The 114,482-nt window shown below is 63.7% G+C and carries 103 protein-coding genes, 1 tRNA gene, 1 pseudogene and 2 riboswitches (1 of these 107 running past the window's edge); of the genes and pseudogenes, 66 read left to right on the top strand and 39 right to left on the bottom strand.

Features of this window, described 5'->3' with window-relative positions; translation table 11 throughout:
* The 5 genes and pseudogenes from cobG to FJ951_RS18065 all read right to left on the bottom strand — a co-directional run.
* Positions 1-454, bottom strand: a pseudogene (gene cobG, locus FJ951_RS18085) (precorrin-3B synthase) (it extends 1,107 nt beyond the left edge of the window).
* Entirely contained in the window at positions 451-4,194 is a 3,744-nt protein-coding gene (locus tag FJ951_RS18080; RefSeq protein ID WP_140516417.1) for a cobaltochelatase subunit CobN, read from the bottom strand. Before FJ951_RS18080 ends, cobG begins: the two are co-directional and overlap by 4 nt.
* Positions 4,195-4,210: 16 nt before the next feature.
* Entirely contained in the window at positions 4,211-5,263 is a 1,053-nt protein-coding gene (gene cobW, locus FJ951_RS18075; RefSeq protein ID WP_140495572.1) for a cobalamin biosynthesis protein CobW, read from the bottom strand.
* A gap of 2 nt (positions 5,264-5,265) precedes the next feature.
* On the bottom strand, positions 5,266-5,712 hold the full coding sequence (locus FJ951_RS18070; protein ID WP_140495573.1) for a DUF1636 family protein: 447 nt from the start codon (positions 5,710-5,712) through the stop codon (positions 5,266-5,268).
* Positions 5,713-5,749: 37 nt separating this feature from the next.
* Positions 5,750-5,954: riboswitch (cobalamin riboswitch) on the bottom strand.
* A gap of 29 nt (positions 5,955-5,983) precedes the next feature.
* Positions 5,984-7,183 carry a winged helix-turn-helix domain-containing protein gene (locus FJ951_RS18065; protein WP_140495574.1) on the bottom strand — a complete coding sequence of 400 codons (1,200 nt, stop codon included), beginning with the start codon at positions 7,181-7,183 and terminating at the stop codon, positions 5,984-5,986.
* Between the two features lie 333 nt (positions 7,184-7,516).
* On the opposite strand from FJ951_RS18065, the gene FJ951_RS18060 reads away from it, so the two are divergent.
* The 24 genes from FJ951_RS18060 (at position 7,517) to FJ951_RS17945 (ending at position 32,943) form a co-directional block, all read left to right on the top strand.
* Positions 7,517-7,882 carry an NADH-quinone oxidoreductase subunit A gene (locus FJ951_RS18060; protein WP_140495575.1) on the top strand — a complete coding sequence of 122 codons (366 nt, stop codon included), beginning with the start codon at positions 7,517-7,519 and terminating at the stop codon, positions 7,880-7,882.
* Positions 7,873-8,454: an NADH-quinone oxidoreductase subunit B gene (locus FJ951_RS18055; protein WP_140495576.1), complete on the top strand. Its 582-nt coding sequence runs from the start codon at positions 7,873-7,875 to the stop codon at positions 8,452-8,454. Before FJ951_RS18060 ends, FJ951_RS18055 begins: the two co-directional genes overlap by 10 nt.
* Positions 8,455-8,458: 4 nt before the next feature.
* On the top strand, positions 8,459-9,061 hold the full coding sequence (locus FJ951_RS18050) for an NADH-quinone oxidoreductase subunit C (protein WP_140516415.1): 603 nt from the start codon (positions 8,459-8,461) through the stop codon (positions 9,059-9,061).
* Entirely contained in the window at positions 9,061-10,251 is a 1,191-nt protein-coding gene (locus FJ951_RS18045) for an NADH-quinone oxidoreductase subunit D (protein ID WP_140495578.1), read from the top strand. The genes FJ951_RS18050 and FJ951_RS18045 overlap by 1 nt, the downstream gene beginning before the upstream one ends.
* Entirely contained in the window at positions 10,252-11,529 is a 1,278-nt protein-coding gene (locus tag FJ951_RS18040) for an NADH-quinone oxidoreductase subunit E (protein WP_140495579.1), read from the top strand.
* 10 nt (positions 11,530-11,539) lie between these two features.
* Positions 11,540-12,844 (top strand): NADH-quinone oxidoreductase subunit NuoF, encoded by a 1,305-nt coding sequence (gene nuoF / locus FJ951_RS18035; RefSeq protein ID WP_140516413.1) that lies wholly within the window; start codon positions 11,540-11,542, stop codon positions 12,842-12,844.
* 76 nt (positions 12,845-12,920) lie between these two features.
* On the top strand, positions 12,921-13,628 hold the full coding sequence (locus FJ951_RS18030) for an NADH-ubiquinone dehydrogenase (RefSeq protein ID WP_140516412.1): 708 nt from the start codon (positions 12,921-12,923) through the stop codon (positions 13,626-13,628).
* A 9-nt stretch (positions 13,629-13,637) separates the two neighbouring features.
* Positions 13,638-13,949, top strand: a complete 312-nt coding sequence (locus FJ951_RS18025) for a pentapeptide repeat-containing protein (RefSeq protein WP_140516410.1) — start codon at positions 13,638-13,640, stop codon at positions 13,947-13,949.
* On the top strand, positions 13,949-16,030 hold the full coding sequence (gene nuoG, locus FJ951_RS18020) for an NADH-quinone oxidoreductase subunit NuoG (RefSeq protein WP_140516409.1): 2,082 nt from the start codon (positions 13,949-13,951) through the stop codon (positions 16,028-16,030). Before FJ951_RS18025 ends, nuoG begins: the two co-directional genes overlap by 1 nt.
* 2 nt (positions 16,031-16,032) lie before the next feature.
* Positions 16,033-17,076 (top strand): NADH-quinone oxidoreductase subunit NuoH, encoded by a 1,044-nt coding sequence (gene nuoH / locus FJ951_RS18015; protein WP_140495583.1) that lies wholly within the window; start codon positions 16,033-16,035, stop codon positions 17,074-17,076.
* Positions 17,076-17,567: an NADH-quinone oxidoreductase subunit NuoI gene (gene nuoI / locus FJ951_RS18010; protein ID WP_140495584.1), complete on the top strand. Its 492-nt coding sequence runs from the start codon at positions 17,076-17,078 to the stop codon at positions 17,565-17,567. The genes nuoH and nuoI overlap by 1 nt, the downstream gene beginning before the upstream one ends.
* 225 nt (positions 17,568-17,792) lie before the next feature.
* The gene (locus tag FJ951_RS18005) at positions 17,793-18,413 is read left to right on the top strand and encodes an NADH-quinone oxidoreductase subunit J (protein ID WP_140495585.1); all 621 of its coding nucleotides are present in this window, start codon (positions 17,793-17,795) and stop codon (positions 18,411-18,413) included.
* Between the two features lies 1 nt (position 18,414).
* Complete coding sequence (gene nuoK / locus FJ951_RS18000; RefSeq protein ID WP_019858930.1) at positions 18,415-18,723, top strand: NADH-quinone oxidoreductase subunit NuoK; 309 nt, start codon at positions 18,415-18,417, stop codon at positions 18,721-18,723.
* Positions 18,724-18,733: 10 nt separating this feature from the next.
* Positions 18,734-20,707: an NADH-quinone oxidoreductase subunit L gene (gene nuoL / locus FJ951_RS17995; protein ID WP_140516407.1), complete on the top strand. Its 1,974-nt coding sequence runs from the start codon at positions 18,734-18,736 to the stop codon at positions 20,705-20,707.
* Positions 20,707-22,212 (top strand): NADH-quinone oxidoreductase subunit M, encoded by a 1,506-nt coding sequence (locus FJ951_RS17990; protein WP_140495587.1) that lies wholly within the window; start codon positions 20,707-20,709, stop codon positions 22,210-22,212. The genes nuoL and FJ951_RS17990 overlap by 1 nt, the downstream gene beginning before the upstream one ends.
* A gap of 19 nt (positions 22,213-22,231) precedes the next feature.
* Positions 22,232-23,668, top strand: a complete 1,437-nt coding sequence (nuoN, locus tag FJ951_RS17985) for an NADH-quinone oxidoreductase subunit NuoN (protein ID WP_140495588.1) — start codon at positions 22,232-22,234, stop codon at positions 23,666-23,668.
* A gap of 4 nt (positions 23,669-23,672) precedes the next feature.
* Entirely contained in the window at positions 23,673-24,494 is an 822-nt protein-coding gene (locus FJ951_RS17980; protein ID WP_140516406.1) for a biotin--[acetyl-CoA-carboxylase] ligase, read from the top strand.
* A gap of 94 nt (positions 24,495-24,588) precedes the next feature.
* Positions 24,589-26,259: a ribonuclease J gene (locus FJ951_RS17975; RefSeq protein WP_140495590.1), complete on the top strand. Its 1,671-nt coding sequence runs from the start codon at positions 24,589-24,591 to the stop codon at positions 26,257-26,259.
* Between the two features lie 109 nt (positions 26,260-26,368).
* On the top strand, positions 26,369-26,773 hold the full coding sequence (mce, locus tag FJ951_RS17970) for a methylmalonyl-CoA epimerase (RefSeq protein ID WP_140495591.1): 405 nt from the start codon (positions 26,369-26,371) through the stop codon (positions 26,771-26,773).
* Positions 26,770-27,054, top strand: a complete 285-nt coding sequence (locus FJ951_RS17965; protein WP_140495592.1) for a DUF1467 family protein — start codon at positions 26,770-26,772, stop codon at positions 27,052-27,054. The genes mce and FJ951_RS17965 overlap by 4 nt, the downstream gene beginning before the upstream one ends.
* Before the next feature lie 631 nt (positions 27,055-27,685).
* On the top strand, positions 27,686-29,014 hold the full coding sequence (gene proS, locus FJ951_RS17960; protein ID WP_140495593.1) for a proline--tRNA ligase: 1,329 nt from the start codon (positions 27,686-27,688) through the stop codon (positions 29,012-29,014).
* Positions 29,011-30,297: a lipoprotein-releasing ABC transporter permease subunit gene (locus tag FJ951_RS17955; protein WP_140516404.1), complete on the top strand. Its 1,287-nt coding sequence runs from the start codon at positions 29,011-29,013 to the stop codon at positions 30,295-30,297. The genes proS and FJ951_RS17955 overlap by 4 nt, the downstream gene beginning before the upstream one ends.
* Positions 30,294-30,977 carry an ABC transporter ATP-binding protein gene (locus FJ951_RS17950; protein WP_181165304.1) on the top strand — a complete coding sequence of 228 codons (684 nt, stop codon included), beginning with the start codon at positions 30,294-30,296 and terminating at the stop codon, positions 30,975-30,977. The genes FJ951_RS17955 and FJ951_RS17950 overlap by 4 nt, the downstream gene beginning before the upstream one ends.
* Before the next feature lie 718 nt (positions 30,978-31,695).
* Entirely contained in the window at positions 31,696-32,943 is a 1,248-nt protein-coding gene (locus FJ951_RS17945) for a site-2 protease family protein (RefSeq protein WP_140516403.1), read from the top strand.
* A gap of 16 nt (positions 32,944-32,959) precedes the next feature.
* Here FJ951_RS17945 and lipB read toward each other — a convergent pair whose 3' ends face one another.
* Entirely contained in the window at positions 32,960-33,703 is a 744-nt protein-coding gene (gene lipB, locus FJ951_RS17940) for a lipoyl(octanoyl) transferase LipB (protein WP_140516401.1), read from the bottom strand.
* A 180-nt stretch (positions 33,704-33,883) separates the two neighbouring features.
* On the opposite strand from lipB, the gene FJ951_RS17935 reads away from it, so the two are divergent.
* The 3 genes from FJ951_RS17935 (at position 33,884) to FJ951_RS17925 (ending at position 36,094) form a co-directional block, all read left to right on the top strand.
* Positions 33,884-33,968 (top strand) — tRNA-Leu (locus FJ951_RS17935).
* 195 nt (positions 33,969-34,163) lie between these two features.
* Positions 34,164-35,582 carry a magnesium transporter gene (gene mgtE, locus FJ951_RS17930; RefSeq protein ID WP_140516400.1) on the top strand — a complete coding sequence of 473 codons (1,419 nt, stop codon included), beginning with the start codon at positions 34,164-34,166 and terminating at the stop codon, positions 35,580-35,582.
* Between the two features lie 125 nt (positions 35,583-35,707).
* Complete coding sequence (locus tag FJ951_RS17925; RefSeq protein ID WP_006203215.1) at positions 35,708-36,094, top strand: MerR family DNA-binding transcriptional regulator; 387 nt, start codon at positions 35,708-35,710, stop codon at positions 36,092-36,094.
* 299 nt (positions 36,095-36,393) lie between these two features.
* Here the strand turns inward: FJ951_RS17925 and FJ951_RS17915 are convergent, their stop codons facing one another.
* Both FJ951_RS17915 and FJ951_RS17910 read right to left on the bottom strand, forming a co-directional pair.
* Complete coding sequence (locus tag FJ951_RS17915) at positions 36,394-36,870, bottom strand: isoprenylcysteine carboxylmethyltransferase family protein (protein WP_140516398.1); 477 nt, start codon at positions 36,868-36,870, stop codon at positions 36,394-36,396.
* Entirely contained in the window at positions 36,867-37,871 is a 1,005-nt protein-coding gene (locus tag FJ951_RS17910; RefSeq protein WP_140516397.1) for a DUF1624 domain-containing protein, read from the bottom strand. Before FJ951_RS17910 ends, FJ951_RS17915 begins: the two co-directional genes overlap by 4 nt.
* A 231-nt stretch (positions 37,872-38,102) precedes the next feature.
* Here FJ951_RS17910 and FJ951_RS17905 point away from each other — a divergent pair, with 231 nt between their 5' ends.
* A complete protein-coding gene (locus FJ951_RS17905; protein ID WP_140495600.1) occupies positions 38,103-39,302 on the top strand; it encodes an MFS transporter in 1,200 nt (399 codons plus the stop codon).
* A gap of 3 nt (positions 39,303-39,305) precedes the next feature.
* Here FJ951_RS17905 and FJ951_RS17900 read toward each other — a convergent pair whose 3' ends face one another.
* Entirely contained in the window at positions 39,306-40,475 is a 1,170-nt protein-coding gene (locus FJ951_RS17900) for an aromatic ring-hydroxylating dioxygenase subunit alpha (RefSeq protein ID WP_140516395.1), read from the bottom strand.
* Between the two features lie 134 nt (positions 40,476-40,609).
* A riboswitch (cobalamin riboswitch) is annotated at positions 40,610-40,806 on the top strand.
* 35 nt (positions 40,807-40,841) lie between these two features.
* On the opposite strand from FJ951_RS17900, the gene FJ951_RS17895 reads away from it, so the two are divergent.
* Genes FJ951_RS17895 through cobO form a run of 4 tightly spaced genes read left to right on the top strand, consistent with a single transcriptional unit; the run spans position 40,842 to position 42,958 of the window.
* Positions 40,842-41,021 (top strand): CbtB domain-containing protein, encoded by a 180-nt coding sequence (locus FJ951_RS17895; protein WP_140495602.1) that lies wholly within the window; start codon positions 40,842-40,844, stop codon positions 41,019-41,021.
* A gap of 15 nt (positions 41,022-41,036) precedes the next feature.
* Positions 41,037-41,834, top strand: coding sequence for a CbtA family protein (locus FJ951_RS17890; RefSeq protein WP_140516394.1), 798 nt, complete (start codon positions 41,037-41,039; stop codon positions 41,832-41,834).
* Positions 41,827-42,342, top strand: coding sequence for a bifunctional adenosylcobinamide kinase/adenosylcobinamide-phosphate guanylyltransferase (gene cobU, locus FJ951_RS17885; protein ID WP_140516392.1), 516 nt, complete (start codon positions 41,827-41,829; stop codon positions 42,340-42,342). Before FJ951_RS17890 ends, cobU begins: the two co-directional genes overlap by 8 nt.
* Position 42,343: 1 nt before the next feature.
* Complete coding sequence (gene cobO, locus FJ951_RS17880) at positions 42,344-42,958, top strand: cob(I)yrinic acid a,c-diamide adenosyltransferase (protein ID WP_140495605.1); 615 nt, start codon at positions 42,344-42,346, stop codon at positions 42,956-42,958.
* A gap of 331 nt (positions 42,959-43,289) precedes the next feature.
* Here the strand turns inward: cobO and cbiB are convergent, their stop codons facing one another.
* A complete protein-coding gene (cbiB, locus tag FJ951_RS17875; protein WP_140516390.1) occupies positions 43,290-44,258 on the bottom strand; it encodes an adenosylcobinamide-phosphate synthase CbiB in 969 nt (322 codons plus the stop codon).
* On the opposite strand from cbiB, the gene cobD reads away from it, so the two are divergent.
* Both cobD and FJ951_RS17865 read left to right on the top strand, forming a co-directional pair.
* Positions 44,257-45,303, top strand: coding sequence for a threonine-phosphate decarboxylase CobD (gene cobD / locus FJ951_RS17870; protein WP_140516388.1), 1,047 nt, complete (start codon positions 44,257-44,259; stop codon positions 45,301-45,303). The two genes, cbiB and cobD, sit on opposite strands and share 2 nt — an antisense overlap.
* On the top strand, positions 45,300-45,809 hold the full coding sequence (locus tag FJ951_RS17865; protein ID WP_140495608.1) for a tyrosine phosphatase family protein: 510 nt from the start codon (positions 45,300-45,302) through the stop codon (positions 45,807-45,809). Before cobD ends, FJ951_RS17865 begins: the two co-directional genes overlap by 4 nt.
* Before the next feature lie 3 nt (positions 45,810-45,812).
* Here the strand turns inward: FJ951_RS17865 and FJ951_RS17860 are convergent, their stop codons facing one another.
* Positions 45,813-46,616, bottom strand: coding sequence for a creatininase family protein (locus FJ951_RS17860; RefSeq protein ID WP_140516386.1), 804 nt, complete (start codon positions 46,614-46,616; stop codon positions 45,813-45,815).
* A 54-nt stretch (positions 46,617-46,670) separates the two neighbouring features.
* Positions 46,671-47,054: a RidA family protein gene (locus FJ951_RS17855; protein WP_140495610.1), complete on the bottom strand. Its 384-nt coding sequence runs from the start codon at positions 47,052-47,054 to the stop codon at positions 46,671-46,673.
* Positions 47,055-47,323: 269 nt separating this feature from the next.
* Here FJ951_RS17855 and FJ951_RS17850 point away from each other — a divergent pair, with 269 nt between their 5' ends.
* From FJ951_RS17850 to FJ951_RS17820, 7 genes are all read left to right on the top strand, one after another.
* Positions 47,324-48,328 (top strand): ABC transporter substrate-binding protein, encoded by a 1,005-nt coding sequence (locus FJ951_RS17850; protein ID WP_140495611.1) that lies wholly within the window; start codon positions 47,324-47,326, stop codon positions 48,326-48,328.
* 11 nt (positions 48,329-48,339) lie between these two features.
* Positions 48,340-49,161, top strand: coding sequence for an ABC transporter ATP-binding protein (locus tag FJ951_RS17845; protein ID WP_140516385.1), 822 nt, complete (start codon positions 48,340-48,342; stop codon positions 49,159-49,161).
* Positions 49,148-49,996 carry an ABC transporter permease gene (locus tag FJ951_RS17840; RefSeq protein WP_140516383.1) on the top strand — a complete coding sequence of 283 codons (849 nt, stop codon included), beginning with the start codon at positions 49,148-49,150 and terminating at the stop codon, positions 49,994-49,996. Before FJ951_RS17845 ends, FJ951_RS17840 begins: the two co-directional genes overlap by 14 nt.
* Before the next feature lie 4 nt (positions 49,997-50,000).
* Complete coding sequence (locus FJ951_RS17835; protein WP_140516381.1) at positions 50,001-51,302, top strand: cytosine deaminase; 1,302 nt, start codon at positions 50,001-50,003, stop codon at positions 51,300-51,302.
* Positions 51,302-52,705: an FAD-binding oxidoreductase gene (locus tag FJ951_RS17830; RefSeq protein ID WP_140516380.1), complete on the top strand. Its 1,404-nt coding sequence runs from the start codon at positions 51,302-51,304 to the stop codon at positions 52,703-52,705. Before FJ951_RS17835 ends, FJ951_RS17830 begins: the two co-directional genes overlap by 1 nt.
* A 286-nt stretch (positions 52,706-52,991) precedes the next feature.
* Positions 52,992-53,573 carry an NAD(P)H-dependent oxidoreductase gene (locus tag FJ951_RS17825; RefSeq protein ID WP_140516378.1) on the top strand — a complete coding sequence of 194 codons (582 nt, stop codon included), beginning with the start codon at positions 52,992-52,994 and terminating at the stop codon, positions 53,571-53,573.
* A complete protein-coding gene (locus FJ951_RS17820; RefSeq protein ID WP_140516377.1) occupies positions 53,573-54,160 on the top strand; it encodes an NAD(P)H-dependent oxidoreductase in 588 nt (195 codons plus the stop codon). The genes FJ951_RS17825 and FJ951_RS17820 overlap by 1 nt, the downstream gene beginning before the upstream one ends.
* 46 nt (positions 54,161-54,206) lie before the next feature.
* Here FJ951_RS17820 and FJ951_RS17815 read toward each other — a convergent pair whose 3' ends face one another.
* Genes FJ951_RS17815 through FJ951_RS17800 form a run of 4 tightly spaced genes read right to left on the bottom strand, consistent with a single transcriptional unit; the run spans position 54,207 to position 60,870 of the window.
* Entirely contained in the window at positions 54,207-56,666 is a 2,460-nt protein-coding gene (locus FJ951_RS17815) for an FAD-dependent oxidoreductase (RefSeq protein ID WP_140516375.1), read from the bottom strand.
* On the bottom strand, positions 56,663-57,844 hold the full coding sequence (locus tag FJ951_RS17810; protein WP_140516373.1) for a pyridoxal phosphate-dependent aminotransferase: 1,182 nt from the start codon (positions 57,842-57,844) through the stop codon (positions 56,663-56,665). Before FJ951_RS17810 ends, FJ951_RS17815 begins: the two co-directional genes overlap by 4 nt.
* Positions 57,844-60,297, bottom strand: coding sequence for an FAD-dependent oxidoreductase (locus tag FJ951_RS17805; RefSeq protein WP_140516372.1), 2,454 nt, complete (start codon positions 60,295-60,297; stop codon positions 57,844-57,846). The genes FJ951_RS17810 and FJ951_RS17805 overlap by 1 nt, the downstream gene beginning before the upstream one ends.
* A 30-nt stretch (positions 60,298-60,327) precedes the next feature.
* Positions 60,328-60,870 (bottom strand): XRE family transcriptional regulator, encoded by a 543-nt coding sequence (locus FJ951_RS17800; RefSeq protein ID WP_181167629.1) that lies wholly within the window; start codon positions 60,868-60,870, stop codon positions 60,328-60,330.
* A 223-nt stretch (positions 60,871-61,093) separates the two neighbouring features.
* Between FJ951_RS17800 and FJ951_RS17795 the strand changes: the two genes are divergently transcribed.
* Entirely contained in the window at positions 61,094-61,798 is a 705-nt protein-coding gene (locus FJ951_RS17795) for a nitroreductase (protein ID WP_140516370.1), read from the top strand.
* 24 nt (positions 61,799-61,822) lie between these two features.
* On the opposite strand, the gene FJ951_RS17790 is transcribed toward FJ951_RS17795, so the two are convergent.
* The 5 genes from FJ951_RS17790 to FJ951_RS17770 form a co-directional block, all read right to left on the bottom strand.
* Complete coding sequence (locus FJ951_RS17790) at positions 61,823-63,265, bottom strand: MFS transporter (RefSeq protein WP_140516369.1); 1,443 nt, start codon at positions 63,263-63,265, stop codon at positions 61,823-61,825.
* 160 nt (positions 63,266-63,425) lie between these two features.
* Positions 63,426-64,013, bottom strand: a complete 588-nt coding sequence (locus FJ951_RS17785; RefSeq protein ID WP_140516367.1) for a sarcosine oxidase subunit gamma — start codon at positions 64,011-64,013, stop codon at positions 63,426-63,428.
* The gene (locus tag FJ951_RS17780) at positions 64,006-66,999 is read right to left on the bottom strand and encodes a sarcosine oxidase subunit alpha (protein WP_140516365.1); all 2,994 of its coding nucleotides are present in this window, start codon (positions 66,997-66,999) and stop codon (positions 64,006-64,008) included. Before FJ951_RS17780 ends, FJ951_RS17785 begins: the two co-directional genes overlap by 8 nt.
* Positions 66,996-67,292, bottom strand: coding sequence for a sarcosine oxidase subunit delta (locus tag FJ951_RS17775; protein ID WP_140516363.1), 297 nt, complete (start codon positions 67,290-67,292; stop codon positions 66,996-66,998). The genes FJ951_RS17780 and FJ951_RS17775 overlap by 4 nt, the downstream gene beginning before the upstream one ends.
* Positions 67,293-67,346: 54 nt before the next feature.
* Positions 67,347-68,606 carry a sarcosine oxidase subunit beta gene (locus FJ951_RS17770; protein WP_140495627.1) on the bottom strand — a complete coding sequence of 420 codons (1,260 nt, stop codon included), beginning with the start codon at positions 68,604-68,606 and terminating at the stop codon, positions 67,347-67,349.
* Positions 68,607-69,061: 455 nt separating this feature from the next.
* On the opposite strand from FJ951_RS17770, the gene FJ951_RS17765 reads away from it, so the two are divergent.
* The 15 genes from FJ951_RS17765 to FJ951_RS17695 all read left to right on the top strand — a co-directional run bounded on the left by FJ951_RS17765 (position 69,062) and on the right by FJ951_RS17695 (position 86,992).
* A complete protein-coding gene (locus tag FJ951_RS17765) occupies positions 69,062-71,551 on the top strand; it encodes a mechanosensitive ion channel family protein (RefSeq protein WP_140516361.1) in 2,490 nt (829 codons plus the stop codon).
* A 154-nt stretch (positions 71,552-71,705) separates the two neighbouring features.
* Positions 71,706-71,969 carry a hypothetical protein gene (locus FJ951_RS17760; RefSeq protein ID WP_140495629.1) on the top strand — a complete coding sequence of 88 codons (264 nt, stop codon included), beginning with the start codon at positions 71,706-71,708 and terminating at the stop codon, positions 71,967-71,969.
* A 206-nt stretch (positions 71,970-72,175) separates the two neighbouring features.
* Positions 72,176-73,609: a UbiA family prenyltransferase gene (locus FJ951_RS17755; RefSeq protein ID WP_140495630.1), complete on the top strand. Its 1,434-nt coding sequence runs from the start codon at positions 72,176-72,178 to the stop codon at positions 73,607-73,609.
* Between the two features lie 2 nt (positions 73,610-73,611).
* Positions 73,612-74,964, top strand: coding sequence for an FAD-binding oxidoreductase (locus FJ951_RS17750; protein WP_140516359.1), 1,353 nt, complete (start codon positions 73,612-73,614; stop codon positions 74,962-74,964).
* Between the two features lie 123 nt (positions 74,965-75,087).
* Complete coding sequence (locus FJ951_RS17745) at positions 75,088-75,537, top strand: EamA family transporter (protein WP_140516357.1); 450 nt, start codon at positions 75,088-75,090, stop codon at positions 75,535-75,537.
* A complete protein-coding gene (locus tag FJ951_RS17740; RefSeq protein WP_140516355.1) occupies positions 75,534-76,541 on the top strand; it encodes an NAD(P)-dependent oxidoreductase in 1,008 nt (335 codons plus the stop codon). The genes FJ951_RS17745 and FJ951_RS17740 overlap by 4 nt, the downstream gene beginning before the upstream one ends.
* Before the next feature lie 104 nt (positions 76,542-76,645).
* Entirely contained in the window at positions 76,646-78,076 is a 1,431-nt protein-coding gene (locus FJ951_RS17735) for an aspartate aminotransferase family protein (RefSeq protein ID WP_181172256.1), read from the top strand.
* An 11-nt stretch (positions 78,077-78,087) separates the two neighbouring features.
* On the top strand, positions 78,088-79,320 hold the full coding sequence (locus FJ951_RS17730; RefSeq protein WP_140516698.1) for a DUF2029 domain-containing protein: 1,233 nt from the start codon (positions 78,088-78,090) through the stop codon (positions 79,318-79,320).
* Entirely contained in the window at positions 79,317-80,075 is a 759-nt protein-coding gene (locus tag FJ951_RS17725; protein ID WP_140495635.1) for an FkbM family methyltransferase, read from the top strand. Before FJ951_RS17730 ends, FJ951_RS17725 begins: the two co-directional genes overlap by 4 nt.
* Positions 80,076-80,223: 148 nt before the next feature.
* Complete coding sequence (locus FJ951_RS17720) at positions 80,224-82,785, top strand: FAD-dependent oxidoreductase (protein ID WP_140516351.1); 2,562 nt, start codon at positions 80,224-80,226, stop codon at positions 82,783-82,785.
* A 100-nt stretch (positions 82,786-82,885) separates the two neighbouring features.
* Entirely contained in the window at positions 82,886-83,731 is an 846-nt protein-coding gene (locus tag FJ951_RS17715) for a DUF1194 domain-containing protein (protein ID WP_140516349.1), read from the top strand.
* Between the two features lie 210 nt (positions 83,732-83,941).
* Positions 83,942-84,286: a peptidase inhibitor family I36 protein gene (locus FJ951_RS17710; protein WP_140495638.1), complete on the top strand. Its 345-nt coding sequence runs from the start codon at positions 83,942-83,944 to the stop codon at positions 84,284-84,286.
* Between the two features lie 140 nt (positions 84,287-84,426).
* Positions 84,427-85,371 carry an ABC transporter substrate-binding protein gene (locus FJ951_RS17705; protein ID WP_140516347.1) on the top strand — a complete coding sequence of 315 codons (945 nt, stop codon included), beginning with the start codon at positions 84,427-84,429 and terminating at the stop codon, positions 85,369-85,371.
* Positions 85,372-85,433: 62 nt separating this feature from the next.
* Positions 85,434-86,210, top strand: a complete 777-nt coding sequence (locus FJ951_RS17700; protein WP_140495640.1) for an ABC transporter permease — start codon at positions 85,434-85,436, stop codon at positions 86,208-86,210.
* On the top strand, positions 86,207-86,992 hold the full coding sequence (locus FJ951_RS17695; RefSeq protein ID WP_140516345.1) for an ABC transporter ATP-binding protein: 786 nt from the start codon (positions 86,207-86,209) through the stop codon (positions 86,990-86,992). The genes FJ951_RS17700 and FJ951_RS17695 overlap by 4 nt, the downstream gene beginning before the upstream one ends.
* 9 nt (positions 86,993-87,001) lie before the next feature.
* On the opposite strand, the gene FJ951_RS17690 is transcribed toward FJ951_RS17695, so the two are convergent.
* The 3 genes from FJ951_RS17690 to FJ951_RS17680 all read right to left on the bottom strand — a co-directional run bounded on the left by FJ951_RS17690 (position 87,002) and on the right by FJ951_RS17680 (position 88,953).
* On the bottom strand, positions 87,002-88,003 hold the full coding sequence (locus FJ951_RS17690; protein ID WP_140495642.1) for a GlxA family transcriptional regulator: 1,002 nt from the start codon (positions 88,001-88,003) through the stop codon (positions 87,002-87,004).
* Between the two features lie 271 nt (positions 88,004-88,274).
* A complete protein-coding gene (locus FJ951_RS29025; RefSeq protein WP_127853696.1) occupies positions 88,275-88,409 on the bottom strand; it encodes a hypothetical protein in 135 nt (44 codons plus the stop codon).
* Positions 88,410-88,767: 358 nt separating this feature from the next.
* A complete protein-coding gene (locus tag FJ951_RS17680; RefSeq protein ID WP_140516343.1) occupies positions 88,768-88,953 on the bottom strand; it encodes a hypothetical protein in 186 nt (61 codons plus the stop codon).
* Positions 88,954-89,170: 217 nt separating this feature from the next.
* Here FJ951_RS17680 and FJ951_RS17675 point away from each other — a divergent pair, with 217 nt between their 5' ends.
* Positions 89,171-90,070: a LysR substrate-binding domain-containing protein gene (locus tag FJ951_RS17675; protein WP_140495644.1), complete on the top strand. Its 900-nt coding sequence runs from the start codon at positions 89,171-89,173 to the stop codon at positions 90,068-90,070.
* Here the strand turns inward: FJ951_RS17675 and FJ951_RS17670 are convergent, their stop codons facing one another.
* From FJ951_RS17670 to FJ951_RS17615, 11 genes are all read right to left on the bottom strand, one after another.
* Positions 90,071-91,051: an alpha/beta hydrolase gene (locus FJ951_RS17670; RefSeq protein ID WP_140495645.1), complete on the bottom strand. Its 981-nt coding sequence runs from the start codon at positions 91,049-91,051 to the stop codon at positions 90,071-90,073.
* Positions 91,052-91,297: 246 nt separating this feature from the next.
* The gene (locus tag FJ951_RS28495; protein WP_140559670.1) at positions 91,298-91,483 is read right to left on the bottom strand and encodes a hypothetical protein; all 186 of its coding nucleotides are present in this window, start codon (positions 91,481-91,483) and stop codon (positions 91,298-91,300) included.
* A gap of 222 nt (positions 91,484-91,705) precedes the next feature.
* Positions 91,706-93,835 (bottom strand): ASKHA domain-containing protein, encoded by a 2,130-nt coding sequence (locus tag FJ951_RS17660; protein WP_140495647.1) that lies wholly within the window; start codon positions 93,833-93,835, stop codon positions 91,706-91,708.
* Positions 93,786-94,760, bottom strand: coding sequence for a methyltetrahydrofolate cobalamin methyltransferase (locus FJ951_RS17655; protein WP_140495648.1), 975 nt, complete (start codon positions 94,758-94,760; stop codon positions 93,786-93,788). Before FJ951_RS17655 ends, FJ951_RS17660 begins: the two co-directional genes overlap by 50 nt.
* Positions 94,761-94,841: 81 nt before the next feature.
* A complete protein-coding gene (locus tag FJ951_RS17650; protein WP_140516341.1) occupies positions 94,842-95,933 on the bottom strand; it encodes a methylenetetrahydrofolate reductase in 1,092 nt (363 codons plus the stop codon).
* Positions 95,930-96,550 carry a methylenetetrahydrofolate reductase C-terminal domain-containing protein gene (locus tag FJ951_RS17645; protein ID WP_140516339.1) on the bottom strand — a complete coding sequence of 207 codons (621 nt, stop codon included), beginning with the start codon at positions 96,548-96,550 and terminating at the stop codon, positions 95,930-95,932. The genes FJ951_RS17650 and FJ951_RS17645 overlap by 4 nt, the downstream gene beginning before the upstream one ends.
* Positions 96,543-96,845, bottom strand: coding sequence for a virulence factor (locus FJ951_RS17640; RefSeq protein WP_140516337.1), 303 nt, complete (start codon positions 96,843-96,845; stop codon positions 96,543-96,545). The genes FJ951_RS17645 and FJ951_RS17640 overlap by 8 nt, the downstream gene beginning before the upstream one ends.
* A gap of 202 nt (positions 96,846-97,047) precedes the next feature.
* Complete coding sequence (locus FJ951_RS17635) at positions 97,048-97,830, bottom strand: formyl transferase (protein WP_140516335.1); 783 nt, start codon at positions 97,828-97,830, stop codon at positions 97,048-97,050.
* A 93-nt stretch (positions 97,831-97,923) separates the two neighbouring features.
* A complete protein-coding gene (locus tag FJ951_RS17630; RefSeq protein WP_140516333.1) occupies positions 97,924-98,499 on the bottom strand; it encodes a DUF4893 domain-containing protein in 576 nt (191 codons plus the stop codon).
* A gap of 262 nt (positions 98,500-98,761) precedes the next feature.
* Entirely contained in the window at positions 98,762-99,388 is a 627-nt protein-coding gene (locus FJ951_RS17625) for a DUF1638 domain-containing protein (protein WP_140516331.1), read from the bottom strand.
* Between the two features lie 286 nt (positions 99,389-99,674).
* Positions 99,675-100,373, bottom strand: a complete 699-nt coding sequence (locus FJ951_RS17615) for a B12-binding domain-containing protein (RefSeq protein ID WP_140495658.1) — start codon at positions 100,371-100,373, stop codon at positions 99,675-99,677.
* A 289-nt stretch (positions 100,374-100,662) separates the two neighbouring features.
* Between FJ951_RS17615 and FJ951_RS17610 the strand changes: the two genes are divergently transcribed.
* The 6 genes from FJ951_RS17610 (at position 100,663) to FJ951_RS28490 (ending at position 107,152) form a co-directional block, all read left to right on the top strand.
* On the top strand, positions 100,663-102,237 hold the full coding sequence (locus FJ951_RS17610; RefSeq protein WP_140516329.1) for a trimethylamine methyltransferase family protein: 1,575 nt from the start codon (positions 100,663-100,665) through the stop codon (positions 102,235-102,237).
* An 89-nt stretch (positions 102,238-102,326) separates the two neighbouring features.
* Positions 102,327-103,016 (top strand): 4Fe-4S dicluster domain-containing protein, encoded by a 690-nt coding sequence (locus FJ951_RS17605; protein WP_140495660.1) that lies wholly within the window; start codon positions 102,327-102,329, stop codon positions 103,014-103,016.
* Between the two features lie 105 nt (positions 103,017-103,121).
* Positions 103,122-103,859 carry a dienelactone hydrolase family protein gene (locus FJ951_RS17600; protein ID WP_140516327.1) on the top strand — a complete coding sequence of 246 codons (738 nt, stop codon included), beginning with the start codon at positions 103,122-103,124 and terminating at the stop codon, positions 103,857-103,859.
* A 146-nt stretch (positions 103,860-104,005) separates the two neighbouring features.
* A complete protein-coding gene (locus FJ951_RS17595) occupies positions 104,006-104,566 on the top strand; it encodes an RNA polymerase sigma factor (protein ID WP_140516325.1) in 561 nt (186 codons plus the stop codon).
* A 2-nt stretch (positions 104,567-104,568) separates the two neighbouring features.
* On the top strand, positions 104,569-106,683 hold the full coding sequence (locus FJ951_RS17590; RefSeq protein ID WP_140516323.1) for a VWA domain-containing protein: 2,115 nt from the start codon (positions 104,569-104,571) through the stop codon (positions 106,681-106,683).
* A 205-nt stretch (positions 106,684-106,888) separates the two neighbouring features.
* Complete coding sequence (locus tag FJ951_RS28490) at positions 106,889-107,152, top strand: hypothetical protein (RefSeq protein ID WP_181169919.1); 264 nt, start codon at positions 106,889-106,891, stop codon at positions 107,150-107,152.
* Between the two features lie 15 nt (positions 107,153-107,167).
* Here the strand turns inward: FJ951_RS28490 and bmt are convergent, their stop codons facing one another.
* Positions 107,168-108,190: a betaine--homocysteine S-methyltransferase gene (bmt, locus tag FJ951_RS17580; RefSeq protein WP_181172255.1), complete on the bottom strand. Its 1,023-nt coding sequence runs from the start codon at positions 108,188-108,190 to the stop codon at positions 107,168-107,170.
* Between the two features lie 115 nt (positions 108,191-108,305).
* On the bottom strand, positions 108,306-109,163 hold the full coding sequence (locus FJ951_RS17575) for a helix-turn-helix transcriptional regulator (protein ID WP_140495665.1): 858 nt from the start codon (positions 109,161-109,163) through the stop codon (positions 108,306-108,308).
* Between the two features lie 229 nt (positions 109,164-109,392).
* On the opposite strand from FJ951_RS17575, the gene FJ951_RS17570 reads away from it, so the two are divergent.
* Both FJ951_RS17570 and FJ951_RS17565 read left to right on the top strand, forming a co-directional pair.
* Positions 109,393-110,400 (top strand): fatty acid desaturase, encoded by a 1,008-nt coding sequence (locus FJ951_RS17570; protein ID WP_140516319.1) that lies wholly within the window; start codon positions 109,393-109,395, stop codon positions 110,398-110,400.
* A gap of 91 nt (positions 110,401-110,491) precedes the next feature.
* Positions 110,492-111,322, top strand: coding sequence for a PhnD/SsuA/transferrin family substrate-binding protein (locus FJ951_RS17565; protein WP_140516318.1), 831 nt, complete (start codon positions 110,492-110,494; stop codon positions 111,320-111,322).
* Here FJ951_RS17565 and FJ951_RS17560 read toward each other — a convergent pair.
* Together FJ951_RS17560 and FJ951_RS17555 are read right to left on the bottom strand one after the other, a co-directional pair.
* Positions 111,287-112,642, bottom strand: coding sequence for a Xaa-Pro peptidase family protein (locus FJ951_RS17560; RefSeq protein ID WP_140516316.1), 1,356 nt, complete (start codon positions 112,640-112,642; stop codon positions 111,287-111,289). The genes FJ951_RS17565 and FJ951_RS17560 overlap by 36 nt on opposite strands.
* A 9-nt stretch (positions 112,643-112,651) precedes the next feature.
* On the bottom strand, positions 112,652-114,482 hold a 1,831-nt coding region (locus tag FJ951_RS17555), incomplete at its 5' end, for an FAD-dependent oxidoreductase (protein WP_140516315.1).

Raw genomic sequence — 114,482 nt, 5'->3', positions numbered from 1 at the left:
CAGCGTCCATCGCCAGTTGCCCGCCACCGTCGACAACGACCGAAACCTTCGGCCCGAGCCGCTGCGACAGCCCGGCGTCCTCGACCGCTTCCCTGATCCGATCAGCCAGCGGCCGGGGGTCGACGATCTCCTGCGGATCGATGCCGGCCAGTGGTCCGGTCTCCACTGATACGCCAGTGCGGACCACAATGCCCAGCGCGTCGACTTCCTCCGCCAGCAGGGTGGCACTTTGCGTGGTCAGTCCGCGTATTTGCAAGCTGCCGCGCGCTGTCACTTCCATGATGCCGTTGCCGTGCCTCAGGGCGGATTCTGCCAGCCCGATCAGAAGCTTCGGCGACAATCCGCCAGAAGATGGGCCTCCGGCGACCGGGTTGAGCCGCACCAGCAGGCCGTCGCCGGTCTGCATCGGCGCCGAAAGGGCCGGGCAGGCGCCGCGTCGGGAGTAGGCGTTCATGCCGCCAACTCCCGTGCCTCGGCAATCAGTGCCGCGAGGTCGTCGTCGATCGAATTGCGCAAGGGATGCCAGAGGCCCCGCCGTCGCGCCGACAGGAGGCGTTCGGCAATGGCTTTCGCGGCGGCCGGGTTTTCGCGCAGGATGAAGGCGCGGACGTCCGCATCGCCGAGATAGGCATCGTGTACGGCCTCTATAAGCGCGCCCGGTATGGCCTGCGTGGTTTCGGCGAAGCCAACCAGCCGGTCGACCGTTTCGGCGAATTCCGAGGCGCCGCGCGGGCCGTGGCGCATCTGGCCCGCTATGAAGCGGGCGTTGACGGCGCGGGCGCGCACGACGCGCGTCACGGCCTCACTAAGTGAACGCGGCTTCGGCCTCTGCGGATCGGTCGTGTCGAGCACGATGACGTCGGCATTCCTGCCAAGCGCTGCAAGGGCGGCCGAGAAGCCGCCGATGAAAGCGACATCGGCCGAGCCTTCGAGGATGTCGCGGCCGGGATCGTCGCCGGTGTGGACGAGAAGATCGGCTTCGGCGATGCGGTTCTCGAATGCGCCGGGCGCGGCGATCCCCTCACCGCCGGCGCCGCCATAGGAATGCGACGTGGCATCGAGATAGGCGCGGCCGATTTCCTCGCGCGCCGCCCAGTCGCCGCTCGACAGGATTTCCTCGACGCCAGCGCCGTAAGTGCCAGGCGAGGTGCCAAAGATGCGCGGGCTGATCTTGCCCTCGGCGCGGGTCCTTGCGGCGAGCGGATTTTCCGAATCGTCCTCGTCGCGCGCGGCAACGGCGTTGGCAGCGGCATCGATCAGCGCGATCTGGGTCGGGAACATGTCGCGGAACAGGCCCGATATGCGCCAGGTGACGTCGACGCGCGGGCGGCCAAGCGCTGCCGGTGCCAACACCTCGATGCCGGTGACGCGACCTGTGGCGGCATCCCATTGCGGGCGGCAGCCCATCAGCGAAAGCCCCTGCGCGATCTCCTCGCCGCCGGTGCGCAAAGACGCCGAACCCCAAAGGTCGATGATCAGCGAGCGCGGCCAGTCGCCATGCGATTGCATATAGGTGCGCACCACTTCCTCGGCAGCAGCCTTGCCGATGTCGTAAGCCGTCGGCGTCGGCATGGCGCGCGGGTCCGACGTGAACAGGTTGCGGCCGGTGGGCAGAACGTCGGAACGGCCGCGCGCGGGCGCGCCGGACGGGCCCGCCGTGACATGACGGCCGTCGAGCGCGGCAAGAAGGGCGGCTTTTTCGGTTCCGGCGCTTTGCCGGCGCATGGCGTCGGGTTCGTTCTCGGGCGCACGGCCATAGACATGCAGCCCGTCCTTGATGGCGAAATCCTTGAGGTCGCAGAGCCAGGCATCGATGCGGCGCAGGGCCTCGTCCGGCGCGTCGGTGCGGGCAACGCCGGCCTCCGCGGCGAGGCCCGTGGTCTGCGCGGTTTCGACGATCAGACTGGCCAGACGGTCGCGGCGGCGGCGGTCGAGACCGTCAGCCTGGGCGTATTCATCGACCAGCCGTTCGAGCCTGTGCTGGTTCTCGTCCAATCCGGCGCCGGTCAGCGGCGGCGGCAGATGGCCGAGCGTGACGGCGGCGATCCGCCGCTTCGCCTGCGCCGCCTCGCCGGGATTGGAGACGATAAAGGGATAGATGACGGGCAGGGGACCGGTGACGATCTCGGGGAAGCAGCTTTGCGAAAGCGCAACCGTCTTGCCCGGCAGCCATTCCAGCGTGCCATGCGCGCCAACATGGATGAGCGCATGGACGCCGAGCAATTTGCGCAGCCACAGGCCGAAGGCGAGCAACGCATGGCGCGGCGGCAGCGTCGGGTCGTGATAGTCGGCGCGGCGGTCGGCCGAGCGGCCGCGGTCTGGAGCCAGCGCCACGGTGATGTTGCCGAAGGTCGCGGCGCGGAAGGGGAATTTGGCGGCGGGCAGCGCTTGAACACCCCCCTCTGTCCTGCCGGACATCTCCCCCGCAAGGGGGGAGATTGGCAGTTTCGACGCTGGAGCTACTCTTGCAACGTTGGAGATTGGCGAAGACAGTGATGACGGCGTAATCTCCCCCCTTGCGGGGAAGATGTCCGGCAGGACAGAGGGGGGTGCCTCGCGCAAACCTGTCTCGCCTTCGGCTTTGCCCCAAGCTGCTTCTACGGCAGCAATTGCTGCGCCCGGCAATTCCGTTGAGAAGGCAAGGTACTCATCCAACTCCAACCCAGCCTTGCTGCGCTCCAGCGCATCCAGCAACGCACGCGACGTTTGGGGAATTCCCTCAACTACATAGCCCTGTTCCTGGAGGTCGTGCAGCATCGCCAGCACGCTGGATGGCACATCCAACCCGACCGCATAGCCGGTGCGGCCGGGAGCGCTCGGGTAATCGGGGATCAGAATGGCGACCTTGCGCTCGGCGCGCGGCGTTTCCCGAAGCCTGATGAAGGCCGCGACCCGGTCCGCCACCTGTTCGACGCGATCGGGCTCCGGCCGGTTGGCAAAGGCGCGGTGGCCGAGCGCCGGGTCGGTCTCGCTTTCGCCCTTGAACGAAACGGCGCCGGCGAGGATGCGGCCGTCCAGTTCGGGCAGAACGACATGCATGGCGAGGTCGGCGGGGGCCAGCCCGCGCTGGTTCTTCTCCCATACGTCGCGGCGGGTGGTGGCGACGATGACCTGGAAGACGGGAACGCCGGCGCGGTCGAACAGGGTTTCGACGCCGGGTTCGGCGCCGGACGCGAAAGCGGTCGCGGTGATGATGGCGGCGGGCTTGGGCTGGGCAATCGCGGTTTCAACAAAAGCCAGAGATTCCGGGTCTTTCAGGCTGGAGACAAAGATCGGCACCGGCAGCATGCCGCGCTGCCGTAGCGCCTCGAAAAGCGCGTCGATCGGCGCGACATCGGCGGCGAGCAGCATCGAGCGGTAGAAGAGGACGGGAATGGTGCGAGCATTGATGTTGTCAACGTCGAGTCCCATCACACCCCCCTCTGTCCTGCCGGACATCTCCCCCGCAAGGGGGGAGATTGCCCCGTCATCGACGCTCTTGCCCCTTTCAGATGGTGCAAACACATCCTTTTCTGACGCAACAAAAGAGGAGCCGGCCTTGATGACAGCCGATCTCCCCCCTTGCGGAGGAGATGTCCTGCCGGACAGAGGGGGGTGTGAAGGATCGTCAACATTCGATAAGTCCGGCTTCTCCACGACTCCGCGCCCCGGCTCATAAAACCCGGCTTTCGGCACGCTTACCGGCTCGGCAATCTCGCCATCAGACCCCGCCAACCGCGCCAGCCTGCGCACCAGCGCGCTCATATTGGCCGGGCCGCCCTGGCGGAAATAATTGAGCAGCCCGTCCAGTTCCTCGCGCGGCAGCGTCGAGGCTTCGATCAGCCTGATATCCTCGTCGTGGCTTTCACCGGGAAGTAGTGCCAGCTTTATGCCGCGCTCACGGGCAACCACGGCCAACTGGTCGCAGCCGTAGCGCCACCACTCGTAACCGCCGAGAATACGCACCAGAATGACTTTGGCGTGACGGGCGACGCTGTCGATCCAGAGGTCGACGGACATGGGGTGGCGCAGGTCGCGCAGCGCGGCCAGCCGCATCGTGGGCAGCCGATCGGCGTCGCCTTTCCAGGCCGCTGCCAGTCCGGCCAGGTCGCTGTCCGTGAAGGACAGCGCCACCATTTCCGCCGGCGTCTGCCGCAGATCGACCGGCTCGGCGAGATCGTCGAGCGAGGCGGATGTGGTGGTGAGGATGTGCATCGCGGTCGGTGTTGCCTCAGCCGGCGAGGATATGCTCGATCGCCGGGCGGTTCAGCCCCTTGAGGCCGATGACGACCAGGCGCGAGCGGCGGTCGTCGTCAGCCGTCCAGGCGCGGTCATAATAATGATTGACGCGCGGACCGACCGCCTGCAGCAACAGCCGCATCGGCTTGCCGCCGACCTCGACGAAGCCTTTCACCCGCAGCACGTTCTCCTGTTCGGCGGCGGTCGCGACGCGCTTTGCCAGGTCGTCCGGGTTGGCGATCGAGGGGATGTCGACGATGAACGTATCGAAGTCGTCGTGCTCGTGGTCGAAGGCGCCGTCATGATGGGACTTGCGGTTCTCGATGTCGTCCTCGACGGCGAGGCCTAGCCCGAGCAGCACGGACGGATCGACCTTGCCATGAGCCGTCGGCACGACCTTCACGGCGCGGGCGGAGTGTTCGCCAATGATGGCGTTGGCGCGAGCCGAACCTGCGGCATCCATCAGGTCGCTCTTCGACAGGATGATGAGGTCGGCGCAGGCGATCTGGTCCTCGAACACCTCCTCGACGGGGTCGTCGTGGTCCAGTGTCTGGTCCTGCGCGCGTTGCGCCTGCAGGGCGTCCATGTCGTTGGCGACGCGCCCCTCGGCCAATGCCGGACCGTCGACCACGGCGATTACGCCGTCGACTGTCACCCGGCTCTTCACTGTCGGCCACTGGAAGGCCTGGACCAGCGGCTTGGGCAGAGCCAAGCCTGAGGTCTCGATCAGGATGTGGTCGACCTTCGGCGTCAGCGACAGGATCTGGTCGAGCGCCGGGACGAAATCGTCGGCGACGGTGCAGCAGATGCAGCCATTGGCCAGTTCGACGATGTTTTCCTCCGGGCAGGTGTCGATGCCGCAGCCCTTGAGGATCTCGCCGTCGATTCCGATGTCGCCGAATTCGTTGACGATGATGGCGATCCGCTTGCCGCCCGCGTTCTCCAGGAGATGGCGGACCAGCGTGGTCTTGCCGGCACCCAGGAAGCCGGTGACCACGGTACAGGGGACGCGGGAGAGAGTGGCGGCGGAAACTGCGGCGGTCATGATCAGTCCTTCAGCATGTCGAGGGGAGGAATGCGGGCGACGAGGCCGCGCTTGAGGGAATCCGGGCGACCACGCCACGGAATGAGGCCGTTGGTCGAAGCGGCGAAGAGTTTCGCGCCGGTGACGAGATCGGCGCCGCTGGCGATGTTCAGGTCGCCGAAGACATAACTCCAGCAGCCGTCGCGAAGAATCGCGGCACTGAGACGGCGCTTGCAGTTGCCGAGGCATTCGACGGTGCGGACACGGACATTGTCGGCCGTTGCGGCTTGGCGCGTATCTTGAGCCAAAACTTCGCCGGCGCGGGGATGGGCATCGGAACCGGTCTCGTCGCGGCAGGAAGCGCAGATGATGACAGTGACGCCGGCCAAGGCGTCGCTATCGCCAGACAAGTCGCTATCGCCAGACAAAATGTCCGCTGTTTCAGCCGGGAAACTGCTGTCACGTTCCAAATCGGGCTCCTTGCCCGGAAAACCCGCCGGGCGATCGGATTCTTATGTCTCAGACGGCAGGTCTCCTGGCTCGCGGGTCATCGCCTTCGTGCCGCCTTCCCGGGACCGTCCCAGTGGTTTTCGGCCTTGGCTCGTCGCTTACAGTTGCGGGGACAGCCGCGGATTTGAAATCGAGATTTCGCACCGCATTCCCTCTTGGCTCCTCCCTTTGCCGAGAGGAGACCGTCTGGAATGGATTTAGGCTCTTGCAGGCGGCGGTGTCAACGCGCGTCTACGACACGGCAATGTCGGCGAGCGGCTGCCCAAGGTCGCCGGCGGGCGTAACCTCGATCCGTTCGAGGCCGAGCCAGCCCTGCATCTGCGTCAATTCCTGGAAGAGTTGCGCGGCGGTTTCAGGCGGCGCGCCGGGCTCGGCATAGGCCGCGTGGACGCGTAGCACGCTGGCCGGCCGGTCGGCCTTGAGGTCGACGCGCGCCACGATCCTGTCGCCGAGCAGGAACGGCAGGACGTAATAGCCGTATTGCCGTTTTTCGGCAGGGGTGTAGATTTCTATGCGGTAGTGGAAATCGAACAGCCGCTCCGTGCGCGAGCGCTCGAAAACGACCGGATCGAACGGCGCCAGCAAGGCGCGGGCCTCGATTTTTCGTGGAATACGGGCCTCCTTATGGAGGTAAGCCGGTTTGTTCCAGCCCTCGACACGCACCGGCACCAGCTCGCCTGTTTCAACCAGCTCCTCCAGCCGGCCCTTCATGTCGGCCGGCGACAGGCGGAAATAGTCGCGCAGGTCGCTTGCTGTCGCGACGCCATGAGCGCGGGCGGATATCCGCAGCAATTCCCGATGCGCGTCCTCGGCTGACGGCACCGGCAGATCGAGGATCGCCTGCGGCAGCACGCGCTCGGGCAGATCGTAGAAGCGTTCGAAGCCACGGCGGTGCGCGGTGGTGATGCGTCCTGCCCAGAACAGCCATTCGAAGGCATGCTTGGCGTGGCTCCAGCCCCACCAGCCGCCGGACCCTTTCTGGCCTTCGAGCGCGGAGGCGGCGATCGGGCCGCGCTCCGCGACCTCGCGGTAGATCTCTTCGATATAGGCGGCGTGCTCGCGGCCCCATTTGGCGAGACCCAGATACATTTCATCGCCACGCTCCGCGCGCTGCATGCGCCAACGCATCAGGGGATAGGTCTCGACCGGCAGGAAGGAAGCCTCGTGCGCCCAGTATTCGAAAACCGTGCGCTTGCGCGTGACGGCGGCGTTGTCGAGCAAGGCGAACGGGTAGGGACCAAGGCGCGAATAGAGCGGCATGTAGTGAGCGCGCACCACCGCGCTGACGGAATCGATCTGCAGCAGGCCGGTACGCGAGAGCACGCGGGCGAAGTGGCGTCGGTCGGGCGTGCCGGCGGGGCGGGGATCAGTGAACCCTTGGGCGGCGAGCGCGATACGCCGGGCCGTGGCAAGCGAGATCTTTTCCTTCATTCGGATGCGACTCTGATGGCTTGTTGAGCGTCGTTCGGACAGTTGATTCCGGCCATGCTAGCAGGGTTTTGGCGGCAACTCTGTCAGGAGAGAAAAGTGGAGTAAAAAGCGAAGGAAATCAGACAGGAGCGGATCGGACCAGTTTCTTCCCTTATGCCGTCCAGGCCAGTGTTTTGAACAAGGTTTGACTTGCTTCGCCGGAAGCGCTGCGCTAACCCTCGCCGCGTTGCAGCAAAGGCCCCTTAAAACGGTTCAGCGGTTAAACTGTCACGCTTCCGCAATGGGGTCTGGTGCTGTAATCAAAATGGATTGGCGCCAACGGAAAGCCGCAGCATGAACGCACTTCTCAGTTCGTACCTGCCCATCGTCCTGTTTATCGCAGTGGCGGCGGCTGTCGGCGTCGCGCTTATCGTGGCGCCGTTCCTGGTGGCCTACCGCAATCCCGACCCGGAAAAGCTTTCCGCCTACGAATGCGGGTTCAACTCCTTCGATGACGCCCGTATGAAGTTCGACATCCGCTTCTACCTGGTGTCGATCCTGTTCATCATCTTCGACCTGGAAGTGGCCTTCCTGTTTCCGTGGGCGGTGTCGTTCTCGAAGATCGGCATGCTCGGTTTCTGGTCGATGATGGTGTTTTTGGCGGTGCTGACCATCGGCTTTGCCTATGAATGGAAAAAAGGAGCGCTCGAATGGGATTGAGCGACAGTTCCGGCACGCTCGTCGCGCCGAAGCCCAAGGGTCTGATCGATCCCAATACCGGCAGGCCGGTTGGGTCCGATGATCCGTTCTTCCTCGAAATCAACAACGAACTCGCCGACAAGGGCTTTCTCGTCACCTCGACCGAGGCGCTGATCACCTGGGCGCGCAGCGGCTCGCTGATGTTCATGACCTTCGGCCTCGCCTGCTGCGCCGTCGAGATGATCCACACCTCGATGCCGCGCTACGATTCGGAGCGGTTCGGTGTTGCTCCTCGCGCGTCTCCGCGCCAGTCCGACATCATGATCGTTGCCGGCACGCTGACCAACAAGATGGCCCCGGCGCTGCGCAAGGTCTACGACCAGATGCCGGAGCCGCGCTACGTCATCTCGATGGGCTCCTGCGCCAATGGCGGCGGCTATTACCACTATTCCTATTCGGTGGTGCGCGGCTGCGACCGCATCGTGCCGGTCGACATCTATGTGCCCGGCTGTCCGCCGAGCGCCGAAGCGCTGCTCTATGGCATTCTTCTGCTCCAGAAGAAGATCCGCCGCACCGGCACGATCGAACGGTAAATCCATGGCCGCATCCCTGAGCGAACTGTCGACCTATCTCGGCGAAAAATTGATTGGCCGCGTCAATGAAGCAGTGTTCGCCTATGGCGAACTCACCATCCATGTCGAGCCGCGCGATCTGATCGAAGTGGTGACTTTCCTGCGCGACGATCCGCGCTGCCAATTCATCTCGGTCATCGATGTCTGCGGCGCCGATTATCCGTCACGGGCCAAGCGCTTCGACGTCGTCTATCACCTGTTGTCGCCGAGGCAGAACGTGCGTATCCGCATCAAGGTGCAGGCCGACGAGGAGACGATGGTGCCGTCGATCACCGGCGTCTATCCCGGCGCCGACTGGTTCGAGCGCGAGACCTACGATCTCTATGGCGTGCTGTTTTCGGGTCACCCGGATCTGCGGCGCATCCTCACCGATTACGGTTTCGACGGTCACCCGCTGCGCAAGGATTTCCCGCTGACCGGCTTCGTCGAGGTGCGTTACGACGACGAGGCCAAGCGCGTCATCTACGAGCCGGTGGAACTGAAGCAGGAATTCCGCAATTTCGATTTTCTGTCCCCGTGGGAAGGCACCGATTACGTGCTGCCAGGGGATGAGAAGGCAAAGCAGTAATGGCTGAAACCTCCGTCCGCAATTTTAACATCAACTTCGGACCGCAACACCCTGCCGCGCATGGTGTTTTGAGATTGGTTCTGGAGTTGGACGGCGAAGTGGTCGATCGTGTCGATCCGCATATCGGGCTCTTGCATCGCGGCACCGAAAAGCTGATCGAGCACAAAACCTACCTGCAGGCAGTGCCTTATCTCGACCGGCTCGACTATTGCGCGCCGATGAACCAGGAGCATGCCTTCGCACTGGCCGCCGAGCGCCTGCTCGGCATCGAGGTGCCGAAGCGCGGTCAGCTGATCCGCGTGCTCTACTGCGAGATCGGCCGCATCATGTCGCACATCCTCAATGTGACGACGCAGGCGCTGGACGTCGGCGCGCTGACGCCGCCTCTGTGGGGCTTCGTCGAGCGCGAAAAGCTGATGGTGTTCTATGAGCGCGCCTCGGGTTCGCGCATGCATGCCGCCTATTTCCGTCCGGGCGGCGTTCACCAGGACCTGCCGCAGAAGCTGCTCGAGGACATCGGCAAGTGGATCGATCCGTTCCTGAAGTCGATCGACGACCTCGATCAGTTGCTGACCGGCAATCGCATCTTCAAGCAGCGCAATGTCGATATCGGCACGGTTTCGCTGGCCGACGCCTGGGCCTGGGGCTTTTCCGGCGTCATGGTGCGTGGCTCGGGCGCTGCCTGGGACCTGCGCAGATCGCAGCCCTATGAATGCTATTCGGAGCTCGATTTCGATATTCCGATCGGCAAGAACGGCGACTGTTTCGACCGCTACCTCGTGCGCATGGAAGAGATGCGCCAGTCGGCGAAGATCATGCGCCAGTGCATCGATCTCCTGCTCGGCAAGGAAAGCGCCGGGCCGGTGTCGAACCTCGACGGCAAGGTCGTGCCGCCAAAGCGCCAGGCGATGAAGCGCTCGATGGAAGCGCTGATCCACCACTTCAAGCTCTACACCGAGGGCTACCGCGTGCCGGCCGGCGAGGTCTATGCGGCGGTCGAGGCGCCCAAGGGCGAGTTCGGCGTCTATCTGGTCTCCGACGGCACCAACAAGCCTTATCGCTGCAAGCTGCGCGCGCCCGGTTTCGCGCATCTCCAGGCCATGGATTTCCTGTGCCGCGGTCACATGCTGGCCGACGTCACCGCCGTCCTCGGCTCCCTCGACATCGTGTTTGGTGAGGTCGATCGCTAAATGTCAGTCCGTCGTCTCGCAGAAGCCAGCGTCCAGCCAGCATCCTTCGCCTTCAACCGGGCGAACGCGGCCGCGGCCAAGCAATGGATCAAGAAGTACCCGAAGGGCCGGGAACAGTCTGCGATCATTCCACTGCTGATGCTGGCGCAGGAGCAGGAAGGCTGGGTCACCAAGGCGGCGATCGAGACGATTTCGGACATGCTCGGCATGCCGCGCATCCGCGGGCTCGAGGTCGCGACCTTCTACACGCAGTACCAGCTGAATCCTGTCGGCACGCGGGCGCACATCCAGGTTTGCGGCACCACGCCCTGCATGCTGCGCGGCTCGGAAGCGCTGATGGACGTGTGCCGCTCCAAGATCCACCATGACCAGTTCCACACCAACGACAAGGGAACGCTGTCGTGGGAAGAGGTCGAATGCCTCGGCGCCTGCGTCAACGCGCCGATGGTCATGATCTTCAAGGACACGTTCGAAGACCTGACGCCGGAACGGCTGGCCGAAATCATTGATCTCTACGATGCGGGCAAGGGGGCCTCGGTGACGCCGGGGCCGCAGAACGGCCGCACCGGCTCGGAGCCGGCCGCCGGCCTCACGACGCTGAAAAGCGAGAAGGCGATCCTGAAGTCGACCCGTGACAGGGAGGCCAGGGAAGCCGCCAAGGCCGCCAAGGCGGCACCCGACGCGATCATCGCGGCGCCGGTGCCAACGCCGGCCGCCACCCCTGTCGCGCCGTCCAATGCCAGCAAGCCGAAAACCGATGCGGCTGAAACCAGCCCGGCGCTGAAAACGCCGTCGCCGGCCAAGGTCGCGTCGGCAACGGAAAAAGCGGCGAGCGTCGCGGCTCCCCGCCACTCGGCGACAAACGCCAACAAGGCGGCGCCCGAGGTCGAGAAAGTTTTGAAGCCGCGCAGCGGCCCCCTGAACAAGGCTGAGCCGGCTTCCGCGTTCAAGTCGCCGGAAACCAAGCTTCCCGCCAAAGCGGCCAAGCCTTCGTTGGAAGACAAGAACCGGCCGGCCGGCATCGCCAGGCCGGCGCTGGTCGACGATCTCAAGCTGATCTCCGGCGTCGGCCCGAGGACCGAGAGCATCCTGCATTCGCTCGGCATCTTCACCTTCGCCCAGGTTGCGTCTTGGAAGAAGGCCGAACGGGAGTGGGTGGACAGCTATCTCTCCTTCCGCGGCCGCATCGAGCGAGACGACTGGGTCAAGCAGGCCAAGGCGCTCGCCAAGGGCGGCGTCGCCGAATATATCCGCGTCTTCGGCAAGAAGCCGGTCTGAGGGACGAACAATGCTTCAGGACAAAGACCGCATCTTCACCAACATCTACGGCCTCTTCGACAAGTCGCTGGCCGGCGCAATGGCGCGAGGCGCCTGGGACAACACGCCCGGCATCGTCGCCAAGGGGCGCGAGTGGATTGTCAACGAGATGAAGGCGTCGGGCCTGCGCGGCCGCGGCGGCGCCGGTTTCCCGACCGGCCTGAAATGGTCGTTCATGCCCAAGCAGAGCGATGGCCGGCCGAGTTATCTCGTCATCAATGCCGACGAATCCGAGCCCGGTACCTGCAAGGACCGCGACATTCTGCGCAACGATCCGCACACGCTGGTCGAAGGCGCCTTGCTCGCCGGCTTCGCCATGGGCGCGGTCGCGGCCTACATCTATGTGCGCGGCGAGTTCATCCGCGAGCGCGAGGCGCTGCAGCGTGCCATCGACGAGGCCTATGAGGCCAGGCTGATCGGCAAGGGCAACACTTCAGGCTACGATTTCGACGTCTATATGCACCATGGCGCCGGGGCTTATATCTGCGGCGAGGAGACGGCGCTGCTCGAAAGCCTCGAGGGAAAGAAGGGCCAGCCCAGGCTGAAGCCACCATTTCCGGCCAATGTCGGCCTTTATGGCTGCCCGACCACCGTCAACAACGTCGAATCGATCGCGGTGGCGCCGACGATCCTGCGCCGGGGCGCGGCCTGGTTCTCATCCTTCGGCCGGCCCAACAACGTCGGCACCAAGCTGTTCTGCGTCTCCGGCCACGTCAACAATCCGTGCACCGTCGAAGAGGCGATGTCGATCCCGTTCCGCGAGCTGATCGAGACGCATTGCGGCGGCATCCGTGGCGGCTGGGACAATCTTCTGGCGGTCATTCCTGGCGGCGCCTCGGTGCCGCTGGTGCCGGCCGAGCAGATCATCGATACGCCGATGGATTTCGACGCGCTGCGCGACCTCAAATCCGGCCTCGGCACGGCGGCCGTCATCGTCATGGACAAGTCGACCGATGTCGTCAAAGCCATCGCGCGGCTGTCCTACTTCTACAAGCATGAGAGCTGCGGCCAATGCACGCCGTGCCGTGAAGGCACCGGCTGGATGTGGCGGGTGATGGAACGGCTGGTGCGCGGCGAGGCGCAGAAGCGCGAGATCGATATGCTGCTCGACGTGACCAAGCAGGTCGAAGGCCACACGATCTGCGCGCTGGGCGACGCGGCCGCTTGGCCGATCCAGGGCCTGATGCGGCACTTCCGCGGCGAGGTGGAGCGGCGCATCGACGAGTTTTCGCGCAACGCGCACCGGGCCGAGCCGGTGTTGGTGGCGGCGGAATAGAGAAGCATTGAATGGGCGATAGCCCGGAGCGAGAAGAACGGGGCGGGGCGAACGAAGAAACGACCAGGAGAATTCTATGGCGCCGTATTCGACACCCCACCCGTTGATGCCCAATTTGGACCAGATCGAGAAGATGAACCAGGACCTGACCAGGATGATGCCGAAGGAGATGGCCGGCGCCGTCAACCTTCTGGCGCACCCTGTCGCGGGCGCGGCGGCGATGTCGGCCCTGGGGCTTGGGCTCGCCAACCACGCTTTCGGCGTCTGGTTGGGCGCGCTGTCGGGCGCAGCCGAGGCGTCGCAACGCCTCATGCAGCCGCTCATCGAGGATTTCGAGGCGCGCGTCGAACAATTCGAGGATGCGAGCCTTTCATCCACCAGAGCGCGGGCGACGGCCAAGACCCTGATTGCGGAGGCGCAGTCCTTCGCGCAGGAAGTCACCGACATTGCCGCCAGGGAGGCCGCCACCACGGTGCCGGCGGCACAGGCGGGGCGGTCAGCGGACGAGCTTCCGGATGTGCTGCTGCCCGAGGATTTCCGGCAGCCCAAGGCTATTGAGAGACCGGCGAAGCCTTCGGATCTCAAGAAGATATCGGGCATCGGCCCGAAGCTGGAGACGGTGCTCAACGGGCTCGGCATATGGACGTTCCGCCAGATCGCCGACTGGTCGCCCGAAGAGATCGCCTGGGTCGACGACTACCTGTCGTTCAACGGCCGTATCGTGCGCGACGACTGGATTGCCCAGGCGGCCGCGCTCGCGCCTGCCGGCAAGGCCAGGAAATAGGGGGCGGCGATGCAGGTTCACGACCAGCGCGATGTCCTTGATGTGCGCAGCGCCATCCTTATGAATTCGAGTTTCGATGACGTGACCATGTCCAACACGCGGTTGCACAATGTGAACCTGTCGGTGGCGATGATCCTGCGCGCCAACCTGAGTAACGCCAAGGTGGAAGACGCAAACCTTTCGAATGCGCATTTCACCAATGTGAATATGAGCAATGTGAAGATAGAAAACGCGCAGGTCGCCGGCATGATGATCAATGGCATCAGCCTCGGCGACCTGTTCCATGCATATGAGACGGCGAAGACCGCCGGGGGCAATTGATGGCAAAGCTCAAGGTCGACGGGAAAGAAATCACTGTACCCGACCATTACACGCTGCTGCAGGCGGCAGAGGACGCGGGCGCCGAAGTGCCGCGCTTCTGCTTCCACGAGCGGTTGTCGATCGCCGGCAATTGCCGCATGTGCCTGATCGAGGTGAAGGGCGGGCCGCCCAAGCCGCAAGCGTCCTGCGCCATGGGCGTGCGCGACCTGCGTCCCGGTCCGAACGGAGAAGCGCCGGAAATCTTCACCAACACGCCGATGGTCAAGAAGGCCAGGGAAGGCGTGATGGAATTCCTGCTGATCAACCATCCGCTGGATTGCCCGATCTGCGACCAGGGCGGCGAATGCGACCTGCAGGACCAGGCGATGGCCTTCGGCGTTGATTCCTCGCGCTATCACGAGAACAAGCGCGCGGTCGAAGACAAGTATATCGGCCCGCTGGTCAAGACGGTGATGAACCGCTGCATCCACTGCACGCGCTGCGTTCGCTTCACCACCGAGGTTGCCGGCATTTCCGAACTCGGCCTGATCGGCCGCGGCGAGGATGCCGAGATCACCACCTATCTCGAGCAGGCGATGACCTCGGAGCTGCAGGGCAATGTCATCGACCTGTGCCCCGTCGGCGCGCTGACCTCCAAGCCTTTCGCCTTCCAGGCACGGCCGTGGGAACTGACCAAGACCGAATCCATCGACGTCATGGATGCCGTCGGCTCGGCGATCCGCGTCGACAGCCGCGGCCGCGAGGTGATGCGCATCCTGCCGCGCGTCAACGAGGCGGTGAACGAGGAATGGATCTCCGACAAGACCCGGTTCATCTGGGACGGCCTGCGCACGCAGCGCCTCGACCGGCCCTATGTGCGCAAGGACGGTAAGCTGGCCCCGGCGAGCTGGGCCGAGGCCTTCGCGGCAATCAAGGACGCCGTGTCGAAGACTACGCCCGAGAAGATCGGCGCCATAGCAGGCGATCTTGCCGCGGTCGAGGAAATCTACGCGCTGAAGCTCCTGATGGCCGCACTCGGTTCGAAGAACATGGATTGCCGCCAGGACGGCGCCGCGCTCGACCCGTCGCTTGGCCGGGCAAGCTACATTTTCAACCCCACCATCGAAGGCATCGAACAGGCGGACGCGGTGTTGATCATCGGCGCCAATCCGCGCTTCGAAGCCTCGGTGCTCAACGCCCGCATCCGCAAGCGCTGGCGGGTCGGCAATCTGCCGGTCGGCGTCATCGGCGATGTCGGGGATACACGCTATGACTACGAACTGCTGGGCGCAGGACCGGAATCGCTCAAGGATCTGGCTGACGGCGATGGCAAGTTCTTCCAGGTGCTGAAGAAGGCCACGCATCCGCTCATCATCGTCGGCCAGGGCGCGCTGGCACGCCCCGATGGCGGGGCGGTGCTCGGCCAGGCAGCGAAGCTCGCCATGGCCGTGAACGCCGCGCGCGCGGACTGGAACGGCTTTGCCGTGCTGCACAATGCGGCTGGACGCGTCGGCGGCCTCGACCTTGGCTTCGTGCCGAGCGAGGGCGGCAGGAACGTCGCCGGCATGCTGGGCGAGACGGACGTGCTGTTCCTGCTCGGCGCCGACGAGATCGACATGGCAAAGACCGGCGGCGCTTTCGTCGTCTATGTGGGCACCCATGGCGACGCCGGCGCGCACCGCGCCAACGTCATCCTGCCGGGTGCCGCCTATACCGAGAAATCGGGCACTTACGTCAACACGGAAGGGCGCGTGCAGCAGACCAACCGCGCCGGCTTCGCGCCGGGCGACGCGCGCGAGGATTGGGCCATCATCAGGGCATTGTCGGATGTACTGGGCAAGAAGTTGCCGTTCGATTCACTGCCGCAGCTGCGCGCTAAACTCTACGGCGAGTACCCGCATCTTGCCCGCATCGACCAGGTTGCTGCGGGCAATGCCGAGGATATCGCCAATGTGGCGAAGCTTGGCGGACGGCTGAACAAGGGCACGTTCACGTCGCCGGTGCAGGACTTCTACCTGACCAACCCGATTGCGCGGGCCTCTGCCGTGATGGCGGAATGCTCGGCGCTTGCCAAGAGCGGCTTCAAGCAGGCGGCGGAATAAGCATGGACACCTTCTTCTCCTTTTACGTGCTGCCGGCGCTGATCATCGTGTTGAAGTCGGTCGTACTGATCGTCGTGCTTCTCATCGCCGTCGCCTACCTGCTCTATGCAGACCGCAAGATCTGGGCGGCGGTGCAACTGCGCCGCGGCCCGAACGTCGTCGGCCCCTGGGGCACGCTGCAGGCTTTCGCCGACCTGTTGAAGTTCGTCTTCAAGGAGCCGGTGATCCCGTCCGGCGCCAACAAGGGCGTGTTCCTTTTGGCGCCATTGGTATCGGCGGTTCTGGCGATCTCGGCCTGGGCGGTCATTCCGGTCAGCCAGGGCTGGGCCGTCGCCAACGTCAATGTCGGTATCCTCTATGTCTTCGCCATCTCCTCGCTCGAGGTTTATGGCGTGATCATGGGCGGCTGGGCGTCCAATTCGAAATATCCGTTCCTCGGGGCGCTGCGTTCGGCCGCACAAATGGTGTCCTACGAGGTCTCGATCGGCTTCGTCATCGTCACCGTGCTGCTTTGCGTCGGCTCGCTCAACCTGTCCGACATCGTGCTGTCGCAGCAGGATGGGCTGGGCACCAGGCTCGGCCTGCCCAACACCTTCCTCGACTGGCACTGGCTGTCGCTGTTGCCGATGTTCGTCATCTTCTTCATCTCGGCGCTAGCCGAGACGAATCGCCCGCCTTTCGACCTCGTCGAAGCCGAATCGGAACTGGTCGCCGGCCACATGGTCGAATATTCGTCGACGCCGTTCCTGCTGTTCTTCCTCGGCGAATATGTCGCCGTCGTGCTGATGTGCGCGCTGGCCACCATCCTGTTCCTCGGCGGCTGGCTGCCGCCGTTCGACTTCGCGCCCTTCACCTGGGTGCCGGGGGTGATCTGGTTCGTGCTCAAGATCTGCCTGATGTTCTTCATGTTCTCCATGGTGAAGGCGTTCGTGCCGCGTTACCGCTACGACCAACTGATGCGGCTTGGCTGGAAGGTGTTCCTGCCGATCTCGTTGTTCATGGTGGTGCTGACCGCCGCCTTCCTCAAGATCACGGGGTTTGCGTGATGTCCGCTCTGTCCCAGGCCGCCAAATCGCTGCTGCTGAAGGATTTCGTCAGCGCCTTCTTCTTGTCGATGCGCCAGTTCTTCGCGCCGAAGGAGACGATCAATTATCCGCACGAGAAAGGGCCGGTGAGCCCGCGCTTCCGCGGCGAGCATGCCTTGCGCCGTTATCCCAATGGCGAGGAACGCTGCATAGCCTGCAAATTGTGCGAGGCGATCTGTCCGGCGCAGGCCATCACCATCGAGGCCGGCCCGCGCCGCAACGACGGCACGCGCCGTACCGTGCGCTACGACATCGATATGGTGAAGTGCATCTATTGCGGCTTCTGCCAGGAAGCCTGCCCGGTCGACGCCATCGTCGAGGGGCCGAATTTCGAATTCGCGACCGAGACGCGCGAGGAACTCTACTACGACAAGGATAGGCTGCTGGCGAATGGCGACCGGTGGGAGCGCGAACTGGCGCGCAACATCTCGCTGGACGCACCGTACCGCTGATATCGCATGGACAGGGGCGAGGGCCCTTGTCCGGGGATGACCCGAAGCATTTCAGGCAAGGTTATCCCTCAGGACTTCAGAGTTGCCCATGTTTCTTTGCGCCGGGTCTTTCAACCCGGTTGGAACATGGGCTAGGACAACGCGGCTTCGCACCGGAGGCGGAACGAAGCCACAGACAACAAACAGGACGAACGTCCTGTTTGGACAGGAACCGGGGGAACCCCAATGCTGAGTGGACTAGAGGCGGCCTTTTTCTACCTCTTCGCCTTTGTCGCCGTGGCGTCGGCGTTCATGGTCATTTCGTCGCGCAACCCCGTGCATTCGGTGCTGTTCCTGATCCTGACCTTCTTCAACGCCGCCGGCCTGTTCATGCTGACGGGCGCCGAGTTCCTGGCGATGATTCTGCTCGTCGTCTATGTCGGCGCTGTCATGGTGCTGTTCCTGTTCGTCGTCATGATGCTCGACGTCGACTTCGCCGAGATGAAGGAGGGCGCTCTGCAATATGCGCCGATCGGCGCGCTGGTCGGACTGATCCTGGCGGCGGAACTGATCGTGGTGCTCGGCGGCTATACCTTCGCGCCGCAGCTCGCCTCGACGGTATCGAAGCCGATTCCCGATCTCGCGGCGCGCTCGAATACGGCAGCGCTCGGCGACATCCTCTATACGGACTACCTCTACTACTTCCAGATCTCGGGCCTCGTGCTGCTGGTGGCCATGATCGGTGCCATCGTTTTGACGCTGCGCCACAAGGAAGGGGTCAAGCGGCAGTCGATCGCAGCCCAGGTCGCCCGCACGGCGGCGACGGGCATGGAAATCCGCAAGGTCAAGTCGGGCGAAGGAGTCTGAGATGGTCGTCGGCATCGCACATTATCTGACCGTATCGGCGATCCTTTTCACGCTCGGCGTGTTCGGCATCTTCCTGAACCGTAAGAACGTGATCGTCATCCTGATGTCGGTCGAGTTGATCCTGCTTGCGGTCAATATCAATTTCGTCGCCTTTTCGGCGGCTCTCGGCGACCTCGTCGGCCAGGTGTTCGCGCTGTTCGTGCTGACGGTCGCGGCGGCGGAGGCCGCCATCGGACTTGCCATTCTCGTCGTCTTCTTCCGCAACCGCGGCTCGATCGCGGTCGAAGACGTGAACATGATGAAGGGTTGACGGAACCACCATGTACCAGGCCATCGTCTTCCTTCCGCTGCTCGGCTTCCTGATCGTCGGCCTGTTCGGCACGTCGCTCGGCGCCAAGGCGTCCGAATACATCACCTCCGGCTTCCTGGTGATCGCGGCGGTGCTGTCGTGGGTTGCTTTCTTCACCGTCGGCTTCGGCCATGGCGAGGTGTTCACCGTGCCGGTGCTGCGCTGGATCCAGTCCGGCGGACTGGAGGCGTCCTGGGCGCTCAGGATCGACACTCTGACGGTGGTCATGCTGGTGGTGGTCAACACCGTGTCGGCGCTGGTCCATATCTACTCGATCGGCTACATGCACCACGATCCGAACCGGCCGCGTTTCTTTGCCTATCTGTCGCTGTTCACCTTCGCCATGCTGATGCTGGTGACGGCCGACAACCTCGTGCAGATGTTCTTCGGTTGGGAAGGGGTGGGCCTGGCGTCCTACCTGCTGATCGGCTTCTGGTACAAGAAGCCCTCGGCCAACGCCGCGGCCATCAAGGCCTTCGTCGTCAACCGCGTCGGCGATTTCGGCTTCGCGCTCGGCATCTTCGGCGTGTTCGTGCTGTTCGGCTCGGTCAATCTCGGCACCATCTTCGCCAATGCGGCGACGTTCATCCCGGCTGAAGGCGCCCCGCAAGGTGCTGCGGTGCTGACCTTCCTCGGTTATGCGCTGGATAAGCAGGCAGCGATGACGATCGTCTGCCTGCTGCTGTTCATGGGTGCCATGGGCAAGTCGGCGCAGGTGCCGCTGCACACCTGGCTGCCGGACGCCATGGAAGGCCCGACGCCGGTCTCGGCGCTCATCCATGCCGCCACCATGGTGACGGCCGGCGTGTTCATGCTGGCGCGGCTGTCGCCGCTGTTCGAGCTGTCGCATTCGGCGCTGACGGTGGTGACCTTCATCGGCGCCTTCACCGCCTTCTTCGCGGCGACCGTCGGCCTCGTCCAGAACGACATCAAGCGCGTCATCGCCTATTCGACCTGCTCGCAACTTGGCTACATGTTCGTGGCGCTCGGCGTCGGCGCCTATGGTGCGGCGATCTTCCACCTGTTCACGCATGCCTTCTTCAAGGCGCTGCTGTTCCTCGGCTCGGGCTCGGTCATCCATGCGGTTTCCGACGAGCAGGACATGCGCAAGATGGGCGGCCTGAGGACGCTGATCCCGACGACCTACTGGATGATGGTAATCGGCACCCTGGCGCTGACCGGCGTCGGCATTCCGGTCACCGTTATCGGCACCGCCGGGTTCTTCTCCAAGGATGCCATCATCGAGACGGCCTTTGCCGGGCATAATTCCGTGGCGGGCCTCGCCTTCGTGCTGCTGGTGATCGCCGCCGGCTTCACCTCCTTCTATTCCTGGCGGCTGATCTTCATGACCTTCCACGGCAGGCCGCGGGCGAGCCATGAGGTGATGCACCATGTCCATGAATCGCCGCCGGTGATGCTGGTGCCGCTGTTCGTGCTGGCGGCGGGCGCGCTGTTTGCCGGCATCATCTTCCACGGTGCCTTCATTGGCGAAGGCTATGCCGAATTCTGGAAGGCGTCGCTGTTCACACTGCCGGACAATCACATCCTGCACGACATTCACGAACTGCCGCTATGGGTCGAGCTGTCGCCGTTCATCGCCATGCTGATCGGCCTGGCGCTGGCGTGGAAGTTCTACATCCGCTCGCCGGAAATGCCGGTCAATCTGGCCGCCCAGCATCGCGGGCTCTATGCCTTCCTGCTCAACAAATGGTATTTCGACGAGCTCTATGACTTCCTCTTTGTGCGGCCGGCCAAACGCCTCGGTTCCTTCCTGTGGAAGACCGGCGACGGCACCGTCATCGATGGTCTCGGGCCTGACGGCATTTCGGCACGCGTCGTCGATGTCACCAACCGCGTCGTCAAGTTGCAGACCGGCTATCTCTATCACTATGCCTTCGCCATGCTGATCGGCGTTGCCGCATTCGTCACCTGGATGATGCTCTGATGACCGCTTGGCCAATTCTCTCGCTGGTCACCTTCCTGCCGTTGGTTGGTGTGCTGCTCATCCTGTTCATCAACGACGACAGCGAAAACGCACGCCGCAACATCCGCGCCATCGCGCTGCTGACGACGACGTTCACCTTCATCGTCTCGCTGTTCATCTGGACCGGCTTCGACAATTCGCAAGCCGGCTTCCAGTTCGTCGAGAAGGTCGCCTGGCTCGATTCCGGCATCTCCTACCATATGGGCGTCGACGGCATTTCGATGCTGTTCGTCATTCTGACCACATTCCTGATGCCGCTCTGTATCCTGGCGTCGTGGGAAGCGATCGAGAAGCGCGTCAAGGCCTACATGATCGCCTTCCTGCTGCTCGAAACGCTGATGATCGGCGTGTTCTGCGCGCTCGACATCGTGCTGTTCTACGTCTTCTTCGAAGCCGGCCTGATCCCGATGTTCATCATCATCGGCGTCTGGGGCGGCAAGCGCCGCGTCTATGCCTCCTTCAAGTTCTTCCTCTACACGCTCGCCGGCTCGGTGCTGATGCTGCTCGCCATCATGGCGATGTTCTACCAGTCCGGCACGACCGATATCCCGACGCTGTTGACGCACAATTTCCCCGCCAACATGCAGACATGGCTGTGGCTCGCCTTCTTCGCCTCCTTCGCGGTGAAGATGCCGATGTGGCCGGTGCATACCTGGCTGCCGGATGCGCATGTCGAGGCGCCGACAGCCGGTTCGGTGATCCTGGCCGCCATTCTGTTGAAGATGGGCGGATACGGCTTCCTGCGGTTCTCCTTGCCGATGTTCCCGCTGGCCTCCGAGATGTTCGCGCCGCTGGTCTTCGCACTTTCGGTCGTCGCCATCATCTACACCTCGCTGGTGGCGCTGATGCAGGAGGACATGAAGAAGCTGATCGCCTATTCGTCGGTCGCCCATATGGGCTTCGTGACCATGGGCATCTTCGCCATGAACCAGGAAGGCGTGCAGGGCGCGATCTTCCAGATGCTCAGCCACGGCCTGGTCTCGGGCGCGCTGTTCCTGTGCGTCGGCGTCATCTATGACCGCATGCACACGCGTGAGATCGCCGCCTATGGCGGCCTGGTCAACAACATGCCGAAATACGCCACCGTGTTCCTGATCTTCACCATGGCCAATGTCGGCCTGCCGGGCACGTCAGGCTTCGTCGGCGAGTTCCTGACCATGCTCGGCGTGTTCCGGGTCAATACCTGGGTGGCGTTCTTCGCTGCCACCGGCGTCATCCTGTCGGCCGCCTACGCGCTTTGGCTCTACCGCCGGGTGATCTTCGGCGCGCTGACCAAGGACAGCCTCAAGGGCCTGCTCGACCTGTCGACACGCGAGAAGGCGATCATCTATCCGCTGGTTGTGCTGGTCATCTTCTTCGGCGTCTATCCCGCTCCCGTCTTCGACGCGACGGCCCAGTCGGTCAAGTCGCTCGTCACCAATGTCACCGCATCCATCGGCGCCGCGCAGACCGCGGCGGCGAACTGACCCAGGGGTTTTGCGAACCATGACGCCGGACCTTCTCTCCAGCCTGTCGCTCTCGACGCCCGAGCTGATCCTTGCCATCGGCGCGCTCGCGCTGCTGATGGTCGGGGCCTATTCGCGCGCCAACACCGCCAACACCGTGACCGGCCTTGCCGTTGCCGTGCTGGTGATATCGGGCGCCTGGCTGATCTTCTCCACCGGGCAGGGCAGCGCCTACGGCAATGCCTTCATCCAGGATTCCTTTGCCCGCTTCATGAAGCTGCTGGCGCTGGTGGGCTCGGCGGTGACGCTGATCATGTCGATGCGCTTCGCCAGGGCGGAGCGGTTCGACAAGTTCGAATATCCGGTGCTGATCCTTCTGTGCACGCTCGGCATGATGCTGATGATCTCCGCCAACGGCATGATCGGGCTCTATCTCGGCCTCGAGCTTCAGTCGCTGGCGATCTATGTCTTGTGCGCGATCAACCGCGAGAACCTGCGCTCGACCGAGGCGGGCCTGAAGTACTTCGTCCTCGGCGCGCTGTCGTCGGGCATGCTGCTCTATGGCATCAGCCTGGTCTATGGTTATACCGGCAACACCGGGTTCCAGGAGATCGCGACGGCGCTGGGCGGCGGAGAGCGCCAGCTTGGCCTCGTCTTCGGCCTGGTCTTCGTGCTGGCCGGCCTCGCCTTCAAGATCTCGGCGGTGCCGTTCCACATGTGGACGCCCGACGTCTATGAGGGTGCGCCGACACCGGTGACGGCTTTCCTGGCGGCGGCACCCAAAATGGCGGCTATGGCGCTGATCGTGCGCGTCACCATGGGCGCGTTCAAGCCGATCGCTTCCGACTGGCAGCAGATCATCGTCTTCATCTCCATCGCCTCGATGGCGCTCGGCTCTTTCGCGGCGATCGGCCAGACCAACATCAAGCGCCTGATGGCCTACTCCTCGATCGGCCACATGGGCTACGCGCTGGTTGGCCTTGCCGCCAACAGCCAGGCCGGCGTGCGCGGCGTCGCGATCTACATGCTGATCTATCTGGTGATGACGCTCGGCACCTTCGCCTTCATCCTCGCCATGCGGCGCAAGGAAGGCAATGTCGAGCAGATCAGCGACCTGGCAGGCCTGTCCTCGACCAACCCGATCATGGCGACGATCCTGACCATCCTGATGTTCTCGCTGGCCGGCATCCCGCCGCTCGCCGGTTTCTGGGGGAAGTGGTACGTCTTCCTCGCCGCCATCAATGCCAACCTCTACGCGCTGGCGATCATCGGCGTGCTGGCCTCGGTGGTGGGCGCCTATTATTACCTGCGCATCATCAAGATCATGTGGTTCGACGAACCGGTCGGCGGCTTCGTGCCGATGGCCAGTGAATTGCGCCTCGTACTCGGTGTCTCCGGCGCTTTCGTGCTGTTCTATGTGCTGATCGGCGGTCCGATCGGCACCTATGCCGAAGCCGCCGCCAAGACATTCTTCTGACGGGATGGCATTTCGGCTGGCTCCAACCTCGGCGTCGGAAGGATTCCGGCTGGAGGCGCATGACAGCGTCGGCTCCACCAATGCGCTGGCGCTGGATCACGCCCGGGCCGGCGACCCCGGCAGATTGTGGGTCGTTTCCAAGAAACAGGAAAGCGGGCGCGGGCGGCGCGGCCGCGTCTGGGCGACACCCGAGGGCAATCTGGCGGCGACGCTGCTCGTCCTCACCGGGGGCGAGCTTCGCCTCGCCGCGACGCTCGGTTTCGTCGCCGGCCTGGCGCTGGCCGATGCGCTCGACGCCGTGGTGCCGGCGGGCCGGATCGCCATCGGCCTCGACGGCGGCAATGAAGGCAAGAACCGTTTCGAGCTGAAATGGCCGAACGACGTGCTCGCCTCCGGCGCCAAGCTCGCCGGCATCCTGCTGGAATCGGCCATGCTGGACGGCGGCCGTTTCGCGGTGGCGGTCGGCATCGGCGTCAATGTTGTGGCGTACCCTGAGGATTTGCCGTATCCCGCGACGTCGCTTCACGCACTGGGTGCGGCATGCGATGCCGAAACGCTGTTCCTGGCGCTGTCGGATGCCTGGAGCGAGAATGCCCGCCTGTGGGACGACGGGCGGGGACTTGCCGCCGTCAGGCGGCGCTGGCTGGCACGCGCGGCAGGGCTTGGCGGCGAGGTTGCTGTCAGAATTGACGGTAATGTGGTGCGCGGGGTGTTCGAGACCATTGACGAGGACTGCCGTTTCGTGATCCGCGACGATGAGGGCTCGGTTTTGACGATCGCCGCCGGCGATGTGCATTTCGGCGCGGTCGCATCCGCCCGGGTATAGTTTTGTTTTTGCGCAATTCCAGACGGAAAACCGTTACAGACTTTTCCCGGAATTGCTTCAATGGCTTGGCCTGAGGGCCAGGAAGGAAAAAATCATGGCGAAAGCGGAAAACGCCGAACTCGTCTTCGTGCCGCTGGGCGGCGTCGGCGAGATCGGTATGAACTTCGCTCTCTACGGCTATGGTCCGCCGAGCGCGCGCGAATGGATCGTCATCGACGTCGGCGTCACCTTTCCCGACGCGGCGCATCCGGGCGTCGACCTGATCCTGCCCGACACGCGCTTCATCGAAGAGAACATCGCCAATTTGCGCGGTATCGTGATCACCCACGCGCATGAGGACCACTATGGCGCGCTGCTGGATATCTGGCCGAGGCTCAAGGCGCCGGTGTGGATGACGCCGTTCAGCGCCGGGCTGCTGGAAGCCAAGCGCCAGGGCGAGCAGGGCGCGCCGAAGATCCCGCTGACCATCTACCGCGCGGGCGAAAAATTCACTGTCGGTCCGTTCGAAATCGAGGCGATCCCGGTCGCGCATTCGATTCCCGAACCGATGTCGCTGGCCATCACCTCGCCGGCAGGCACCGTCATCCACACCGGCGACTGGAAGATCGACCCGGCGCCGACGATCGGACCCAAGACCGACGAAGCACGGTTCCGCGCCTATGGCGACAAGGGCGTGCTGGCGCTGGTCTGCGATTCGACCAATGCTATGCGCGAAGGCGAATCGCCATCGGAAGTCGCGGTCGGCGAGGGGCTGAAAGGGGTTATCCAGGCCGCCAAGGGCCGCGTCGCCGTCACCACCTTCTCGTCCAATGTCGGCCGTATCGTTTCCATCGCCAAGGCGGCGCGCGATGCCGGCCGTCAGTGCCTGGTGCTCGGCCGGTCGCTGAAGCGCGTCATCGATGTCGCCGGCGAACTCGGCTACATGGACGGTCTGCCTGAGTTCATCGCCGAGGAGGATTTCGGCTTCATTCCGCGCGAAAACCTGGTCGTCATCTGCACCGGCAGCCAGGGCGAGCCGCTGGCGGCGCTTGCCAAGCTCTCGCGCGACGAGATGAAGTCGGTGTCGCTGACGGCCGGCGACACGGTGGTGTTTTCCTCGCGCACCATTCCCGGCAACGAGAAGGCGATCCTCGAAATTAAGAACCGCCTCGTCGATCTCGGCATCAAGATCATCGAGGACGGCGATGCGCTGGTTCATGTCTCCGGCCATCCGCGGCGCAGCGAATTGCGCAAGATGTATGAATGGGTACGGCCGCAGATCGGCGTTCCAGTGCATGGCGAGGCCGCGCATCTGGTGGCGCAGGGCTCGCTGATGTCGACGTCGGGCATCGGCCAGGTGGCGCAGGTGCGCGACGGCGACATGCTGCGGCTTGCTCCCGGCCCTGCCACGATCATCGACCAGGTGCCGTTCGGCCGCATCTACAAGGACGGCAGGTTGATCGGCACCGACCAGGCGATGGGCATTCGCGACCGTCGCAAACTGTCCTTTGCCGGCCATGTCGCGGTCAATGTGGTGCTGGACGAGAAGTATGAGCTCGCCGGCGATCCCGATCTGGTCGCAATCGGCGTCGCCGAGGCCGACGCCAGAGGCGAGACGCTGGAGGACCTGATGATCGATGCGGCAATCGGCGCGGTGGACTCCATCCCCCGTCAGCGCCGAAAAGACCTCGATCTGGTGCAGGAGGCGGTACGCCGTGCCGTACGTGGCGCCGCCAACGAAGCCTGGGGCAAGAAACCGCTGGTGACTGTATTTGTCACGCGGTGACGAATAGGGAATAGGGGAATAAGGCAGTAGGGGAGTAGGGGAGAATGAGCCGTTGCTTTTCTTCTGTCTTGTTTCCCTACTCCCTTACTCCCCTAAAGCGGAGCGCTCTATGCTTGGACGCCTGAACCATGTCGCGCTTGCGGTGCCGGATCTGGCTGCGGCTGTCGCTTGCTATCGCGACACGCTAGGCGCCGAAGTGAGCGAACCACAGGCGCTGCCCGGGCATGGCGTCACCGTGGTGTTCGTCAATGTCGGCAACACCAAGATCGAGTTGCTGGAGCCGCTCGGCGAGGGTTCGCCGATCGCGGCTTTCCTCGAGAAGAACCCGTCGGGCGGCATGCACCATCTCTGCTATGAGGTCGACGATATCCTTACCGCGCGGGACCGGCTCCAGGCGGCCGGCGCCCGGGTTCTGGGCGACGGCAAGCCGAAGACCGGCGCGCATGGCAAGCCTGTGCTGTTCCTGCATCCGAAGGATTTCTTCGGCACGCTGATCGAACTGGAGCAACCATGAGCTGGGTTTCGTTCACCGCACTGTTTTTCGCGACCTGGTGGGTGGTGCTGTTTGCCGTTCTGCCGTTCAGCGTCAGGACGCAGGATGACGATCGTGACGTGACGCTGGGCACGGTGCCTAGCGCGCCGCGCGGACCACATATGCTGCGTGCGGTGATCCGCACCACCGTCGCCACGGCGGTGCTCATGGGCATTTTCTACGGCCTGACGCACGGGCTGGGATATAGCCTCAACGACATCCCGCACATCGTGCCGGAATTCGGCCAGGCCACGGCAAAATAGCAGCATTCAAACCGGCTCTTGCGCTTCGGGCGAGGTCATGCCGCCATTCGGCGCCGGCTCATCTGTTCAGGCTTCAAAAATCATGACGCAGGGTAAGGTGGTTTGGCAACGCATTGCGCTAAGCACGTGATTGCACAAAAAAAATGCAAGGCACAAGGCCTTGCAATTTAAACGCGTCCGATCTGTTTCCGGTTTCCGGCGGCAGCGAGTAACCGCGCCTAGATCGCATCCTCCCAAGACTTTGACCGCGTAGGAGAACAGATTTTTCTCTGCTCTCTCGGTTATCGGGGCACATTAGCCCAACGGAAATGAAAATGTCACGAAGAATTTTGCCTTGAAACGGGCATTCTCGTGCTGCACTGCACAATAGTACGGCAGGCTTTGCTTGGGAAACCACCAGCCGGGCGTTTTATGCAACCGTGGCTCCTTCGATCGTCCAGCATTCGCGGCGCGCGCGAGGGGTGCTCAAAACGTTTTCATTCCGCGCGCCACGCCGTTCGTAAGCTGAATTTCCGATTTCCGGGTCGATGCGTCCGGGTTCCCATTGCGCCATGAAATGGCTATGAAGCCGGGGCAAGCAAGCCTGCGTCGCACCGATTCTGGCGCGGCCTCCTCATTCACGGACCAGTCCATGCGTTTGTCGCGCTATTTCCTGCCCATCCTCAAAGAGAATCCGCGCGAGGCGGAGATCGTCTCGCATCGGCTGATGCTGCGCGCCGGCATGATCCGCCAGCAGGGGCAGGGCAGTTTTTCCTGGCTGCCGCTGGGCAAACGGGTCCTGGACAAGGTCTGCCAGATCATCCGCGAGGAACAGAACCGCGCCGGCGCGCTGGAAATCCTGATGCCGACCATCCAGTCGGCCGACCTTTGGCGCGAAAGCGGCCGCTATAACGACTACGGCAAGGAGATGTTGCGCATCAAGGACCGCCAGGACCGCGACATGCTTTACGGCCCGACCAACGAGGAAATGGTCACCGAGATCTTCCGCGCCTATGTAAAGTCCTACAAGGACTTGCCGCTCAACCTCTACCACATCCAGTGGAAGTTCCGCGACGAGGTGCGGCCGCGCTTCGGCGTCATGCGCAGCCGGGAATTCCTGATGAAGGATGCCTACTCCTTCGATCTCGACTTCGAAGGCGCGAGAGCCGCCTACAACAGGATGTTCGTGTCCTATCTCCGGACCTTCACCCGCATGGGCCTACAGGCGATCCCGATGCGGGCCGACACCGGTCCGATCGGCGGCGATCTCAGCCATGAATTCATCATCCTGGCCGACACCGGCGAGAGCCAGGTGTTCTGCCATCGCGATTATCTGTCGCTCGGCGTGCCCGGAGCCAACACCGATTTCTCCAACGACGCCGAGATATCAGGCATCGTCAAGACCTGGACGACGCCTTACGCCGCGACCGACGAAATGCATGACGAAGCGGCCTGGGCTGAGGTTCCCGACAGCGACAAGGTTTCGGCGCGCGGCATCGAAGTCGGCCATATCTTCCATTTCGGCGAGAAATACTCCAAGCCGATGGGCGCCAAGGTGACCGGGCCCGACGGCAAGGATCATTTCGCTTCCGGCGGTTCCTACGGCATCGGCCCGTCGCGGCTGGTTGCGGCGATCATCGAAGCCAGCCATGACGAGAACGGCATCATCTGGCCGGAAGCGGTGGCGCCGTTCGACATCGGCCTGATCAACATGAAAGCCGGCGATGCCGATTGCGACCGTGTCTGCGATGAACTCAACGCAGCTTTCACTGCCGCCGGCAAGGATGTGCTCTATGACGACACCGACCAGCGGCCGGGCGGCAAGTTCGCCACCGCCGACCTGATCGGCCTGCCCTGGCAGGTGATCGTCGGACCGCGCGGCGTGGCCGCCGGCGAGGTCGAGATCAAGAACCGCAAGACCGGCGAGCGCGTGACGCTGCCGATCGCCGATGCGAAAAAACGCTTCGGTGCCGCCGCATGAGCGAGGCGGCGGCAGCGAGACCGGCAGGCGCCGGACCGTTTTCCATCTTCGAACGCACGGTGGCGTGGCGCTATCTGCGCTCGCGACGCAAGGAGACGGTGATCTCGGTCATCGCCTCGATCTCCTTCCTCGGCATCATGCTGGGGGTGGCGACGCTGATCGTGGTGATGGCCGTCATGAACGGGTTCAGGGCCGAGCTGCTCACCCGCATTCTCGGCGTAAACGGCCATCTGATCGTGCAGCCGCTGGATTCGCCGCTTGAGGACTATGCGCAGGTCGCCGGCCGCATCAACGGCGTGGCCGGCGTCAAATACGCCATTCCGCTGATCGACGGCCAAGTGCTGGCGCAAGGCAATGTCGGCGGCGGCTCCGGCGCGCTGGTGCGCGGTATCAGGGGCGAGGACCTGGGCAAGATCGCCATCGTCGCCAGCAACATCAAGCAGGGCTCGATCGCCGATTTCGACACGGGCGAGGGCGTCGCCATCGGCAAGCGCATGGCGGAGAATCTCGGCCTGGCGCTCGGCGACACGATCACGCTCATCTCGCCGGACGGCGACGTGACGCCGCTCGGCACGACGCCGCGCATGAAGGGCTACAAGATCGCGGCGATCTTCGAAGTCGGCATGTCGGAATATGACGCCTCCATCGTCTACATGCCGTTCTCGGAAGCGCAGCTTTATTTCAACATGGACGGACGGGCGCAGACGATCGAGATCTATGTCGACAATCCCGATGATGTCGACGCGCTGAAGCCGAAGGTGGAAGAAGCGGCGCAGCGACCCATCGACCTCGTCGACTGGCGGCAACGCAACGAGACCTTCTTTTCCGCCCTGCAGGTGGAGCGCAACGTCATGTTCATGATCCTGACGCTGATCGTGCTGGTGGCGGCGCTCAACATCATCTCCGGGTTGGTCATGCTGGTGAAGGACAAGGGGCACGACATCGCCATCCTGCGCACCATGGGCGCCTCGCGCGGCGCCATCCTGCGCATATTCCTGATGACGGGCGCGGCGATCGGCGTCACCGGCACCATCGCCGGCGTGCTGCTCGGCGTGATCATCTGCCTCAACATCGAATCGATCCGCGAGTTCTTCTCCTGGATGACCGGCAAGGTGCTGTTCAATCCGGAGCTCTATTTCCTCAGCCAGTTGCCGGCGAAGATGGATCCGCGCGAGACGACCTATGTCGTCATCATGGCGCTCGGCCTGTCCTTCCTGGCGACGTTGTTTCCGGCATGGCGGGCGGCCCGCCTCGATCCGGTCGAAGCGCTGAGGTACGAATGATGGCGCAGGCCATTATCGAGTTGAAGAGCGTCGAGCGGCACTATGTCCAGGGGCCGCGCAAGCTCACCATTCTGAACGGTGCGGACTTCTCGCTGAAGCGCGGCGAGATGGTGGCGCTGGTGGCGCCGTCCGGCACCGGCAAATCGACGCTGCTGCATACGGCAGGGCTCTTGGAACGGCCCGACGCCGGCGACGTGATTCTCTCCGGCCGGGCCTGCGGCCGGCTATCCGATGACGAGCGCACCTCGATCCGCCGCAACGATGTCGGCTTCGTCTACCAGTTCCACCATCTGCTGCCGGAGTTTTCGGCGCTGGAAAACATCATGATGCCGCAGCTCATCAAAGGTCTGCCGCGCAAGGAGGCGGCCGAGCGCGCGGCGCAGCTGCTCGACTACATGCAGATCGGCAAGCGTGCATCGCACCGGCCGTCCGAACTGTCGGGCGGCGAGCAGCAGCGCGTGGCAATCGCGCGTGCGGTCGCCAATGCGCCGCTGGTGCTGCTGGCGGACGAGCCGACCGGCAATCTCGACCCGGTCACTGCTTCCTATGTGTTCGAGGCGCTGGAGGCATTGGTGCGGCAATCGGGCCTCGCGGCGCTGATCGCCACCCACAATCACCAGCTGGCAGCGCGCATGGACCGGCGCGTCACCCTGGCCGAGGGCAAGGTGGTGCCGCTGTAGAACTCTGATGTCCGCTGCGAGATTGGGTCCAACCTTAACAACGTCCAGCGAGATTTCCGCGGGTTTAGTTTCCCGTCGGGGATACTGATCCCTCCGGGATCAGAACCGCCAATGAGCCTTCAGTGCGATCAGGGTGGAAGAGATCGCGATCATCACCAGGATGAGCAGCCAGGTTACAAAGCTGCGCGAGAGGCGCCACCGGTGGCCTTGCCTCATGCGCTTTCGCCAGCGATCAGCTTGATTGGCGCCTTGGTGTTGCCTCACGTCCATCACTCGGCAGTCTTAGCTTACCCACTATTGTCTCGACTGACGTTGAGTGCAAGCAGGCGCTCATCCCATACGCTAACTGACGATAGCGTCGCCGACATCTTCCTGACCTGTTGATAGGTCCCGCGCCGTCAACCTTTTCTTAACCCTGCCGGTTTGATCGCTCGAAAATTCCGGCAGCGGACGGATTCCGCTCGTTGACTTTGAAACAAAATTAGAACAAATTGCGAACATATCAACAACAGGAGAGAGTTATGACCGATCTGGTTCAGGATGTCATCTCGCTGGTTTGCATGAGCACCTTCCTCATTTCCATGGCGATCTGGATCGGAGCCATGTGAGGTGACAGTGTCTGCCGTCGCTGTTCCGGCGGACGAAAGTCCGCTTTGCCGTTAAGCCTTTCTTGCCGCCCATGGCGCTAGGGTGTCGCTCCTGAAAGCAGGAGCGCCGCGTGTCGCCCATCGTCGCCGCCTTCCTCGTGGCCAGCAATCTAGGGCTGATTTTTCTCCTGATGAGCGTGCCGCTTGGTTTGCGCACAATCAGGCTCAGCCGCACGGTCGCGGCCGACCGGCAGCGTCTGTGGCAGGCGCTGTGGCCGCTCGGGAGCAATGCCGGCTGGTCCGGCGAAATCCTCTCGGCGGAGATGCTGGGCGAGGGAGTGGTCCGCACCAGAATGTCCTGGGAGGGCCGGGACGGCCTGCCGATCGAACGCAAGGCCCTGCTCGAGAATGTCGTGCATGGCAGGTGCTTTTCGATGCGCGTCATCGAGGACACGGCGCTCGATCCGTCTTTCTGGGCGCATTATCGGGAAACCGCGCAGTTGGTCTCGATTGGCGAGGCCACCCGGGTTACGCTCACCCAGACCGACCGTTACCGCGGCGTGGCCTTCCTGGCGTTCCGCTATTTCGCCATGCGCCGCGAACTCGCCAAGCTGGATGGCTGGGCCAGGACAGGGCGGTATCGCAAGGGCGGCTGGTTCGAACATCCGCTGAGTCAGCTCGGCTTCGCCGCTCTCTCGGCATTCATCCTGTGGCCGTTCTTCGGGCTTCACCGCGGCGGGCTTGCTCTGGCCGCGATCCTGACTTCCGTTGTCGCCCTGCACGAGCTCGGCCACATGGCGGCATTCCGCCTGATGGGCCACCGCAGGGCGCGCATGATCTTCATCCCGCTGCTCGGCGGCCTCGCCATTGGCGGCCGGCCCTATGACAGCCGTTTCGAAGTTGCGTTCGTGGCGCTGATGGGCGCCGGGTTCTCTGCTTTCCTGGTGCCGTTGGCGATGATGGGCAGCACGTTTGCAAGCGCGGAAGGGCACTGGCTTGCCGCGACATTGCTGGCGACACTGGCGGGCTGTGCTGCCCTGTTCAACATCGCCAATCTGGTGCCGGTGTGGAAATTCGATGGCGGCCAGGTGCTGCGCCAGATCTGCCCGGGGCCGGTCGCGCTGGCGCTGGCCTCCTTCTTCCTGCTCTCGGCGTTCCTGGCGCTTGGCTGGCGGGCCGGCTTTTCCATCGGCTTTCTGCTCGCGGCCGGCGCGGTCTTTGCAATCCTCAGCCTTCTGACAGCGGGCAGCGGGGTGAGGCCGCGCCACGAACTGAAGCCGATCCGCACGGCCGACCGTTTCGTCATCGCCGGCGCGCTGCTGGCGGTGTTCGTCATCCACGGTTATGGAGTGCTCTGGGCGTCGGCACGGCTGATCTGAGCTGTCCGGGAAGCGTTCAGCCGGCCTCGCGGGCTGTTTCCAAGGGCAAGGCCGTAGCCGGGCCGAAGACATCCTCGAACGCTGATTTCAGCGCCAGATCGAGATCGGCCATCGTCACCGGCAGCCCGAGATCGACAAGGCTGGTGACGCCGTGGTCCTGCACGCCGCACGGCACGATACCACTGAAATGGCCGAGGTCCGGCTCGACATTGATGGCGATGCCGTGAAAACTCACCCAGCGCCTGAGCCGAATACCTATTGCCGCGATCTTGTCCTCCGCGGCAGAGCCGTCCGGCAGGGCAGGGCGATCGGGCCGCACCACCCAGACGCCGACGCGATCCTCACGGCGCTCGCCATTGACGTTGAAGGCGGCGAGCGTGCCGATGATCCACTGTTCGAGGGCGGCGACGAAGGCGCGCACATCCTCGCGGCGGCGTTTCAGGTCGAGCATGACGTAGGCGACGCGCTGGCCCGGCCCATGATAGGTGTATTCGCCGCCGCGGCCGGCCGAAAACACCGGGAACCGGTTGGCGTCGATCAGGTCCTCGCTGCGCGCACTGGTGCCGGCGGTATAGAGCGGCGGATGCTCGACCAGCCAGACCATCTCGCCGGCGGCCCCGCTGCGGATCGCTTCGGCGCGCGCCTCCATGAAGGCAAGCGCCTCGGGATAGGCGGTGAGGCCGGGCTCGATCGCCCATTCGACGGGCGCCGAACCGGGCAAAGGCAGGAACGACGTGGCGATCTGGCTGCGTTCTGGCATGGGGTGTCCCTTGTTGTACTCCATATGGCGATATCGGGCCGAAACGTCCAGTTCGCGGCGCATTTTGGCGCTTTGATCCGTTATGGCAATTCCCAGCGATTAAATGCTCGGGGCGCACTTGTTTCGCCGGAAACGATTTGCTACACGCCGCGAGCCGGTCGGTTCCGGCTCCTACCACGTGCGGTCGTGGCGGAATTGGTAGACGCGCAGCGTTGAGGTCGCTGTGGGGCAACCCGTGGAAGTTCGAGTCTTCTCGACCGCACCATTCTCTCTCCCCAGAATCTGATTTGTAGCGGCACCTCCAGCCCTACGGGCACCGCGCATTTCGTTTGATATTCCCGCGCGTTACGCCAGTTTCTTTTTGGGCGTCGGATTTTCCCGAAACCGGTTTCCACTTTCGGGTCCGATGTTCTAGACCTGAGACGCACCTTTTCCAGGATTGCAATGGCGGGAGGCGCTGGTGGAAGGCCAGGACGAACGGACGACCGGCGCTGGGGGCGCTGACGAACACCGCGCCGACATCTACGGTGAGGACGGCGCTGTCCTTTCGTCCTTTCTCGCCCAGATCGGCGCGGCGATCGCCGACCGCGATACGCTCACGCTCAAGCGTGAGGTCGACGACCTGCACCAGTCTGAAATGGGCGACCTGATCGAGGCGCTGCATCCCGACCAGCGGCGCGCCCTTGTCGAGCTTTTGGGGGCCGACTTCGATTTTTCCGCGCTGACCGAGGTCGACGAGGCGATCCGCATGGACATCGTCGACAATCTGCCCAACGCGCAGATTGCCCAGGCGGTGCAGGAACTCGATTCCGACGACGCTGTCTACATCCTCGAGGACCTCGAACCGGAGGACCAGGACGAGATCCTGTCGCAGCTGCCGTTTACCGAGCGCATCAGGCTACGTCGCTCGCTCGACTACCCCGAGGAGACCGCCGGGCGGCGCATGCAGACGGAGTTCGTCGCGGTGCCGCCGTTCTGGACGGTCGGCCAGACCATCGACTACATGCGCGAGGACAAGAACCTTCCCGACCGCTTCAGCCAGATCTTCGTCATCGACCCGAGCTTCAAGCTGCTTGGCGCCATAGACCTCGACCAGATCCTGCGCACCAAGCGCTCGGTCAAGGTCGAGGAGGTCATGCATGAGACGCGGCACGCCATTCCGGCCACGATGGACCAGGAAGAGGCCGCGCGGGAGTTCGAGCAATATGACCTTCTGTCGGCCGCCGTCGTCGACGAGAACGAGCGGCTGGTCGGCGTGCTGACCATCGACGACGTCGTCGACGTCATCCAGCAGGAAGCCGAGGAAGATCTCCTGCGCATGGGCGGCGTCGGCGACGAAGAGCTTTCCGACAGCATCTTTTCGACCTCGCGTTCGCGTGTTCCATGGCTGCTTGTCAATCTCCTGACCGCCTTCCTCGCGGCATCGGTGATCGGTCTGTTCGACCACACGATCGAGCGCATCGTGGCGCTCGCCGTGCTGATGCCGATCGTGGCCGGGATGGGCGGCAATGCCGGTTCGCAGACCATGACCGTCACCGTGCGGGCGCTGGCGACAAGGGATCTCGACATCTACAATGCCGGCCGCATCATTCGCCGCGAGATAGGCGTGGGCTTCATCAACGGCATGGTTTTCGCCATATTGATCGGCATCGTAGCCGCCGTCTGGTTCCGCGATGCCAATCTGGGCGGCATCATCGCCGCGGCCATGATCATCAACATGTTCGTTGCGGCCCTTGCCGGCATCCTGATCCCGCTGCTGCTCGACCGCTTCAAGGTCGATCCCGCGGTCGCTTCGGCGGTCTTTGTCACCACGGTCACCGACGTCGTTGGTTTCTTCGCTTTTCTGGGCCTTGCCACGTGGTGGTTCGGCGTCCATTGATCCGGCTCAATTGACTTTTACGTAAATGCCGTGCGAGGCTCGGCGACAGGCAGACTGCGGCCGATTCCGGCAGGTCTGCGGCGGACGGAGAGCAGCAGTCGCCAATCTCCGGCTATGGGGCGAGAATGCGGGAATATTATTCGATCACCGAGCTGACGCGCGAATTCGACGTGTCGACGCGGACGCTGCGGTTCTACGAGGACGAGGGACTGGTGCAGCCGGTGCGGCGGGGCCGCACGCGGCTGTTTCGTCCATCCGACCGACACCTGATCCGGCAGATCATGCGCGGAAAACGGCTCGGCTTCTCGATCAACGAGATCCGCGAAATCATCCAGATGTACAAGGAACCGCCCGGCGAGGTCGGCCAGCTCAAGCTGATGATCAAGCGCATCGAGGAAAAGCGCGAGGATCTGAGGCAAAAGCGCCGCGACCTCGAGGAGACATTGGCCGAACTCGACCAGGCCGAGGAATCCTGCGTTGAGCGGCTGGTCGAGCTCGGGGTTAATACGTAGCGGCCTTCCAGGCAGGACAATCGCTTTAGAGTCGGCGCCGCCCCTCATCGCCCTGCCGGGCACTTCTCCCCGTATAGTGACGGGGAGAAGGGGGCTGACCGTGATCTCGGTCTCTTTCCTGCAACGCTGGTGGCTGGCGAAACCGCTGATGACAGCGCCCCTCTCCCCGTCACTATACGGGGAGAGGATGCCGGCAGGCAGGTGAGGGGCGGCGCCGACATCGACAAATTGTTGGTCTCCGCCACAAATCGGAAACCGTTATCTTCCCGATATGGCTCTGGCAGCCGGCGTTCAGATGCTCAAATCCAGCGCCGCACTCTTTTGGCATAGTCGCGGTATTTTTTGCCGAACTTTGCCGACAGCATCTTTTCTTCCTTTTCCACCGCGACCTTCTGCGTGACGAAGGCGGCGACGAAGGCGAGCGGCAGGAACCAGACGATCCCGGAGATGAAGGCAACGCCGATCAACAGCAGCGTGTTGGCGAGGTACATCGGATTGCGGGTGATGCCGAAAGGACCCGTGGTGACCAAATGGTCCGGCACGGCGTTGGGGTTGAGCGTGGTCTTGGCCCGCGTCATGGTGCGGATGGCGGTGAACCAGAGTGCGGCGACGCCGAACAGCGCCACCCAGCCGGCCGCGTAGAGGAGGTCGCCCAGGAGGTCGCCGATCCAGGGCAGGGGAAAAAGCAAGCCGAGCGCGATGCTGATGGCGATGGCGGCGATGTAGATCAGCGGCGGCCACGGTATCAGCCCAGGTTTGGGCGGGGTCTCGGTCATTCGACACCTTCCTCCGTCATCTTGCTGTCGGTCTGGGCCGTGCAGGTGCCGGCGAGATCCGCCAGATGCGCTCTCCATTCGGCGGTCTGGTCGTTCTTGTAGAGCCGATCAAGCGTTGCCTCGCCCTCCAGCGTGTCCAGCATGCACCCACAATAGCTCGAACAGAACTTGCTGTCGCGCTGCTGCTCGCACGAGATCTGGCAGGTCTTGAGAAAGTTCACCTGCGGGGTTTCGACCTTGGCCGGCATTGCTTGCGAGAACAACCAGACACTGCCGATCAGCAGCGGCTGGTGAATGAGGTAGAAGGCCAGGCTGTGCCGGCCGATGAAGCCCAGCGGGTTGGACCAGCGCCCGGGCGCCACATCTGCCAGGCGCGCCAAGGCGCCGAAGCCGGAGGCAAGCTTGGTCGCTCCGAGGCCCACAAGCACCGCACCGAACCACGGGAACAGCGGGACATAGTCGTTGGAGTGTGGGTTGACCGCGGAAAGCCCGACCCACCACAGCCAGGGGTGATCGAACGATTCCAGCCGAAAATAGAAGGGAATGGCGATGACCGCCGCGGCGATCGGCAGTGTGAGCAGCGCCGGCAGGCGCAGGAATGCCAGCCCGAGCAGGCTCGCCAGCGCGATCTGGTGCAGGATGCCGAAGAAGATCCACCCGTCCGGCGTGGCGATACGGGTGGCGACCGAAATGGCGATCGCCGCTCCGGCGACCATGGCGAAGCGTCTCCAGAAGCCGTTCCAGCGGATCTCTTTGCCATGGGCGAGATACAGGCTGACGCCGACCAGGAACAGGAAGGTCGAGGCGATGCAGCGAGCATAGAACTTCCACCAGCCGAAGGCGGTCAGGCCGGGATCGGTGTAGCCGAAGAATTCCAGGTCCCAGGTGAAATGGTAGCTCGCCATGGCGATCAGCGCGATGCCGCGCAGCATGTCGATGGCGACGATGCGCTTGGTCCTCGGCAACTCCGCTGTGGGCATGGTCGGCGTCTGGATGCTCATGGTCTCGCGATCTGATTCAGCCCCGCACGAGGACTATCACGGTTACGCCGGACAAAAGAAGGCCGTGAGCTTCGATACAGACAGTCAGCCGGCGCTGCATGAGGCACCCCTTTAGGCCAGCACCGGAAAGCCTTTGACCGGCTTCGTTTTTATCCGGGGCACGTCGGTTTCCTGTTACCGGTCGCGAACTGATGGCCGCAGATTGGCTGCTGATTCTGCTTTGGGGAAGCAATGTCCACGCATGTGCGCCATCCGATCTGGCTACCGGCCCTCAAGGCCGCGGATGCCCGCACCTTCGCCTCGCTCTACGCGGTCGAATCCTTCGCTCGCGCCACGGTGTCGAGCGTCATCCCGATCCAGGCCTACGAGATTCTCCACAACGAGCAGATCGTCTCGATCCTCTACACCATAGTGGCGATGCTCGGCCTGTCGGTGACCCTGTTCATGCCGATGCTGATCCAGCGCTTCGCGCGGCGCTGGGTCTACACGGCGGGCGCCTGCCTGCTGGCGATCGGCTCGTTGTTCTTCGTCACGCATACGCTCGCAGGGCAATTGGCCGGCATGCTGTGCCGTGTCATGGGCGCCAGTGCGCTGTCGATCACGCTCAACCTCTACATCATGGACCACATCCGCAAGACCGATTTCATGCAGGCCGAATCGCTGCGCATGGCGTGGTCGATGTTTGCCTGGACGGGTGGGCCGACGCTCGGCATCTTTCTCTACACGCGCTTCGGCATCTATGCCGCGCATGGCGCGGTCGCCGTATTCGCCTTGGCCCTGCTGGCGTTGTTCTGGACCTACCGGCTCGGCGACAATCCCTCGATCCGGCCGGGCAAGACGCGCCCGGTCAACCCGCTGGCCAATATCGGCCGCTTCGTCGCGCAGCCGAGGCTGAGGCTGGCCTGGCTGATCGCCTTCGGCCGCTCCTGCTTCTGGACGACATTTTTCGTCTATGGTCCGCTGTTCATGGTCATCACCGGTGAGGGCGAACTTGCCGGCGGCATTCTGGTTTCGGCAGGCAACGCGCTTTTGTTCATGGCGATTTTCTGGGGCAAGGCCGGCAAGCGCTTCGGCGGCCGCAGGACCATGACTTTTGCCTATTTCGCCATGTCGGTGGTGCTGCTGGCGGCGGGTGCCGTCGGCGAAAGCGCGCCGCTCGTCACCGGCGCCTTCCTGCTGTGCGGCGCCTTCTTCACCATCGCGCTCGACGCGCTGGGCTCGACCGCCTTCATGCGCTCGGTCCGCTCTTATGAGCGGGCGCAGATGGCTGCGGTCTACCGCACTTATCTCGACTTTTCCGAACTGACGCCGCCGCTGGTCTACTCGGTGGTGCTGGCCTTTTTCGGACTGGGCTCGGTTTTCGTCACGCTCGGCCTGCTTGCGGCGGTCTGCGGTTATGTCACCTGGCGGTATCTGCCGAAGTCGCTGTGAAGCTTACGGCACAAGCGCAGCATGTCGTTCGCGTACCCAATCGTGGAAGCGGTGGAGGTCGTACTCCTCCGGCATCAGCACGCCGGCCTTATGGCGCATGGAGCGCAGCCCTTTCTGGTTGACCTCGCAGATCGCGGCATCCTCCTCCAGCACCTGGGTGCCGAATCCGACGATGTTGTCGATGTCGGTGGCGGCGAGCGCGTCGGGCGCGAACAGCCATTCGGCGGTCAATTCGGTCTGCTCGGGGCCAAGCGGCACCAGCCGTACGGACCTGACATAGTCGACGTGGCCGACGATGAACATCGAGGGCAGGCTGGTGGCGTAGGTCTGGCCGGCGGCGTGCTCGGCCGGCGTCAGGCCCGAAAAGACCGGCCCATGCGCCTGGCCGTCACGTGACCATGTTTCGGCACCCGCCCGCAGCCCGCCGGAAAATTCCGGCGCGTCATTGTCGGCATGGCGGGTCCATTCGGGGTCGTCATGCCGGCCCATCAGGCCCCGGCCGTAGATCGGCACCAGCCGCGACAGGTCCTTGTGGACGCCGGGGCAATGCAGGCACTCGTTGAAGTTTTCCCAGAAGATTTTCCAGTTGGAGTTCATCATTTTGCGCAGCACATGGCCCGATACCAGCGATTCCAGCGGCCAGTTACCGAGATCGCCGGAGGCCGGGTCGAAGGATGATTGCGCCGAGCCGGCGGCATCTTCCGCGAGATTGACGAAGACGAAGCCGCGCCAGACCGACAGCGCGACGCGATAGAGCGGATGGTCCGCCTTGTCGAAACCTTCGGGCAGCGTTTTCGACGGCACGCGCACGAGATCGCCGCGCAGCGAATAGGACCATGCGTGGTAGGGGCAGGTGATCAGCCGCGCCTTCAGCCGGCCCTCGCGTTCCTGGTAAAGCTGCGAGCCGCGATGCCGGCAGGTGTTGTGGAAGGCGCGCAGTTCGCCGGTATCGTCACGCAGCACGACGATCTCCTGGGTGCCGACACGGAAGGTGTGGAAAGCCAGCGGTTGGGCGAGATCAGCTTCACGGCAGACGAGCAGCCAGTTCCTGTACCAGATGGCGTCGAGGTCGCGCTGGTAGGCCGCCGCATCCCAATAGGCCGAGGACGGCAATGTCGGCTCGGCCCGGGTGAGGCCGTTATAGGGGGCGTGCTGGCTCTGGACGGGCTGCATGGCTGGCCTCCTGTGAGGATGGCAGCCGACACCCGGCCACGGAAATTGTCAATTGCAGCGGAGCAAGCGGCCGGACGGCGCTAAAGCGCTTGTCGCCGTCGGAATTTGGTTTGCCGGATGCGGCGATTTTCCCTATAGTCACCTTCGTCGTCGGTTCCGATTGGAGCCAAGAGGGAATGCGGTGCGGGCAGATTTGTTGCCCAATGCCGTGGCTGCCCCCGCAACTGTGTGCGGTAGTCCTCTCCATATGCCACTGAAGATTTTCTTCGGGAAGGTGGGGAAGGGCGCTGATCCGCGAGCCAGGAGACCTGCCGGCGACAGGAAACTGACTTCGATGCCCTCGGGTGGAGGGTGAAAGGACAAGACATGAATACCGCTTCCGTCTCCCTCGGCGCCTCCATCTCCTCGCAGTCGCGCCTCCTGCAGCTCGCGCTCGCGGCGCTGCTCGGCGTTTTCGTCGTAGGCTTTGTCGGTTTCTCGCATATCGACGCGGTCCACAATGCCGCGCACGACTATCGCCACTCGATGGCGTTTCCCTGCCACTGATAGGGATTTGACATCATGAACCTGTTTCGCAACGTCGTGTTCATCGCGGCGATCGCAGGGCTCGTGGCCGGTGTCGTTCTCGCCTGCATGCAGGCCTATGCCACCGTGCCGTTGATCCTGAAGGCGGAAGTCTACGAACAGGCCGGCGGCGGCCACCACCACGACCATACCGCACCGGCCCCGACCGACAACAACGCCATGAACTCTGCCGCCCCGGCGGGCAATGCCATGAGCTCCGCCGCGCCGGCAGCCGCTGAAGCTGTTCCGGCTGAAGAGGAAGGCTGGGCGCCGGCCGACGGCTTCGAGCGCTTCGCCTTCAGCGTGCTTGCCAACATCGTCACCGGCATCGGCTTCGCGCTGGTCCTGGTCGCGGTTTCGGAATTCGCCGGCGGCATCGGCAACTGGCGCCAGGGCGTGTTCTGGGGACTGGCCGGCTTTGCCGTGTTCACGCTGGCGCCGGGCCTCGGCCTGCCGCCGGAACTGCCGGCCATGCCTGCCGCCGAGCTTCTGCCACGCCAGATCTGGTGGACGGCGACGGTGGCGGCGACGGCGATCGGCCTTGCCCTGATCGCCTTCCGCAAATCACTGCCGCTGGCGATTCTGGGCGTGGTGTTGATCGTCGCGCCGCATATTGTCGGCGCGCCGCAGCCGGACAGTTTCGAGACGCCGATTCCGGAAGGCCTGCATCATCAATTCGTGGTGGCGGTGACCGTAACCAACCTGGTGTTCTGGCTCGTGCTCGGCGCTGCCGTCGGCGTGGTGCGTGGACGCTTCACCGGCAGCGCGACGAGCCTGCGCGACAGCTTTGCCTGATCGCGGAAGACTGACCTTCATCATCGGCGGTGCGCGCTCCGGCAAGAGCGCGCACGCCGAAACGCTGATGACGGCCTTGCCTTCGCCATGGACCTACATCGCCACGGCGCAAGCCTATGACGACGAGATGCAGCAGCGCATCGCGTTGCACCGGTCGCGGCGCGGCGAGGGCTGGACGACCATCGATGCACCGCTTGGCCTTGTCGGTGCACTCGAGGCCCTACCGGAGGACCAGCCGGTCCTTGTCGACTGCCTGACGCTCTGGCTGACCAATCACATGCTGGCCGATCATGATGTAGAGGCCGAATGTCGGCGGCTGGCTGACATGCTGTCGCGGCCGCGCGGACCCTGGTTCGTGGTATCCAACGAGGTCGGGCAAGGCATCGTGCCCGACAATGCGCTGGGGCGCCGGTTCCGCGACGCCGCCGGCCGGCTCAACCAGCAGGTCGCGGCGATTGCCGAGAGCGTGCTTTTGATGGTGGCGGGGCTGCCGCTCAAGGTGAAGTGACATGACCGACATCGACGAAAAGGACGAAGAGCGCCACCGCGCCAAGATGGCCAAGCGCAAGGCGGTCCAAGACGCCGAGGTGGCGAGCAAGACGGTCGAAAAGGGGCTGCTGATCGTCAACACCGGCCCGGGCAAAGGCAAGACCACGGCTGCCTTTGGCCTGGCGCTGCGGATGCTGGGCTACGGCAAGCGCGTCGGCGTCGTCCAGTTCATCAAGGGCAAATGGCATACGGGTGAGAAGGAGGCCTTCGCCGCCTTCGGCGACCGCGTCGTCTGGCACGCGATGGGCGAGGGGTTCACCTGGGAGACGCAGGATCTGAAGCGCGACATCGCGGCGGCCGAGGCCGCCTGGGCCAAGGCGCTGGAGCTGATGGCCGATCCGTCGATCAGTCTCGTCGTGCTCGACGAACTCAACATCGCGCTGCGCTACGAGTATCTCGATCTGGACAAGGTGGTTGCCGCGCTGAAAGCGCGCCGCGAGGGCCTGCATGTCGTCGTCACCGGCCGCAACGCCAAGCCGGCGCTGGTCGAGGCGGCCGACCTGGTGACCGAGATGGGGCTGACCAAGCACCATTTCGCGGCGGGCGTGAAGGCGCAGCAGGGGGTGGAGTTTTGAGAGCTGTTGTCCCCTTTTGTGGATGAGCATTCAAGTCTGGTCGCCAAACGCTTCCAGCAGGGCTCACTTCCTTTCCCTCCGGAGGGAGGAAAGGTGGCGCTGCGAAGCAGCGACGGATTGGGGGAAGGCGGTGATCGAACGCGCGGTCCGCAGACAGGCAGGCGCAACCCGGCGGGTGCGAGAACCGCGACTGCCGAGCTCGTCGACCCCCACTCCGTCTCGGCTTCGCCGAGCCACCTCTCCCCCGATCGACGGGGGAGAGGAAAGGCGCGAACCTGTTGCAGCCCGGCTCCCTTCCTCCCCTTCGGGAGAGAACTCACGGGGGGTGAGATCATGCCAGAATGACGATCGCCGAAACCACGCCGAACAGCGCGATCAACAGGCAGTCGGCGACACGATAAAGTTTCAGCGCCCGCCTTATGTCGATGCTGTCGGCTTCGCGCCGGCCGCCTTCGCCCATGAACGCGTCGTCGACCGTTACGCCGCCATAGCTGCGCGGCCCGGCGAGGGCCAGGCCGAGCCCGCCCGCCATCGCCGCCTCCGGCCAGCCGGCATTGGGCGAGCGGTGCTTTTTCGCGTCGCGCCGCACCGCCTGCCATGCGGCTTTCGCGTCGGCGCCTTTCACCAGGAAAGCCGCCAACGTGATGAGCAACGCCGTCAGCCTCGACGCCGGCAGGTTGATCCAATCGTCGAAGCGTGCGGCTGCCCTGCCGAACGTTTCGTGGCGCGGCGTGCGATGGCCGATCATCGAATCGGCGGTGTTGGCGGCCTTGTAGGCGGCGCCGCCGGCGAGGCCGCCGACGCCCGTCCAGAAGGCGGGGGCAACGATGCCGTCGGAAAAATTCTCGGCCAGGCTCTCGATCGCCGCGCGGCAGACGCCGGCCCTGTCGAGGGTTTCGGGATCGCGGCCGACGATGCGCGAGACGGCGGCGCGGCCCATGTCGAGGCCGCCCGAGTCGAGCGCATCGGCGACGGCCTCGACATGCTCATAAAGGCTCCGCTGCGACAGGAACGATGTTGCCAGAAGGGCGGTGATGAACAGTCCCAGGGGAATGAACCAGAGCAGGATCTGCACGCACAGGCCAATTAGCGCCGGCACCAGCACGATGACCAGAAGCGCCTGGACACCACGTTGGCGACGCAGTGCGTCGGGATCAGTGGCGCGGTTGAGCCTGCGATCGAGAAAGGATATCAGCCTGCCAAACCACGTCACGGGATGGCCGATGGCGCGAAACAGCCAGTCGGGGTAGCCCAGCGCGGATTCGATGGCCAATGACAGGAAAGCGATCAGGACTGACATGAAGCTTCTTGAAGGAGCGGTGGACCATGGTGGAAGTCTCGGCCGGGCAAGGGCGCTTTTCCCCAACGCCCCCCAGCCTTTCGTCGACCTCTCGACCGGAATCAATCCGCACTCCTACCCGCTTTTCGAGCTGCCCGCCACCTCGCTGTCGCGATTGCCGGAAGCGGGGCGGGCGCGTGAGCTGACGGCGATCGCAGCCAGTAGCTATGGTGCGCCCTCGCCAGCCAATGTCGTCGCTGCGCCCGGTACGCAGATCCTGCTGCCGCGCGTGGCATCGCTGGTCGCGCCGGGCAGGGCGCTCGTTCTAGGGCCGACCTATGCCGAACATGCCCGCGCGGCGGCGATCGCGGGGCACGAGGTGACCGAAGTCAGCGATTTCGCTGATCTGGCGAATGCCGACCTTGCCGTCGTGGTCAACCCGAACAACCCGGATGGGCGCATCGTCGAGCGCGACCGGCTGCTGGCGCTGGCCGCCGGTTTGCGCGCCAAGGGCGGGCTGCTGGTCGTCGACGAGGCGTTCATGGATGTCGGCCCGCGCGAACACAGCCTTGCCGGCGATGTCGGCCAGGGCGGCATCGTCGTGCTGCGCTCTTTCGGCAAGTTTTTCGGGCTGGCCGGTTTGCGGCTTGGATTTGCGCTTGCCGATGCGCCGACGGCCCAGCGGCTGGAAACGCAATTCGGACCTTGGGCTGTCGCCGGCCCGGCGCTGGAATATGGCATTCGCGCACTTGCCGATATCGGCTGGCAGGACGCGATGCGCGCGTCGCTGGCGGAGGCATCGGCTCGGCTCGACGGACTGTTCGGTCGTTTCGGCGTGCCTGTCGCGGGCGGCACCACATTGTTCCGCTATTTCAGCCTGCCGGATGCCGCCGGCTTGTTTTCTGTGCTTGGCGAGCGCGGCATCCTGCTTCGCCATTTCACCGACCGCCCGCACGTCCTGCGGGCAGGCCTGCCGGGGAACGAGGAGGAGTGGCTGCGGCTCGAATCCGCCCTTGCCGAATGGGCGGCGCGGCGCGAGGATCGAGCGAAAGGTGTCGAACCATGATTCATGTCTGCTCGCTGGCAAAGGTCGAGGAAACGGTGGCGAGGACCGGCGCCGAGCGGCTGCTGTCGCTGTTGGCCGCCGGCACCGATGTGCTCCGCCCGGCCTCGATCATGAGGGAAAACCATCTGCACCTGGTCATGCACGACATCGCGGCGGCGCAGGATGGCATGACCATGCCGGGCGAGGAGCATGTGCGCAATCTGCTCGATTTCGCGCGCCGCTGGGACCGCGCAAGGCCGATGGTCGTTCACTGCTATGCCGGCATCAGCCGCTCGACAGCCTCCGCCTATATCATCGCTGCCGCGCTGGCGCCGAAACGCGACGAGGCCGAGCTGGCCCGGACGTTGCGGAGGTTGTCGCCTTCGGCGACGCCCAATCCGCGGCTGATCGCGGTGGCCGACGCGCTGCTTGGTCGAGGCGGCCGCATGATCGCGGCAATCGAAGCGATCGGGCGCGGCGCCGATGCCTTTGAAGGCAACCCGTTCGAACTGAGGATCGACGGCTAGAGGCTACTTCAGCCAATCGGCGAGCTTCGCCTTGCGTACGTCCCTAAGCAGGCTGACGAAACCATCAGCCTGGTATTCCGCTGTCAGCCGACCTTTTTCAGCCGTGGCAATGCTGGCGTCGCCGACCACGCCGTTCGGGTTGAGATCGCTGGCGATCCAGGCGAAGGCGTGGGTGCCGGTGTGCCGCAGCAGCGCGAATTCCTTCTCGGCCTTGGCGACATTGGACACGAAATTGTCGGCCCTGGCCATGTCGACGAGATCCGGCCGGAAATGCAGCATCAGCGAGGTCTCGACGTCGCCGCCATGGATGCCGTGGCGGTCCTCGAGTTCGGTGTACATGCCGGCCGGGCGGCCGAAGCGTTGCCAACTGGTCTTCACCGCCAGCATCTTTTCGCGCACCCGCAATTCGCGCGTGACGATGCCCATGATCTCCTCGTTGCCGCCATGCGAGTTGACGACGACCAGCTTGCGCACGCCTGCCCGCGCAATCGACACGCCAAGCTCGGTCCAGGCGTCCGCCAGCGTCGTTGCCGGCAAAGTAAGCGTGCCCGGCGCGTGAAGATGCTCGTTCGATTTGCCCACCGCCTGGACCGGAAGGATGCGGATGTCGAGATCGTCGGGCAGGCGGGCGATCACCGTGTCGAGCATGCCGTTCATGATCGAGGTGTCGGTCGAGACAGGCAGATGCGGTCCATGCTGCTCGATCGCCGCCACCGGCAGTACGGCGATCGTCGCTTCGGGATCGATCGAGGCATATTCGGTGGTCCGATAGTCACCCCACCACACACGTCTTTTTGCTACGGTCATGTCATGCCTCTTCGATGAACGGTGAGACCTAGCGCGAGATACACGGCGTGTCGATCACCCGGCCGCGATGGCCTCGACCTCGACCTTGAATTCAGGCCGGGCAAATCCGCTGACGATCATCAGGGTCGAGGCCGGCGCGGGGTTCGAAAAAAGCCGGTCGCGAACATCCATATAGGGTCTCAGATGCGCGCGGTCGGTGACATAGGCGTTGATGCGAACGATATCGCCGAGCCCCAGCCCCGCCTCGCCGAGGATCGCGGCGATGTTCTTGAAGCAAAGCTCGGCCTGGGCGCCGGCGTCTTCGGGGATCTGGTCGTCCGCCGTGATCGCGACCTGGCCTGAACACAACACCAGCCGCTTGCCCGGGGGCACTTCGACGCCGTGACTGTAGCGGGCAAAAGGCGGCTTGATCGACTTCGGGGTGAGGAACTTGAACATGGCAATCTCCTGGATACCGCCAGCCTAAGACTGGATTCATCACAGCTTCAAGATGGCGGTGCATGTCGCCGGTGCGATTGTGGACAGGCGTTTAAAAAATAGGCACGATGCCTCCGGTGCAGCACGACCTTTCCGGCGTTCGCAGATGGCTGTGGTGCAGGCGGGCGGGTCCCGGCGCGAGACGCCGGTGGCATGTGTCTTGCTTCTTGAATCTCTGGTGTCGAGCCTGGCGCGTGGCGCGCCGGAGCAAACAAAGGGTGGTGGTGTCGATGTACGGAAAACTGAAGATGTCGGTAGCGGCGGTGGCCGTGCTTGCAGCGAGCACGCTTGGTGCCGCGGCAAATGAAAAAGTCACCTTCGGCACCAACTGGCTGGCCGAGCCGGAACATGGCGGCTACTACCAGGCCGTGGCCGACGGCACCTATGCCGCCTGCGGCCTCGACGTCACCATCATGCAGGGTGGCCCGCAGGTCAGCGGCCGGCCGATGCTCCTGGCCGGCAAGATCGATTTCTACATGGGCGGCAACCTGCTGTCGGCCTTCGACGCCGTCCAGCAAGGCATTCCGATGCGCGTGGTGGCGGCGGACTTCCAGAAGGATCCGCAGGTCATCATGTCCCATCCCGGCGAGGGGCTGGACAAATGGGAGGACCTGAAGAACGCCGAGCAGTACATTCTGGGTGACGAGGGCGCGCAGACCTTCTTCCAGTGGATGATCATCGAGCTCGGCTTCGACGCGGCCAAGCGCGTGCCCTACACCTACAACACTGCTCCCTTCCTCGCCAACAAGAAGTCGATCCAGCAAGGCTATGTCACGTCCGAGCCGTTCGCGGTCAAAAAGGAAGGCGGCTTCGTGCCCAACCAGTTCCTGCTCGCCGACTATGGCTGGGACACCTATTCGACGACGATCGAGGTGATGCAGGACACGATCGACAAGAAGCCGGAGGTGGTCCAGTGCTTCGTCGATGGCTCGGCCAAGGGCTGGTACAAATATCTCTACGGCGACAACAAGGCCGCCAACGACATGATCAAGAAAGACAATCCTGACATGACGGATGAGCAGATCGCTTTCTCAATCGAGCAGATGAAGAAGTTCGGCCTAGCCGATTCCGGCGACACCGAGAAGCTCGGCATCGGCGCCATGAACGAGGCGCGGATCAAGAGTTTTTACGACAAGATGGTCAAGGCCAAGGTCACGCCCGCCGGCATCGACATCACGAAAGCCTACACGCTGGCCTTCGTCAACAAGGGCGTCGGGCTCGAGCTGAAGAAATAGGCCGTCCCGGCATGATGCAGGAAAAGGTGGCGCAAGCGCCAGTGAAGACTTCGGTCTCCTTGTTGGCGCTGCGGGGCGTCGGCAAGGTCTTTTCCAATGGCGTGACGGCGCTCGCCGACGTCGACCTGGCGATCCGGGAAGGGGATTTCCTCAGCCTGCTCGGGCCGTCCGGCTGCGGCAAGTCGACGGCGCTGCGGCTGATCGCCGGCCTGTCAACGCCGACCTCCGGCATGCTCGACTGGCGTGCGGGCGGTTCGCTCGACCGCTCGAACATCGGCTTCGTGTTCCAGGAGCCGACATTGCTGCCCTGGGCCAGTGTCTTCGACAATGTCTGGCTGCCGCTCAGGCTGAAGGGCGTCAGCCGCGCCAAGGCGGCACCGGTGGTGACCGAGATGCTGGCAAGGGTTCATCTCACCGGCTTCGAGAACGCCGTGCCGCGCGAACTGTCGGGAGGCATGAAGATGCGCGTCTCGATCGCACGGGCCCTGGTGACCAAACCGCGCGTGCTTTTGATGGATGAGCCGTTCGCGGCCCTCGACGAAATCACTCGCTTCAAGCTCAACAACGATCTGCTGGAGTTGTGGCAGGACGAGCGCTTCACCGTCGTCTTCGTCACGCATAGCGTCTTCGAAAGCGTGTTTTTGTCCAACAGGGTTGTCGTGATGGCGGCGCGGCCAGGCAGGATCTTCGACGAGCTTGCCATTGACGCGGCCTATCCGCGCGACGAGGCCTTTCGCACCTCACCCGATTATGCGGCGCTGTGCCGGCAGACGTCCGACGTGCTGGTCAAGGCCATCAACTCAATTGCAGGCTCGCATCATGACGACCCTTGACGGTGCATTGAAACTCGACCCCGAGGAAGCACGCCGCGCGCGCCAGGAGCGGCTCGAGCGGATCGGCCGCTGGGTTCTGCCGCTGGCGATCATGATCCTGGCGATCTGGCTGTGGGACCGTATCTGCGTGTGGAATGAAATTCCGCAATACATCCTGCCGCGTCCCGGTGTGGTGCTGGCAACGCTCTACAACGACGCCGGCCTGCTGTTCTCCGCACTGCTGGTCACCTTGCGCATCACCTTCCTCAGTCTGCTCCTTGCCGTCATCGGCGGCGTCGGGCTGGCGGTGCTGTTCGCGCAGTCGAAATGGGTGGAGATGTCGTTCTTTCCCTTCGCCATCGTGCTGCAGGTGACGCCGATCGTGGCCATCTTCCCGCTGATCAACATCTATGTCGACAACCAGACGACCAAGCTTCTGCTCTGCGCCTGGATCGTCGCCTTCTTTCCGATCCTCTCCAACACCACCCTCGGCCTGAACTCGGTCGACCGCAATCTGCGCGACCTGTTCAAGCTCAACGGCGCAACGCGCTGGCAGCAATTGCGCTATCTCAGGCTGCCGGCGGCGATGCCGTATTTTCTCGGCGGGCTGAAGATCGCCGGCGGCCTGTCGCTGATCGGCGCGGTGGTGGCCGAGTTCGTCGCCGGCGCCACCGGCCAGTCTTCGGGCCTCGCCTCGCGCATCATCGAGGCCGGCTACCGGCTGAACGCGCCCAGGCTGTTCGCGGCGCTGTTCCTGATCTCGCTGACCGGCATCCTGATCTTCCTCGTGCTGTCGCTGATTTCGCATCTCATCTTACGGCGCTGGCACGAGAGCGCGCTGAAGCAGGAGCGGTAGCGCCTTGATTCCGAACACAGGTTCATACCGGCTCGCCAACGCACGCGTTCATCGGTCCGTCACGCCTGGCCTTGCCGCGCCCTTCGACGGCGACGGTTTCGCACTTGCCGACATCGCGGTGGGCGACGGCAAGATTTCCAGCATTGCTGTTCCTGGCAGATCGAACGCACCTGCCGATGCGATCGACCTCGGCGGGCGGATTCTGCTGCCGTGCTTCATCGATTGTCACACCCATATCGACAAGGGCCATATCTGGCCGCGAAAACCCAATCCTGACGGCACTTTCATCGGGGCGCTGAATGCCACAGGTGCCGACCGCACTGACCGCTGGAGTGCCGAGGACGTGGCGCGGCGCATGGATTTCTCGCTGCGCTGCGCCTACGCGCATGGCACCAAAGCACTGCGCACGCATCTGGACAGTGTCCCGCCGCAGGAGGAAATCTCCTGGCCGGTGTTCGAGACGATGCGCGAGAGGTGGCGCGGCCGCATCGAGTTGCAGGGCGCCTGCCTGATTGGCGTCGAGGGCGTGCGCGACAAGAATTGGTTCGACAGGCTGGCCAAAAGGGTGGCCGCCGCCAAGGGCGTGCTTGGCGTCGTCACCTACATGGTGCCGGATCTGGAAGAACTGCTCGACCATGTCTTCTCCCAAGCCGTCAAGCATGGCCTCGATCTCGATTTCCATGCCGACGAGACCGACGACGTCGCGGCGATCTCGCTGAAGAAGATCGCCGAGGCGTCGCTGTGGAGCGGCTTCGAGGGCAAGATCCTCGTCGGCCACTGCTGTTCGCTGGCGCGCCAGCCGGACCTCGAGGTGCTGGACACGCTGGACAAGGTGGCGAAAGCCGGGCTGGCGATCGTCTCGCTGCCGATGTGCAATCTCTATCTGCAGGACCGGCGGCGCGATCAAACCACGCCCCGCTGGCGTGGGGTGACGCTGCTGCACGAGATGAAGGCGAGGGGCATTCCGGTCGCGGTCGCTTCCGACAACACGCGCGATCCCTTCTATGCCTATGGCGATCTCGACATGCTGGAGGTCTACGGCATGGCGACGCGCATCCTGCATTTCGATCATCCGGTCGCCGATTGGCCGCGGGCCGTCACGGCAACGCCGGCTCACGTGATGCGGCTCGATGGTTTCGGCACGCTTGCCGCCGGCGGCGATGCCGACTTCATTGTCTTCAAGGGCCGCAGCTGGACGGAATTGCTGTCTCGGCCCGAATCGGATCGCATCGTGGTGCGCGCCGGGCGAGCGATCGACCGGCAATTGCCCGACTATGCCGAACTCGACGAGCTGATGGTGGACTGATGGATATCGCCGCGCTGAAACGCGATCTCGACGGGATAAAACTCGACGACAATCCGGCCATCGTCCAGCAGAAAAGCCGCGATTTCTACTGGTACAGCCCGGTGCTGAAGCAGCAGCTCGATCACGTCACCGGCGACCTGGTCGTGACACCCAAGAACGAGGCCGAGCTGATCCGCGTGCTTGCCGCCTGCCACCGGCATGGCGTGCCGGTGACGCCGCGCGGCAGCGGCACAGGCAATTACGGCCAGGCGATGCCGCTCTCGGGCGGCGTGGTGCTCAACCTTGCCGAGATGAACGAGATCAAGTCGATCGCGCCGGGGCGCGTGGTGACCGGGCCGGGCGCGGTGCTGGCCGACATCGACAAGGCAACGCGGGCGCATTCAGGGCAGGAACTGCGGCTCTCACCCTCGACCTACAACACCGCCTCGATCGGCGGCTTCATCGCCGGCGGTTCGGGCGGCGTCGGTTCGATCAATTTCGGCGGCTTGCGTGATTTCGGCAATGTGCTGCGCCTGCGCGTGGTAACCATGGAGGCCGAGCCGAGGGCGCTCGAACTCACCGGCGAGGATCTGCACAAGGTGACGCATGCATACGGCACCAACGGCATCATCATGGAAGTCGAAATGCCGCTGACCGCGGCATATGAGTGGATCGACATCATTGTCGGCTTCGACGCCTTCATGAATGCGGCGCGCTACGGCAACGCGCTGGCCTGCCAGGACGGCATCCTGACCAAGCTGATCACGCCGATCGCGGCACCGGTGCCGCAGCTCTATTTCAAACGGCACCAGAAATTCCTGAAGGATGGGCAGAGCATCTGCGTCGTCATGGTGGCGCGGCATGGGCTGGACGCCTTTCTCGCTTTCACGCGGCGGGCTGGAGGCGAGGTGGTGTTCAATGCCGCGACGGCGACGCCGGAGGAGAAAAAGGGCCTGCCGCCGGCCTATGAGCTGGCCTGGAACCACACGACGCTCAGGGCGCTGCGGATCGACCCCGACATCACCTATCTGCAGTCGCTCTATCCCTTTCCCAACCAGCTGGCGCTGGTCGAGAAAATGGACGCGATGTTTCCAGGCGAAGTGTTCTCGCATCTGGAGTTCGTGCGGCTGGATGGCAACATCACCTGCTTCGGCCTGCCGCTGGTCAAGTTCACCACCGAGGCGCGGCTCGACGAGATCATCCGCTTGCATGAGGAGAATGGCTGCCCGATCTTCAACCCGCATCGTTACACGCTGGAAGAGGGCGGCATGAAGCAGACCGATGCGGTGCAACTCGCCTTCAAGCGCGAGACCGATCCGCAAGGACTGCTCAATCCCGGCAAGATGATCGCCTGGGAAAACCCGGATTATGATTACCGTTCGGGACGAACTTTTCTGTTCAAGGGGCTGCAGAGGACGGGATGAGGAGAGGTTCGCGCTTGAACACCCCCCTCTGGCCTGCCGGCCCGGGCCCTTCGCTGTCGCTTCGGGCGTTCGTCGCTCGGAAAGCCAAGAAATTGGCTTCCCGTCCGCTGCGCGGACCACTCCTCACCCCCCGCATGGGGGGAGATCGGCAGCTTAAGCGCTGCCGCCAACCTGCCGCGCTGACAATTGGCGAAAGCAAGGAGATAGTCCGATCTCCCCCCTTGCGGGGGAGATGCCCGGCAGGGCAGAGGGGGGTGCCTCGCGCTGACCCAGGCAATGCTTCGCCATGAACATCCTCGTCGTCCACGCCCATCCGGTCGAAACCAGCTTCAATGCCGGCCTGCACCGGACGATCGTCGAGCGACTGACGGCTGCCGGCCATGCGATTGACGACTGCGACCTCTATGCAGAGGATTTCGATCCGCGGCTCTCTCGCCAGGAGCGGCTGGACTACCACAATCCGCGCGGCTCCGCCGACCCTGCGGCGCCGTATGTCGAACGCCTGCTGCGCGCCGATGCGCTGGTGCTTTCCTATCCGGTCTGGAACTACGGCTTTCCGGCAATTCTGAAAGGGTTCTTCGACCGCGTCTTCCTGCCCGGCGTGTCGTTCAAGCTGGTCGACGGCAAGGCGCAGCCGTCGCTGCACAACATCAGGAAGATCGCGGCGGTCACCACCTATGGCGGCAGCCGGTTCCGCGCCATGCTGATGGGTGACCCGCCGCGCAAACTGATCAAGCGCATGCTGCGCGCCACGGTCAAGCCGGGCGCTTCGGTTTCCTATCTGGCGCATTATTCGATGAACATTTCGAGCGACGAGACGCGCAAGGCGTTCTTGGCCAAGGTCACGGCCAGCATGGACAGATTCTGATGCGCGCGCTGGTGGTTTATTGCCATCCGGTGCCGGAGAGTTTTTGCGCCGCTATCCGCGACACCGCCGTGGAGGTGCTGACGCGAAAGGGCTGGGAGGTGCGGCTGCTCGACCTCTATGCCGAGAAGTTCGATCCGGTGATGAGCTGCGAGGAACGGCGTTTCTACAACAACCAGGCGCCGCAGGACCTTGCGCTGAAGCCGCATTTCGAGCTGCTCAACTGGGCCGAGGCAATCCTCTTCGTCTATCCGACCTGGTGGTACGGGCTGCCGGCGATGCTGAAGGGTTGGCTCGACCGGGTGTGGGCGACGGACGTCGCCTTCAAGCTGCCGGCCGGCAAGGGGCGGATCAAGTCGCTGATGCGGCATGTGACTAAGGTCGGCGTCATCACCACCTGCGGCGCGCCGACATGGTGGAGCGTCGTCGTCGGCCAGCCCGGGCGCAAGACCTTGCTGCGCGGCATGCGCGCGCTGTGCGCCACGCGCTGCCGGACTTTCTTCATGGCGCACTATCTGATGGACGCCTCGACGCCGAAGACGAGAGCCGCGTTTCTGGCGAAGGTGCGGGCGAAGCTGGAGCGGTTTTGAGGGGGCGTTTTTCCCTTCTCCCACAAGGGGAGAAGGGAAAACCGCGCTACATCTTCACCCGTTCCGCCTTCGGATCATACATCGGCTTCAGCGATGCCTCCGCCGCAAACCGCTCGCCGGCGATCTCGATCTCATAGGACGAGGCCAGCACATCCGCCTCGGTCTCGCCCTGGCAGGGCACATAGCCCAGCCCGATCGCGCCGCCGAGATGGTGGCCGTAATTGCCTGAGGTGATCGGACCGACGATCTTGCCGTCGCGCAGGATCGCCTCGTTGTGGAAGAGAAGCGGCTGCGGGTCCTTCAGCCGGAACTGGATCAGCCGGCGGCTCAACCCGGCTTCCTTCTTCTTCAACACCGCGTCGCGGCCGATGAAATCGCCCTTGGCCGTCTTCACCGCGAAGCCGAGGCCGGCTTCCAGCACATTGTCCTCGTCGGTGATGTCGTGACCGAAATGGCGGAAAGCCTTTTCGATGCGGCAGGAATCGAGCGCATGCAGCCCGCACAGCTTGAGGCCGACATCGGCGCCGGCCGCGTCGATCGCCTCGAAGACGTGGGCCGCCTGGTCGGTCGAGACATAGAGCTCCCAGCCGAGTTCGCCGACATAGGTGACACGGTGGGCGCGGGCGAGGCCCATGCCGATCTCGATCTCCTGGAACGTGCCGAACGGATTGTTCTCGTCGGAGAAGTCGTTGGGGCTGACCTTCTGGATCAGCTTTCGCGCATCCGGGCCCATCAGGCAGAGAACGCTTTCGGCTGCGGTTACATCGGTGATGACGACGAACTCATCTGTCACGTGCTTGCGCAGCCAGGCAAGGTCGCGCTGCAGCGTGGCGCCGGGCACGACGAGGAAATAGGCGGTGTCCGACAGGCGCGACACCGTGAGATCGCTCTCGATGCCGCCGCGCCGGTTGAGCATCTGCGTATAGACGATCTTGCCCGGCGCCACGTCTATGTTGTTGGCGCAGAGTTTTTGCAGGAAGGCGCAGGCGTCGCGGCCTTCGACGCGGATCTTGCCGAACGAGGTCATGTCGAACAGGCCGACCTTGTTGCGGACGGCGAGGTGCTCCTCGCGCTGGTTGTCGAACCAGTTCTGCCGCTTCCAGGAATAGCGGTACTCGCGCTCCTGTCCCTCGCGCGCGAACCAGTTGGCGCGCTCCCAGCCGGCGACCTCGCCGAACACGGCGCCGCGCGCCTTCAGATGCTCATGCAGGGCTGAACGGCGCACGCCGCGCGACGTCGCCATCTGGCGATAGGGGAAATGGTCGGCATAGAGCAGGCCGAGCGTTTCGGAGACGCGCTCCTTGAGGTAACGGCGGTTCTTCTGGAAAGGCTGGGCGCGGCGGATGTCGACTTCCCACAGGTCGAACGGTGCCTCGCCGTCGTTGATCCACTGTGCCAGCGCCATGCCGGCGCCGCCTGACGAGACGATGCCGATCGAATTGTAGCCAGTCGCCATCCAGTAGCCACGCAGTTCCGGCGCCTCGCCGAGATAGTAGCGGTCGTCGGGCGTAAAACTTTCGGGGCCGTTGAAGAAAGTATGGATGCCGGCGGTGGCCAGCATCGGCATGCGGTTGACGCCCATTTCCAGGATCGGCTCGAAATGGTCCATGTCCTCGGGCAACTGGTCGAAGCAGAAATCCTCACGGATGCCATCCATGCCCCACGGCTTGGCCACTGGCTCGAAGGCGCCGAGCATCATCTTGCCGGCATCTTCCTTGTAATAGGCGCACTCGTCGGGCACGCGCAGCACCGGCAGGCGGCTCAGCCCCGGGATCGGCTCGGTAACGAGGTAAAAATGCTCGCAGGCGTGCAGCGGGATGGTGACGCCGTTCTGGGCGCCCAGTTCGCGCGCCCACATGCCGGCGCAGTTGACGACGATGTCGGTCTCGATCGTGCCTTGCTCTTCACCCTGCGCCCAGGACACGCCGGTGACGCGGCCTGCCTTGGTGTGGACCTTGGTGACCTTCACATTTTCAACGATGGTGGCGCCGCGTTGGCGCGCGCCCTTCGCTAGCGCCATGGCGATGTTGGCGGGGTCGCACTGGCCATCAAGCGGCAGATGCACGGCGCCGACGACGTCGGACACGTTGAGATGCGGGTACATCTCCTTGACTTCCCTGGGCGAAATCTCGCGCACGTCGACATCGAAGGCGAGGGCGAGTGACGCCTGACGGTAGATCTCGTGCTTGCGCTCCTCGGTCAGCGCGACGGTGATCGAGCCGACTTGGCGCATGCCGGTGCCGACCTCGGTCTCGGCTTCCAGCTTGACGTAGAGGTCGGCCGAATATTTCGCCAGCCGCGTCATGTTCTGCGAGCCGCGCAACTGGCCGATCAGGCCGGCGGCATGCCATGTCGTGCCCGAGGTCAGCTGCTTGCGCTCCAGAAGGACGATGTCGGTCCAGCCGAGCTTGGCCAGGTGATAGGCGACCGAGCAGCCCGAAACGCCGCCGCCGATGATGACGGCCCTTGCCTTGGCGGGAATGGTTCTGGGGGAAGGGGTGTTCATGCGGCCTCGCGGCGGTAGCTGGAGACAAAGCGGCGCAGCCGGAGCGCTGCTTCCCGCAAGACGGGTTCCGGCTGGCACAGGCTGACGCGGATATGTCCGGCCGCGGCCTCGCCGAAGCTGGAGCCGGGCATGACGCCGACCTTCTCCTTGTCGAGGAAGGCGAAAGCGAATTTCTCGTCGTCGGATTCGACGGCCGATATGTCGAGCATGACATACATGCCGCCTTCGGAGCCGCGCACGCCGACATCGTTCATGCCGCGCACGGCGTCGAGCAGGACGGCGCGTCGCGCCGCATAGCGTTCGGCAATTTCCTTCACGCCATAACCCTTCTCCAGCGCCTGGGTGCAGGCGATCGAGATGAAGGCCGGCAGGCCGTAGGTCGTCACCAGATTGAGGTTGGTCAGCAGCGAGATCATCTCGCTGGGGCCGGTCAGCCAGCCCATGCGCCAGCCGGTCATGCCGTGGCTCTTGGACATGGAATTGATGACCAGCGTGCGCTCGGCCATGCCGGGCAGGGAACGCGGCGAGATGTGCTCGCCACCGCCGAGCGTCCAGTAGACTTCGTCGGACAGCAGCCACAAATCGTGCTTGCGGCAGACCTCGGCCAGCTGTTCCAACCGTTCGCGCGAATAGACGGCTCCGGTCGGGTTGTTCGGCGTGTTGATCAGGATGGCGCGCGTGTTCGGCCGAAGTGCCGCGCGGATCATGTCGGCGCGGGGCTGAAAACCGTCCTCGGCCGGCGTCTCGACAACCGTGAAGGTCGCGCCCGCGGCGCTGAAGGTGTTGGGGTAGGTCGCGTAGTATGGCGCGACCACGATCGCGTGGTCGCCCGGATCGAGCACGGCCTGCACGGCGGCGTAGAGCGCCGCCTGGCCGCCCGGCGTGGCGATGACCTGGTCCGGGGTCGTCCCGACGCCCGTGCAGGCGACCGAGGCCGCCGCCATCGCCTTGCGCAGGCGCGGCAGGCCGGGCAAAGGGGTATAGTGGTGATTGCTGCCGCGAACCGCGGTCACGCAGGCCTCGATCGTTTCGGAAGGTGTGTCGAAATCGTGATCGCCGACAGACAGCATGATGATGTCCTCGCCGGCTTCCTTGCGGGCCCATGCGGCGAAGTGGACTTCCCAGCCATCCTTGCCCGACGGCACGATGCCTGAAATGCGCGATGATGGTTTTGGCATCAGGCTCTCAACCTTTCGTTCTTCGGATCCCACAAGGGCTCATCGTTCTGCACGACCGCCTTGAAACGGTCGCCGAAGATCTCGATCTCCACGGCGGTGCCGGGCTCCGCCAGATCGGCACGCAGCATGCCGAGCGCGATCGACTTGCCGACGCGATGGCCCCAGCCGCCCGACGTCGTCTCGCCGACGATCTGGCCGTCATGCCACAGCGTCGACATGTAGGGGGCGTCGCAATCGCCGGGGTTTTCGACCACCAGCGTGACGAAGCGCTTCTTGACGCCCTGCTGCTTCTCGTTCTGGAGCGCCGCCTTGCCGCGGAACTCGGGCTTGTCCCATTTGACGAACCGCTCGAGCCCGCCTTGCAGGATCGAGTAGTCGGTCGAGAGGTCGCCTTTCCAGGTGCGATAGCCCTTTTCAAGCCGCAACGAATCCAGCGCGTACATGCCGAATGGTTTCAGGCCGTGCGGCTGTCCCGCCGCGCAGATGGTGTCGAAAACGGCGGCGGTGTCGTCGACCCTGGTGTGGATTTCCCAGCCGAGTTCGCCGGCGAAGGAGACGCGGACCAGCTTCGCCCAGCGCCCGGCGATCTTGGTTTCCTGATGCGTGAGCCAGGGCAAGGTCAGGTCGGCCTCACAGACGGCGGCGAGGATTTCCCGCGACTTGGGTCCGGCCAGGGTTTGGGTGGAGAATTCCTCGGTCCGGTCGATCAGCTTGAAAGTCGCATCGACGGGCATGTGCGATTTCAGCCATTCGAAATCATGCCATTGCGCCACCGCCGCGGTGATCAGCGTCATGGATTCCTCGCCGTGGCGCACCACCGACATTTCGGTGACGATGCGGCCCTTGTCGTCGGAGAAATAGACGAGACCGATGCGGCCGGGCTTCGGCACGAGGCCGGTCACTTGCCGGCTAAGCCATTCGGCGGCGCCCGGACCTTCGAGGTTGAAGCGCGAAAAACCCGGCAGGTCGAGGATGCCGGCGGCGTCGCGGACGGCCAGGCATTCCTCGCGCACGCGGTGCTGCCACGGCCCGTCGCGACGGAAGGTGAGCGTTGCTTCCTCCGAGACGTCGTCGCCATCCTGCGCATACCAGGTGGCGCGCTCCCAGCCATTATAGGCGTCGAAGCGCGCGCCGAACGCCTTCATGCGATCATGGATCGGCGACAATTTCCTGTCGCGTCCCGCCGGCCAGGCATGGCGCGGAAACTGGATGACGTATTCGTTGCCGTAGATCTCCATGCCTTTGGCAACGCAGTAATCCGGAGCCGAAGCGAAGGACGTGAAGCGGCGCGGGTCGCAAGACCACATGTCCCATTCGGTCTGGCCTTGCGTGACCCATTCGGCCAACACCTTGCCTGCACCGCCGCCTTGCGCGATGCCGAAGGTGAAGACGCAGGCCTCGAACGCATTGGGGACGCCCGGCATCGGCCCGATCAGCGGATTGCCGTCCGGCGCATAGGGGATCGGGCCGTTGATGACCTTGGACAGGCCGGCGGTACCCAGGATCGGCACGCGGGCGACGGCGTCTGCCAGATAGTGTTCCAGCCGGTCGAGATCGTCGGGGAAAAGCTGGAAGGAAAAATCCTCCGGCATCGGGTCGTTGTGACCAGCCCAATGCGCGCGGCAATTGCGCTCATAGGGACCGAGATTCATGCCGTTCTTTTCCTGGCGCAGATAATAGGAGGTATCGACGTCGCGCAGCAGCGGCAACTTTCTGCCCTGTTCCTTCGACCATGCCGCGAGTTCGGGGATCTCCTCGAACAGGATATACTGATGGCTCATCACCATCATCGGCACCTCGCGGCCGAACATTTTTCCAACTTCGGCGGCACGGTAGCCGGCGGCGTTGACGACGATCTCGCAGCGGATCTCGCCTTGCGGCGTCACGACCACCCATTCGTCCTTGTCGCGGCGCACGCCTTTCACCGGGCAGAAGCGTATGATCCGGGCACCCATGTCGCGCGCGCCCTTGGCCAGCGCCTGGGTCAGCTGCGCCGGGTCTATGTCGCCGTCGCTCGGGTCGTAGAGGGCGCCTTTCAGCTCATGCGTCTCGATGAAGGGATAGCGGCACTTGATCTCGTCCGTGCCGACAATCTCGATGTCCATGCCCTGGTAGCGGCCCATGCCCTTGGCGCGCTGGAACTCCTGCATGCGCTCTTGCGTGTGGGCAAGCCGCAGGGAGCCGGTGACATGGTAGTTCATGGGATAGTCGACGGCCTCGGCCAGCCCGCGATAGAGCTCGGTCGAATAGCGCTGCATGTTCATCAGCGACCAGGACGAGGAGAAGGTCGGCACGTTACCGGCGGCATGCCAGGTCGAGCCGGAGGTGAGTTCATTCTTTTCCAGGAGAACGCAGTCGGTCCAGCCCGCCTTGGCGAGATGGTAGAGCGAGGAGGCGCCGACGACACCGCCTCCGATGATCACCACGCGTGCCGTGCTCGGCAAACCGGCCATGTTCTTCTCCAACCCTTGGTCCAATTTCATTCAATAAACTGGCGGCGAAACCACCCAGATGACGACCGCCGGCTCCATTCCCGGATTGCGCCAGCGGAATGGCTTGCCCTCGAAGCGAAAGGAATCGCCTTCGCCGAGCCGATGCCATGTCCCCGATATTTCGATGTCGAACGTCCCCGACACGACATATCCAGCCTCTTCGGTCGGCCGACGCGCCTCGCTCTTGAGCTCAGCGCCCGGCGCGAAGACGGAACGCAGCATCTCGAAGCTACCGCCGAGATCGGGCGACAGAAGCTCCTCCATGAGGCCGGATTCGCTTGTGCCAAGGGTGCGGCGGCTGCCGGCCCGCACGACCGCGCCGCGCTCGCTTTCGACAGGCACGTCGTGGCCGAAGAACAGGCTGACCGGCACGCCGAACAGTTCGCCGAAAGCCCGGAGATCACTGAGCGACGGTGTCGACAGGCCGCGTTCGACCTGGCTGACCCAGCCGACCGACCGGCCGAGTTTCAGGGCGATCTCGGCGAGCGTCAACCCTCGCGCCTTGCGCAGCGCCCTGATGTCGCTGGCCAGCAATCGCTCGTAATTTCCCTGCAATGCTTTCGCTGTAGTTGGAGGCAAATCGCGCTCTCGTGAAAAAATCCCATCAAATTTCATGAGATGCCGAAGCGGTGAAAAAATCAAGCGGATTTTCACGGGTGCACAAGATTTGCTTGCGCGATTTTGGCGGTTCATGCAAAGGCTCGGCCGCGAGCGGCGAGTGGGGACGTCCGATCGGGACACAGGGTAAGGACGGCCCATGCTTGGAAAGAAGGCTCGAATCACGGTTGATGCCGAGATCGTCGACGACGCGATCGTATCGCGCCGGTCGGTGCGCGCTTTTCTGCCCGACATGGTCGACGACAACACGATCCGCGACATACTGGCGGTCGCGGCACGCGCCCCTTCCGGCACCAATATGCAGCCATGGCGGGTCTATGTCACCAAGGGTGACACCAAGCAGCGGATATCGGATGCCATCCTGAATTCCGGCATCCGTGCTGAAAAGGCCGATTGGGACGAATATCGCTATTATCCCACGCAGTTCTTCGAACCCTACCTGACCCGCCGCCGCGCCAACGGTTTCGGGCTCTACGGCGCGCTCGGCATCGGTCGCCGCGAGGTCGACAAGATGCGTGCCCAGCACGACCGCAACTTCGTCTTCTTCGACGCGCCGGTCGGCATGATCTTCACCATCGACCGCCGGCTTAACCAGGGTTCCTGGATCGACTACGGCATGTTCCTGCAGAACATCATGGTTGCCGCGCGGGGCAGGGGCTTGCACACCTGTCCGCAGGCGGCGTTCGCGCCCTATCACCGGCAGATCAGGCCGGTGCTCGGCATTCCCGACGAGGAGATCGTCGTCTGCGGCATGGCGCTCGGTTATGAAGATACGTCGAAGCCCGAAAACGCCTTCCGAACCGACCGCGTGCCGCTGGAGGAATGGGTGACGTTCAGCGAGTAGGCCGCTGCTGCGCTGCGACATCCGCTATTCCGTGTTCATCTGGGCGCCATGGCCGCTGACATGGGCGCCATCCTGCGGCGTCAGCTTGAGATAGGCTGATAGCGCGCACAGCGTGATGACACCCTCGATCACGAACAGTATCCGGAAGTCATTGGCGACGGCCGGGCCGCCGCCGGCCAGAAACGATAGTGCCGCGGCGGCCAGGCCGACGCTGATCGCCACCGCCAGTTGCCACAATATGTAATAGAGCGCGCTGAAGCGGGCGAGCTGATCGGGCGCGATGTCGGAATAGGCAAGGTTGCCGGTCGACGCCCATTGCGCGGAACGGAAGACGCCGAAGATGAAGATGTAGGCAAGCACGATCCACACCGGTGTGGTCGCCTGCATCAGGGCAAAGCCCGCAACCATGGCCGCGACGACGGGCGTGTTGAAAACCAGCACGCGGCGGAAACCGAAGCGGTTGAGCAGGCGAGGCATGAAGACACGCATGACCACCGACCCGACCGCGGCGACGAAGGTCAGCGATCCCGCCTGTACCGCGCTCATGCCGAAGCCGAGCTGGAACATCAGCGGCAGCAGGAAGACGACGGAGCTGAGGCCGATCGTGTCCAGACCGCCGCCGGTGAGGAAGGAGATGCGGAAGGTGCGGATGCGCAGGAGCTTGAGGTCGAGCAAGGGATTGCGCACGCGCAGGCAATAGAACGAGGCGACCGTCAGGATGACCAGCGCCAGGGCAAGCTCGGCCGCGATCACGCCGGCGGCCGCATCTTTCGCCGCCAGCGAATCCATGCCGAAGACAAGCAGGACCATGCCGCTGCCGACCAGCAGGAAGCCCGGGAAATCGAACGGTGTGCGCACGGGTTTGGTCACCGTCGGAAACAGCGAGGCGGCAAGGACAGCCGCGGCCAGCGCGAAGGGCACGTTGATGAAGAAGATCCAGCGCCAGGAAATGTAAGTGGTCAGCGCGCCGCCGACGAGCGGACCGACGAGCGGGCCGGACTGGCCGGCCAGCGAGATATACATGTTGATCTTCAGCGTCCGGCTTCGAGGGAAGGTCGACAGGATGACGACCTGACCGAGCGTGCCCATCAGCGCGCCGCCGAAGCCCTGCAGCGCGCGGGCGCCGACCAGCGTCCAGATGTTGTCGGACAGGCCGCACAGCGCCGACGAGGCGGCGAATACCAGCAGCGCAAAGCAGTAGACGTTGCGCAGGCCGAAGCGGTCGGCAGCCCAACCGCCGAGCGGCATCGAGATGATCAGGCTGGCGACGTAGACCGTGATCAGCAGGCCAAGCTGGCTCGGTGGACGGCCAAGGCTTTCGCTGATGCCGGGCAGCGCCGTCACCACGACATTCTGGTCGAGACTGGTCATGAACACGCCGCAGGCGACCGTCAGCGGCAGCAGGAGCAGGGCTCTGGCTGGCACATCGGCGCGATCGGTGACGCCGGCGGATATTTCTGCGGTCATGGAGATATTCGAACCAAACGGATGCGCGGATTCTGGAGACGGGTTTTGTTACCCTTCGGACCGGCTTGACGGCCATGTCATGCCAGTATGACGGCCGCCGGCGCATTGCTGTAGCGTCAGAGCCGGCCGGCCTTGATGCCAGAATTCGTCGACCCCGAGCCTACTGGACCTCGTAGCCGACTTCCTCGCTGGCGTGACACAGCGCCTTCCAGAAGGAGCGCGCGAACGAGCGAAAGACGTAGATGTCGAACTGGTCGCCGCCGGTGCGCTGGACCTGGGCGAAGACATCGTGATGGGTGGTCGAGCGGCCGGCGCCGAGCGGGAAGGCCGGCAGCGCGAAATCGATGGCGAAGAACTTCGCCAGCACCCATTCGGCCTTCGGACCGGCGATGCGGATCGCGGTGCGGCCATGCGAAAGATCGGTCACCGTGCCGATGGCGGGGGTCACCACGCCCGCGAAAGCCGCGGCCAGCCCCTCGGCTTCGTCGGCTACGGTGAACTTTCCCGGTGCGAAACCGAATGCCGATTTGGCGCCATTGGTGGCGCCACCGCCGGCACCGTCGGGCAACGCAAGCCCGGTGACGGCGCGGATGCCTGATATCAGTTTCTTCTCTTCGCCCGGCCAGGCGGCGAGCTGCACGATCGAACCCGGTCTCGTCTCGGTCAGGATGACCTCGACACCATGTTCGAAATTGCCGTGCGAGCCGACATGGAATTCCGGTTCCAGCGGTGAAAGGCGCTCAACCATGCATGCGGCTCCCGTCCGGATCGTAGAAGTGGTTGGAAACGATCTCGACCGGTCCGAACCGGTTGCGCAGCGGATCGGAGACATGGGCGCGCGAGCCGTGCCTGGCCTTGCCGCCTTTGATCAGCGCCAGCGCGATGTGCTTGCCGAGCGCCGGCGAATAGCAGCAGGCCGTGATGTGGCCGATGGAGCCGTGCGGGTTGGACTCGTCAAGCTCCTCGACGATATGCGCGCCGCCGTTGAGCGGCCTGTTGTCGAGCGAGACCAGGCCGACAAGTTCCAGCCGGTCGGGCGAGATGAGGCCCTCGCGGTCCATCATCGCCGAGCCGATAAACGGCTTCTTCTTCGACAGCATCCAGTCGAGATGCAGGTCGCGCGCCGTGGTGCGGCCGTCGATCTCGGCGCCCGTCACATGGCCTTTCTCGATGCGCATGGTGCCCAGTGCTTCCAGTCCGTAGGTTACCAGTCCGAACGGCTTGCCGGCCTCGATAAGCGCTTCCCAGACATGCGTGCCATGGTCGGCGCCGCAATAGACCTCGAACGCCATTTCGCCGGAAAAGGACAGCCGGCAGATCATCACCGGCACACCAGCGATCTGGCCATGCACGATGCCCATGAACGGCAGCGCCGCATTGTCGACAGCGGTGCCGACGACGCAGCCGGCCAGGATCTGCCTGGCTTTCGGCCCGCCGATCGCGGCACCCGCCCACTGGTCGGTCACGGAGGTGACATGAACCTTGAGCTCCGGCCAGACCACATCGAGGAAATATTCCAGATGCTGCATAACCTTGCCGGCATTGGCCGTGGTGGTGGTCATCAGGAAATCCTGTTCGCCGAGCCGCCATGTGGTACCGTCGTCGAAGGCCAGCCCGTCCTCGCGCAGCATCAGCCCGTAGCGCGCTTTGCCGACGGCCAGCGTGGAAAACATGTTGGTGTAGACACGGTCGAGGAATTCGGCCGCGTCCGGACCTTGCACCGCGATCTTGCCCAGCGTCGAGACATCGACGATGCCGGCGCTTTCGCGCGTCGCCCTGGCCTCGCGCACATAGGCCTGCTCGACCGTTTCGCCGGCAAGGCCGTAGATCATCGGCCGGTACCACAGGCCGGCGGAATACATGGTTGCGCCATTGGCGACATGCCAGTCATGCATCGGCGTCAGCCGTTCGGGCTTGAGGTCGCCGAAGCGCTCCGCCGCCAGTGATCCGATCGAAACCGGTGCAAAAGGCGCCCGGAAGCGCGTCGTGCCGACTTCCGGGATCGGCTTGCCCAGCGCCTCGGCCATGATGGCCAGGCCGGGGACGTTGGAATTCTTGCCCTGGTCGGTCGCCATGCCGAGCGTGGTGTAGCGTTTCAGATGCTCGACCGAGACGAAGCCTTCGCGGTGCGCCAGCCGCACGTCCTCCGACGTCACGTCGTGCTGGAAGTCGACGAAGCTCTTGCCGCTGGCCCTGATCTCGAACACCGGCGCCGGATCGGGATCGCAAGCTACGGCTTCGACCGGGGGCAGTGCGGCCGGCGTGGCTTGCGCGCCTGCCGCGGCAAGGCCCGCGGCGCGGCCCTCGATCATTGCTTCGGCCGTGGAAAAGCTGCCGGTGAAGGCGCCGGCGCCAATCCAGTTCTGCGTCGGCTTCGGCGGCAGGAAGGCTTGTCGGGCGGCATTCCACTGCGCCTTGGCGCCGGCCTGGCTGGCCAGATGGATGGTTGGCGACCAGCCGCCCGACATCAAGAGGCAGTCGGCATGGATGCTGCGAGAATCGCCGGTGAACGTGCCGTTGGTCATGTCGAAGCGCTGCAGCTTGACGCCGGAGAGCGCCTTGCCGCCCTCAGTGGCGATCACGGCATGGCCGGGAAAGATCTCGGCTTCGGTCTCCTCGGCCAGCTTGCGCATTTCGCCCGAAAGCTCGGAGCGGACATCGACAATCGCGGCAATCCTTGCGCCGGCCTTCTTCAGCGCCAGGGCGCAGCGATAGGCGCTGTCATTGTTGGTGAACAGCGCGACCGTCTGCCCCGCCAGCACGCCGAATTCGTTGGCGTAGCGCTCCGCGGCATGCGCCAGCATCACGCCCGGGCGGTCATTGCCCGGAAATACGAGCGGCCGTTCGAAAGCGCCGGTGGCCAAGACCACCGATCGGGCGCGGATCGCCCAATAGCGATGGCGCGGTTCGCCCTTGCCGGGTGTCTCCTTGTGATCGGTGACGCGCTCAAGGGCGGCAAGCGTATTGCTGTCGTAGTAGCCCCAGACCGTGGTGCGCGGCAGAAGCCGGACGTTGTCGTAACCCTCGAGCTGGGCCACGGTTCGCCTGGCCCAGTCGGCCGCCGGCAGGTCATCGATCGTCTCGTTCGACCAGTTGGCCGAGCCGCCGAAACGTGGATCGAGTTCGCTAAGCATGACGCGCGCGCCCTGGTCAGCAGCGGCCTTGGCGGCCGTCAGCCCGGCAGGGCCGGAGCCGACCACCAGCACGTCGCAAAAGGCGTTCATGCGCTCATAGCGCGCCGGGTCGGCGGCGGAACCGGCCCGGCCGAGGCCGGCGGCGCGGCGGATGAAATGCTCGCAGAACATCCAGAAGCGCGTGCCCTTCAGCGGACCGATCACCGGACCCATGAAGGTCTTGTAGTAGAAGCCGGCCGACAGGAGCTTGCCGCCGAGCTGGTTGACGGCGCTGACGTCCCAGGCCAGAGACGGAAAACGGTTCTGGCTGACGGCGACCAGCCCGTCATGAAGCTCGACCATGGTCGCCGCGACGTTGGGCTCGCGGACCTCGCCCTTCAGCACCGTCACCAGCGCGTTCGGCTCTTCCACGCCTGCTGTCAGGAGGCCGCGCGGGCGGTGGTATTTGAACGAGCGCCCGTAAAGCGTGACGCCGTTGGCCAGCAGTGCCGAAGCCAGCGTATCGCCGGCATGGCCGGTGTAGGACGCGCCATCAAAGGTGAAGCGGATGGTCTTCAGCCGGTCGATGCGGCCGCCGGTCTCGGTCCGGCGCGGGCTCACGATCTGCCCTCCGCCTTGCGACGCGCGACCGGGCCGTGGTCGCCGCGTGCGAAGGCGACGCTGGAAATCTCATGCGTCAGCGTGTTGCGCACGACCCTGAGATGCGCGCGGCAGCCGCCGGAATGCTGCCAGATCTCGTTGTGGTCTCCGGCCGGGTTCAGCCGGTCATAGACATAGGCGTTCCAGGCTTCGAAGTTCTGCGAGGCGGGGTCGGGACGCTCGCGGTTGCCGTCACCCTGGTAGGTGAACTCGATGACGTCGCGCGGGCCGCAATAGGGACAAGTGATCAACATCGGATATTCCTGGTGCAGCCTTGCTCGGTGAAGCCTTGCTTGGAGAGATATTGTTCAGTGCAGTCTGGGATTGGCGCCCTGGCCTTTGTCGTCGATCACCAGGCCGCGATGGAAGCGGTCGAGCGTGAAGGGGGCGTTGAGGTCATGCGGCTCGTCCTTGGCGATGGTCCAGGCAAAGCACCAGCCGGAGGCGGGCGTCGCCTTGAAGCCGCCATAGCACCAGCCGCAGTTGAGATACATGCCGGGCAGGGGCCCGGTGGTGATGATGGGCGAGCCGTCCATCGACATGTCGCAGACGCCGCCCCAGGAGCGCAGCATGCGCACGCGGGCAAGCCCCGGGAACAGCGCCAGCATCTCGCTCATCACCTCGTCGACGATGGGCAGGTTGCCGCGCTGGGCGTAGCTGTTGTAGCCGTCGATGTCGCCGCCGTAGACGAGGCCGCCCTTGTCCGATTGCGACATGTAGAAATGGCCCATGCCGAACGTGACGACCGTATCGATGAAGGGCTTCAGCGATTCGGTGACGAAGGCCTGCAGCACATGGCTCTCGATCGGCATCGTCTCGATGCCGGCAAGCTGCATCACCCGGCCGGTGCTGCCGGCCACCGCGACCGCCACCTTCTTGGCGCGGATGTCGCCGCGTGATGTGGTGACGCCGGTGATGCGGTCGCCGTCGCGCAGGAAGCCGGTGACCTCGCAATTCTCGATGATGTCGACGCCGCGCCGGTCGGCGCCGCGCGCATAGCCCCAGGCCACGGCGTCGTGGCGGGCGGTGCCGGCGCGCCGCTGCATCAGGCCGCCGACCACGGGGAAGCGCGCATCACTGGAAATATCGAGCGCGGGGATCAGGCGCTTGATTTGCGCCGGCGTCATCAGTTCGGCGTCGACACCGAGATGGCGCATGGCGTTGCCGCGCCGTGCATAGTCGTCGAACTGGGCCGGCGTGTGCGCCAGGTTCAGGCAGCCGCGCTGCGAGAACATGACGTTGTAGTTGAGATCGTGCGACAGGTTCTCCCACAGCTTCATCGAATGCTCGTAGAAGCGGGTGTTGGCGGGCAGCAGATAGTTGGAGCGCACGGCGGTGGTGTTGCGGCCGACATTGCCGGAGCCGAGCCAGCCTTTTTCCAGCACCGCGACATTGGTGATGCCGTGTTCCTTGGCGAGATAATAGGCGGTCGACAACCCGTGCCCGCCGCCCCCGATGATGATGACGTCGTAGGATGCCTTCGGGTCCGGCTTGCGCCAGGCCGGCTTCCAGTCCTTGTTTCCCTTGAGCGCGTTCGCGAGCAGCGAAAGGGCCGAGTACTCTGCCATGGATATGATGTCCGTTTCGGGCGATGCGGCAGACTATAGAGCAGGCCGCACGCGCAAAGCCAATATTGCGCCATCGCCTTTCGACTGGCCGACGCTCCGGCCACCGCCAGATCAGCGCAGGTGCGGTCGGATCAGGGCAAACGAATCCGGGTTAACGGGTTCCTTCGACGGTACGCTGTTGATGGAGCATTGAATGGAAAACCCGCCTGTGCGGCGGGTCGTTGGCGCAACTCAGCACCATGACCGAATATCTACCATAGCTGCCTTCACCCAGTCAAGAAAAAATTCCTATCATAAAAAGTGCCGGCGCGCGGGATTGGCCGCCATCGGGCCCCTTGTTGCCCCGAGTTCGGAGCCCTGGCGGTCGGATACGACGGCTTGCCCCATGATATGGCCGTCTTTATCAAGGACAGGCAAATTCAATTGCCATTGCCGCCTTGAGTCGCCAACAAATCATGTTTTTCAAATTGCTTCGTCTCGTCTTGATGTTCGCGCTTGTCCTTGCGGCGCCGCTTTCGTTCGATGCGTCGGCGCAAGGGCTTGGCCAGGCGCCTGCCGGACTGGTCGCCGACCAGCAGAAAATCCTTCAGGACCTGACGACCAAGACCGACAATTTCGACAAGAAGATTCAGCAGGACGGTGATGACGATGCCACTCTCGTCGATATCCGCCTGCAACTCGAGGAACTGTCGCGGCAATCGCTGAACAGCGCGCTGGCCTTCCGCACCCGCCTTAGCGAGATCAACAGCCGGCTCGAGCAGCTTGGCCCGGCACCCGCCGCAGGCCAGCCGCCGGAACCCGACATCGTCAGCACCGAGCGCCAGGCGCTGGTCTCCGAAAAGGCCGAGATCAACGCGGTCATCGCGCAGGCGCAGACGCTGTCGATCCGCATCAGCGGGATGATCGACAAGATCGGCAACATGCGCAGCGCGCTTTTCCGCAATCTCCTGACCAAGCGCTATGTGCTGTCGGATGCGCTGAGCCCACAGGTCTTTTCCGACGCCCGCGACGAGTTCGGCAATTTCTACAAGGCGGTCTCGTCCTGGCTGAGCTTCGCCTTCAGGTTCAAGTTCCAGGCCATTCTGGCGGCTACCTTCGTGGCGCTCGGGCTGGCCCTGGTGCTTCTGGTCGGCGGCAGGCGGTTGTTTGGACGGGTGTTCGAAGCCGATCCGTCCAATGAGGACCCGTCCTATCTCAGCCGCCTCTCGGTGGCTTTCTGGTCGACATTGCTGCCGACGCTGGCGGTCGGCGCCTTTCTTGGGTCGACGATTTTCTTTTTCAACTATTACAACGTTTTGCGCGGCGACATTGGCCTTTTCCTCAACGCGCTGGCGACGGTCATCGGGGTGGTGTTCTGCGTCAATCGGCTGGCCAATGCGGCGCTCGAGCCGAGGCTGCCGAACTGGCGCCTGATCCCGGTCGAATCCGGCCCGGCGCGCTGGCTGGTGCGCCTGACTACCGCCATGGCCGTGGTCATCAGCGTCAACACCTTCCTGTCCGTCATCAACGACAAGATGGGATCGCCGCTGTCGCTGACGATCGCGCGCAGTTTCGTGGCCACCATCGTCGTCGGCATCATCCTGATCCTGATGGCGATGCTGCGGCCGTTCAAGGCCCGTGACGGCAGCTGGCGGCCTTGGCCGGCATGGCTGCGCTACCTGGCGCTGGCTCTGGGGCTCTTCACCATCATAGCCGCCTTGCTTGGCTATATCGGCCTTGCGCTGTTCGTGTCGCTGCAGGTGGTGGTCACCGGCACGGCGCTCGTCACCGCTTATATCGGCTTCCTGTCGGCACAGGCGATCGGCGACGAGGGCGCCTTCGCCAATACGTCGGTCGGGCGCTGGCTGTCGGCCAATTCCAGCTACGAGGACACCGCGCTCGACCAGCTCGGCCTTGTGGTCAGCGTGGCCATCAACGTGATGATCGTGCTGGTCTTCCTGCCGCTGATCCTGTTGATGTGGGGCTTCCAACCGGGCGACATCCAGGCCTGGGCGTACAAACTGGCGACCGGGATTAATATCGGTTCGGTGACGATTTCGGTCACCGGCATCCTGTCGGGCATCGTCGTCTTCATCATCGGCTATTTCCTGACGCGCTGGTTCCAGGGCTGGCTCGACGGTTCGGTGATGGCGCGCGGCAAGGTCGACACGGGGGTGCGCAACTCGATCCGGCTGGCCGTCGGCTATGCCGGCGTGGCACTTGCGGCACTGATCGGCATCTCGGCGGCGGGCATCGACCTGTCCAGCCTGGCGCTGGTCGCCGGCGCGCTTTCCCTCGGCATCGGCTTTGGCCTGCAGAACGTGGTGTCGAACTTCGTCTCGGGCCTGATCCTGCTGGCCGAGCGGCCGTTCAAGGTCGGCGACTGGATCGTCGCCGGCGACATCAGCGGCACCGTCAAGAAGATCAGCGTGCGCGCCACCGAGATCGAGACCTTCCAGCGGCAGTCGGTGATCCTGCCCAATTCGAACCTGATCAACAACGCCGTCGGCAACTGGACGCACCGCAACAAGCTCGGCCGCATCGACATCAAGGTCGGCGTCGCCTATGGCAGCGACGTCAAGCAGGTGCACGCCGTTCTGCTCGAGATCGCCCGCGGTCATCCGCTGGTGCTGAAGAACCCCGAACCCTTCGTGCTGTTTTCCAATTTCGGGCCTGCCGCGCTGGAATTCGAGATCCGCCTGTTCCTGGCGGATGTGATGAACGGCAACATCGTGCAGAACGATATCCGCTTCACCGTGCTGGAGACGTTCAGCGACCAGCATATCGAGATACCCTCGACGCCACGCGCGGTCGTCGAGCCCAAGCATGCGAAGGCCTGGCCGACCGACGACGACAAGATCGAGGCCGATTTCGCCGAGCAGGAACGAGCAAAGGCGGAAGCCGCGGCCGAGGCCAAACGTCTAGCCAGATCGGGACGCAAGGCGAAGAAACCTGATCCGGATTAGATCGGCGATCGGAAGGTTTCAGGCCGTCGAAACCAATTGCGGCATGAATGCGGCATTCAGTTGCGGTTCAGCTTCCATCTCATATAAGCTCCCATGCAAAGGCGAGAATGCCTTGCGAAATGCAACAGAGGCGGTGGGAACACCGATATTGCACATGTGGAAGTCTCTCGTCGCTGCCGTCGCCTTGCTCGCCGTGAGCGGGTCGGCCCATTCCGCCAGCGCGGTCAACAAGGACGCCGAGACCCGCACGCTGATCGTGACGGAAGGCGGCAGCAAGACCGACCTGGCGCTGGCCGCCGGCGAAACCGTGGAATTCTGCCCGAATGGCTGCTTCGTCACCTTGCCCAATGGCGATCTCGAAGCCCTGACCGGCTCGGAAACGGTCGAGATCTCGGGCGGCATCGCCCGCATCAAGTAATTTTTGTCCACATCTCTTGAGAGGCCGGACATTTGCCCGGCCTTTTATTGTTTCCGGTAGCGGTTGTTTAACAATGACACGGGAAATACCGCGGTGACAGCCGCCCACAACCCGGCGTTTTAACGTTCGTTACGCCGTCTCCCCGCTATACGTCTTGTGAAGACGCCGACAAACGGCGCGACGGGTTCGAGGCAGGGCAGGACGACATGGACGCGCGGTCCGACGGAAACGCAATACCGCTTGCGGTCGATCTCGACGGCACGCTGATCGCGACCGACCTGCTATGGGAAGGACTGTTCATCCTTCTCAAGAAGAACCCGCTCTATATTTTCCTCGTGCCTTTCTGGGCTGCGGCCGGGCCGGCCCGGCTGAAGCAAGCCATCGCCCAGCGCGTCGATATCGATCCCGCGTCGCTGCCTTACCGCGCGCCATTGCTCGACCGCATCCGGGCCGAGCATGCCGAAGGCCGCAAGATCGTGCTGGCGACAGGCACGCCGCGCAAATTCGCCGACGCCATCGCTCGCCACCTCGGTGTCTTCGACCGGGTGCTGGCGACGGACGGGGTCGACAATCTGACTTCCGGCAAGAAGCGTGCCTCGCTTATTGCGGCCTATGGCGATGGCGGCTTCGATTATGCCGGCAACAGCCGCCATGATCTCAAGGTTTTCGATGCGGCACGCAGCGCGATCGTGGTGGCGCCGGACCGCCACGCCGCGCGCTGGCAGGCGGCGCATGGCGCCGAAACCATGTCGGCGCCGAAACCGACATTGCGGACCATCGTCAAAATGCTGCGCGTGCATCAGTGGCTGAAGAATTCGCTGATCGCGGTGCCGATGGTGCTGTCGCACGAATATTTCAACACCGGCATGATCTGGGAGTGCGTGCTGGCGTTCATCTCGTTCAGCGCGGTGGCGTCGGCCATCTATATCCTCAACGATTTCTTCGACCTGGCGCTTGACCGCAAGCATGCCACCAAGCGTCACAGGCCATTCGCCAGCGGCGCGCTCTCCATCCCGTTCGGGATCGGCGCGATCGCGGTGCTGCTGGCGATCGGCATCGGCACAGGACTGTTTCTGGCGCCCGAATTCCTCGCCGTGCTCGGCGGCTACATGGCTGTCACCACGGCTTACTCGCTGTCATTCAAGCGCATGCTGCTGGTCGACGTGCTGACGCTGGCCGGCCTCTACACGATCCGCGTTCTGGCGGGCGCGGCCGCGACCGGCGTCGAGGTTTCGTTCTGGCTGCTCGCCTTCTCGATCTTCTTCTTCCTGTCGCTGGCGCTGGTGAAGCGCTTCGTCGAATTGCGCACCACGGCCATTCCACCCGGCGAGCGCATTGCCGGGCGCGGATATCGCACCGAGGACCAGGAGATCGTCGCCCAGGCCGGCATGGCTTCGGCCTTCTCCTCGGCACTGGTGCTGGCGCTCTACATGGATAGTGTTGCAGTGCGTGAGCTCTACCCGCATCCCTGGCTGATCTGGCCGCTGCCGCCGATCGTGCTTTATCTCACCATGCGGGTCTGGATCCTGGCGCGTCGCGATGAGATGCATGACGATCCGGTCGTGTTCATCATCCGCGACTGGCGCAGCCAGATCGTGGTGCTGATCGGCGCCGTGCTGCTGGTGATCGGGGGCTGGTAGACATGGCCGGCGAGCGCTTCGACAGCTTCGGGCGCGCGACGCCGCCCGCGCCCCACGCCATCGGCGTCGATGATGCTATCGTGCTGCTGAAGGGCGGCCAGGCCAGGCACGCCTCGCTGCTTGCCTATGGCAATGGCAGATCCTACGGCGATTCCTGCCAGAACGAGGCCGGCGCGGTCGTCGACATGCGGCCGTTGAACCGCATCCGCGCCTTCAATGCCGAGATCGGCCTTCTCGAAGCGGATGCGGGCGTGCTTCTGTCCGACATCATTGCCCACGCCGCGCCCTACGGCTTCTTCCCGGCAGTCGTTCCGGGCACGCAGTTCGTCACGCTCGGCGGCGCCATTGCCAACGACGTCCACGGCAAGAACCATCACCGGCGCGGCACGTTCGGCTGCCATGTCGAAAGTTTCACGCTGCTGCGGTCCAATGGAAGGACCTACCGCTGCTCCGCGACAGACAATCCGCGGTTGTTCCGGGCGACGATCGGCGGCATGGGGCTGACAGGCCTGATCCTGTCGGCCTCGATCCGGTTGATGCGGGTGCATTCCCTCGACATCATCGAGAAGGTGACGCCGTTTCGCGACCTGGGCGAATTTTTCGAGCTGGCCGAGGCGGCGGACCAGGCCAATGAATATGCGGTCGCCTGGATCGATCAGCTCGCCGGCGGCAGGCGCAGCGGGCGCGGCCTGCTGTTCACGGGCAATCACGCCGAGCATGGCTCGCATACCGCCGCGCGCGCCGGCGGCAATTTCGCGGTGCCGTTCCAGCCGCCGTTCAATGTGCTCAGCCGACCGTTCCTGAGCGCCTTCAATGCGGCCTACCGATGGAGGAAGGGCCGCTCTGCCGCGCCGCGCCAGGTCGGTTACCAGGGCTTCTTCTTCCCGCTGGACGGCGTGCGCGATTGGAACCGGCTTTACGGTCCGAACGGGCTGTTCCAGCACCAGAGCGTTGTGCCGGAAGAAGCCGCGCGTGAAGCGGTGCCGATGCTGCTCGCGGCTGCCAGGCGGGCCGGGCAGAGCTCGTTCCTCACTGTTCTGAAACGCTTCGGCGGCGTCCGATCCCCGGCGCTGCTCTCCTTCCCGCGACCTGGCTACACGCTGACGCTGGATTTCCCCAACAGGGGAGCCGCGACCCTGGCGTTGCTGGACGAACTCGACCGCATCGCCATCGGAGCCGGCGGGGCAGTCAACCCCTACAAGGATGCGCGTATGAGCGCCGCGACCTTCGCCGCGTCCTTTCCGGAGTGGTCACGGCTGGAGGCGCAGCGCGACCCGGCCTTCATGTCCGGCTTCTGGGCGCGCACAGCCAAAAACATCGACCTGCGAAGACGGGGTGCCGAGGCCGCCGAATAGATAAAATTGAAATGGATCGTGGTTAGCGATCGGTTAACGAGAAGATTTACTCAAAACGTCCTTGTGAGTTCACGAAATCTTTTCGGGTTTGTAATAGAAAGCGTCACGGGTGGGTGAGCGGACATGAAATATATCGTCTTCATTCTCTTTACGGTCATGACCAATGCGGCCGCGCAGCTGATGCTGAAGCAAGGCATGATGTCGCTTGGGCCGATCTCGTTCGAAGGCGCCAACCCGCTTATCAAGCTGTTGCAGATCGTCTTCAGCCCCTGGGTGTTCCTCGGCCTGTGCACCTTCGTCATTTCCATGGCCTCGCATCTCTACGTGCTGTCCAAGGTCGAGCTTTCCTTTGCCTATCCCTTCCTTAGCCTCGCCTATGTCGCCGTCGCGGTCTTCGCCTATTTCGTCTTCCGCGAGGACCTCAATGGCTGGCGCATCGCGGGTATCGCCTGCATTTGCGTGGGCACGGTGCTGATCGCCCAAAGCGGCCGAGACCTGGGTGACCACGGGCATGACGAGCAGACCGTTTCCATCACCTCCGACAAGATCGGCACCAGCGAGATCGTTCGATGAGACATGTGATTTTCGGCGGCGACGGCTTTGTCGGTCGCCACCTTGCCCCGAAGCTCGTGGCGGATGGCGAGGAGGTTGTCGTCGCCGACATCGTCAAGAGCGACCTGGCGCATTATCGCAACGCCGGCTTCATCCATTGCAACGTGACCGATCCAGCATCGGTGGCGGCGGTTGGGCTAAAGGCCGACGACATGATCTACAATCTGTCGGCAAAGATGCTGTCGCCGATCCAGGTGCGCGCCAAGCGGCACGATTTCTTCTTTCCGGTCAATTTCCATGGCACCGAGCATATCATGCAGGCGATGGACAAGGCCGGTGCGCCCCGGCTCGTGCATTACACGACCGACATGATCTACGGCCATACGGTCACCTTTCCGATGACCGAGGAGCATCCGGTCGCGCCGCTCGGCGAATATGGCTGGTCGAAGCAGAAGACGGAGGAATTGGCCGCCGAATGGCGCAAGCGCGGCATGTCGATCTCGCTGTTTCGCCCGCGCCTGATCATCGGGCCCGGCCGCCTCGGCATCCTTGAAAAACTGTTCAAGCTGATCGACTGGAGCCTTCCGGTGCCGATGATCGGCTCGGGCCGGAATCCTTACCAGTTCATCTCGGTGTTCGACTGCGCCGAGGCCGCGCGGGCGGCCTGGAAAGCGGGCGTACCAAACGAGGCCTATAATCTGGGTTCGCTCAACCCGCCGCCGGTCAGGAAATTGCTCGGCGACCTGATCAGGCATGCCGGTTCGAAATCGGTCCTGATTCCGACGCCGGGCTGGGCCGTGAAGCGCACGCTGGACCTGCTCGATCTCATGAACCTGCCGATCATGGATCCGGAGCAATATCTGATCGCCGACGAGGAGTGCGTGCTCGACGTCTCCAAAGCGGGACGCCAGCTCGGCTGGGTGCCGCAACATCGCGACGAGGACATGCTGATCGCCGCCTACAGCGAATACCGCGCCAGGAAGGCCGGCCACGCCGTCGCCACCAAACATGTGCCCGCCGAATAGCAGCCCGCCAACAGTTTCATTTGCGCACGATCCCCGATCCTGCGCGCGGACAGGAGATTGAAATGACCGTCATGGCCAAGCCCGATCAGGCGAGCGCGCGCACCATGGTCAGCGCGCCGGCGCTGTCGCCAGCCACCATCGCCAAGCCTGACCTGATCAGCGTCGAGCAGGCCAAGGCGATGGACGTCGCTGCGATGACGGACCTGTTCAAGGCGCATCTCAACCCGGGCCAGCTGCATTTCATGAAGCTGCTCGGCTTCCACAAGGTCAAGATCGAGCGCGCCGAGGGCATGTTCTACATCGACCAGAACGGCCGCAAGATCCTGGATTTCTTCGGCGGCTTCGGTTCGCTGGCCTTCGGCCACAACCATCCGCGCATCCTCGAAGCGCGGAAAAAATTCCAGGAGGAGAAGCGCCAGGAGATCGCCATCGCCTTCATGTCGCAATATGCGGCCGCGTTGGCCCACAACATCGCCAAATGTTCGCCCGGCGATCTCGACATGGTGTTTCTGGGCTCGTCCGGCTCGGAAGCGATGGAAGCGGCGGTAAAACTCGCCGAGCGTGCCGCCGGTCCGAAGCGGCCCAAAATCGTCTATGCCGAGAATTCCTTCCACGGCAAGACCAAGGGTGTGCTGGCGATCACCGACGGCCAGCTCTACCGCGCCGATTTCAAGGTGGCCGACAATGCGGTCCGGATTCCGTTCGCCGACATCGAAGCGGTCGAGCGCGCATTCCGCTCCGATCCCGAGATCGGCGTCATCGTGCTGGAAACCATCCAGGGCGGCGGCGGCATCATCCAGGCGCCCGCGGAATATTGGCAGAAGCTGCGCGCATTGTGCGATCAGTACGGTGTGCTGTGGGTGGCCGACGAAGTGCAGTGCGGCTATGGCCGCTCCGGCCGCTTCTATGCTTTCGAACATTATGGCGTCGTTCCCGACGTGACGGCGCTCGCCAAGTCGCTCGGCGGCGGCAAGGCGGCGGTCGGCGCGATGGTCGCCAGGCGCGAGATCTATATGAAGGCCTACGGCACGCCGAAGACGGCGATGATCCATGCCATGGCGACTTTCGGCGGCATGGGCGAGGCCTGCGTCACCTCGATCGAAGCGCTCAACGTTCTCTATGACGAGGGCCTGATCGACAATGCCGCCGCTACCGGCGAGTACCTTTTGCAGCGCCTCCAGGCACTGAAGGACAAATACCCCAAGATCATCAAGGACGTCCGCGGCAAGGGGCTCATGATCGGGCTCGAGTTCCATGATTTCTCGCAGACATTGCCGACCGTGTTGCGGCCGGTGGTCAGCGTGCTTGACGACAAGCTGAAGGGTTCGCTGTCGGGCTTCATCGGCGCGCTGCTGCTGCGTGACTATGACGTGCTCGTCGCCTTCACCGAGTACAACCGCAACGTCATCCGGCTCGAGCCGCCGCTGATCTGCCAGCGCGAGCATGTCGACCGGTTCGTCGATGCTTTCGACAGCCTTTTGTCGCGCGGCATTGTGGGAATCGTGAAGGATTTCGTCAAAAGCCAGGTTCGTTGAGCCCCACGACGATGCTGACCAAGTCGCCCACTCCGCAAAACCCGCTCGACCGGCTCACAGCGGCCGGCCTGGCGTGGGGCGAGGGGACCTATGCGCGGCTGGCGGCACCCATCGGCGCGGCGGCTTTCGCGCTCTACATCCTTTTGACGGCGCTGACGGCCTGGGTGATGCCCGATTCTAATTGGGACATGCTTCCCTATCTCGCCATATCAGAGGAAGGCACATACCCCGATGCGCAGGCGCTGCATGATTATGCCTACAACGCCGTCAAGGCCGGGATCTCGGCAGGTGACTACAAGACGCTAACCGATGATGGCGGCGGCTTCCGCAGCCACATGGCGGAGAATGCCGCCGACTTCCATTCGCTGCTCGGCATGTACCGGATCAAGTTCCTCTACGCCGAGATCCTGTCGACGCTGAGCGCGGCGATGTCGCCGGTCGAAGCGATGCGGCTGGTGCAGGTGGCCTCGGTGCTGCTGTTCGGCGCGATCACGCTGCTCTGGCTGCGCTCGGAAAAGGCCTTGGCGCTGGCGCCGGTGATCGGCGCGGTGTTGATCATGGCCGATTTCGGCGATGCGGCGCGCGCCTCGACGCCGGATCTGCTGACTTCGGCGCTGCTGCTCGGCGGGCTTTACGCCTATGTCAGGGGCCGCGAGGCGGCGACGGCGATCCTGCTCTTCCTCGCCTTCATGGTGCGGCCGGACAATATTGTCTTTCTTGCCGTTTTCGCCGTTCTGCTCATCGCCTTCCGGCAGCAGGCATGGGGTGCGCTGGTCGGTTTTGCGGCGTCCTTCGTCGCCTATTTCGCCATCTCGCACTGGGCGCATCATCCTGGCTGGTGGCCGCATCTGTGGTTCTCCAGCGTCGAGCAGCACTACAACATGGACGGGTTCGAGCCGCCGTTCTCCGTCGTTGCCTATCTCAAGGCATTTGCCGCATCGCTGCTGCGCGCCGTCAACCTGAACAGCTGGGTCGGCGTCTCGGTGCTGGCGCTGGCCGGCTGGTACGCGGTCGGCCGTGCCGGCTTCCGGCTCGACCGACGCGCCGGCATTCTGTTCGCGGCGCTCGTGCTCGGCGCGCTGGCTAAATTCACCGTCTTCCCGATCCACGACACGCGCATCTATTTCCCGCATCTGGTTCCGCCATTCCTGTTGCTGGCCACCCCTTTCATGGCGCTGTGGGCGACAGTCGGCCGTGACCAGCACCGCGCCGTCTTGCATGTCATTCCCGGAGACACGCCATGAGTTCGCTGTCCAGCCTGACGCGCATCGCGCTGTCGCTTGGCCTTCCGGCCGGTTTGCTCGACCGGGGGCCGTCGCTGCGCGGCACGAAATTCCTGGCCGGGGCGGCATTGAAAGCGCGCCTCGGCGGGACAAGGCGGCCCTTCCAGATGGTCAATGTCGGCGCCTGCGACGGCGCGCTGTTCGACGACGTCACGCCCTGGCTGCATCGCATTCCAGGCGCCCGTGCCCTGCTGGTCGAGCCGATCCCCTATAACCAGAAGCGCCTGCGCGCCAACTATCCCGATACCAACCGGTTCATCATCGAGCCGGTTGCCGTCACGAAAACAAGGGGGACGATCACCGTCCACACCTTCGATGCCGCCGCGCTCGAGGCCGGCACGCTGCCGATCGAGTTCATCGGCTGCTCCTCGGTTACCGACACCAACCTGATGTCGGGCAAGAATGCCTGGGGCGAGGATGACGTGAATTTCAACAAATTCGCGCCCTATCTCAGGGACATCGAAGTGCCGTCCGAGACCTTGCAGACATTGCTCGACCGCAACGGCATCAGCCATATCGACGCCTTCCTCGTCGATTGCGAGGGCGCAGACTGGATGGTCTTCGAGCAACTCGATCTCCAACGCTACCGTCCGGGCATGATCAAGGTCGAGGTCGGCGCACTGCCCGCTCCGGAGATCGGCCAGGTCGTGGTCAAGCTCAAGACCGCCGGCTACCAGGTCGGTTTCCAGGCCGAGGACATCTGGGCCTTCGCCTGACGGCAGCGATTTTCCTGATCCAAATCGGGTCGCGACGCATTCGCGGCGTGTCGCAAACAGGCGGTAGCGCGCTCATCGTCGTCTGCATATTGTGCGCCGATCAGACGGGCGCCGACGCCGCCCGCAACAGCATCTGGAGTCGCGGGCAATGGCAGAGTTTCCGAACAAGGCGAAGGTCGTCATCATCGGCCTGGGTGGCATTGTCGGCGCGTCGATCGCCCATCACCTGATCGAACGCGGCTGGGACGACATTGTCGGTATCGACAAATCAGGCATCCCGACCGACATCGGCTCGACGGCGCACGCTTCCGACTTCTGCTACACCACCAGCCACGATTTCCTGTCCTGCTGGACGACGCTCTACTCCATCGATTTCTACGAGAAGATGGGCCACTACGCGCGCATCGGCGGTCTCGAAGTCGCGCGCGTCGGCGATGACGGCCGCATGGACGAAATCAAGCGCAAGATCGCTTCGGCCAAGGCTTTTGGCACGCGCGCCCGGCTGATCGAACCCGCCGAGATCAAGGAGAAATTCCCGCTCATCGAAGAGGCAATGGTGCAGGGCGGCCTGTGGGATCCCGACGCCGGCCTGGTCATCCCGCGCTCGCAGACGGTCGCCGGCAAGCTCGTCGACCAGGCGGAAGCCTCGGGCAAGCTCAAATCCTTCGCCAACACGCCGGCTCGGTCGCTCGTTGTCAAGGACGGCCGCATCAGCGCCGTGGTGACCGACCGCGGCACCATCGAGGCCGACTACGTCATCGTCTGCGCCGGCATCTGGGGGCGGCTGATCGCCGAGATGGTGGGCGAGGACCTGCCCGTCATGCCGATCGACCATCCGCTCACCTTCTTCGGGCCCTACAACGAGTTCGCCGGCACGGGCAAGGAGATCGGCTGGCCGCTGCTGCGCGACCAGGGCAATTCGGCCTATATGCGCGACACCGGCGACCCCAAGACCGCCGAGGGCGGGCAGATCGAATGGGGTTATTACGAAGAGACCAATCCGCGCCTTTGCCATCCGCGCGACCTGCTCGAGAAGGACCAGGCCCGGCTTTCGCCTTCGCAGCGCGATCTCGACATGGAGCAGATCCTGGCGCCGCTGGAGCGCGCCATGGAACTGACGCCGATCCTGGGCGAGCTCGGCTACAACGAAAGCCATTCCTTCAACGGCCTGCTGCAGGTGACGGCGGATGGCGGCCCGTCGATGGGCGAGAGCCAGAAGGTGAGGGGGCTGTGGTATGCCGTTGCCATCTGGGTCAAGGACGGCCCGGGCATGGGCAAGCTCATCGCCGACTGGATGACGGACGGCCGCACCTCGATCGACCATCACGCCATCGACTATGCGCGTTTCTATCCGCACCAGACCAAGGAGCAGTTCATCTGGGATCGCTGCACCGAGACGGCGATGAAGGTCTACAATCCCGCCGTGCATCCGCGCGAGCCCTTCTCCAAGGGCCGCAACATAAGGCGCTCGCCCTTCTGGGAGCGCGAGAAGGAACTCGGCGGCTATTTCATGGAACTGGGCGGCTGGGAGCGCGCGCACGGCTATGCCGCCAACGAGCATCTTCTGGAGAAATACGCCAACCGGGTACCGGTGCGCGAGAACGAATGGGACAACCGCCATTTCTGGCGCGTCTCCAATGCCGAGCATCTGGCGATGAGCGAAGACTGCGGCATCGTCAACCTGTCGCACTTCTCGATGTACGACATCGAGGGACCCGACCACGTCGCGCTGCTGGAGTGGCTGTGCGCGGCCAAGATCGGCGGCGACAACAATATCGGCAAGGGCATCTACACCCACTTCCTCGACGAGGAAGGCATGGTGCGCGCCGACTTCACGGTCATCCGCATGGCCGACCGCTGCCGTTTGATCGATGGCGCGGACGCCGGCCCGCGCGACTTCCAGTACATGCGCCGCACCGCGCAGGATAAAGGTTTCGATGTCACCATCACCGATGTGACGGAAAAATACGTCACCATCGGCATCTGGGGCCCGAACGCGCGAGCAACCCTGCAAAAGGTGGTCGAGAATCCCGAGGGCCTTGCGCTGGAGAATTTCCCGTTCGCCGCGATCAAGCCGATCCGGATCGCCGGCAAGGACGTCACCGCCTTCCGCATCTCCTATGTCGGCGAACAGGGATGGGAACTGCACATGCGCTACGAGGACGGCCTGGCCGTCTGGGACGCGCTGCGCTCGACCGGCATCATGCCGTTCGGCGTCGAGACCTATGCCAATACGCGGCGCATGGAAAAGAGCCTGCGTTTGCAGAATGCCGATCTGCTCACCGAGTACAACCTGCTCGAGGCCGATCTTGCCCGCCCGAAAGTCAAGGAGAACGACTTCTGCGGCAAGGCCAAGCACCTGGAATACCGCGCCCGCGAGCACCAGCCGGCGATGCTGTGCACGCTGGTGATGACCGAAAACACCGATTCCAAGGGTGTGGCGCGTTATCCGGTGGGCACGATGCCGGTGCTGGACCCCGAGACCGGCGAGACGCTGGTCGACGAACTCGGCCGCCGTTCCTTCACCACGTCGGTCGCCTACGGCCCGACCATCGGCAAGAACATCGCGCTCGCCTATCTGCCATGGGCCTATGCCCAAGAGGGCCGCAAGCTGAAGGTGGAGTATTTCGGCGAGACCTATCCGGTCGAGGTCGCCGGGGTCGGCTACAAGCCGCTCTACGATCCGGAGAATTTGAAGCCGAGAAGCTAGGCAACCTCCCAGCAGGGCTCGTGAGCAAATTTTGATAAGCCCGGCGGCTATGGTCGGGCTTTTCTCTTTTTCGGCTGGCGATTCTGGCTTACCCTGCGGCATGTCTGCTTTTGCTCGCGCAAGACATCTGCTTTCAGGCGCCGCCGCCCTGGCGCTGATGCTGTGGCTGGCCCCGGTGTCGCTCGCGGACGAACCCGTCGACGTCGAACTGGTGCTGGCGGTCGACGTCTCGCTGTCCATGTCGGCGGACGAGCTCGAGATCCAGCGTCGCGGCTACGCTGCTGCATTGACGCACGATCATGTGCTGCAAGCCATCGCCGCCGGCGCTTATGGCAGGATCGCCGTTACTTATGTCGAATGGGCTGGCACCAACTCGCAGCACGTCATCGTGCCGTGGACGGTGATCTCCACTCGCGCCGACGCCGAGCAGGTGGTGGCGCGGCTGTCCGCCCAGCCTCCCAACAGCGCGCGGCGCACGTCTATCTCCGGCGCGCTGGAATTCGGCGCGGACCTTTTCGCAGAAAGTGGCTTTCAAGGGACGAAGCGGGTCATCGATATTTCCGGCGACGGCCCCAACAACCAGGGCGCGCCGGTCGATATCATCCGCGACGAGGTGGTCAAGCAAGGCATCGTCATAAACGGCTTGCCGCTGATGACCCGCGGCGGTTTCACCAGCGCCTACGATGTCAACGATCTCGACCGCTATTACAGCGACTGCGTCATCGGCGGTCCCGGAGCCTTCATGGTTCCGGTCAACGACTGGACGCAGTTTCCCGAAGCTATCCGCCGCAAGCTTGTGCTTGAGCTCGCCGGCCCGGCCTCGCCGCGGTCGGTTGACCAGGCCAATCGTCCGCCGGTGGTGCTGGCGCAGGCCGAACAGGCCAGCGATTGCCTGGTCGGCGAAAAGATGTGGCGCAACCGCAATTGGATGCTCGATAGCCGCTGAGAAATTCCAGAAAAAGCGCATAGCGCCTTCCCGGTACGCGCGTAACGCTTTCCCTTTGGAATTGATTGAAAAAAATAGTTAAAGCGGTTCGGCGTTTCCGTGAAATGCCGAACTGTTCCAGGCTTGCCAGTCCGGCAGAAGCAGTGGCAAACTGACCTTGCCGCGCCATCCGGCGGGCGGGGTGACGCGGTCAAACCGAGGAAACACCAGATGAGACGTCTAGCTATCCTGACTGCGGTCGCGTCCATGCTTTACGCCGACGGCGCCAGCGCCCAATACGACGATCAGGCCGCCTGCATCATGTTCGAAAATGGCAATTTTCGCGGACGGTCGATCGCGCTCGGGGCCGACGATTCGGTCAATTTTCGCGGCCGCGAGTTCTGGAACGACCGCGTGTCGTCGGTGATCGTTCGCCGAGGCTGCACTCTCGTTGCCTATGAGGATTCGCGCAGGGGAGGCCGATCGATCGAGATCAGGCGCAGGGTCCGCGATTTCGGCGGTAGCGACTGGAACGACCGAATCTCGTCCGCGGAGTGCTACTGCGACCAGTATTGACGAGAAGGTCCTCGGCCTTGCCGTTTTGTGGCGGCAAGGCGAACCTTCGTCGCCGACGATGTGGGCAAACACGGCCCTGTTCATTGACAGCCGGGCGGCGTCCGTGAACATTCCCCCAGAGAAAACAAAGGGGAACTGACATGAACAGGACCATTATCCTTACGCTGGCGCTTGCCGCCGGCTTGTCCGCGCCGGCGATGGCCGCCACATCGGTCACTATCGGCATCAGCGGCTGGACCGGCTTCGCGCCGCTAACGCTCGCCAAACAGGCGGGGCTCTTCGAGAAGCACGGCCTCGACGTGACCTTGAAGAAAGTGCCGCAGGCCAGCCGGCCGCTCGCCATCGCCAGCGGCGACCTGCAATGCGCCGCCACCACGGTCGAGACGTGGCAGGTGTGGAACGCCAGCGGCGTGACCACCAAGCAGATCTTCCAGCTCGACAAATCCTACGGCGCCGACGGCATCGTGGTGCGCAACGACATCAAGACCGTCGCCGACCTCAAGGGCAAGACTGTCGCGTCCTCGGCGCCAGGCACCTCGCCCTATTTCCTGCTGGCCTGGGTGCTGAACAAGAACGGCATGTCGACAAAGGATGTCACGGTCGTCAATCTCGAGCCGGACGCGGCGGCGCAGGCCTTCCTTGCCGGCCAGAACGACGCGGCCGTCACCTATGAGCCGTTCATCTCGGCGGTGCGCGACAAGGCCGACCAGGGCCACATATTGGCGACCACGCTCGACTACCCGATGGTGCTCGACACGGTCGGCTGCACGCCCGAATTCCTCAAAGCCAATCCGGACGCCGCCAAGGCGCTTGCCGACAGCTATTTCGACGCGCTCGACCTGATCAAGAAGGACCCGCAGAAATCCTACGGCATCATGGGCGCGGACGTGAAACAGTCGGCCAAGGAGTTCGAGGATTCGGCGAAGTACCTGAAATGGGCCGACCGGGCGGAGAACAAGCAGTTCTTCACCAAGGAGTTCCAGGATTTCTCCAAGACCGCCGGCGAGCTTCTGCTGCAGATGGGGCTGATCAAGGAAGCGCCTGACGTCTCCACGCTGGCCGATACCAGCGCCGTGGCGAACTGAGCGGCCGCTGTCTTGCGGCGGCGCCCCGCGCCGCCGTTTCGCTTCCACAAGGACCGTTGTAAATGCCGCGCCCCCTGCATCCGATCTCGCCGGGCACGCGAACCGTGCTCGGCATTTCCTTCTTCGTGCTGTTCGTCGTTTTCTGGGCGTGGATCACGCTTGGCGGCCACGTCAACCGCATCTTTCTCGCCGATCCGCTATCGATGCTGCGGGATGGCTGGCGGCTGCTGGTCGAAGACCGGTTCTGGCTCGACATACTGATCACCATCTGGCGCGTCTTCGGCGGCTTCGTGCTGGCATCGGCCGTCGCCGTGCCGCTGGGCATAGCGATGGGCGCGTGGAAACCTGTCGAGGCGTTCCTGGAGCCGTTCGTCTCCTTCGCCCGCTACCTGCCGGCCTCGGCCTTCATTCCGCTGCTTATCCTTTGGGCCGGCATAGGCGAACTGGAGAAGCTGCTGGTCATCTTCGTCGGCTCCGTGTTCCAGATCATCCTGATCATCGCGGTAAAGGTCGGCTCCACGCGCCGCGATCTCGTCGAGGCGGCCTACACGCTCGGCTCCACCGACAACGGCATCGTCAAGCGTGTAATCATGCCCGCCAATGCGCCCGAGATCGCCGAGACGCTGCGGCTGGTGCTCGGCTGGGCTTGGACCTATGTCATCGTCGCTGAACTGATCGGCTCGTCGTCGGGCATCGGCTACATGATCATCAACAGCCAGTCGCGACTGGCAACCGGCCAGATCATCTTCGGCATCATCGTCATCGGGCTGATCGGGCTGTTGTCCGATCTTGCCTTCAAGGCGCTTAATCGCTGGCTCTTCCCATGGAGCCTGGCATGAGCAAGCTTCTCATCGAGGGCGTCTCGCGCACGTTCGCCGGCGTGCGCGGCGGCTCACCGGTCCAGGCGCTGATGCCTGTCGACCTGGCGGTCGCGGCCAATGATTTCATCACCATCCTGGGACCTTCGGGATGCGGGAAGTCGACGCTCTTGCGCATCGTCGCCGGGCTGGAGGCGCCGAGCGAAGGGCGCGTGCTGCTCGACGGCAAAGCGGTGACCCGGCCGGGGCCGGATCGCGGCATGGTCTTCCAGTCCTATACGCTGTTCCCATGGCTGACGGTCGCCGAAAACATCGCCTTCGGCCTGCGCGAACGCGGCATGGCCGAGCGGGAGAGGGGCGAAATCGTCGCCTCCTATATCGACCTCGTCGGGCTGAAGGGCTTCGAGAACCACTGGCCGAAGCAACTTTCCGGCGGCATGCAGCAGCGCACGGCGATCGCCAGGGCGCTGGCCAACGACCCCGCGATCCTTTTGCTGGACGAGCCGTTCGGCGCGCTCGACAACCAGACGCGCGGGCTGATGCAGGAACTGCTGCTCGGCATCTGGGAACGGCGCAAGAAGACGGTGCTGTTCGTCACTCACGACATCGAGGAGGCGATCTTCATGGCATCGCGCGTGGTGGTGATGACGGCCAGGCCCGGCCGGATCAAGTCGGACGTCGCCATCGACCTGCCGCACCCGCGCCACTACACGCTGAAGACCAGTCCGGAATTCTCCGTGTTGAAGGCGCGGCTGACCGAGGACATACGTGTCGAGGCGATGCGGTCGGCAGAGGCGCTCTGAGGCGCGCCTCTATGCCGCCAGCAGCTGCTTGCGGTCGACGCGTTCCTGCTGCGGCGAGCGGGCGTAGAGCTCGCGGTAGCATTTCGAGAAATGCGAGGCCGAAACGAAGCCGCAGGCGACCGCCACCTCGACCACCGGCATCGAGGACTGGATCAAGAGATGCCTTGCACGGTCGAGGCGGATTTCGAGATAATAGCGGGCCGGCGAGCGTCCCATCTCGGTGCGGAACAGCCGCTCGATCTGGCGACGCGACAGGTCGACATGGTCGGCGATCTCGATCAGCGACAGCGGCTCCGACAGATTGCCTTCCATCAGTTCGATGATGGTCAGCACTTTCGAGTTCTGTACGCCGAGCCGGGCGCGCAGCGGCAGGCGCTGGCGGTCGGTGGGGCTGCGCACACGGTCGGTCAGCACCTGTTCGCAGACGCGGTTGACGAGATTCTCGTCGAAATCGTCGCCGATCAGCTTCAGCATCATGTCGAGCGCGGCGGTGCCGCCGGCGCAGGTGTAGATGTTCTGGTCGATCTCGAACAGGTCGGCAAAGACATTGGCCTTCGGGAATGCCTCGGAGAAGCCCGGCAGGTTCTCCCAATGGATGGCGCAGCGCTTGTTGGACAACAGGCCGGCAGCGGCCAGAACATGCGCTCCGGTGCACAGGCCGCCGACGGAGACGCCGCGATTGTATTCCTCGCGCAGCCAGGCAAAGGCGGACTTGTTCTGGTAGCGCTCGACATTGGTGCCGCTACAGACGATGGCCATGTTGGGGCGATCCGGCCCTCCCATCTTCCTGCGCTCCTCCTCCAGCGAGGTGTTGACCGCGCATTCGACACCGTTCGAAGCGCGCACCGGCTTGCCGTCGATGCTGGCGAGGCGCCATCGATAGGCCTCGTAGCCGAGCATGCGATTGGCCGAGCGCAGCGGGTCGAGCGCCGTCGCAAACGCGATCATGGTGAAGTCGGGAATGAGAAAAAATACAAACGATCGCTTGATCGGATGCTTAACGGCGTTCACGGGAACCTCACGCAGCCATGGCGCGAACAGAATGTCGCGAATAGCATAGCGACAACAGGAAAAACCATCCTTGTCAATCGGCTAAGGAGCTTTAGCAAGATTTAATTTGCGACATGGGTCGCAAATGGGCAATCGTGTTGCGATGCCGCGCAGCCGCGGCGCCGTTCGTGATGGAAGCGCCGTCAGGGTGTGCAAACAAACGCCGCCTCGGCGGAACCGGGCGGCGTCATCTATTCAGGCAGCGCGAGGGAGCGCTGCCTGCGGGATCGGTTCAGGCGACGAAACCGAGGCGTGCGGCAGCCATGGCGCCGGTCTGGCCGGGCATGGTGTTGGCGAGGCGCTGGCGCTCGAGGGCCGTGGTCAGGTTCATTTCGCGGCGAGGGAAAAGGCGGGCAAAAAGCTTCATGTTCATCTCCAATCGGTTGCTCAGACGGGTCGCCTTCGCTTGATGGAGTGGGGCAGCTCGTTTGCTGGCGTGGATATAGGCTTGTGTAAGTAAAAACTAAATCGCAAAAGCGAAGCACTTGATATGAAAAGCGACACGCAAGGCGGGAGCCTTTGTAGGCACTCCCGGATTTTTCGTTAGCTTACAAAGCGTTAGCTCAAAACCCAGCCGCTATGCGGCTTGTTCATATGCGCCATGCAGCGGCAGCATGGCTCCAAAATTCATGTGAACGCAAATAAAACGGCAAAACAGGTCGGTAAAACAAGAAGACCTGCCCGGCGGTTTGCGCGGCAGGCCTTCAATGCATGATACACACGGTTTACTTTGCTCCAGCCCAGGATCCGACGCCGGCGCGTATGCCGGCCTTCGTGTCGGCCGCTTCAGGCCAGCCAATATCCTTCTGCAGCTCGATCGGCAGGGAGCGGATGGCGCGTTCGGTCTGGTAGCGGGCGCGGGCCGCGCTGAATTCGGTCGCAAATCGACCGATGGATGACAGGATAGACATTTCGATCTCCTCATGTCGGGGCGGAAGTGCCCGGCAATGCCTTACGTCAGGTCTGTATCAGCTTCATTGCATGTCGAAGGCAGGTCTGTGTCGTGATCGTTTCGCGGCTGCCTTGGCAGCATCCTGCTTCGATGGAGTTGACTATGCGCCCGAACTGATGTTCAATCAAACGAAATGGAATGATAGTTTGCATCAGAAAAATTGAAGGTCGATCGTCATGAACGCCCCACTCAATCATCCGCTGCCGCTGCTGGACCTCGACGTGCTGCGCACTTTCGTGGCGATCGCCGAAACCGGCAGCTTCACCACCGCGGCCAATGCCGTCTTCCGTACGCCCTCGGCGGTCTCCATGCAGATCAAGAAGCTGGAAGATATTCTGGGCCGCTCGGTGTTCGCGCGCGATGCGCGCTCGGTGACGCTGACCACCGACGGGGAAATGCTGCTGGGCTATGCCCGTCGTCTGCTGTCGATCAATCGCGAGGCGGTGTCCAAGTTCATCATTCCCGATATTGTCGGCGTGGTGCGGCTGGGTTCGCCGGACGATTATGGCGAGCGCGTGCTGCCGCATGTGCTGAAGCGTTTTGCGCAGTCGCATCCATCGATCGCCGTCGACGTCACCATCGACCAGAGCAGCAATCTGCGCCGGCGCATGGATGACCGGGCGCTCGACATCACGCTGCTCACCAATTCCTACAAGACCAGCGCGCTCGGCGCCGAGGTGCTGTTGACGGAGCCGATCGTCTGGGCCGGCGCCAAGGGCGGCTGCGCGCATCTGCGCGAACCCTTGCCGGTGTCGCTGTGGGAAGAGGGCTGCGCCTGGCGGGCAGGGGCGCTCGAAGCGCTGAGCCGCGAGGGCCGCAACTACCGCATCGCGTATATGAGCGCGCATACGGCCGGCCAGCGCGCCGCCATCATGTCAGATCTCGCCGTGGCGCCGCTGCCGAAGTCTTTCCTCGGCAACGACATGGTCGAGCTCTGCCCCAAGGACGGCATGCCCGATATCGGCACCTATAACCTCGCCATGGTGGTAGCGCCGGACGCCAGCGCGCCGGTCAAGGCGGTGGCCGACCACATCCGGGCGACGTTCGAAGTCTTCCGGGAAACCGGCAAGTTCTGATCAACCGGGGTGCTCTGACTGGAGGCTCTGCCCCGAAGCCTCGGTGGACGGCGCTTCGAAGCTTGCGCCGGCGCCTTCAACAAGGGGCGAGGGGTTCTCGGTCAGAAACGCCACGATCCGTTCGCGCGCGCGGCGCGATTCCGGCATGTCGATCAGCGGCCAGACGTGGAACATGCCTTCCTCGTGCACGAGCTCTACCTCGACGCCAGCGGCCCGTGCTTTTTGTGCGAAGATCAGATTGTCGGGCGTGAGAAGATCGCGAGAGCCCGCCAGGAGCAATGTCCTGGGCAGCACCGAGAGGTCGCCATAGACGGGGCTGATATGCCAGTCCGTCGGGTCTATTCCGGCACTGTAGAGCCGGATAGCCTCCCGTCCGCCCGCGATCCCCAGCCAGGGATCGTTCCGCTCCGCCTCGAACACCTCGGGGTTTGCAAGCGAGACGTCGAGCCCGGGTGAGATCAGCACATGGCGCGACGGCAAGGGCAGGCCTTCTTCGGCAGCCATCATGGTGAGCACCACGGCCATGTTGCCGCCGGCGGAATCGCCCATGAAGATGATGTCTTCCGCCTCCGTCTCGCCGAGCATCCGGCGATAGACGTCGCCGACCATGCCGAACATGGCGTGGAAGTCATGCTCGGGCGCGATGGGATAGATGGGCACCGTAAAGGCATAGCCCAGCCGGTCGGCCATGTCGGCGATCAGGTGCCAATGATAGGGCGTGATTTCAAAGACATAGGCGCCGCCGTGCAGATAGAGAACCCGCTTGCGCTCGCCGGCCCTGGGGGCGATCTCGTAGACGGGAAAGCCGTCGACGGTGCGCGTCTCGATGTTGAAGCGCTGCTGCACTGACACCGGAGGGTGATGGTCCTCTGTCCGGCGCGCCGCAGCGATCCAGCGCTGCAGGTTTTCCGGGCTGGAAAACGCCTTCTTGCGACTGTGCCTGAGCACGAAGGATACGACGTGGCTTTTCAAACTTGGCATGCGGATACACGAACTTCGGCGGCAGCCGACTAAGAGAAGTCCCCTTCATATTTGAAGATCGTGCCCTGGTCGAAGATGTCAAGATTTACGCTGTGTGCACACGTCGCTGTGATGGGCGCCGCATTTCTCGCGGGAGGGATCAGCGCTGCGGCAGAAGGGCTGCCCGCAGGCGGTTGCTGGTGACGGCCGGAGCCCCTCGCGGGCTCCGGCGCGTGCCGAGCAGTTTGCACTTTTCGGCGAAGGTCATCAGCGCGTAAAGCCCAAAAGCAGGGCGGAAAGCGCCGCCTGCGGGTCGCTGGGCGGCGAGGCCGGCCAGCCGATGTCTTTCTGGACATGCGCCGGCAGGCTGTTCAGGGCGCGGACGGCCTTGTTCCTGGCATGGGCCTGCCTGATGGTCGCACCGTAGCGGCCGAGATTTTCGAACATCGACATTTTCATCTCCCTTGAAGAACGGCGGCGGCCGAGGATTATCTTCGGCCGCCGTTCGATACCGGGTAAATGCGCCTGCCATGTATCGGTCGGATTTCACGAAAACGGTGATTTGGTTTCCGGACAGGCCGATCCGGAAACATTTGCATACAAATGAAATTGCAGGGCCGTGCCGGTGGAAGGTGGGCGTCAGACGACGCCCATCATTCTTCTCGCACGCCCATGCTATTCCCGGCCACGTCGCGCGGCGTGGCCTTCGCGCGAACGCCGGCGCGGGGTGGCGTCGCCGGCGATGCCGTCTTCGCTCACCGTCTTGCGCGGCGGCAGCTTCACCGCCGCCGACAGTTTCGGGAACGGATCGACCTTGTTCGGCAACGCCATCGCATAGACGAAGTGCTCCTGGAATTTGGGCTCCAGTGCGGTCTCGATCTTCTCGATCTGGCTCACCGTCTCCTCGATCTCGCGACGATAGCCGCGATTGAGCAGCGCCATGCGCGCGCCCGCGCCGGCGGCGTTGCCGACGGCCGAGACCTTGTCGAGGTCGCAATCGGGGATCAGGCCCAGCACCATGGCGTATTTTGGATCGATGAAGGAGCCGAAGGCGCCGGCGAAGTGGATGCGGTCGACATGCTCGGTGTTCTGCTTTTCCATCAACAGCTTGGTGCCGGCATAGAGCGCCGCCTTGGCGAGCTGGATGGCGCGCACATCGGTCTGGGTGATGGTGATCTTCGGCTCGCCTTCCTTCAGCACGTAGGAGAAGGTGCGGCCGTTGGCGACGATACGCGGCGAGCGCATGCTGAGCGATCCGTCGACGACGCCGTCTTCCGAAATGATGCCGGCCAGATACATCTCCGCAACGATCTCGATGATGCCGGAGCCGCAAATGCCGGTGACGCCGGTCGCCTGCACGCTGTCGAGGAAACCCGGCTCGTCGGACCACAGTTCAGAGCCGATGACGCGGTATTTCGGCTCGAGCGTGTCGGGATCGATGCGCACGCGCTCGATGGCGCCGGGCGCGGCGCGCTGGCCGCCGGAGATTTCGGCGCCTTCGAAGGCCGGACCGGTGGGCGAGGAAGCAGCCACGACCCGGGCACGATTGCCGAGCACGATCTCGGCGTTGGTGCCGACGTCGACGATCAGCATCATCTCGTCCTGGCGATGCGGGCCCTCCGACAGCGTCACCGCCGCCGCGTCGGCGCCGACATGGCCGGCGATGCAGGGCAGCATGTAGAGGCGTGCGCCCGGGTTGAGCTTGAGGCCGATATCCGAGGCCTTGATGCGCACCGCGCCCGAGACGGCGAGCGCGAAGGGGGCGCCGCCGAGTTCGGTCGGATCGATGCCGAGGAACAGATGGTGCATGATCGGATTGCCGACGAAGACGGAATCCAGGATGTCGTTGCGCTGGACACTGCCTTCCGCGCAGACCTTGTCGACAAGACCGGAGATCGCCTCGCGCACGGCGACCGTCATGCCTTCGCGGCCATCCGGGTTCATCATCACATAGGAAACGCGGCTCATCAGATCCTCGCCGAAGCGGATCTGCGGGTTCGACGTGCCTGACGAAGCGGCGACGCGGCCCGACAGCAGCGACACCAGATGCATGGCGATGGTGGTCGAGCCGATATCGCAGGCCAGCCCATAGGCCTCGTTCTTGAGGCCGGGCCACAAAGCGATGACGCGCGCGATATCGCTGTCGGCATCCTTGTGGATGGCGGCGGTCGCGGTCCAGTTGCCCTTGCGCAAGATGCCCTGCACCTGCGGCAGCAAATAGAAATCGAATTCGAGGTTCTTGAAGTTCCAGTCCTTCATCAGCGCGATCTTGAGCCGGTCGAGATCGCCTGAAGGATTGTGCATGTCGGGTTCTTCGATTTCGACATAGCACATGCGGATCGCCGTATCGCGCGCGATCACCCTGGTGTCGGCATCCTTGCGGATGGTCTGTGCGTTGATGACCGTGTCCTGCGGCACGTCGATGACAAGGTCGCCGAGGATCTGCGCCGAGCAGGAGAGGCGGCGCCGTTCCGGCAGGCCGCGCACGCGCTCATAGCGCTCTTCCTTGGGCCCCTTGGGCGAGATGTGGTCGTTGGAGGAGACGATCTTGTGCTTGGCGAAATTGCCTTCCTGCACCTCGATCTGGCAGCGCCCGCAAGTGGCGCGCCCGCCGCACACGCTCTCGACATAGACGCCGAGCTGGCGTGCGGCATCGAGCACCGGCGTGCCGACCGGAAACCGCCCGCGTTTGCCCGACGGCATGAACAGCACGAGCGGATCGGTGATGTTGGTATGCGAATTCACGATTGCGCGCTTATCCCCTTGCCATGCGGGCTTCACGACCGCCACGACGGCGACCGCCATTGCCGCCGCCTTCGCCTGGTGCATTGACCGCCGTCGGAGCGGCGACCGCTTGGCCGCCTTCGGCCGGCTTGTAATCCTTATAGGTGCGAATCCAGTTGGTGCAATTCTCGTCGGTGCCGTTCAGAACGTTGGCGCCGCGCACGGCTTCCATTTCCTGCGGACGCACCGGGTTCATGATGGCCGATGTCATGCCGGCGCCGATCACCATCGGGATGAAGGCGGCGTTGATGCCGTGGCGGTGCGGCAGGCCGAAGGAGATGTTGGACAGGCCGCAGGTGGTGTTGACCTTCAGTTCCTCGCGCAGGCGCCGCAGCAGGGCGAACACCTGGCGGCCGGCATCGCCGAGCGCGCCGATCGGCATGACCAGCGGGTCGACGACGACGTCATGCGCCGGAATGCCGAAATCGGCGCAGCGCTGCACGATCTTCTTGGCGACGGCGAAGCGCACATCCGGATCCATCGAAATGCCGGTCTCGTCATTGGAGATGGCGACGACCGGCACGTTGTATTTCTTGATCAGCGGCAGGATGGCTTCGAGTTTTTCCTCCTCGCCGGTGACGGAGTTGACCAGCGGACGGCCCTTGGCGACCTTGAGCGCCGCCTCGATCGCGGCGGTGACCGAGGAGTCGATCGACAGCGGCAGGTCGACCAGGCCCTGGACGATCTCCAGCGTCTGTACCAGCAATGCCGGCTCGGTCGCGTTGGGGTCGACGGCGGTGACGCCGGCATTGACGTCGAGCATGGTGGCACCGCAAGCGGCCTGTTCCAGCGCGTCCTTGATGACGGTTTCGAAATTGCCGGCGATCATCTCGGCGGCGAGCTTCTTGCGGCCAGTCGGGTTGATGCGCTCGCCAATCACGCAGAAGGGCTGGTCGAAGCCGATGATGATTTCTCGTGTCGCCGAGGCAACGATGGTCCGGGTCATGAAATCTCTCCGTCGTGATATAAAGAGTTCTTTATATCGTTATCTCTTGCCGATCAAGCGAATGGTGGTTCTCCGCGCAAGTCAATGCGCGGTCTTCACCATGTCCACCTGGGTTTCGGTAACATCGTCGTGCAGGATATGGTCGAGCCGGTCGGCGACCATCTGGTCGTCGCGGCGGATTTCGCGCTTCCACGGCTGGCGGCCCTTCAGCACGCCCGATTCATCGACGATCTCGGCGACATACTCCTCCTGGCGGTAGGCCATCACATGGACGCCTGAAACGCCTGGGATTTCCTTCACCTCGTTGATGATGTCGATGCAGAGCTGCTTGCCTTCCTTCTTCTGGTCCTGGGCGCCTTCCAGCCGCTTGATGACGGTATCGGGAATATGGATTCCCGGCACGTTGGAGCGGATCCATTTGGCGGTCTTGGCCGAGGCGAGCGGTCCGACACCGCACAGGACGAACACTTTCTCCGTGTGGCCGAGATCGCGTGCCTTTTGCATGAAGGTCTTGAACATCGGTACGTCGAAACAATACTGCGTTTGGACGAACTGAGCGCCGGCGGCGATCTTCTTGCCGAGATGGATCGGGCGGAAGTCGAAGGGTGGTGCGAACGGATTGACGGCCGCGCCGAGGAACAACTGCGGCGGCGTGGTGAGCTTGCGGCCGGACAGGAACTTGCCGTTGTCGCGCATGATGCGGATGGTTTCGAGCAGCGACATGGAATCGAGGTCGAACACCGGCTTGGCGCCGGGCTGATCGCCGGCCTGCACGCCGTCGCCTGTCAGGCACAGCATGTTGGCGACGCCCATGGCAGCCCCGCCCAGCACGTCGCCCTGGATGGCGATGCGGTTCTTGTCCCGGCAGGCGATCTGCATGATCGGTGCGTAGCCCATGCGGGTCAGGAGCGCGCAGATGCCGACCGACGACATATGACAGTTGGCGCCCGACGCATCGACCGCATTGATGGCATCGACCCAGCCGTCGAAGATCTTCGCCCTGTTGTAGACGTCTTCGGGATCGGCGCTGTCGGGCGGGTTGAGCTCGGTGGTGACCGCGAATTCACCGCGTCGCAGGACGCGTTCGAGCCGGCCGCGCGAGGTGTGGCCGGGCAAGGGGTCGAGCGGCAGATGGATGCCGGCCGGGTTCTCGTCACGCTGGCGGGCGATCATGCGGCCGCTCCGGTCTTCGCATCGGCCGCGGCTTCACGGGCGGCTGCCGCCTGCGCGGTGACGCGCAGCCAGGCGGACGTTTCGCGCAGCGACTGGTCGACCGGCTTCTGCACGGCGAGAATCCTGTCGCCGTGCTCCATGTTGCGCGCCCCCTCCCAGGCCTTGACCCAGACGCAAGGCATGTCGGGCTCCACCTCGCAATTGCCGTTGGCGCGCACGCCGCCACAGGGGCCGTTGCGCAGCTGTTTTGGGCAGTTCATCGGGCACGACATGCCGGTCGAGGACAGGATGCACTGGCCGCACATACGGCAGTCGAACATGAAGCCCTTGACGCGCTTTTCGACAAACTTCACCGGGGCCTCGACACGGCTGTAACCGATACCTTTCCACAAGGGATGCAGCAGAAGGAACATGTCGGCGAAGCGGGCATAGAACCATTCGAGCAGGCGCGAGTGCCGGACCGACCACAATCTCACCGCGAAGGAGCGCTGCACGCGGCGCTGTGGCGACACGTCGGCCGGCTTGTAGTCGGATTTCGGTGCCGCCTTCTTGACCAGGGTCGCCTGGGTGATCGGCTGGAGAGCCGGGCTCTCCTTGGCGGGAATGGTTTCAGACATTTTCTTTGCCGCCCGCCTTGACCAGAGCGACCAGCCGCTCGCGGTCATATTTCGCGTCGATGTCCTGGAATGCCTTCTCGACCTCGGCTTCGAGGTCGTCGCCGACCGGAACCGGATCGGCCTTGCGCCATTCGGCCAGATAGTCGTCGGTGCCGCCGGCGCCGGTGCGCATGGCGCACATGTCGATCGCCTCGGTGAAGCGCAACGGCAGTTCGCGCTTGGCGTTCTGGCGGCCTTTCCTGACGATGACCTGGGCAGGGATGTCGCGCCAGTAGACGACGATCAGATCGGCCATGAATTCTCACTCCTCGATCTGCGAGCATTGCCGCATGCGCAATTGGGTCGCTTGTTATGGGACGACGCGCGCGCATTCAAAAGCGACGCATTTGGATGTCGTAAAATGAAAGGCGCGTTTATTCGTTCCGGCTTGCGCGTCGGCAGGCTCGAGACGCTGGGATAGCCCTGCCTTCGGCACGCGGCGCCGGACGCGGAATGCGCTACCAGATGCCGGTTCTGAACCCTGTCCAGAGATAATACCAGATCGTCGGATGGTACCACTGCTTCGATGGCAGGCCCGGATCGAACGTCGTCAGTTTTCCGGCCAGAGCATCGCTGACCGCCTCGACGCAGATGTCGCGCGAAAACGCCGTTTGGCGCAGCGCATAGCTTGAGATCGTGTCGCCTGGTTTCGGCTGGCCGTATGCCTGTTTCAGCACGCCGCCCGTGTCCACGCCGGCATCGACCAGATGCACCGTGGTGCCGAAATTCGCGGAATCGCCTGATGCCAAAGCCCAGTAGCCGCCGTTCATGCCGCGATATTTCGGCGTGATGCCTGCGTGATAGTTGAGCACCGGGCAAGGCATCCTGGCCAACACGTCCTTCGACAGGAGTCGGCAGCCGTTAAGCAGGACGACGCCTGGCTGGATTCTCTGGATCGCCGCGAGACACTCCGGCCCATTGGCCGAGGCAACATGGATGATCTCCTGGCCCGGCCGCGGCTCGGTATCGAGCTTCTCCTGCGCAATCAACCGGGCGGCATGGCTGGCGTAGAGCCGCTTGCCCAGCCTGCTCAGCACCATCGTGCCGAACTGGCCGATGGCCTGCAGCCAGCCCTGGCGACGGGCACGGCCAAGCAGCAATCGCTTTTTGGATTCAGGGACTTCCAGGATCACGATGACTGGGCCGACACGATCGGCAATGGCGTTGACCATTGCCCATACGTGCTGGCCGCCTCCGGTGACAACCACGATCGGTCTCGGATTGGTTTCCGGTACTGCCATTGATCTTGCCACCCCCGGGACCAACTGCCACGGCCGGAGCTTAGACGAGGCGGGTTAATCCTTGGTATGCCGGAGTCGTCAGGAAGGCTCCGCTCAGCGCTTGAACTCCATGATGTCGAGCTTCGATTCGTAATAGGGAGCGGGGAACTCGATGCGCCATTCCCCGGCGCTATTGCGGAAGGCGTAGCCGACCTGGTCGGTCCGGGGGCCGCTGCCATAGGGTTTTGCCTGATCGTTGTTGACGGAACCGGAGCCGAGATAGATCGCACGCTTTTCGCTGTCGTCGAAGAAGCGGCCCTTGGTGCGCTGCGAGCCGGTGAGCTTTTCCAGCCGCCAGCCGGAGCCGTCGTCGGTCACCCTGCATTTGAACCAGCCATAGATAACGAGCGGGCTCAGCCCGCCCACCTTGATGGTGCGGCATTGCCACTTGCCGGTGAGGTCCTTGTCGGAGAAGGCAACCAGCGGCTTGGCAAGCAAGGCGTCGAGTTGCCTGACCTCGCCAGGATTGCCCGCCTTCGCCTCGGCAAGAGCCGCCTTGCGCGTCTCGCCATATTTGTCCAGCCGCGCCTTGTCGGCGGCGGTGATCAGCTTCTGCACCTCGCCGTCAGCAAGCGCGGGCAAGGTGCAGCAGAGAAGGCCGGCAACGGCAAGCATCAGGCGAAGGGTCATCGGCATTCCTCGTCGGTGTCCGGCAGCCGACCACTGGACGGCGCCTTTGCATGGGTTGCGCGCAATTTACCCATTCGCGGCAGGCTGTCATCCGTGCTTAACAACGAAACCACGCCGCGATCCAAATTAAGGCAATTGGCCTGGGAACAGATCAAGGCCATTCTCCAGTAGAAGGCGGCGATCCGTCCTGTCTTCGCCTTCGGAAAGGGCGATAATCGCCAATCGCCGCGCAAGAGGGCCGCAGCCCAGCCAGCGTCAGACGTCAGACGTCAGCCGCGGCCTTGGCCAGCCCAGCCGTCAGATCGCCATAGCCTGTCGCGCGCCGCTCATAGACGAGGCCAAGCAGTTTCGCGGCCTTTTCCGCGACCTTGTCGAGCTCCGGATCGTCGGTCTGGGCCAGGTAGATCAGCTTCTCGTAATTGCCGAAATAGTCCTTGATCAGCTCCGGATGCCTGTCGAGGCCGAGCGGCTTCATGAAGAAGGCATCGAATTGGCGGCAGAGGAAATCGGTCATGTAGAAGGACATCATGTCGTCGTCGGCGACCTTCGCATAGGCATCCATGCCCTGGTAGAAGGCGAAGCAATGCGGACCGGCCATGCGTTCGACGCCATGCTTCTCGCAGACCCGATCGAGCAGGCCGCCGGTGCCGCAATCGGCGTAACCGACGAAGATGTTGCTGTAGCCTTCCGCCTTGGCCTTTTCGATGGCCTTGTCCATCGCCGGCGCGATGCGGTCCGGATAGAAATGAAACTCGGCCGGGAGGCATGTCAATTCGAGGTGATCGAGCCCGAGCTGTTCCTTGACGGCCAACACCTCGCGCGCAATCATCCCGCAGGCGATGATGAGCAGCTTGTCCGCTTGATTCTGCTTGGGTCTGGGCATCTTCATGAAACCAGCCGAGCCGGCTTTCGTTGCTGTGGGGCGATCTACCGAGAGAGGGATAAACCGTCGATGAAACTGTTACGCATTGCGCCAATCGCAATCCTGGCTTGTGCCCTGGCCCTTTCGGCCTGTGCCAACACCGTCCGCGGCGTCGGCAGGGATATCAAGTCTACCGCGAAGGCCGTTGACGATACCGTCAAAAAACCCTGACCGCCGCTCCCAACATCTGGGAACAAAAAAGCCGCGCTGCAAGGCGCGGCTTCGTTTGTTGAGCGTCCGCCTTGCCCTTGTATCAGGCGGAAGCGCGCACATTGTGTTTGCGCTTCATGTAGTCCTTGGCGGTCTCGACCGCCACAGCGGCGTCGCGGCAATAGGCGTCGGCGCCGACCGCCTTGCCGAATTCCTCGTTCAGCGGCGCGCCGCCGACCAGGACGACGTAGTCGTCGCGGATGCCTTTTTCCTTCATAGTGTCGATGACGACCTTCATGTAAGGCATGGTCGTGGTCAGCAGCGCCGACATGCCGATAATGTCCGGCTGGTGCTGCTCGATGGCATCGAGATATTTCTCGACCGCATTGTTGATGCCAAGGTCGATGACGTCGAAGCCGGCGCCTTCCATCATCATGCCGACGAGGTTCTTGCCGATATCATGGATGTCGCCCTTGACGGTGCCGATCACCATCTTGCCCTGCTTGGGCGCGCCGGTGGCGGCGAGCAGCGGGCGCAGGATGAACATGCCGGCCTTCATCGCATTGGCCGACAGCAACACTTCGGGGACGAACAGGATGCCGTCGCGAAAATCCTCGCCGACGATGCGCATGCCTTCGACCAGCGCTTCCGTGAGCACCTTGTAGGGTGCCCAGCCGCGCTCGAGCAGGATGCGCGTGCCTTCCTCGATCTCTTCCTTCAGACCGTCATAGAGATCGTCGTGCATCTGCTGCACCAACTCGTCGTCGGAAAGCTCGGAGAGGATAATCTCGTCGTCGGACATTGTTTCTCAGGCTCCTTGCTGCCGGGAACGACCATGGCAGCTTAAAATCAACGCGCCAATACCTAACCCGCAAGGGGCGGGTATCCATAGCTGATTTGCGACTTCCCGCAAAAGGAAAGCGACTGAAAAATCTATCGGTTTTCTTGTCGATTTTGCGACAGGCGTTGGCGCGGACGGGCCGTTTCGAATAGGGTGCATGGCTACGATCCGCCGGAAGCCGCGTTCGGCGGCCACAACGGTTCCGGGCCGGGCGCTAGTCAAGCCGGTCCAAATTCAGGGAAGAACGATCATGAGCGAACACGCGGCAGTGGACCAGGAAGCGTCAAACGCGCGACGTGGACGCGGCGCCAGCGGCGGGGCGGCGGCACGGCGGGCGGCGCGTTCGGGCGGCGGTCCCGGCACCCAGCTCACCTACATCAAGCGCAAGATCAACGTCTATGAAGTGCTGGACGAGGAAGGCCTGGCGCTGATCGAGAAGAACACCGACACGGTGCTGGAAGAAATCGGCATCATCTTCCGCGACGATGCGGAGGCGTTGCAGCTGTGGAAAGAGGCGGGCGCCGACGTCAAGGGCGAACGCGTGCATTTCCCGAAGGGGCTCTGCCGTTCGCTCTTGAAGACCGCGCCCCCCATCTACACCCAGCATGCCCGCAATTCCGAACGCTCGGTGCAGATCGGCGGCAATGCCACCGTCTTCGCCCCGGTCTACGGACCGCCCTTCGTGCGCGACCTCGACGGCGTCAGGCGTTACGCGACGATCGAGGATTTCCAGAATTTCGTGAAGCTCGCCTACATGGCGCCTTCGATCCACCATTCGGGCGGCACCGTGTGCGAGCCGGTCGACGTACCGGTCAACAAGCGCCATCTCGACATGATCTACGCGCACATCAAATATTCCGACAAGCCGTTCATGGGTTCGGTCACCGCGCCGGAACGTGCTGAGGACACGGTCGCCATGGCCAAGCTGGTGTTCGGCAACGACTTCGTCGAAAACAACACGGTCCTGACCAGCCTGATCAACGCCAACTCGCCGATGGTGTTCGACGAGACCATGCTTGGCGCGCTGAAGGTCTATGCGCGCCACAACCAGGCCTGCATCGTCACGCCGTTCATCCTCGCCGGCGCGATGAGCCCGGTGACGGTGGCCGGCACGCTGACCCAGGTGCTTGCCGAGGTGCTTGCCGGCGCTTCGTTCACGCAGCTGATCCGGCCCGGCGCGCCGGTGCTGTTCGGCACCTTCGCCTCGTCGATCTCGATGCAGTCGGGCGCGCCGACCTTCGGCACGCCGGAGCCGTCGCTGGTGTCGTACGGCGCCGCACAGCTCGCACGGCGCCTCGGCCTGCCGTTCCGCACCGGCGGTTCGCTCTGCGCTTCCAAAATCCCGGATGCGCAAGCAGCCTATGAAAGTGCCAACACGCTGAACTCGACCATTCTGGCCGGCACCAATTTCGTCCTCCATTCGGCCGGCTGGCTCGAGGGCGGGCTGGCGTCCTGCTACGAAAAATTCATGATGGACATCGACCAGCTCGGCATGACGCAAAAATTCTCCGAAGGCGTCGACCTGTCGGAAAACGGCCAGGCGATGGACGCCATCCGCCAAGTCGGGCCGGGCAGCCACTATCTCGGCTGCGACCACACGCAGGCGAATTTCCAGACTGCCTTCTATCGCTCCAACATCGCCGACAACAATTCATACGAGCAGTGGCTGGCCGAAGGCGAGAAGACCGCGCCGCAGCGCGCCAACGAACTCGCCCGCCGCTGGCTGGAATCTTATGAGGCGCCGCATCTCGATCCGGCGATCGACGAAGCGCTGAAGGACTTCATCGCCAAGAAGAAGGGGTCGATGCCCGACGCCTTCACGTGAAAGGAGCCCGAGTCAGGCGGGGCTAAAGTCGCCAACATCATCCACAAGGAAGTCTGGCGGAGCGCCTTCTCCGATCCGGTCAAGAAGGGATGATTCCTTCGCGCGGCAGGATGGAGGAGATTGCGGCCGCGCTTGGCGCCGACGGCCTCATCCTGCGTGGCGGCTTCACCTTTGGGGACGGCGAGGCGGCGCCTTGTGGCCGCTCCGGTGCACCAACCAGGTCGGCGCTGCTGGTGGGACAGGCGGGGGCAGCACCCTGGCCGCATTTTCTGCGCTGGCGTGAAAAGCAGCCGCGAGCAATCGCCAATCCGCTCGACACCTGGTCCCGGCAGGTCATAGGCGCGGTCGCGGAAGAATTCGGCGCACGCGCCGTGTCGCCGTCCGACAAGCCCTATCTGCCGTTCCAGCGATGGGCGATGCGGGCCGAGGGCCTGAAGCCGTCACCGCTCGGGATCCTCATGCATCCGCGATATGGGCTTTGGCATGCCTATCGCGGCGCGCTGCTGTTCGAGGACGAGATCGCGCTCCCGGAGGCTCGCGAGGCGGTCCATCTTTGCGACACCTGTGTCGACAAACCGTGCCTGAAATCCTGTCCGGTCGATGCCTATTCCATCCAAGGCTTCGCCTACCAGGCCTGCCTGGCGCATGTGCGCGGGCCGAGTGGCGGGCCCTGTTGTGACGGCGGCTGCCTTGACCGCAACGCCTGTCCCTATGGCACAGCCTATCGCTACCCCTCAGAGGTGCAGGCCTTCCACATGGCAGCGTTCGCGGGCCGGTAAGCTCGTCGCGCTGCCGCACGAAATGTTGACTGCCAAAATCAGGCAATAGCTTGCCCTGTCGGCGTGCCCGGATATGTATCGCCCAGCAACCGAACGGAGCTGGCGATGGCGAAACAGGACCTTCAGATCAAGACCAGGGACGGTATGGCGAGGGCGGGGCTGTTCCGCCCGGCCAACGCTTCCCCGCCCAAGGCCGGCATCATCCTCTATATGGATGCCTTCGGCCCGCGCCCCGCGCTCGACGGCATGGCCGGGCGGCTGGCGGACGAGGGCTATCCGGTGCTGGTGCCCGATCTCTTCTATCGCAACGCGCCCTACGGTCCGTTCGATGCCAAAACCGCGTTCGTCGAGGAAAGAACCAAGGTGCCGCTGATGGCGCTGATCAGCGCCACGACGCAGGAGATGACGATTGCCGACAGCGGCGCCTTCCTCGACGCACTCGCTGCCGAAGGCGTCACCGGGCCGATCGGCGTTGTCGGCTATTGCATGGGCGGCGCGCGGGCGCTGAACGCAGCCGCCTCCTATCCGGATCGCATCAGGGCGGCGGCCAGTTTCCACGGCGGCAATCTCGCCAGCGACGCGGCCGACAGTCCGCACCGCAAGGCGGGGTCGGTCAAGGCACGCGTCCATGTCGGCATGGCCGGCGTCGACAGGAGTTTTCCGCCCGAACAATCAGCGCGGCTGGCCGAGGCGTTCAGGGCGGCGGAAGTCGATTACGTGCTGGAGAATTATGTCGGCATGGCGCATGGCTGGTGCGTGCCGGACCACAGCGTCTACAACGAAGATGGCGCCGAGCGGCATTGGAACCGGTTGATCACCCTGTTTTCCGAGACGCTCGGGTAAAGCCAATCTTCGAGAGGTCGGCGCCGCCCCTCATCCGCCCTTCGGGCACCTTCTCCCGTAGAACGGGGAGAAGGAAGAGGTACCAGTAAAAAAATCTTTCCCTCACCCCAAGGATTGGCCATTAGCCTTCGTCCAACAGGCAAATGATGGCGATGATGCTGGATGAGAGCGAAGCCTCCGACGCCGAACTGATCGGGCGGGCGAAGGGCGGAGACAGGGGAGCTTTCGGCGCGTTGCTCGAAAGGCACTATGACTTCGTCTATCGCGCCGCCTACCGCTGGTGCGGTCGGAAGGCGGACGCCGAAGACATCGCCCAGGAAGTCTGCGTCCGGCTCGGCAAGGCGATCCGCGACTATCGCGGCGGCAGCGCCTTCACCACGTGGCTCTATGCCATGACGCTGAACGCCGCGCGCGACATGATGCGCAAGAGCGCCCGCGAGACGGTCAAGACCGAAGCCTATGGCGTTCATGCGCTGATTTCGGGCGAGGCTCCGGCCGAGAACGAGGATCTTGCCGAGGCGCTGTGGGCCGCGGTGCGGCGACTGCCGGACAAGCAGCGCGACGCCGTGCTGCTGGTCTATGGCGAGGGCTTGAGCCACGCGGCCGCCGCCGAGGCGATGGCGATCTCGGAGACGACTGTTTCCTGGCACATCCATGAAGCGAAGAAACGGCTGAAGACGCTCATGCGTTCAGCCGGGGAAGTGTGACCATGGTCGACGAGAACGAACTCAAGAGGCTGCGCGACATAGTGATCCCGGCTCCCGGCGAGAGCGCGAAGGCGCGCGCCTTCGAGGCCGCCATGCGCGCCTATGATGAGGAAAATATTTCCGCTGTCAGCCAAGGATCGGTCGGCGGTCTTCGTCTCACAGAGCGAGCACGAAAGCTCTGGAGCGAAATCATGCAAAAGAAACTCATTGCCACGCCGGCTATTGCCGGGCTCGTCGCCCTGCCGATCGCCGGATACGCCACTTTCCATATGCTGAGGGAACAGCCGTCCACTTTCGGCGGCGGCGAAAAGATCACCGAGACGCTGGCCGACAAGCCCGCCACGGTGAAGCCGCTGGCTAAACAGGCCACGGGCGATCAGGCGATCGACAAACCGCTCGCAACGAGCGCGCCTGAGAAAGACAAGAAGACCGACGCGGAAAGCCGCGACGAAACGGAGGCCTTGGCGGCGCCGAGCAGATCCGAATCGGCCGTTGCTGGAGGCCTGGCGCCGCAGAATGCGCAGGAACAGGTTGCGCCGGCGGAACCTGCGCCACCTGCGCCAACGGGCGAGTTCGCCCTGGATAGCACTGCCGCGCCCAGCACGTCGCGAGCCGCACGCATGTCCAAAATGATAGCACCGCAGCAGCCCGCCATGGCGCCGGCGGACCAGATCGCACCACAGGAGGAAAACCGCGATCGCGTCCAGGATTTTAAGACCAATCCGGTACATTCGGCACTCGAGGACCCGGTCTCGACCTTTTCGATCGACGTCGACACCGCCTCCTATTCCTTCGTGCGCCGTTCGCTGAAGGAGGGCTTCCTGCCGCAGGCCGACACGGTGCGGGTCGAGGAGATGATCAACTACTTCCCCTATGACTGGAAGGGGCCGGATGCGGCGTCGACGCCGTTCAATTCGACCGTCAGCGTCATGCCGACGCCGTGGAACGCGCACAGCAAGCTGATGCATGTCGCCATCAAGGGTTTCGACGTCAAGCCGGCCGAGCAGCCCAAGGCCAATCTGGTGTTCCTGATCGACGTCTCGGGCTCGATGGACGAACCGGATAAATTGCCGCTGCTCAAGTCGGCATTCCGGCTGCTGGTCAGCAAGCTGAAGGCCGACGACACCATCTCGATCGTCACCTATGCCGGCGATGCCGGCACGGTGCTGATGCCGACGAAGGTTGCCGAGAAGGACAAGATCCTCAATGCCATCGACAAGTTGCAGCCGGGCGGCTCGACGGCCGGCGAGGCCGGCATCAAGGAGGCCTACAAACTGGCCGAGCAGTCCTTCATCAAGGACGGCATCAACCGCGTGATGCTCGCCACCGACGGCGACTTCAATGTCGGCCAGAGCGACGACGACGATCTCAAGCGCCTTATCGAACAAGAGCGCAAGAGCGGCGTCTTCCTGTCGGTGTTCGGTTTCGGCCGCGGCAATCTGAACGACCAGATGATGCAGACCATCGCGCAGAACGGCAACGGCACCGCCGCCTATATCGACACGCTGGCCGAGGCGGAAAAGGTGCTGGTCGAGGATGCCTCCTCGACGCTGTTCCCCATCGCCAAGGACGTGAAGATCCAGGTCGAGTTCAATCCGCAGAAGGTCTCGGAGTACAGGCTGATCGGCTATGAGACCCGCGCCTTGAACCGCGAGGATTTCAACAATGACCGCGTCGATGCCGGCGAGATCGGTTCGGGCCATTCGGTCACCGCGATCTACGAGATCACGCCCAAGGGCAGCGGCGGCGAACAGATCGAACCGCTTCGCTATGGCCAGGCCGCGGTGAACAATGGTGGCGTCGCCAATGCGGACGAATACGCCTTCGTCAAGATACGCTACAAGCTGCCCAACGAGGACCTCTCGAAGCTGATCACCACGCCGGTGACGTCGGCCAACGAGGTTGCGTCTTTCGACCAGGCCACCACCGACCAGCGTTTCTCCGTCGCGGTCGCGGCCTTCGGCCAGAAACTGCGCGACGAGGATGCGACGGCGAAGTTCGGCTATGACAGGATCATGGAGATCGCCACTGCCGCCCGGGGGGCCGACCCGTTTGGGTACAGGTCCGAGTTCCTCTCGCTTGTGCGCCTTGCCTCGGCGCTGGGCGGCAATCGGTAGTGATGACGGCCGGTTTCTTTCAGATGAGATCGTTCTGACGTGAGAAACCGAACCACGGGCGGGTGAGGCAGGCCGGCGAGGGGACATTCCTGCCGGCCTTTTCTTGCGGAATTTGCGATCCGTTAAATTGCGCGGCATTTCCGGTACCGGATCGCAATTTCCTCTTGTTACGCCGGATAGGTGTGTGGGGCTGAGGGAGCCGGAATTGCAGATCAGGACTACCGCCAACTCGACACCGCCGGCACGGGACGCTTCGGCGGCCGCCCAATCAGCCGAATCCAGGCGCATCGGCGACGATGTCGCGCAGGCGCGCCACACCGCCATGTCGGCTCTGACCAACGACCGTTTCCGCATTATGCTGGAGCAGATCACCGATCCGGTTTCATCCGGAGCGCTGATGACGATGCGCGGCGACAATGTCGTCGATCTCAAATCGGCGCAGTCGAGCTACGCCGACAACAGCGAGTGATCTAACCCGACCAAGTCAGGCCCGGCTGCGGCGACGCTCGCGGCGGGCCTCGCTGGTCTCGGCGGTGTTCGCCGTGGCCACCTTGTTGCGCATCGGACCGATGCGCTCGACGATCGTCTCGACGGTCGGACGATCCGCCTTGCTGTGGGCGTCGAGCGCCTTGCGCATGGCGGCCAGGTGCTGGAACGAGGTGCCGCAGCAGCCGCCGATGATTTTCGCGCCGCCGTCGACCGCAAGGCGCACATAGTCGGCCATCAATTCGGGCGTGCCGGAATAGTGGATTTCGGTGCCGCGGAATTCGGGAATGCCGCAATTGCCCTTGACGATCACCGTCGCCTCCGGCTTCGCCTGTGTCATGTCGAGCAGCGAGGCGAGGATGTCGGAAGCGCCGACGCCGCAATTGGCGCCGACGCAGAGCGGTGCTTGCGACAAGCCGTCGGCGACGCCGTGTATGTCCTTGGGCAGCAGGCCCATCATGGTGCGGCCGGCGGTGTCGAAGGAACCGGTATAGGTGTAGGGCAGGCCGACGCGGATCGCCGCCTGGGCGGCGGCACGGATCTCGTCGGGCGCCGACATGGTCTCGATCCAGGCGACCTCGGCGCCGCCTTCCTTGAGGCCTTCGATCTGCTCGGCGAAGGCGTCGACCGCCTCGTCATAGGTCATGGCGCCAAGCGGCACCAGCAACTCACCGGTCGGACCAACCGAGCCGGCGACGATCACCTTGCGGCCGGCCTTGTCGGCAACGGCGCGGGCGATCTCGGCGGCGCGCTTGTTCAGGGCGTGCACGCGGTCCTGGGCATGATGCAGCTTCAGCCGGTGACGGGTGCCGCCGAAGGAATTGGTCAGGATGATGTCGGCGCCGGCGTCGACGAAATTCTGGTGCAGGCTGGTGATGGTGTCGGGCGCGGTCTCGTTCAGCAACTCAGGCGCCTCGCCAGCCTCGAGACCCATTGCGAACAAATTGGTGCCCGTGGCGCCGTCAGCCAAAAGCACGCCTTTTTGCGCCAGCAGCGCGTCGATCGGGTTGGTCGTCGTCATCGGATTGGCTTTCATGTTCTGAATTCGGATAAGGATATAAAGAAGTCTTTATGTCCAGTCAATGAAATAGCGACGGCGGAGTCGCAGTTGAAGGGCGCGGTTACGGGTGCCGCTGTCATGCGGAACCTGATGGAAACGACAGGCCAGCCAGATTGCGCGCGAAGCTTGCTGCCTCATGCGGGTTGACGTCGGCGGCCCGGATCAGATTGTCGAAATGCCGGGTCAAGGCCTGGACCGGCTGGGTGGCATTCAGCACGACGTACATGTCGCCGACATAGATGGCGGCGCGGTAAGGTCCGAAAATGGTGAGCGGGATCGAATAGCGCATGCGGCCGTCGTAGAGAAACAGCCGGAAAGTCGGATAGAGATCGTCAAGCAGCGTCGCCATATGGGCGAGTTGCTGCCGACGGTCGGCCTCCGGAAAGCGGTCCCAGACGCCGAGGCCGCGTGCAAAAATCTCCAGCGTGTGACGCGGCATGCAGACTTCCATGTCGGTCTCCGGGCGCCGGTTGTATTCGATGCGGTATTGGGTCTCGCTGGCCTGTGCGAGCCTGCTCCTGTTGGTGATGTTTGCCTCATAGTCGACCAGCGCGTGGGTCCGCAGAAGATCGGGGATGCCGGCCGGCACATAGCGGATCTTGGTGCCCGCGGCCTCGGCGAACCATCTGGCCAGAAGCGTGCGGTCGAAACCGTCGGGGGCTTCCTCGATCTCCAGGCTTTCGCGGATTTCACCGGTGACGCCCTCGTCCTGGCTGAGGCCGAGCAGCCAATCCAGCGACACTTTGAACTCGGCCGCGATGTTGAGCAGCGTTTCGGCCCGCGGCAAGCGCGTCGACGCGCCCGACATCAGCTGCGACAGCGCCGACCGATCGATGCCGACGGCGGTGGCGAAGGCGGACTGGTTGAGGTCGGACCTTGTCAGGAGCAACTTGAGACGCTCCCGAAAGATTGCTGACAGATCTCGTTTGTCCATCTTCCAAGTCTCCGAATCATGAGGAAAAATTTTCGCCGAGACGTCCTGACGAGGCGCTCCAGGCGTAAATGAATCCCTAGGCCTGTTTACAATCTGTAACATGTGCGGTTGAAAATGCGCAATCGCAACATTTTGTACACTTTGTCTCGTTGAGTGGAATCGTTTCTCCTGACACTATGCTGTCAGGAGCCACTGGGGTTCCGGCGACTGAGGGGCAGTGGTCGATAGCATGACTGGCAAGAGCATCAGGCGACGCAATACACCGGCCATCGAGTGGCCAACCGTAGCCCTCGCTTTCTTCTGTTACGGAGCATGGCTCGCCACCGGCCTTCTGCTCTGGCCGTCCTATCCGATCTTCGCGCTCGCTCTCCTCGGTTTCATCCTGGCACTTCAGTCGTCGATCATGCACGAAGTGCTGCACGGCCATCCGACGCGCGATGCCCTGATCAACGAGGCTTTCGTCTTCCTGCCGATCGGTCTGGTCTGGCCGTTCCGCCGCTTCAAGACGCTTCATCTGCGCCATCATGCCGACGAGCGCCTGACCGATCCGCTCGACGATCCGGAGAGCTATTACCAGGCGCTGTGGCAGCATGACGACCTGCCGCCGACGATGAAATTCCTGCTCAAGGTCAACAACACCATGGCCGGCCGGTTCTTTCTCGGTCCCTGGCTGTCCTGCATCGGCTTCTTCATCGACGACGCCAAACATATGATGGCCGGCGACAAGGCCATCCGCAAAGCCTGGCTGCTGCATGCGATCGGCCTCGCCGTCGTGGCGCCGATCGTGCAGTTCGGCTTCGGCATTCCGCTTTGGCTCTATATTCTCCCGGTGTGGCTCGGCCAGTCGCTGATCGCGATCCGCACCTTTGCCGAGCATCAATGGTCCGAGCATCCCGAAGGCCGCACGGTGATCATCGAGCGCTCGCCGCTGTCGTTCCTGTTCCTCAACAACAATTTGCACTTCGTCCACCACAAGACACCAACGGTGGCCTGGTACAGACTGCCCCAGCTGTTTCGTGAACGTCGCGAGGAATGGCTGCGGATGAACAATGGCTATGCCTATCCCAACTATTTCGCGCTGATCAGGTCCTATGCTTTCAAGGCCAAGGAGCCGATCGTGCATCCGGTGTTGCGGCGCCAGCCGGAGCCGGGCAGGGCGTTCAAGCCGCGCGTCAGGGCGCGCAGCATCAGCGGGCTCGGCACCGCGCCAGTCCCGGCCGAGCCGCCCAAGGAATGAAGCCCGCGACACGACGGACGGTGTCGGCTAACTCAAATCCGACGCCGCGTTTTTGTGAACCTCTCTCCAGATTTAATGGTCAGATCCCGGCATGAGCGAATTCGTTGCAGCGCTGCCGATGTATGACTGGCCGGAAGTGCGCCGCGAGGTCGACGCCCAATGGGCACTGCTGCGCGATGCCTTCCGTCAAGGGGGGATAATCGATGCGCCGGAGACCGTCATTCGCCGCAACGGCGATCTGCCGCCGGTGCCGGGTGGCATTCATAGTGGCACCGGCGTTCTGATCGCGCCCGACCCCGCGACACTGCCGCCGGACGCGCTCGATTTTCACCAGCTCTGGCTGCATCCCGCACTGCTGTTCGCGCAGACTTGCTGGGGGCCGATGGAGCTTGGCCTGGCCGGCCATGTGCAGGTTGTCGGCCAGCCGAGCTATGACGTCTACGAAGGCGGCCAGGGCGAGCTTTATTCGAGCGCGCTGGTGATGCGGGCGGACGGCAAGGCGTCGGTGCCTGCGCCTGGCAATGGCAGGCCCGTCATCCCGCTCGATCTGATCCGGGGCAAGCGCTTCACCTTCAACAGCCTCGATTCAATGTCCGGTATCATCGCGCCGACGCGAGACCTGGAGGCGCTGGGCGAAAGCCTTGATGTGTTTTCCTCGCGCAGCGAAAGCGGCGGACATCGCGCTTCGATCGTCGCCGTGGCCGAGGGCAGGGCCGATGTCGCGGCGATCGACTGCGAGAGCTGGGCGCTGGCGCAGCGCTTCGAGCCGGCCGCCCGGCAGGTGAAGGTCGTCGGCTGGACAGGCCTGCGCAAGGGCCTGCCCTTCATCACCGCGAAAACGACGCCGGAAAAAACGGTTGCCGCGATGCGGGAGGCCCTTGCCGGCTTAGCCGAGCAGCCTCGCATCCAGCGGATAGGTTGAAAGCTTTTCGTTGCCGGTGCCGGTGACCAGGATCTGTTCCTCGATCTTGACGCCCTCGCGCCCGCCGAGCCTGCCGATATAGCTCTCCACGCACAGCACCATGCCTGGCTCGATCACGCCGTCGGGCGTGTCCGATGTCCAGTCGTCGGCATGCGGCAAGGTCGGGTATTCGTCAGCCAGCCCGACGCCATGGTAGAGCACACCATAGCGGATCGGGAAACAGTCGCCGGGCGGCACCGCCGAGCGGTCGACAAGGTCGCGGAAGGCGGTGCCCGGCTGTATCAATTCGGTATTGTGCGCGATCTGGTCGGCGGCGATGCGGAAAAGATCGCGCTGTTCGTCGGTTGGCTTCACATCCCCGCACAGCCAGGTGCGCGACAGGTCGGCGCAGAAGCCGTAGGGGCCGATCAGGTCGGTATCGAAGGCGACGAGATCGCCCGCCTCGATGAGGCGCGAGGAGCATTCCTGGAACCAGGGGTTGGTGCGCGGGCCGGATGCCAACAGCCGCGTCTCGATCCATTCGCCGCCGCGGGCAATGTTGCCGCGGTGCAGTTCGGCCCATAATTCATTCTCAGTGATGCCGGGCTTCAGCGCCTGTTCCATCTCGCCCATTGCCGCCTCGCAGGCGAGGATGGCGCGGCGCATGGCAAGGATCTCGTCCGGGGATTTGACCAGCCGGGCGTTCTCCATCACCGCTTCGCCATTGCCGATGGAAATGCCGCGGCGCGCAAGTTCCTCGACGCCTTCCGGATTGATGTGGTCGACCGCGATGCGGCTGTTGCCGCCGCCATGTTCCCGCACCAGATCGGCGATCCCGCCCGCCCAGCGGCGGACCTTCTGCTCGGTGAGTTCGCCGCTGTACAGATACATCCACGAGACGGCGGGGCGAACCTCGTCGACGACGCCGGAATGGTCCGACAGATGTTCGCAGGAGAAATAGTCGAACAGCACCACCGGCCCTTCGGTGGCGACGAAACAATGCCGTGTCGGGTTGTGCGCCACCCAAAGCTGCATGTTCGTGGAATCGGTCGCATAGCGGATGTTGATGGGATCGTAGAGCAGCGCGCCGGCGTAGCCCCGGCGCCTCAGCTCGGTGCGGATGCGTTCCAGCCGGTATTTGCGCATTTCGGCCAAGTCGGGGGCGGCAATGCCTGCCGCCGCCCATTCCGCTTCGGCTGTCGCGCCGTAGCCCAGCACATGCTGGTTGAGATCAGCCGCCTTCTGGCGGGAGGCCTCGCGCAGCGCCTCGATCGAGCCCGGCACAAACGGCATGATCTTGCGGTGGCGGCCGAAGCTCCCCTTTGGCGCCGCGCTGTCCATGGCGAAACCTCAGCTCCGCATCTTCTCGCCGCTCGGGTCGAACGGCGCCTCGACATTGATGCGGGCCGGACGGCGATGGCCGAGGATTTCGATCTCGAACAGGCCGGCACTTTCATCCTCGGCCAGCGCCGCCGGCACGTAGCCCTGCGCCATCGACTTCTGGATATAGTGGGCATAGCCGCCGGAGGTAACCCAACCGACCACGCGCCAGTCGCCGTCGACGATGCCGCGCACGGCGGATGCGCCTTGTGCCGCCTTGGAGCCCCGCACTTCCTTGCCGGCCGCATCGAAGCGCGGCGCGCCAAAGCCATGCGGCTTTTCCACCGTACCGTAGTCCTTGCCGACCTTGGCCCAGATCGGCTCGTCACCCATCACGTCGGCGTCGGCCGCCTCGACGATAAAGGACACGCGGCGCAGCTTCGGTCCTTCGGCCCGTTCCCTGGCGGCCGCGTCGCGGCCGATGAAGTCGTTCTTCTCCAGCTTGATGAAGCGGTCCATCGAGCCTTCGAACGGTCCGTAGATCGGCCGCAATTCGCGGAACCAGGTCGGGAAGTTCTTTTCCAGGCGCATCGAGAGCAGGGCGCGCATGCCGAAATCGACCAGCCCGAATTCTTCGCCTGCGTCCTTGATCGCCTTGTAAACCAGGCGCTGATAGGCCGGTGCCATCCAGATCTCGTAACCGAGGTCGCCGGTATAGGTAATGCGGTTGACCATGCAGGGCGCGCCGCCGACCGCCATTTCGCGGAAGTCCATGAAGCGGAAGGCCTTGGTCGAGATATCGACATCGACCAGCCTCTGCAGGAGGTCCCGCGACTTCGGTCCGGCAATCGACAGGCCGACCAGCGTCTGGTCGAAGCGGTGGATGCGCACCTCTGACGTCCTTGGGCCATCCTTCGGCAGGTGCTTTTCGAACCAGCGCATGTGATATTTCTGCGCGGCCGACGAGCCCCAGATCATGAAGCGGTCTTCCGCGGCCTTGGCGATGGTGAAGTCGCCGATCAGCTTGCCGAATTCGTTGATCATCGGGGTCAGCACGATGCGGCCGGCCTTCGGCATGCGGTTGGTCATCAGCCGGTTGAGGAAATCCTCCGCCCCCGGTCCGGAGACTTCGTATTTGGCGAAGTTGGCGATTTCGGTGACGCCGACGCGCTCGCGCGTGGCGCGCACTTCCTCGCCGATCGGCCCAAAATCGTTGGAGCGGTGGAAGGACACGATATCCTTGGGCTCCTTGCCCTTCGGCGCGAACCATAGCGGGGTCTCAAGGCCCCAGGAGTCGCCCATGACGGCGTTGTTGGCGAGCATGGTGTCGTAGAGCGGCGTCGTCTGCGCCGGGCGTGCTGCCGGCAGTTCCTCATTGGGGAAGCGGATCGAGAAGCGGCGCGAATAGTTCTCGCGCACCTTGGCGTTGGTGTAGCGCAGGCTCGCCCATTCGCCGAAGCGGGCGACGTCCATGCCCCAGACGTCGAAGCCGGGATCGCCATGCACCATCCAGTTGGACAGCGCCAGGCCGACACCGCCGCCCTGGCTGAAGCCGGCCATGACGGCGCAGGCGCACCAGAAGTTGGTCAGGCCCTGCACCGGGCCGACGAGCGGATTGCCATCCAATGCGAAAGTGAAGGGACCGTTGATGATCTGCTTGATGCCGGCCTTCTCGATGCCGGGGAAATGCTTGAAGCCGACCTCCAGCGACGGCGCGATGCGGTCGAGGTCGGGTTGCAACAGCTCGTGGCCGAAATCCCAGGGCGTGTTGACCGGCGACCATGGCTTGCACGCCTTTTCGTAAGTGCCGAGCAGGATGCCGTTGCGCTCCTGGCGGGTGTAGATCTCGCCCTTGAAATCC

Origin of the sequence: Mesorhizobium sp. B2-2-3, assembly GCF_006442405.1 — a bacterium.
Lineage (GTDB): Bacteria > Pseudomonadota > Alphaproteobacteria > Rhizobiales > Rhizobiaceae > Mesorhizobium.
The sequence above is the reverse complement of the archived record's forward strand: the minus strand, read 5'-3'. Positions and strand labels throughout refer to the sequence as shown.

Coding starts and splice junctions, on each gene's coding strand:
- FJ951_RS18080 (WP_140516417.1), bottom strand. CDS start 4,194: ATGCACATCCTCACCACCACATCCGCCTCGCTCGACGATCTCGCCGAG.
- cobW (WP_140495572.1), bottom strand. CDS start 5,263: ATGACCGCCGCAGTTTCCGCCGCCACTCTCTCCCGCGTCCCCTGTACC.
- FJ951_RS18065 (WP_140495574.1), bottom strand. CDS start 7,183: ATGAAGGAAAAGATCTCGCTTGCCACGGCCCGGCGTATCGCGCTCGCC.
- FJ951_RS18060 (WP_140495575.1), top strand. CDS start 7,517: ATGAACGCACTTCTCAGTTCGTACCTGCCCATCGTCCTGTTTATCGCA.
- FJ951_RS18055 (WP_140495576.1), top strand. CDS start 7,873: ATGGGATTGAGCGACAGTTCCGGCACGCTCGTCGCGCCGAAGCCCAAG.
- FJ951_RS18050 (WP_140516415.1), top strand. CDS start 8,459: ATGGCCGCATCCCTGAGCGAACTGTCGACCTATCTCGGCGAAAAATTG.
- FJ951_RS18045 (WP_140495578.1), top strand. CDS start 9,061: ATGGCTGAAACCTCCGTCCGCAATTTTAACATCAACTTCGGACCGCAA.
- FJ951_RS18040 (WP_140495579.1), top strand. CDS start 10,252: ATGTCAGTCCGTCGTCTCGCAGAAGCCAGCGTCCAGCCAGCATCCTTC.
- nuoF (WP_140516413.1), top strand. CDS start 11,540: ATGCTTCAGGACAAAGACCGCATCTTCACCAACATCTACGGCCTCTTC.
- FJ951_RS18030 (WP_140516412.1), top strand. CDS start 12,921: ATGGCGCCGTATTCGACACCCCACCCGTTGATGCCCAATTTGGACCAG.
- FJ951_RS18025 (WP_140516410.1), top strand. CDS start 13,638: ATGCAGGTTCACGACCAGCGCGATGTCCTTGATGTGCGCAGCGCCATC.
- nuoG (WP_140516409.1), top strand. CDS start 13,949: ATGGCAAAGCTCAAGGTCGACGGGAAAGAAATCACTGTACCCGACCAT.
- nuoH (WP_140495583.1), top strand. CDS start 16,033: ATGGACACCTTCTTCTCCTTTTACGTGCTGCCGGCGCTGATCATCGTG.
- nuoI (WP_140495584.1), top strand. CDS start 17,076: ATGTCCGCTCTGTCCCAGGCCGCCAAATCGCTGCTGCTGAAGGATTTC.
- FJ951_RS18005 (WP_140495585.1), top strand. CDS start 17,793: ATGCTGAGTGGACTAGAGGCGGCCTTTTTCTACCTCTTCGCCTTTGTC.
- nuoK (WP_019858930.1), top strand. CDS start 18,415: ATGGTCGTCGGCATCGCACATTATCTGACCGTATCGGCGATCCTTTTC.
- nuoL (WP_140516407.1), top strand. CDS start 18,734: ATGTACCAGGCCATCGTCTTCCTTCCGCTGCTCGGCTTCCTGATCGTC.
- FJ951_RS17990 (WP_140495587.1), top strand. CDS start 20,707: ATGACCGCTTGGCCAATTCTCTCGCTGGTCACCTTCCTGCCGTTGGTT.
- nuoN (WP_140495588.1), top strand. CDS start 22,232: ATGACGCCGGACCTTCTCTCCAGCCTGTCGCTCTCGACGCCCGAGCTG.
- FJ951_RS17980 (WP_140516406.1), top strand. CDS start 23,673: ATGGCATTTCGGCTGGCTCCAACCTCGGCGTCGGAAGGATTCCGGCTG.
- FJ951_RS17975 (WP_140495590.1), top strand. CDS start 24,589: ATGGCGAAAGCGGAAAACGCCGAACTCGTCTTCGTGCCGCTGGGCGGC.
- mce (WP_140495591.1), top strand. CDS start 26,369: ATGCTTGGACGCCTGAACCATGTCGCGCTTGCGGTGCCGGATCTGGCT.
- FJ951_RS17965 (WP_140495592.1), top strand. CDS start 26,770: ATGAGCTGGGTTTCGTTCACCGCACTGTTTTTCGCGACCTGGTGGGTG.
- proS (WP_140495593.1), top strand. CDS start 27,686: ATGCGTTTGTCGCGCTATTTCCTGCCCATCCTCAAAGAGAATCCGCGC.
- FJ951_RS17955 (WP_140516404.1), top strand. CDS start 29,011: ATGAGCGAGGCGGCGGCAGCGAGACCGGCAGGCGCCGGACCGTTTTCC.
- FJ951_RS17950 (WP_181165304.1), top strand. CDS start 30,294: ATGATGGCGCAGGCCATTATCGAGTTGAAGAGCGTCGAGCGGCACTAT.
- lipB (WP_140516401.1), bottom strand. CDS start 33,703: ATGCCAGAACGCAGCCAGATCGCCACGTCGTTCCTGCCTTTGCCCGGT.
- FJ951_RS17925 (WP_006203215.1), top strand. CDS start 35,708: ATGCGGGAATATTATTCGATCACCGAGCTGACGCGCGAATTCGACGTG.
- FJ951_RS17915 (WP_140516398.1), bottom strand. CDS start 36,870: ATGACCGAGACCCCGCCCAAACCTGGGCTGATACCGTGGCCGCCGCTG.
- FJ951_RS17910 (WP_140516397.1), bottom strand. CDS start 37,871: ATGAGCATCCAGACGCCGACCATGCCCACAGCGGAGTTGCCGAGGACC.
- FJ951_RS17905 (WP_140495600.1), top strand. CDS start 38,103: ATGTCCACGCATGTGCGCCATCCGATCTGGCTACCGGCCCTCAAGGCC.
- FJ951_RS17900 (WP_140516395.1), bottom strand. CDS start 40,475: ATGCAGCCCGTCCAGAGCCAGCACGCCCCCTATAACGGCCTCACCCGG.
- FJ951_RS17895 (WP_140495602.1), top strand. CDS start 40,842: ATGAATACCGCTTCCGTCTCCCTCGGCGCCTCCATCTCCTCGCAGTCG.
- FJ951_RS17890 (WP_140516394.1), top strand. CDS start 41,037: ATGAACCTGTTTCGCAACGTCGTGTTCATCGCGGCGATCGCAGGGCTC.
- cobO (WP_140495605.1), top strand. CDS start 42,344: ATGACCGACATCGACGAAAAGGACGAAGAGCGCCACCGCGCCAAGATG.
- cobD (WP_140516388.1), top strand. CDS start 44,257: ATGAAGCTTCTTGAAGGAGCGGTGGACCATGGTGGAAGTCTCGGCCGG.
- cbiB (WP_140516390.1), bottom strand. CDS start 44,258: ATGTCAGTCCTGATCGCTTTCCTGTCATTGGCCATCGAATCCGCGCTG.
- FJ951_RS17865 (WP_140495608.1), top strand. CDS start 45,300: ATGATTCATGTCTGCTCGCTGGCAAAGGTCGAGGAAACGGTGGCGAGG.
- FJ951_RS17860 (WP_140516386.1), bottom strand. CDS start 46,616: ATGACCGTAGCAAAAAGACGTGTGTGGTGGGGTGACTATCGGACCACC.
- FJ951_RS17855 (WP_140495610.1), bottom strand. CDS start 47,054: ATGTTCAAGTTCCTCACCCCGAAGTCGATCAAGCCGCCTTTTGCCCGC.
- FJ951_RS17850 (WP_140495611.1), top strand. CDS start 47,324: ATGTACGGAAAACTGAAGATGTCGGTAGCGGCGGTGGCCGTGCTTGCA.
- FJ951_RS17845 (WP_140516385.1), top strand. CDS start 48,340: ATGATGCAGGAAAAGGTGGCGCAAGCGCCAGTGAAGACTTCGGTCTCC.
- FJ951_RS17840 (WP_140516383.1), top strand. CDS start 49,148: ATGACGACCCTTGACGGTGCATTGAAACTCGACCCCGAGGAAGCACGC.
- FJ951_RS17830 (WP_140516380.1), top strand. CDS start 51,302: ATGGATATCGCCGCGCTGAAACGCGATCTCGACGGGATAAAACTCGAC.
- FJ951_RS17825 (WP_140516378.1), top strand. CDS start 52,992: ATGAACATCCTCGTCGTCCACGCCCATCCGGTCGAAACCAGCTTCAAT.
- FJ951_RS17820 (WP_140516377.1), top strand. CDS start 53,573: ATGCGCGCGCTGGTGGTTTATTGCCATCCGGTGCCGGAGAGTTTTTGC.
- FJ951_RS17815 (WP_140516375.1), bottom strand. CDS start 56,666: ATGAACACCCCTTCCCCCAGAACCATTCCCGCCAAGGCAAGGGCCGTC.
- FJ951_RS17810 (WP_140516373.1), bottom strand. CDS start 57,844: ATGCCAAAACCATCATCGCGCATTTCAGGCATCGTGCCGTCGGGCAAG.
- FJ951_RS17805 (WP_140516372.1), bottom strand. CDS start 60,297: ATGGCCGGTTTGCCGAGCACGGCACGCGTGGTGATCATCGGAGGCGGT.
- FJ951_RS17795 (WP_140516370.1), top strand. CDS start 61,094: ATGCTTGGAAAGAAGGCTCGAATCACGGTTGATGCCGAGATCGTCGAC.
- FJ951_RS17790 (WP_140516369.1), bottom strand. CDS start 63,265: ATGACCGCAGAAATATCCGCCGGCGTCACCGATCGCGCCGATGTGCCA.
- FJ951_RS17785 (WP_140516367.1), bottom strand. CDS start 64,013: ATGGTTGAGCGCCTTTCACCGCTGGAACCGGAATTCCATGTCGGCTCG.
- FJ951_RS17775 (WP_140516363.1), bottom strand. CDS start 67,292: ATGTTGATCACTTGTCCCTATTGCGGCCCGCGCGACGTCATCGAGTTC.
- FJ951_RS17770 (WP_140495627.1), bottom strand. CDS start 68,606: ATGGCAGAGTACTCGGCCCTTTCGCTGCTCGCGAACGCGCTCAAGGGA.
- FJ951_RS17765 (WP_140516361.1), top strand. CDS start 69,062: ATGTTTTTCAAATTGCTTCGTCTCGTCTTGATGTTCGCGCTTGTCCTT.
- FJ951_RS17760 (WP_140495629.1), top strand. CDS start 71,706: ATGTGGAAGTCTCTCGTCGCTGCCGTCGCCTTGCTCGCCGTGAGCGGG.
- FJ951_RS17755 (WP_140495630.1), top strand. CDS start 72,176: ATGGACGCGCGGTCCGACGGAAACGCAATACCGCTTGCGGTCGATCTC.
- FJ951_RS17750 (WP_140516359.1), top strand. CDS start 73,612: ATGGCCGGCGAGCGCTTCGACAGCTTCGGGCGCGCGACGCCGCCCGCG.
- FJ951_RS17745 (WP_140516357.1), top strand. CDS start 75,088: ATGAAATATATCGTCTTCATTCTCTTTACGGTCATGACCAATGCGGCC.
- FJ951_RS17740 (WP_140516355.1), top strand. CDS start 75,534: ATGAGACATGTGATTTTCGGCGGCGACGGCTTTGTCGGTCGCCACCTT.
- FJ951_RS17735 (WP_181172256.1), top strand. CDS start 76,646: ATGGTCAGCGCGCCGGCGCTGTCGCCAGCCACCATCGCCAAGCCTGAC.
- FJ951_RS17730 (WP_140516698.1), top strand. CDS start 78,088: ATGCTGACCAAGTCGCCCACTCCGCAAAACCCGCTCGACCGGCTCACA.
- FJ951_RS17725 (WP_140495635.1), top strand. CDS start 79,317: ATGAGTTCGCTGTCCAGCCTGACGCGCATCGCGCTGTCGCTTGGCCTT.
- FJ951_RS17720 (WP_140516351.1), top strand. CDS start 80,224: ATGGCAGAGTTTCCGAACAAGGCGAAGGTCGTCATCATCGGCCTGGGT.
- FJ951_RS17715 (WP_140516349.1), top strand. CDS start 82,886: ATGTCTGCTTTTGCTCGCGCAAGACATCTGCTTTCAGGCGCCGCCGCC.
- FJ951_RS17710 (WP_140495638.1), top strand. CDS start 83,942: ATGAGACGTCTAGCTATCCTGACTGCGGTCGCGTCCATGCTTTACGCC.
- FJ951_RS17705 (WP_140516347.1), top strand. CDS start 84,427: ATGAACAGGACCATTATCCTTACGCTGGCGCTTGCCGCCGGCTTGTCC.
- FJ951_RS17700 (WP_140495640.1), top strand. CDS start 85,434: ATGCCGCGCCCCCTGCATCCGATCTCGCCGGGCACGCGAACCGTGCTC.
- FJ951_RS17695 (WP_140516345.1), top strand. CDS start 86,207: ATGAGCAAGCTTCTCATCGAGGGCGTCTCGCGCACGTTCGCCGGCGTG.
- FJ951_RS29025 (WP_127853696.1), bottom strand. CDS start 88,409: ATGAAGCTTTTTGCCCGCCTTTTCCCTCGCCGCGAAATGAACCTGACC.
- FJ951_RS17680 (WP_140516343.1), bottom strand. CDS start 88,953: ATGTCTATCCTGTCATCCATCGGTCGATTTGCGACCGAATTCAGCGCG.
- FJ951_RS17675 (WP_140495644.1), top strand. CDS start 89,171: ATGAACGCCCCACTCAATCATCCGCTGCCGCTGCTGGACCTCGACGTG.
- FJ951_RS17670 (WP_140495645.1), bottom strand. CDS start 91,051: ATGCCAAGTTTGAAAAGCCACGTCGTATCCTTCGTGCTCAGGCACAGT.
- FJ951_RS28495 (WP_140559670.1), bottom strand. CDS start 91,483: ATGTCGATGTTCGAAAATCTCGGCCGCTACGGTGCGACCATCAGGCAG.
- FJ951_RS17660 (WP_140495647.1), bottom strand. CDS start 93,835: ATGGCGGTCGCCGTCGTGGCGGTCGTGAAGCCCGCATGGCAAGGGGAT.
- FJ951_RS17655 (WP_140495648.1), bottom strand. CDS start 94,760: ATGACCCGGACCATCGTTGCCTCGGCGACACGAGAAATCATCATCGGC.
- FJ951_RS17650 (WP_140516341.1), bottom strand. CDS start 95,933: ATGATCGCCCGCCAGCGTGACGAGAACCCGGCCGGCATCCATCTGCCG.
- FJ951_RS17645 (WP_140516339.1), bottom strand. CDS start 96,550: ATGTCTGAAACCATTCCCGCCAAGGAGAGCCCGGCTCTCCAGCCGATC.
- FJ951_RS17640 (WP_140516337.1), bottom strand. CDS start 96,845: ATGGCCGATCTGATCGTCGTCTACTGGCGCGACATCCCTGCCCAGGTC.
- FJ951_RS17635 (WP_140516335.1), bottom strand. CDS start 97,830: ATGGCAGTACCGGAAACCAATCCGAGACCGATCGTGGTTGTCACCGGA.
- FJ951_RS17630 (WP_140516333.1), bottom strand. CDS start 98,499: ATGACCCTTCGCCTGATGCTTGCCGTTGCCGGCCTTCTCTGCTGCACC.
- FJ951_RS17625 (WP_140516331.1), bottom strand. CDS start 99,388: ATGAAGATGCCCAGACCCAAGCAGAATCAAGCGGACAAGCTGCTCATC.
- FJ951_RS17615 (WP_140495658.1), bottom strand. CDS start 100,373: ATGTCCGACGACGAGATTATCCTCTCCGAGCTTTCCGACGACGAGTTG.
- FJ951_RS17610 (WP_140516329.1), top strand. CDS start 100,663: ATGAGCGAACACGCGGCAGTGGACCAGGAAGCGTCAAACGCGCGACGT.
- FJ951_RS17605 (WP_140495660.1), top strand. CDS start 102,327: ATGATTCCTTCGCGCGGCAGGATGGAGGAGATTGCGGCCGCGCTTGGC.
- FJ951_RS17600 (WP_140516327.1), top strand. CDS start 103,122: ATGGCGAAACAGGACCTTCAGATCAAGACCAGGGACGGTATGGCGAGG.
- FJ951_RS17595 (WP_140516325.1), top strand. CDS start 104,006: ATGGCGATGATGCTGGATGAGAGCGAAGCCTCCGACGCCGAACTGATC.
- FJ951_RS17590 (WP_140516323.1), top strand. CDS start 104,569: ATGGTCGACGAGAACGAACTCAAGAGGCTGCGCGACATAGTGATCCCG.
- bmt (WP_181172255.1), bottom strand. CDS start 108,190: ATGACGACGACCAACCCGATCGACGCGCTGCTGGCGCAAAAAGGCGTG.
- FJ951_RS17575 (WP_140495665.1), bottom strand. CDS start 109,163: ATGGACAAACGAGATCTGTCAGCAATCTTTCGGGAGCGTCTCAAGTTG.
- FJ951_RS17570 (WP_140516319.1), top strand. CDS start 109,393: ATGACTGGCAAGAGCATCAGGCGACGCAATACACCGGCCATCGAGTGG.
- FJ951_RS17565 (WP_140516318.1), top strand. CDS start 110,492: ATGAGCGAATTCGTTGCAGCGCTGCCGATGTATGACTGGCCGGAAGTG.
- FJ951_RS17560 (WP_140516316.1), bottom strand. CDS start 112,642: ATGGACAGCGCGGCGCCAAAGGGGAGCTTCGGCCGCCACCGCAAGATC.